The 112,280-nt window shown below is 73.8% G+C and carries 114 protein-coding genes, 3 pseudogenes and 2 riboswitches (2 of these 119 only partly in view); of the genes and pseudogenes, 55 read left to right on the plus strand and 62 right to left on the minus strand.

Going from position 1 to position 112,280, the window contains the following annotated elements:
- Positions 1 to 1,284, minus strand: partial view of a D-inositol-3-phosphate glycosyltransferase gene (gene mshA, locus EV376_RS02650; RefSeq protein ID WP_130320562.1) — the 5' portion only. Its footprint begins 66 nt before the window's first position; only the first 1,284 of its 1,350 coding nucleotides appear in the window; its start codon is at positions 1,282 to 1,284; its stop codon lies beyond the left edge, outside the window.
- A 170-nt stretch (positions 1,285 to 1,454) separates the two neighbouring features.
- Here mshA and EV376_RS02655 point away from each other — a divergent pair, with 170 nt between their 5' ends.
- Positions 1,455 to 2,219 (plus strand): SDR family NAD(P)-dependent oxidoreductase, encoded by a 765-nt coding sequence (locus tag EV376_RS02655; RefSeq protein ID WP_130320563.1) that lies wholly within the window; start codon positions 1,455 to 1,457, stop codon positions 2,217 to 2,219.
- Entirely contained in the window at positions 2,219 to 3,025 is an 807-nt protein-coding gene (locus tag EV376_RS02660) for a class I SAM-dependent methyltransferase (protein ID WP_130320564.1), read from the plus strand. The genes EV376_RS02655 and EV376_RS02660 overlap by 1 nt, the downstream gene beginning before the upstream one ends.
- Positions 3,026 to 3,110: 85 nt before the next feature.
- On the opposite strand, the gene EV376_RS02665 is transcribed toward EV376_RS02660, so the two are convergent.
- Entirely contained in the window at positions 3,111 to 4,205 is a 1,095-nt protein-coding gene (locus EV376_RS02665) for a UDP-N-acetylmuramate dehydrogenase (RefSeq protein ID WP_165437937.1), read from the minus strand.
- Positions 4,206 to 4,275: 70 nt separating this feature from the next.
- On the opposite strand from EV376_RS02665, the gene EV376_RS02670 reads away from it, so the two are divergent.
- The 8 genes from EV376_RS02670 (at position 4,276) to EV376_RS02705 (ending at position 12,248) form a co-directional block, all read left to right on the plus strand.
- On the plus strand, positions 4,276 to 5,037 hold the full coding sequence (locus tag EV376_RS02670; protein ID WP_130320565.1) for a maleylpyruvate isomerase family mycothiol-dependent enzyme: 762 nt from the start codon (positions 4,276 to 4,278) through the stop codon (positions 5,035 to 5,037).
- Between the two features lie 198 nt (positions 5,038 to 5,235).
- Positions 5,236 to 6,543, plus strand: coding sequence for an extracellular solute-binding protein (locus EV376_RS02675; protein ID WP_130320566.1), 1,308 nt, complete (start codon positions 5,236 to 5,238; stop codon positions 6,541 to 6,543).
- A gap of 107 nt (positions 6,544 to 6,650) precedes the next feature.
- Positions 6,651 to 7,637 (plus strand): carbohydrate ABC transporter permease, encoded by a 987-nt coding sequence (locus EV376_RS02680; protein WP_130320567.1) that lies wholly within the window; start codon positions 6,651 to 6,653, stop codon positions 7,635 to 7,637.
- Entirely contained in the window at positions 7,634 to 8,467 is an 834-nt protein-coding gene (locus EV376_RS02685; protein ID WP_130320568.1) for a carbohydrate ABC transporter permease, read from the plus strand. Before EV376_RS02680 ends, EV376_RS02685 begins: the two co-directional genes overlap by 4 nt.
- Positions 8,464 to 9,837: a GH1 family beta-glucosidase gene (locus tag EV376_RS02690; RefSeq protein WP_130320569.1), complete on the plus strand. Its 1,374-nt coding sequence runs from the start codon at positions 8,464 to 8,466 to the stop codon at positions 9,835 to 9,837. The genes EV376_RS02685 and EV376_RS02690 overlap by 4 nt, the downstream gene beginning before the upstream one ends.
- Positions 9,838 to 9,880: 43 nt before the next feature.
- Entirely contained in the window at positions 9,881 to 10,888 is a 1,008-nt protein-coding gene (locus EV376_RS02695; protein ID WP_130320570.1) for a LacI family DNA-binding transcriptional regulator, read from the plus strand.
- Positions 10,889 to 10,959: 71 nt separating this feature from the next.
- The gene (locus EV376_RS02700) at positions 10,960 to 11,358 is read left to right on the plus strand and encodes a RidA family protein (RefSeq protein ID WP_130320571.1); all 399 of its coding nucleotides are present in this window, start codon (positions 10,960 to 10,962) and stop codon (positions 11,356 to 11,358) included.
- The gene (locus EV376_RS02705) at positions 11,355 to 12,248 is read left to right on the plus strand and encodes a GNAT family N-acetyltransferase (protein WP_130320572.1); all 894 of its coding nucleotides are present in this window, start codon (positions 11,355 to 11,357) and stop codon (positions 12,246 to 12,248) included. The genes EV376_RS02700 and EV376_RS02705 overlap by 4 nt, the downstream gene beginning before the upstream one ends.
- On the opposite strand, the gene EV376_RS02710 is transcribed toward EV376_RS02705, so the two are convergent.
- The 3 genes from EV376_RS02710 to EV376_RS02720 form a co-directional block, all read right to left on the minus strand.
- Positions 12,200 to 12,541 (minus strand): hypothetical protein, encoded by a 342-nt coding sequence (locus EV376_RS02710; RefSeq protein ID WP_486482497.1) that lies wholly within the window; start codon positions 12,539 to 12,541, stop codon positions 12,200 to 12,202. The two genes, EV376_RS02705 and EV376_RS02710, sit on opposite strands and share 49 nt — an antisense overlap.
- 198 nt (positions 12,542 to 12,739) lie before the next feature.
- Complete coding sequence (locus EV376_RS02715) at positions 12,740 to 13,255, minus strand: O-acetyl-ADP-ribose deacetylase (protein ID WP_130320573.1); 516 nt, start codon at positions 13,253 to 13,255, stop codon at positions 12,740 to 12,742.
- 1 nt (position 13,256) lies between these two features.
- Positions 13,257 to 14,051 carry an EI24 domain-containing protein gene (locus tag EV376_RS02720; RefSeq protein ID WP_130320574.1) on the minus strand — a complete coding sequence of 265 codons (795 nt, stop codon included), beginning with the start codon at positions 14,049 to 14,051 and terminating at the stop codon, positions 13,257 to 13,259.
- A 148-nt stretch (positions 14,052 to 14,199) separates the two neighbouring features.
- Between EV376_RS02720 and EV376_RS02725 the strand changes: the two genes are divergently transcribed.
- The 5 genes from EV376_RS02725 to EV376_RS02745 are packed head-to-tail and all read left to right on the plus strand — an operon-like array spanning position 14,200 to position 18,772.
- Positions 14,200 to 15,108, plus strand: coding sequence for an ABC transporter ATP-binding protein (locus tag EV376_RS02725; RefSeq protein ID WP_130328498.1), 909 nt, complete (start codon positions 14,200 to 14,202; stop codon positions 15,106 to 15,108).
- Positions 15,109 to 15,119: 11 nt separating this feature from the next.
- Positions 15,120 to 15,854 carry an ABC transporter permease gene (locus EV376_RS02730; protein ID WP_130320575.1) on the plus strand — a complete coding sequence of 245 codons (735 nt, stop codon included), beginning with the start codon at positions 15,120 to 15,122 and terminating at the stop codon, positions 15,852 to 15,854.
- An 11-nt stretch (positions 15,855 to 15,865) separates the two neighbouring features.
- Positions 15,866 to 17,137, plus strand: coding sequence for a sensor histidine kinase (locus EV376_RS02735; protein ID WP_165437938.1), 1,272 nt, complete (start codon positions 15,866 to 15,868; stop codon positions 17,135 to 17,137).
- Positions 17,134 to 17,775 carry a response regulator transcription factor gene (locus tag EV376_RS02740; protein ID WP_130320577.1) on the plus strand — a complete coding sequence of 214 codons (642 nt, stop codon included), beginning with the start codon at positions 17,134 to 17,136 and terminating at the stop codon, positions 17,773 to 17,775. Before EV376_RS02735 ends, EV376_RS02740 begins: the two co-directional genes overlap by 4 nt.
- Before the next feature lie 10 nt (positions 17,776 to 17,785).
- Positions 17,786 to 18,772, plus strand: coding sequence for a helix-turn-helix transcriptional regulator (locus EV376_RS02745; protein WP_130320578.1), 987 nt, complete (start codon positions 17,786 to 17,788; stop codon positions 18,770 to 18,772).
- On the opposite strand, the gene EV376_RS02750 is transcribed toward EV376_RS02745, so the two are convergent.
- From EV376_RS02750 to EV376_RS02780, 8 genes and pseudogenes are all read right to left on the minus strand, one after another.
- Complete coding sequence (locus EV376_RS02750) at positions 18,763 to 19,683, minus strand: SDR family oxidoreductase (RefSeq protein WP_130320579.1); 921 nt, start codon at positions 19,681 to 19,683, stop codon at positions 18,763 to 18,765. The genes EV376_RS02745 and EV376_RS02750 overlap by 10 nt on opposite strands.
- Before the next feature lie 196 nt (positions 19,684 to 19,879).
- A complete protein-coding gene (locus EV376_RS30655) occupies positions 19,880 to 20,683 on the minus strand; it encodes an alkaline phosphatase PhoX (RefSeq protein WP_486482498.1) in 804 nt (267 codons plus the stop codon).
- 68 nt (positions 20,684 to 20,751) lie between these two features.
- Positions 20,752 to 21,357: pseudogene (locus EV376_RS30660) on the minus strand (alkaline phosphatase PhoX); the annotation flags it as partial.
- Positions 21,358 to 21,504: 147 nt separating this feature from the next.
- Positions 21,505 to 22,242 carry an alanyl-tRNA editing protein gene (locus EV376_RS02760; protein ID WP_130320580.1) on the minus strand — a complete coding sequence of 246 codons (738 nt, stop codon included), beginning with the start codon at positions 22,240 to 22,242 and terminating at the stop codon, positions 21,505 to 21,507.
- An 11-nt stretch (positions 22,243 to 22,253) separates the two neighbouring features.
- Positions 22,254 to 23,141, minus strand: coding sequence for an alpha/beta fold hydrolase (locus tag EV376_RS02765; protein WP_130320581.1), 888 nt, complete (start codon positions 23,139 to 23,141; stop codon positions 22,254 to 22,256).
- Positions 23,138 to 23,455: a DUF2516 family protein gene (locus EV376_RS02770; protein WP_130320582.1), complete on the minus strand. Its 318-nt coding sequence runs from the start codon at positions 23,453 to 23,455 to the stop codon at positions 23,138 to 23,140. The genes EV376_RS02765 and EV376_RS02770 overlap by 4 nt, the downstream gene beginning before the upstream one ends.
- Positions 23,456 to 23,527: 72 nt before the next feature.
- The gene (locus tag EV376_RS02775; RefSeq protein ID WP_130320583.1) at positions 23,528 to 24,271 is read right to left on the minus strand and encodes a hypothetical protein; all 744 of its coding nucleotides are present in this window, start codon (positions 24,269 to 24,271) and stop codon (positions 23,528 to 23,530) included.
- A complete protein-coding gene (locus EV376_RS02780) occupies positions 24,268 to 24,858 on the minus strand; it encodes a helix-turn-helix domain-containing protein (RefSeq protein WP_130320584.1) in 591 nt (196 codons plus the stop codon). The genes EV376_RS02775 and EV376_RS02780 overlap by 4 nt, the downstream gene beginning before the upstream one ends.
- A gap of 113 nt (positions 24,859 to 24,971) precedes the next feature.
- Here EV376_RS02780 and EV376_RS02785 point away from each other — a divergent pair, with 113 nt between their 5' ends.
- A complete protein-coding gene (locus EV376_RS02785) occupies positions 24,972 to 25,769 on the plus strand; it encodes an alpha/beta fold hydrolase (protein ID WP_130320585.1) in 798 nt (265 codons plus the stop codon).
- A gap of 94 nt (positions 25,770 to 25,863) precedes the next feature.
- On the opposite strand, the gene EV376_RS02790 is transcribed toward EV376_RS02785, so the two are convergent.
- From EV376_RS02790 to EV376_RS02805, 4 genes are all read right to left on the minus strand, one after another.
- Positions 25,864 to 26,823 carry an asparaginase gene (locus EV376_RS02790; RefSeq protein WP_130320586.1) on the minus strand — a complete coding sequence of 320 codons (960 nt, stop codon included), beginning with the start codon at positions 26,821 to 26,823 and terminating at the stop codon, positions 25,864 to 25,866.
- Between the two features lie 93 nt (positions 26,824 to 26,916).
- Entirely contained in the window at positions 26,917 to 27,759 is an 843-nt protein-coding gene (locus EV376_RS02795) for a beta-keto acid cleavage family enzyme (protein WP_130320587.1), read from the minus strand.
- Between the two features lie 111 nt (positions 27,760 to 27,870).
- On the minus strand, positions 27,871 to 28,980 hold the full coding sequence (gene ygfZ / locus EV376_RS02800) for a CAF17-like 4Fe-4S cluster assembly/insertion protein YgfZ (RefSeq protein WP_130320588.1): 1,110 nt from the start codon (positions 28,978 to 28,980) through the stop codon (positions 27,871 to 27,873).
- On the minus strand, positions 28,977 to 29,408 hold the full coding sequence (locus EV376_RS02805) for a Fur family transcriptional regulator (protein ID WP_130320589.1): 432 nt from the start codon (positions 29,406 to 29,408) through the stop codon (positions 28,977 to 28,979). Before EV376_RS02805 ends, ygfZ begins: the two co-directional genes overlap by 4 nt.
- Before the next feature lie 100 nt (positions 29,409 to 29,508).
- On the opposite strand from EV376_RS02805, the gene EV376_RS02810 reads away from it, so the two are divergent.
- Positions 29,509 to 30,375, plus strand: a complete 867-nt coding sequence (locus tag EV376_RS02810) for an aminotransferase class IV (RefSeq protein ID WP_130320590.1) — start codon at positions 29,509 to 29,511, stop codon at positions 30,373 to 30,375.
- 2 nt (positions 30,376 to 30,377) lie between these two features.
- Here EV376_RS02810 and EV376_RS02815 read toward each other — a convergent pair whose 3' ends face one another.
- Positions 30,378 to 30,968, minus strand: coding sequence for a heme-binding beta-barrel domain-containing protein (locus EV376_RS02815; protein WP_130320591.1), 591 nt, complete (start codon positions 30,966 to 30,968; stop codon positions 30,378 to 30,380).
- 31 nt (positions 30,969 to 30,999) lie between these two features.
- Positions 31,000 to 31,104 (minus strand): small membrane protein MtfM, encoded by a 105-nt coding sequence (mtfM, locus tag EV376_RS30665; RefSeq protein WP_486482499.1) that lies wholly within the window; start codon positions 31,102 to 31,104, stop codon positions 31,000 to 31,002.
- 13 nt (positions 31,105 to 31,117) lie between these two features.
- Here mtfM and EV376_RS02820 point away from each other — a divergent pair, with 13 nt between their 5' ends.
- Genes EV376_RS02820 through EV376_RS02830 form a run of 3 tightly spaced genes read left to right on the plus strand, consistent with a single transcriptional unit; the run spans position 31,118 to position 33,973 of the window.
- A complete protein-coding gene (locus EV376_RS02820; RefSeq protein ID WP_130328499.1) occupies positions 31,118 to 31,492 on the plus strand; it encodes a DsrE family protein in 375 nt (124 codons plus the stop codon).
- Between the two features lie 46 nt (positions 31,493 to 31,538).
- On the plus strand, positions 31,539 to 31,919 hold the full coding sequence (locus EV376_RS02825; protein ID WP_130320592.1) for a hypothetical protein: 381 nt from the start codon (positions 31,539 to 31,541) through the stop codon (positions 31,917 to 31,919).
- Complete coding sequence (locus EV376_RS02830) at positions 31,916 to 33,973, plus strand: glycogen debranching N-terminal domain-containing protein (protein WP_130320593.1); 2,058 nt, start codon at positions 31,916 to 31,918, stop codon at positions 33,971 to 33,973. Before EV376_RS02825 ends, EV376_RS02830 begins: the two co-directional genes overlap by 4 nt.
- Positions 33,974 to 34,012: 39 nt before the next feature.
- Here the strand turns inward: EV376_RS02830 and EV376_RS02835 are convergent, their stop codons facing one another.
- Positions 34,013 to 34,861 (minus strand): hypothetical protein, encoded by an 849-nt coding sequence (locus EV376_RS02835; protein WP_130320594.1) that lies wholly within the window; start codon positions 34,859 to 34,861, stop codon positions 34,013 to 34,015.
- 43 nt (positions 34,862 to 34,904) lie between these two features.
- A complete protein-coding gene (locus EV376_RS02840; protein WP_207228017.1) occupies positions 34,905 to 35,384 on the minus strand; it encodes a winged helix-turn-helix domain-containing protein in 480 nt (159 codons plus the stop codon).
- Between the two features lie 259 nt (positions 35,385 to 35,643).
- Here EV376_RS02840 and EV376_RS02845 point away from each other — a divergent pair, with 259 nt between their 5' ends.
- The 5 genes and pseudogenes from EV376_RS02845 to EV376_RS02860 all read left to right on the plus strand — a co-directional run.
- Positions 35,644 to 40,011, plus strand: coding sequence for a S8 family serine peptidase (locus EV376_RS02845; RefSeq protein ID WP_130320596.1), 4,368 nt, complete (start codon positions 35,644 to 35,646; stop codon positions 40,009 to 40,011).
- A 251-nt stretch (positions 40,012 to 40,262) separates the two neighbouring features.
- On the plus strand, positions 40,263 to 40,433 hold the full coding sequence (locus EV376_RS30040; protein WP_165437939.1) for a hypothetical protein: 171 nt from the start codon (positions 40,263 to 40,265) through the stop codon (positions 40,431 to 40,433).
- A gap of 11 nt (positions 40,434 to 40,444) precedes the next feature.
- On the plus strand, positions 40,445 to 41,080 hold the full coding sequence (locus EV376_RS02850; RefSeq protein WP_130320597.1) for a class I SAM-dependent methyltransferase: 636 nt from the start codon (positions 40,445 to 40,447) through the stop codon (positions 41,078 to 41,080).
- A gap of 34 nt (positions 41,081 to 41,114) precedes the next feature.
- Positions 41,115 to 41,255, plus strand: a pseudogene (locus EV376_RS02855) (DivIVA domain-containing protein); the annotation flags it as partial.
- Positions 41,252 to 41,506: pseudogene (locus EV376_RS02860) on the plus strand (hypothetical protein); the annotation flags it as partial. The pseudogenes EV376_RS02855 and EV376_RS02860, both read left to right, overlap by 4 nt.
- Positions 41,507 to 41,568: 62 nt before the next feature.
- Here EV376_RS02860 and EV376_RS02865 read toward each other — a convergent pair.
- The 5 genes from EV376_RS02865 to EV376_RS02880 form a co-directional block, all read right to left on the minus strand.
- Positions 41,569 to 41,901: a DUF1416 domain-containing protein gene (locus tag EV376_RS02865; protein ID WP_207228019.1), complete on the minus strand. Its 333-nt coding sequence runs from the start codon at positions 41,899 to 41,901 to the stop codon at positions 41,569 to 41,571.
- Complete coding sequence (locus EV376_RS02870; RefSeq protein ID WP_130320600.1) at positions 41,898 to 42,746, minus strand: sulfurtransferase; 849 nt, start codon at positions 42,744 to 42,746, stop codon at positions 41,898 to 41,900. The genes EV376_RS02865 and EV376_RS02870 overlap by 4 nt, the downstream gene beginning before the upstream one ends.
- 212 nt (positions 42,747 to 42,958) lie before the next feature.
- Positions 42,959 to 43,036, minus strand: a complete 78-nt coding sequence (locus EV376_RS30670) for an Ms5788A family Cys-rich leader peptide (protein WP_311202345.1) — start codon at positions 43,034 to 43,036, stop codon at positions 42,959 to 42,961.
- Between the two features lie 73 nt (positions 43,037 to 43,109).
- The gene (locus EV376_RS02875; RefSeq protein ID WP_130320601.1) at positions 43,110 to 43,895 is read right to left on the minus strand and encodes an LmeA family phospholipid-binding protein; all 786 of its coding nucleotides are present in this window, start codon (positions 43,893 to 43,895) and stop codon (positions 43,110 to 43,112) included.
- A 70-nt stretch (positions 43,896 to 43,965) separates the two neighbouring features.
- Positions 43,966 to 44,994 carry a hypothetical protein gene (locus EV376_RS02880; RefSeq protein ID WP_130320602.1) on the minus strand — a complete coding sequence of 343 codons (1,029 nt, stop codon included), beginning with the start codon at positions 44,992 to 44,994 and terminating at the stop codon, positions 43,966 to 43,968.
- 245 nt (positions 44,995 to 45,239) lie between these two features.
- Here EV376_RS02880 and EV376_RS02885 point away from each other — a divergent pair, with 245 nt between their 5' ends.
- From EV376_RS02885 to pstB, 7 genes are all read left to right on the plus strand, one after another.
- Positions 45,240 to 45,959, plus strand: coding sequence for a response regulator transcription factor (locus EV376_RS02885; protein ID WP_207228483.1), 720 nt, complete (start codon positions 45,240 to 45,242; stop codon positions 45,957 to 45,959).
- Between the two features lie 86 nt (positions 45,960 to 46,045).
- Positions 46,046 to 46,957 (plus strand): polysaccharide deacetylase family protein, encoded by a 912-nt coding sequence (locus EV376_RS02890; protein ID WP_130320604.1) that lies wholly within the window; start codon positions 46,046 to 46,048, stop codon positions 46,955 to 46,957.
- 24 nt (positions 46,958 to 46,981) lie between these two features.
- Positions 46,982 to 47,905, plus strand: coding sequence for a mycothiol synthase (gene mshD / locus EV376_RS02895; protein ID WP_130320605.1), 924 nt, complete (start codon positions 46,982 to 46,984; stop codon positions 47,903 to 47,905).
- Between the two features lie 236 nt (positions 47,906 to 48,141).
- Entirely contained in the window at positions 48,142 to 49,245 is a 1,104-nt protein-coding gene (gene pstS / locus EV376_RS02900) for a phosphate ABC transporter substrate-binding protein PstS (RefSeq protein ID WP_130320606.1), read from the plus strand.
- Positions 49,246 to 49,294: 49 nt separating this feature from the next.
- Positions 49,295 to 50,368, plus strand: a complete 1,074-nt coding sequence (gene pstC / locus EV376_RS02905; protein ID WP_130320607.1) for a phosphate ABC transporter permease subunit PstC — start codon at positions 49,295 to 49,297, stop codon at positions 50,366 to 50,368.
- Positions 50,365 to 51,456, plus strand: coding sequence for a phosphate ABC transporter permease PstA (pstA, locus tag EV376_RS02910; RefSeq protein ID WP_130320608.1), 1,092 nt, complete (start codon positions 50,365 to 50,367; stop codon positions 51,454 to 51,456). The genes pstC and pstA overlap by 4 nt, the downstream gene beginning before the upstream one ends.
- 20 nt (positions 51,457 to 51,476) lie before the next feature.
- Complete coding sequence (gene pstB / locus EV376_RS02915; protein WP_130320609.1) at positions 51,477 to 52,253, plus strand: phosphate ABC transporter ATP-binding protein PstB; 777 nt, start codon at positions 51,477 to 51,479, stop codon at positions 52,251 to 52,253.
- A gap of 142 nt (positions 52,254 to 52,395) precedes the next feature.
- Here pstB and EV376_RS02920 read toward each other — a convergent pair whose 3' ends face one another.
- Positions 52,396 to 53,331, minus strand: a complete 936-nt coding sequence (locus EV376_RS02920; RefSeq protein ID WP_130320610.1) for an NUDIX hydrolase — start codon at positions 53,329 to 53,331, stop codon at positions 52,396 to 52,398.
- 71 nt (positions 53,332 to 53,402) lie between these two features.
- Here EV376_RS02920 and EV376_RS02925 point away from each other — a divergent pair, with 71 nt between their 5' ends.
- Positions 53,403 to 54,371, plus strand: a complete 969-nt coding sequence (locus EV376_RS02925) for a Gfo/Idh/MocA family protein (RefSeq protein ID WP_130320611.1) — start codon at positions 53,403 to 53,405, stop codon at positions 54,369 to 54,371.
- Between the two features lie 66 nt (positions 54,372 to 54,437).
- Here EV376_RS02925 and EV376_RS02930 read toward each other — a convergent pair whose 3' ends face one another.
- Both EV376_RS02930 and EV376_RS02935 read right to left on the minus strand, forming a co-directional pair.
- Positions 54,438 to 55,442, minus strand: a complete 1,005-nt coding sequence (locus EV376_RS02930; RefSeq protein WP_130320612.1) for an inorganic phosphate transporter — start codon at positions 55,440 to 55,442, stop codon at positions 54,438 to 54,440.
- A gap of 4 nt (positions 55,443 to 55,446) precedes the next feature.
- Entirely contained in the window at positions 55,447 to 56,073 is a 627-nt protein-coding gene (locus EV376_RS02935) for a DUF47 family protein (protein ID WP_130320613.1), read from the minus strand.
- A 527-nt stretch (positions 56,074 to 56,600) separates the two neighbouring features.
- Between EV376_RS02935 and sigJ the strand changes: the two genes are divergently transcribed.
- Positions 56,601 to 57,557 carry an RNA polymerase sigma factor SigJ gene (gene sigJ / locus EV376_RS02940; RefSeq protein WP_130320614.1) on the plus strand — a complete coding sequence of 319 codons (957 nt, stop codon included), beginning with the start codon at positions 56,601 to 56,603 and terminating at the stop codon, positions 57,555 to 57,557.
- 36 nt (positions 57,558 to 57,593) lie between these two features.
- On the opposite strand, the gene EV376_RS02945 is transcribed toward sigJ, so the two are convergent.
- Positions 57,594 to 58,100 (minus strand): DUF402 domain-containing protein, encoded by a 507-nt coding sequence (locus EV376_RS02945; RefSeq protein ID WP_130320615.1) that lies wholly within the window; start codon positions 58,098 to 58,100, stop codon positions 57,594 to 57,596.
- Positions 58,101 to 58,236: 136 nt separating this feature from the next.
- Between EV376_RS02945 and EV376_RS02950 the strand changes: the two genes are divergently transcribed.
- Complete coding sequence (locus tag EV376_RS02950) at positions 58,237 to 60,348, plus strand: ATP-dependent DNA helicase (RefSeq protein ID WP_130320616.1); 2,112 nt, start codon at positions 58,237 to 58,239, stop codon at positions 60,346 to 60,348.
- 194 nt (positions 60,349 to 60,542) lie between these two features.
- Here the strand turns inward: EV376_RS02950 and EV376_RS02955 are convergent, their stop codons facing one another.
- Positions 60,543 to 61,853, minus strand: coding sequence for an AI-2E family transporter (locus EV376_RS02955; protein ID WP_486482500.1), 1,311 nt, complete (start codon positions 61,851 to 61,853; stop codon positions 60,543 to 60,545).
- Positions 61,854 to 62,011: 158 nt separating this feature from the next.
- On the opposite strand from EV376_RS02955, the gene EV376_RS02960 reads away from it, so the two are divergent.
- Together EV376_RS02960 and EV376_RS30045 are read left to right on the plus strand one after the other, a co-directional pair.
- Positions 62,012 to 62,350 carry a GroES family chaperonin gene (locus EV376_RS02960; RefSeq protein WP_130320618.1) on the plus strand — a complete coding sequence of 113 codons (339 nt, stop codon included), beginning with the start codon at positions 62,012 to 62,014 and terminating at the stop codon, positions 62,348 to 62,350.
- 60 nt (positions 62,351 to 62,410) lie between these two features.
- A complete protein-coding gene (locus EV376_RS30045; protein ID WP_165437940.1) occupies positions 62,411 to 62,578 on the plus strand; it encodes a hypothetical protein in 168 nt (55 codons plus the stop codon).
- Positions 62,579 to 62,651: 73 nt separating this feature from the next.
- On the opposite strand, the gene EV376_RS02965 is transcribed toward EV376_RS30045, so the two are convergent.
- The gene (locus tag EV376_RS02965; RefSeq protein ID WP_130320619.1) at positions 62,652 to 64,139 is read right to left on the minus strand and encodes a PrsW family intramembrane metalloprotease; all 1,488 of its coding nucleotides are present in this window, start codon (positions 64,137 to 64,139) and stop codon (positions 62,652 to 62,654) included.
- A gap of 20 nt (positions 64,140 to 64,159) precedes the next feature.
- Positions 64,160 to 64,281: riboswitch (SAM riboswitch) on the plus strand.
- Between the two features lie 45 nt (positions 64,282 to 64,326).
- Between EV376_RS02965 and EV376_RS02970 the strand changes: the two genes are divergently transcribed.
- On the plus strand, positions 64,327 to 65,589 hold the full coding sequence (locus EV376_RS02970) for an aminotransferase class V-fold PLP-dependent enzyme (RefSeq protein ID WP_130320620.1): 1,263 nt from the start codon (positions 64,327 to 64,329) through the stop codon (positions 65,587 to 65,589).
- 7 nt (positions 65,590 to 65,596) lie between these two features.
- Here the strand turns inward: EV376_RS02970 and EV376_RS02975 are convergent, their stop codons facing one another.
- Positions 65,597 to 66,796: an FUSC family protein gene (locus tag EV376_RS02975; RefSeq protein WP_207228485.1), complete on the minus strand. Its 1,200-nt coding sequence runs from the start codon at positions 66,794 to 66,796 to the stop codon at positions 65,597 to 65,599.
- Positions 66,797 to 66,974: 178 nt separating this feature from the next.
- Between EV376_RS02975 and EV376_RS02980 the strand changes: the two genes are divergently transcribed.
- Complete coding sequence (locus tag EV376_RS02980) at positions 66,975 to 67,607, plus strand: HD domain-containing protein (protein WP_130320622.1); 633 nt, start codon at positions 66,975 to 66,977, stop codon at positions 67,605 to 67,607.
- Positions 67,608 to 67,763: 156 nt separating this feature from the next.
- Positions 67,764 to 69,155 (plus strand): FAD-linked oxidase C-terminal domain-containing protein, encoded by a 1,392-nt coding sequence (locus tag EV376_RS02985; RefSeq protein ID WP_130320623.1) that lies wholly within the window; start codon positions 67,764 to 67,766, stop codon positions 69,153 to 69,155.
- Between the two features lie 17 nt (positions 69,156 to 69,172).
- Here the strand turns inward: EV376_RS02985 and EV376_RS02990 are convergent, their stop codons facing one another.
- Together EV376_RS02990 and EV376_RS02995 are read right to left on the minus strand one after the other, a co-directional pair.
- Positions 69,173 to 69,697, minus strand: a complete 525-nt coding sequence (locus tag EV376_RS02990) for a hypothetical protein (RefSeq protein ID WP_130320624.1) — start codon at positions 69,695 to 69,697, stop codon at positions 69,173 to 69,175.
- 86 nt (positions 69,698 to 69,783) lie between these two features.
- On the minus strand, positions 69,784 to 71,601 hold the full coding sequence (locus tag EV376_RS02995) for a glycerol-3-phosphate dehydrogenase/oxidase (protein ID WP_130328500.1): 1,818 nt from the start codon (positions 71,599 to 71,601) through the stop codon (positions 69,784 to 69,786).
- 171 nt (positions 71,602 to 71,772) lie between these two features.
- On the opposite strand from EV376_RS02995, the gene EV376_RS03000 reads away from it, so the two are divergent.
- The 3 genes from EV376_RS03000 to EV376_RS03010 all read left to right on the plus strand — a co-directional run bounded on the left by EV376_RS03000 (position 71,773) and on the right by EV376_RS03010 (position 75,592).
- Positions 71,773 to 74,292 (plus strand): S8 family serine peptidase, encoded by a 2,520-nt coding sequence (locus EV376_RS03000; RefSeq protein WP_486482501.1) that lies wholly within the window; start codon positions 71,773 to 71,775, stop codon positions 74,290 to 74,292.
- 84 nt (positions 74,293 to 74,376) lie between these two features.
- A complete protein-coding gene (locus EV376_RS03005; RefSeq protein WP_130320626.1) occupies positions 74,377 to 75,306 on the plus strand; it encodes a GNAT family N-acetyltransferase in 930 nt (309 codons plus the stop codon).
- Between the two features lie 85 nt (positions 75,307 to 75,391).
- Positions 75,392 to 75,592: a hypothetical protein gene (locus EV376_RS03010; protein ID WP_130320627.1), complete on the plus strand. Its 201-nt coding sequence runs from the start codon at positions 75,392 to 75,394 to the stop codon at positions 75,590 to 75,592.
- A 63-nt stretch (positions 75,593 to 75,655) separates the two neighbouring features.
- On the opposite strand, the gene groL is transcribed toward EV376_RS03010, so the two are convergent.
- From groL to EV376_RS03025, 3 genes are all read right to left on the minus strand, one after another.
- The gene (gene groL / locus EV376_RS03015) at positions 75,656 to 77,278 is read right to left on the minus strand and encodes a chaperonin GroEL (RefSeq protein WP_130320628.1); all 1,623 of its coding nucleotides are present in this window, start codon (positions 77,276 to 77,278) and stop codon (positions 75,656 to 75,658) included.
- A 274-nt stretch (positions 77,279 to 77,552) separates the two neighbouring features.
- Positions 77,553 to 78,440 carry a hypothetical protein gene (locus EV376_RS03020; RefSeq protein ID WP_130320629.1) on the minus strand — a complete coding sequence of 296 codons (888 nt, stop codon included), beginning with the start codon at positions 78,438 to 78,440 and terminating at the stop codon, positions 77,553 to 77,555.
- Between the two features lie 404 nt (positions 78,441 to 78,844).
- Positions 78,845 to 79,048 (minus strand): cold-shock protein, encoded by a 204-nt coding sequence (locus EV376_RS03025; RefSeq protein WP_013288855.1) that lies wholly within the window; start codon positions 79,046 to 79,048, stop codon positions 78,845 to 78,847.
- 213 nt (positions 79,049 to 79,261) lie between these two features.
- Here EV376_RS03025 and EV376_RS03030 point away from each other — a divergent pair, with 213 nt between their 5' ends.
- The gene (locus tag EV376_RS03030; protein ID WP_130320630.1) at positions 79,262 to 79,810 is read left to right on the plus strand and encodes a GNAT family N-acetyltransferase; all 549 of its coding nucleotides are present in this window, start codon (positions 79,262 to 79,264) and stop codon (positions 79,808 to 79,810) included.
- Between the two features lie 68 nt (positions 79,811 to 79,878).
- Here the strand turns inward: EV376_RS03030 and paaN are convergent, their stop codons facing one another.
- The 5 genes from paaN to EV376_RS03055 all read right to left on the minus strand — a co-directional run bounded on the left by paaN (position 79,879) and on the right by EV376_RS03055 (position 86,034).
- The gene (gene paaN, locus EV376_RS03035; protein WP_207228023.1) at positions 79,879 to 81,552 is read right to left on the minus strand and encodes a phenylacetic acid degradation protein PaaN; all 1,674 of its coding nucleotides are present in this window, start codon (positions 81,550 to 81,552) and stop codon (positions 79,879 to 79,881) included.
- 52 nt (positions 81,553 to 81,604) lie between these two features.
- Positions 81,605 to 82,624, minus strand: a complete 1,020-nt coding sequence (locus EV376_RS03040) for a GNAT family N-acetyltransferase (RefSeq protein WP_130320632.1) — start codon at positions 82,622 to 82,624, stop codon at positions 81,605 to 81,607.
- Positions 82,625 to 82,965: 341 nt separating this feature from the next.
- The gene (gene thrC / locus EV376_RS03045) at positions 82,966 to 84,252 is read right to left on the minus strand and encodes a threonine synthase (RefSeq protein ID WP_130320633.1); all 1,287 of its coding nucleotides are present in this window, start codon (positions 84,250 to 84,252) and stop codon (positions 82,966 to 82,968) included.
- Positions 84,253 to 84,262: 10 nt separating this feature from the next.
- Positions 84,263 to 84,398, minus strand: a riboswitch (SAM riboswitch).
- A gap of 106 nt (positions 84,399 to 84,504) precedes the next feature.
- The gene (locus EV376_RS03050) at positions 84,505 to 84,948 is read right to left on the minus strand and encodes a DoxX family protein (protein WP_130320634.1); all 444 of its coding nucleotides are present in this window, start codon (positions 84,946 to 84,948) and stop codon (positions 84,505 to 84,507) included.
- Positions 84,949 to 85,068: 120 nt separating this feature from the next.
- Complete coding sequence (locus EV376_RS03055) at positions 85,069 to 86,034, minus strand: DMT family transporter (protein WP_130320635.1); 966 nt, start codon at positions 86,032 to 86,034, stop codon at positions 85,069 to 85,071.
- Positions 86,035 to 86,123: 89 nt separating this feature from the next.
- Here EV376_RS03055 and EV376_RS03060 point away from each other — a divergent pair, with 89 nt between their 5' ends.
- On the plus strand, positions 86,124 to 86,438 hold the full coding sequence (locus EV376_RS03060; RefSeq protein ID WP_130320636.1) for a helix-turn-helix domain-containing protein: 315 nt from the start codon (positions 86,124 to 86,126) through the stop codon (positions 86,436 to 86,438).
- Positions 86,439 to 86,477: 39 nt separating this feature from the next.
- Here EV376_RS03060 and EV376_RS03065 read toward each other — a convergent pair whose 3' ends face one another.
- Positions 86,478 to 86,702: a winged helix-turn-helix domain-containing protein gene (locus tag EV376_RS03065; protein WP_130328501.1), complete on the minus strand. Its 225-nt coding sequence runs from the start codon at positions 86,700 to 86,702 to the stop codon at positions 86,478 to 86,480.
- Positions 86,703 to 86,723: 21 nt separating this feature from the next.
- On the opposite strand from EV376_RS03065, the gene EV376_RS03070 reads away from it, so the two are divergent.
- On the plus strand, positions 86,724 to 86,906 hold the full coding sequence (locus tag EV376_RS03070) for a hypothetical protein (RefSeq protein WP_486482502.1): 183 nt from the start codon (positions 86,724 to 86,726) through the stop codon (positions 86,904 to 86,906).
- 275 nt (positions 86,907 to 87,181) lie between these two features.
- Here the strand turns inward: EV376_RS03070 and EV376_RS03075 are convergent, their stop codons facing one another.
- Both EV376_RS03075 and EV376_RS03080 read right to left on the minus strand, forming a co-directional pair.
- Positions 87,182 to 88,075, minus strand: a complete 894-nt coding sequence (locus EV376_RS03075; RefSeq protein WP_130320637.1) for an ABC transporter permease subunit — start codon at positions 88,073 to 88,075, stop codon at positions 87,182 to 87,184.
- Positions 88,075 to 90,942, minus strand: coding sequence for an alpha/beta fold hydrolase (locus tag EV376_RS03080; RefSeq protein ID WP_130320638.1), 2,868 nt, complete (start codon positions 90,940 to 90,942; stop codon positions 88,075 to 88,077). The genes EV376_RS03075 and EV376_RS03080 overlap by 1 nt, the downstream gene beginning before the upstream one ends.
- Positions 90,943 to 91,316: 374 nt before the next feature.
- Here EV376_RS03080 and EV376_RS03085 point away from each other — a divergent pair, with 374 nt between their 5' ends.
- The 7 genes from EV376_RS03085 (at position 91,317) to EV376_RS03115 (ending at position 99,953) form a co-directional block, all read left to right on the plus strand.
- Positions 91,317 to 92,477 carry a hypothetical protein gene (locus EV376_RS03085; protein WP_130320639.1) on the plus strand — a complete coding sequence of 387 codons (1,161 nt, stop codon included), beginning with the start codon at positions 91,317 to 91,319 and terminating at the stop codon, positions 92,475 to 92,477.
- On the plus strand, positions 92,464 to 95,271 hold the full coding sequence (locus EV376_RS03090) for a nitrate- and nitrite sensing domain-containing protein (protein WP_130320640.1): 2,808 nt from the start codon (positions 92,464 to 92,466) through the stop codon (positions 95,269 to 95,271). Before EV376_RS03085 ends, EV376_RS03090 begins: the two co-directional genes overlap by 14 nt.
- A complete protein-coding gene (locus EV376_RS03095; protein ID WP_207228025.1) occupies positions 95,268 to 95,744 on the plus strand; it encodes a roadblock/LC7 domain-containing protein in 477 nt (158 codons plus the stop codon). The genes EV376_RS03090 and EV376_RS03095 overlap by 4 nt, the downstream gene beginning before the upstream one ends.
- The gene (locus tag EV376_RS03100; protein ID WP_130320641.1) at positions 95,741 to 96,211 is read left to right on the plus strand and encodes a DUF742 domain-containing protein; all 471 of its coding nucleotides are present in this window, start codon (positions 95,741 to 95,743) and stop codon (positions 96,209 to 96,211) included. Before EV376_RS03095 ends, EV376_RS03100 begins: the two co-directional genes overlap by 4 nt.
- Positions 96,189 to 96,950 (plus strand): ATP/GTP-binding protein, encoded by a 762-nt coding sequence (locus tag EV376_RS03105; RefSeq protein ID WP_207228027.1) that lies wholly within the window; start codon positions 96,189 to 96,191, stop codon positions 96,948 to 96,950. Before EV376_RS03100 ends, EV376_RS03105 begins: the two co-directional genes overlap by 23 nt.
- A 45-nt stretch (positions 96,951 to 96,995) precedes the next feature.
- Complete coding sequence (locus tag EV376_RS03110) at positions 96,996 to 97,577, plus strand: hypothetical protein (protein WP_130320642.1); 582 nt, start codon at positions 96,996 to 96,998, stop codon at positions 97,575 to 97,577.
- A gap of 84 nt (positions 97,578 to 97,661) precedes the next feature.
- Positions 97,662 to 99,953, plus strand: a complete 2,292-nt coding sequence (locus EV376_RS03115; RefSeq protein ID WP_130320643.1) for an AAA family ATPase — start codon at positions 97,662 to 97,664, stop codon at positions 99,951 to 99,953.
- Positions 99,954 to 99,960: 7 nt separating this feature from the next.
- Here EV376_RS03115 and EV376_RS03120 read toward each other — a convergent pair whose 3' ends face one another.
- The 16 genes from EV376_RS03120 to EV376_RS03195 form a co-directional block, all read right to left on the minus strand.
- A complete protein-coding gene (locus EV376_RS03120; protein ID WP_130320644.1) occupies positions 99,961 to 100,314 on the minus strand; it encodes a gas vesicle protein K in 354 nt (117 codons plus the stop codon).
- Positions 100,311 to 100,559: a gas vesicle protein gene (locus EV376_RS03125; RefSeq protein ID WP_165437941.1), complete on the minus strand. Its 249-nt coding sequence runs from the start codon at positions 100,557 to 100,559 to the stop codon at positions 100,311 to 100,313. The genes EV376_RS03120 and EV376_RS03125 overlap by 4 nt, the downstream gene beginning before the upstream one ends.
- A complete protein-coding gene (locus EV376_RS03130; protein ID WP_130320646.1) occupies positions 100,556 to 101,386 on the minus strand; it encodes a GvpL/GvpF family gas vesicle protein in 831 nt (276 codons plus the stop codon). Before EV376_RS03130 ends, EV376_RS03125 begins: the two co-directional genes overlap by 4 nt.
- Positions 101,370 to 101,741: a gas vesicle protein GvpJ gene (gene gvpJ, locus EV376_RS03135; protein WP_130320647.1), complete on the minus strand. Its 372-nt coding sequence runs from the start codon at positions 101,739 to 101,741 to the stop codon at positions 101,370 to 101,372. The genes EV376_RS03130 and gvpJ (EV376_RS03135) overlap by 17 nt, the downstream gene beginning before the upstream one ends.
- Before the next feature lie 4 nt (positions 101,742 to 101,745).
- Positions 101,746 to 102,063, minus strand: coding sequence for a gas vesicle protein GvpO (locus EV376_RS03140; RefSeq protein ID WP_130320648.1), 318 nt, complete (start codon positions 102,061 to 102,063; stop codon positions 101,746 to 101,748).
- Position 102,064: 1 nt separating this feature from the next.
- On the minus strand, positions 102,065 to 102,430 hold the full coding sequence (locus tag EV376_RS03145) for a gas vesicle protein GvpG (RefSeq protein ID WP_130320649.1): 366 nt from the start codon (positions 102,428 to 102,430) through the stop codon (positions 102,065 to 102,067).
- Between the two features lie 3 nt (positions 102,431 to 102,433).
- Entirely contained in the window at positions 102,434 to 103,213 is a 780-nt protein-coding gene (locus EV376_RS03150) for a GvpL/GvpF family gas vesicle protein (protein WP_130320650.1), read from the minus strand.
- A gap of 1 nt (position 103,214) precedes the next feature.
- On the minus strand, positions 103,215 to 103,634 hold the full coding sequence (gvpJ, locus tag EV376_RS03155; protein ID WP_130320651.1) for a gas vesicle protein GvpJ: 420 nt from the start codon (positions 103,632 to 103,634) through the stop codon (positions 103,215 to 103,217).
- A complete protein-coding gene (locus tag EV376_RS03160; RefSeq protein WP_130320652.1) occupies positions 103,631 to 104,878 on the minus strand; it encodes an SRPBCC family protein in 1,248 nt (415 codons plus the stop codon). Before EV376_RS03160 ends, gvpJ (EV376_RS03155) begins: the two co-directional genes overlap by 4 nt.
- A 2-nt stretch (positions 104,879 to 104,880) precedes the next feature.
- Positions 104,881 to 105,300, minus strand: coding sequence for a hypothetical protein (locus EV376_RS03165; protein ID WP_130320653.1), 420 nt, complete (start codon positions 105,298 to 105,300; stop codon positions 104,881 to 104,883).
- 265 nt (positions 105,301 to 105,565) lie between these two features.
- Positions 105,566 to 106,075, minus strand: a complete 510-nt coding sequence (locus EV376_RS03170; protein ID WP_130320654.1) for a GNAT family N-acetyltransferase — start codon at positions 106,073 to 106,075, stop codon at positions 105,566 to 105,568.
- Positions 106,076 to 106,178: 103 nt separating this feature from the next.
- Positions 106,179 to 107,009: a hypothetical protein gene (locus EV376_RS03175; protein WP_130328504.1), complete on the minus strand. Its 831-nt coding sequence runs from the start codon at positions 107,007 to 107,009 to the stop codon at positions 106,179 to 106,181.
- A gap of 345 nt (positions 107,010 to 107,354) precedes the next feature.
- The gene (locus EV376_RS03180) at positions 107,355 to 107,786 is read right to left on the minus strand and encodes a DUF3263 domain-containing protein (protein ID WP_130320655.1); all 432 of its coding nucleotides are present in this window, start codon (positions 107,784 to 107,786) and stop codon (positions 107,355 to 107,357) included.
- Positions 107,787 to 107,909: 123 nt separating this feature from the next.
- Positions 107,910 to 108,929, minus strand: a complete 1,020-nt coding sequence (locus EV376_RS03185; protein WP_130320656.1) for an ABC transporter permease subunit — start codon at positions 108,927 to 108,929, stop codon at positions 107,910 to 107,912.
- Complete coding sequence (locus tag EV376_RS03190; RefSeq protein WP_486482857.1) at positions 108,926 to 109,903, minus strand: ATP-binding cassette domain-containing protein; 978 nt, start codon at positions 109,901 to 109,903, stop codon at positions 108,926 to 108,928. Before EV376_RS03190 ends, EV376_RS03185 begins: the two co-directional genes overlap by 4 nt.
- Positions 109,904 to 110,027: 124 nt before the next feature.
- On the minus strand, positions 110,028 to 110,813 hold the full coding sequence (locus tag EV376_RS03195; protein ID WP_130320658.1) for a DeoR/GlpR family DNA-binding transcription regulator: 786 nt from the start codon (positions 110,811 to 110,813) through the stop codon (positions 110,028 to 110,030).
- 191 nt (positions 110,814 to 111,004) lie between these two features.
- Between EV376_RS03195 and EV376_RS03200 the strand changes: the two genes are divergently transcribed.
- Positions 111,005 to 111,934, plus strand: coding sequence for a sugar isomerase (locus EV376_RS03200; RefSeq protein WP_130320659.1), 930 nt, complete (start codon positions 111,005 to 111,007; stop codon positions 111,932 to 111,934).
- Positions 111,931 to 112,280, plus strand: the 5' end (the start) of a protein-coding gene (locus EV376_RS03205; protein WP_130320660.1) for an ROK family protein. The gene runs 580 nt beyond the window's last position; 350 of the gene's 930 nt are visible here — the first part of the coding sequence; it begins with the start codon at positions 111,931 to 111,933; its stop codon lies beyond the right edge, outside the window. The genes EV376_RS03200 and EV376_RS03205 overlap by 4 nt, the downstream gene beginning before the upstream one ends.

Here is a 112,280-nt window from a genome sequence, read left to right on the forward strand (position 1 = left end):
GACGTCGAGCAGGCCGGACACCGTGCGGTCCCAGGAGAAGTTCGCGGCGTGCCGTTCCGCACCCCGGGCCAGCGCCGTCCGGAGCGTGGCGTCGGGCAGCAGCCGGGCCAGCGAGCCGGCCCAGTCAGCCGGGTCGTGACCGTCGACGAGCACGCCGCTCACCTGGTCGCGTACCGCCGTGACCAGCCCACCGACGGCGGCCGCGACGACCGGCGTACCGCAGGCCTGCGCCTCCAGCGCGACCAGCCCGAAGCTCTCGTTGTACGACGGCACCGCGACCAGGTCGGCCGCCCGGTACAGATCGGGCAGGTCGTCGCCGGTCTGCGGCGGCAGGAACCGCACCTGGTCGGTGACGCCCAGCGAGGCGGCCAGCTCGATGAGGGCGGTGGGCCGGTCGAGCCCGCTGCCGCTGGGGCCGCCGCAGATGACGATCGTCAGCTCCCGGGCGAGCGCGGGGTCCCGCTCCCGCAGCGCGGCCGCCGCGCGGATCAGCACGTCGGGCGCTTTGAGCGGCTGGATCCGGCCGACGAACGCCACGACGTAGCCGCCCTCCGGCAGGCCCAGCCGGCGGCGGGCGGCGATCCGGGCGCGCCCACGGTCGCCGGGGGCGGGACGGAAGCGGGCCAGGTCGACGCCGGGCTCGACGACCGCGACCCGGGTCGGGTCGGCGTCGTACCGGTCCATCAGGTCACCGGCCTCGACCTTCGTGTTGGCGACCAGCCGGTCGGCCTCGGCCACCACCTGCTCCTCGCCGATCACCCGGGGCTTGGGTTCCGGCCGGTCCCCGGCGGCGAGCTGCGCGTTCTTGACCTTGGCGAGGGTGTGCGCGGTGTGCACCAGCGGCACCCCCCAGCGCTCCTTGGCCAGCCAGCCGACCTGCCCGGACAGCCAGTAGTGCGAGTGGATCAGGTCGTAGTGACCCGGCGGGCGGGACGCCTCGGCGCGCAGCACGCCGGCGGTGAACGCGCAGAGCTGGCCGGGCAGCTCCTCCTTGGTCAGTCCTTCGAGCGGCCCGGCGGTGATGTGCCGGACATGCACGCCGGGCGCCATCTCGACCACCGGCGGCAGGTCCCCCGAGGTGGCCCGGGTGAAGATCTCCACCTCGACGTTCGCCTCGGCCAGCCGCCTGGCGACCTCGAGGATGTACACGTTCATCCCGCCGGCGTCACCGGTGCCGGGCTGGTGCAGGGGCGAGGTGTGCACGGACAGGGTCGCGATGCGGCGGGGACGGGGCCACGGACGGGCACCTCGCTGACGACCGACACCGGTGTGCTCTTCCGCCACGTCCGCTCCCTCTGCCACGGTTGTTGCCGTTACGCACTACCGGCGCTTCTCGGTCAACCGATACGCCGGATGTCATCTTCCCGATCGGGGATCGGTAATGCGTCCCGGCGTCTTCGGGGGTGACGGACCTCATCGGTCCGGTACCGGGGATCGGGGGTCAGAATGGGCGGATGACTTCTGTCGCCGTCGTCACCGGGGCGTCCAGCGGGATCGGCGCCGCCACCGCCCGCCGGCTCGCCACCGAGGGGTTCCACGTGCTGGCCGCCGCGAGGCGTACCGACCGGCTCGCCGACCTGGTCGGGGAGATCGAGGCCGCCGGCGGCTCGGCCACCGCGGTGGCCTGCGACGTCACCTCGGACGAGTCGGTGGCCGGCCTCGCGGCCGCGGCGGCGGCCGCACCGGGCCCGGTCACCCTGCTGGTCAACAACGCCGGGGGCGCCCGCGGCCTGGACCCGGTGGAGACCGGCTCGGTCGGTGACTGGCAGTGGATGTACGACGTCAACGTGCTGGGCACGCTGCGGGTCACCCAGGCTCTGCTGCCGGCGCTGGAGTCCTCCGGCGCCGGCACCATCGTCATCGTGTCGTCGACCGCCGGCTTCACCGTCTACGAGGGCGGTGGCGGCTACACCGCCGCGAAGCACGCGCAGACCGCGGTCGCCGGCACCCTGCGCCTCGAGCTGTGCGGCCGGCCGGTCCGGGTCGTCGAGATCGATCCCGGAATGGTGAAGACCGACGAGTTCTCGCTGGTCCGCTTCGACGGCGACGCCGACCGGGCCGCCGCGGTCTACGCCGGGGTACCCGAGCCGCTGGTCGCCGACGACGTGGCGGACTGCGTCGCCTGGTGCGCCACCCGCCCGCACCACGTCAACGTGGACCGTCTGGTGGTCCGCCCGCTGGCGCAGGCCGCGCAGCACAAGGTGCACCGGGTGGGGTGATGGCAGGGCCGGCGCGGCACCCGCTGGGCGTCGTCACCCGGGGGACGACGAACCCCAACCGGCTGCGCCGGGTGGACAACTGGATCGTCGAGACCTGCGGGGACGTGCTGCGCGGGGCCGCCGACCCGCTGGTCGTCGACCTGGGTTACGGCGCCGACCCGGTCACGGCCGTCGAGCTGCGGTCCCGGCTGGCCACCGCGGTCCGTGCCGACGTCCGGGTGGTCGGGCTGGAGATCGATCCGGTACGCGTCGCCGCCGCCCAGCCCGCCGCCGACCCGCCCGGGCTCACCTTCGCCCGGGGCGGCTTCGAGCTGGCCGGGCTGCGCCCGGCGCTGGTCCGCGCGTGCAACGTGCTGCGCCAGTACGACGAGAGCGAGGTCGCCGGGGCCTGGGCGACGATGACCGCCGCGCTCGGCCCGGGCGGCCTGCTGGTCGAGGGGACCTGCGACGAGTTGGGGCGGCTCGGCGGCTGGGTGCTGCTCGACGCCGCCGGCCCGCGCTCGCTGACGCTCGGCGCCAAGCTGACCACCCTGGAGAGCCCCGCGCAGCTCGCCGAACGGCTCCCCAAGGCCCTGATCCACCGCAACGTCGAGGGTGAGCCGATCCACGCCTTCCTGCGCGCTCTGGAGCACGCCTGGCAGGCCGCGGCCGGCTACGCCCCGTACGGCCCCCGTCAGCGCTGGCTGAGAGCGGTGTCCACCGTCCGCGCGTCGGGCTGGCCCGTCCTGGGCCGCCCCCACCACTGGCGCCACGGCCGGGTGACCATCCCCTGGCCCGCCGTCGCCCCCACCCACCCGCCGCGTTGATCATGAAGTTGTCGCCGTCCGACTCGGCGTACCGCCAGCCATGACTTCATGGTCAACGGGCGGATCGATGGCCCAGGTTGTGGGGCTAGAGGGCGCAGTTGATCAGGACGGGTTCGGGGTGGAGGGTCACGCCGAAGCGGGTTTCCACGCCCTGGCGGATCTCTCTCGCCAGGGCGACCAGGTCCTCCGTCCGGGCGGTGCCGGTGCGGTGGGTCAGGGCCAGGGTGTGCTTGGTCGAGATGGTGACCGCACCTCCGGCGCCCGGGTGGCCCTTGCCGAAGCCGGCCTTGTCGATCAGCCAGGCGGCGCTGACCTTCACCGTGCCGTCGGCGCCCGGCCAGGACGGGGGCTCGCCGATGTCGGCGGCCCGCTCCCGCAGGCGCTCGTACGCGGCCCGGTCCAGCACCGGGTTCGTGAAGAACGAGCCGACCGACCAGGTGTCCGGGTCGGCGGCGTCGAGCACCATGCCCTTGCCGGCGCGCAGTCGCAGCACGGCGGCGCGGGCGTCGACCAGCGGCACCCGGTCGCCGACCGCGACGCCGAGCGCGCGGGCGAGTTCGGCGTACCGGATCGGGCCGGACAGCGGCGACCGGGCGAGGCGGAAGTCGACCGACAGCACGACCCACCGGTCGCTGTACTTGAAGATGCTGGACCGGTACATGAAGCCGCAGTCGGCCGCCGCGATCCGGTCGGTGGTCCCGGCCACCCGGTCGTAGACCCACACGCCGGTGATGGTCTCGGCGACCTCCTGGCCGTACGCGCCGACGTTCTGGATCGGGGTGGCGCCGGTGGAGCCGGGGATCCCGGAGAGGCACTCCAGGCCGGACCAGCCGTTGGCGACGGTGGCGGCGACCAACTCGTCCCAGGGCTCGCCGGCCTCGACGCGTACCGTGACGGTGTCGGCGTCCTCCGCGACCACCTGGAGGCCGCGCGAGCGGACCAGCACCACGGTCCCCGGGAAGCCGGCGTCGCCGATCACCACGTTGCTGCCCCCGGCGAGGATCAGGATCTTCTCCCCCCGGTCCCCCGCCTCGCGCACGCTGCGGACGAGCTCGTCCGCGTTGCTGGCCGTGACCACGCGGGTGGCCAGGCCGCCTAGCCGCAATGTCGTGTATCGCGCCAAATGACACACGGCGTCGGGTTCGGCTCCGGTTGTCGGCTGGGTGTGGACGTCGGACACGCCCTTCACCCTAGGCTGAGGGGTAGCCGCGGCGCCCACTGGTGGCCCGGTCACCCCCGGGAGGATGGCGATGAGCAGATTGCACGGCACGAAGGACTTCTGGATCGGGGCGCTCCGGGCGGAGGGCCCGGCGTTCGCCGCCGCTGTCGCCGAGGCACCCCCCGAGACGCCGGTGCTGTCGTGTCCCGGCTGGACGGTGACCGACCTGACCCGGCACCTCGCCGGCGTCTACCGCTGGGCGCACGGGGTCGCGTCCGCCAACGCCACCACGGCTCCGGCCCGCCGGTCCCAGCCGGTGGAGCCGGGTCCGGGTGAGACCGCGCTGCAGCTCTGGCAGCAGGCGTACGACGAGCTGATGGCCCTCTTCGACCGGCTCGACCCGGAGGCCCCGGCGTGGAACTGGGCCCCGCAGCCCAAGAAGGCGGGGTTCTGGTCCCGCCGGATGGCGCACGAGACCGCGGTGCACCGCTGGGACGCCCAGCTCGCCATCGCCGCAGGTGAGCCGATCGAGGCGAAGCTCGCGGCCGACGGGGTGAGCGAGGTGCTGGACACCTGGCTGCCGGCCGGACGGCGGCGGGCGGGCGGGCCGTGGCACGGGGTGGTGCAGTTGTCGGCGCCGGACGCGGCGCAGGAGTGGTTCCTGCGGCTGCGCGGCGAGGGGGTGGCCCTGCTGGACACCGCCACCATCTTCGACCACGACGACCACCACGCCCGGGTCCAGGTCAGCGGCACCGCCAGCGACCTGCTGCTGGCGCTGTGGGGGCGGGTCGGCTTCGACAACCTCACGATCGCGGGTGACCACGGCCTGCTGGAGGGCCTCCGGGTGGGCTGACCACCGCACCCGCGCCTAGCCGAAGGAGTGGCTGTTCCGACGCGAACAGCCACTCCTTCGGTGTGTAGAGGCCGAATATCACGGCCCGACAATGGCGAGAGAGCGCTCTCTTGACATCGGCGGGAGGTCGGGCGAGGCTCTGTGAGAGCGCTCTCTCATCGTCCTCCACCACCCACCGACCTGAGAGGGGTCCGAGACATGGGTGCCATCCCGCGCCGCCGCCTCGCGGCGGTCGCCCTCATAGCCGCCACCTCCCTGCTCGCCACCACCGCCTGCGGCGGGGGCGACGACGCCGCCGGCGACGGCACGATCACGCTCACCGTCGACGTGTTCGGCCAGTTCGGCTACGAGGAGCTGTACAAGCAGTACATGGACGCCAACCCCGGCGTGAAGATCGTCGAGCGGGGCACCGGCGGCAACCTGGACGAGTACTCCCCGAAGCTGACCCAGTGGCTCGCCGCCGGCAAGGGCGCGGGCGACGTGGTCGCCATCGAGGAGGGGCTGTTGGTCGAGTACAAGGCCAACCCGGGCCACTTCGTCAACCTGCTCGACCACGGCGCGGGCGAGCTGAAGGACAACTTCCTGGACTGGAAGTGGAACGCCGCCCTCACCGCCGGCGGCAAGCAGCTGATCGGGCTCGGCACCGACGTCGGCGGCATGGCGATGTGCTACCGCACCGACCTGTTCGCCAAGGCCGGTCTGCCCACCGAGCGGGACGCGGTGTCCGCGCTCTGGCCGACCTGGTCGGACTACATCCGCGTGGGCGAGAAGTTCACCGCCGCCAAGACCGGAGCGTCGTTCCTGGACGCCGCCACCAACACGTTCAACACCATCGTGCTGCAGACCGCCGGCAACACGACCGGCTACCACTACTACGACACCAGCGACAACCTCGTCGTGGACACCAACCCGGCCGTCAAGCAGGCCTGGGACACCACCATGGACATCATCGACTCCGGCCTGTCCGGCAAGTACGGCGCGTGGTCGGAGGAGTGGGTCTCCGCCTTCAAGCAGGCCAAGTTCGCGACGATCGCCTGCCCCGCCTGGATGACCGGGGTCATCGAGGGCAACGCCGGCGCGGCCGCCAAGGGCAAGTGGGACATCGCCCGGGTGCCGGGCAACGGCGGCAACTGGGGCGGCTCCTACCTCGCGGTGCCGAAGCAGAGCAAGCACCAGGCGGAAGCCGTCAAGCTGGCCAAGTTTCTGACCAGCACCGAGGGCCAGATCGGGGCGTTCAAGGCCAAGGGCCCGCTGCCCTCGTCGCCGCAGGCGCTCGAGGACCCGGCCGTCGCCGGGGCCACGAACGCGTACTTCTCCGACGCCCCGGTCGGGCAGATCTTCGCCGCCGGCGCCAAGAGCCTCAAGCCGGTCTACATGGGCCCGAAGAACCAGGCCGTCCGCACCGAGGTGGAGAACGCCGTCCGCACCGTCGAGCTGGGGCAGCGCAGCCCCGAGCAGGGCTGGAACGACGCGGTGACGAACGCGAAGAAGGCCGCCGCCAAGTAGCCGCTCCCCGCTCCCCCACCGGCTCCGCGCACGCCCCGGGGCGGGCCGCCCGCCGTGCCGACCGCGGGCCGGTGGGGAGCGGGCGGCGTGGAAAGGAGTACCCGGGCATGAGCGTGCAGCTTGACGCCCGGCCGCCCGTGGCGGCGGCACCACCCGTGCGGTCCAGCCGCTCCCACCGGCTCAGCCGGTTCGACACGCGCTGGTCGCCCTACCTGCTCGTCGCCCCGTTCTTCCTGCTGTTCGCGGTGTTCGGGGCGTACCCGCTGGTGTACACGCTCTGGGTCTCGCTGCACGACTGGGACCTGCTCGGCACCGACCCCGCGTTCATCGGCGCGGCGAACTACACCAACCTGCTGACCGACCCGGATTTCTGGCACGCGGTGGTCAACACCCTCGGCATCTTCGTCATCTCCACCGTCCCGCAACTGCTCGCCGCCCTGTGGCTGGCGAACCTGCTCAACCGCCAGTTGCGCGCCCGGACCGGCTGGCGGATGGCGGTGCTGGTCCCGAACGTGACCTCCACGGCCGCCGTGGCGATCGTGTTCGGGGTGCTCTTCGGTCGCGAGTTCGGCATGGTCAACTGGCTGCTCGACCTGCTGGGCGTCGACGCGGTCGACTGGAAGTCGAACCGCTTCGCCTCCTGGGTCGCGATCTCCACGATGGTGGACTGGCGGTGGACCGGCTACAACGCCCTGATCTTCCTGGCCGCGATGCAGGCCATCCCGCGCGACCTGTTCGAGTCGGCGGCGATCGACGGCGCCAGCCGGGTCCGGCAGTTCTGGTCGATCACCGTCCCGCTGCTCAAGCCGACGATCATCTTCGCCGTCATCATCTCCACCATCGGCGGTCTACAGCTCTTCACCGAGCCGCGCCTCTTCCACTCCGGGACCAACCCGATCCGCGGCGGACCGCTGCGGGAGTCGCAGACCGTGACCATGTACATGTTCGAGAACGCGTTCGCCCCGCACTACAACTTCGGGTACGGCTCGGCCGTGGCGTGGCTGCTCTTCGCGCTCATCGCCGTCGTGGCGGCGGTCAACGTGCTGGTCATCCGGCGGCTGGGCACCGGCGCCGGGAAGGGAGGCCGGGGATGAGCCGGCTCTGGCGGGCCAGCCCGCTGACCTACGGCGCCCTGGTGGTCGCCGCCTTCGCCTCGGTCTTCCCGATCTGGTGGATGTTCGTGGTGGCCAGCCGGTCCAGCGACGCGATGGGTCAGCTCCCCCCGCCGGTCACCCCCGGCGGGAACCTGGGCGCGAACATCTCCCGGCTCTTCGCCAACACCGACGCGTACTTCCTGACCGGTCTGATCAACTCGGCGATCGTGTCGACCACGGTCACGGTGTCCGTGGTGCTCTTCTCCACGCTGGCCGGGTTCGCGTTCGCGAAGCTGCGGTTCCGTGGCCGGAACGCGCTGCTCATGGTCATCATCGCGACGATGATGGTGCCCACGCAGCTCGGCGTCATCCCGCTGTACCTGCTGATGACGAAGCTCAACTGGAACGACCGGTTGCCGGCCGTGATCGTCCCCGCCCTGGTCACCGGGTTCGGGGTGTTCATGATGCGGCAGTACGCCGCACAGGCGGTCAGCACCGAGCTGATCGAGGCGGCCCGGGTCGACGGCTGCAACACCGCCCGCATCTACTGGAACGTGGTGCTGCCGGCGCTGCGCCCGGCCGCCGCGGTGCTCGGCCTGCTCACGTTCATGACCACCTGGAACGACTTCCTCTGGCCGTACGCTGTCCTGAACGACCCGGAGAACCCGACCGTTCAGCTGTCCCTGCGGGCCCTGTCGGACGGGTACTACCAGGACATGTCCCAGGTGTTCACCGGGACGGCCATCGCGACCCTCCCGCTGCTGCTGGTCTTCGTCCTCTTCGGGCGCCAGATCATCGGGGGGATCATGGAAGGTGCGGTCAAGGCGTGAGTGAGCTTCAATTTCCCGAGAACTTCCGGTGGGGCGCGGCAACCGCCGCGTACCAGATCGAGGGCGCGGCCCGGGAGGACGGCCGCAGCCCGTCGATCTGGGACACCTTCAGCCGTACGCCCGGCAAGGTCCACCGGGGCCACACCGGCGACGTCGCCTGCGACCACTACCACCGGTACGCGGACGACGTGGCGCTGATGGCGGAGCTGGGCCTGCGGACGTATCGGTTCTCGGTCGCCTGGCCGCGCGTCCAGCCGGACGGCACCGGCCCGGTCAACCCGCGCGGGCTGGACTTCTACGACCGGCTGGTGGACGCCCTGCTGGCCCGGGGCATCGAGCCGATCGTCACGCTCTACCACTGGGACCTGCCGCAGACCCTGGAGGACCGGGGCGGCTGGCGGACGCGGGAGACCGCGGAGCACTTCGCCACGTACGCCACCGCGGTGCACGCCCGGCTCGGCGACCGGGTGGGCACCTGGACGACGCTGAACGAGCCGTGGTGCTCGGCCTATCTCGGCTACGGCAACGGGGTCCACGCCCCCGGCGTGCAGGACCCGGGCGCGGCCTTCACCGCCGTCCACCACCTGCTGCTCGGGCACGGCCTGGCGACGCGGGCGCTGCGGGCGGCCGGCGCGCAGACCGTGGGGATCACGCTCAACCCGGCGGACGTCCGTCCCGCCGACCCGGACAGCGCCGCCGACGCCGCCGCGGTACGTCTCGTCGACGGCCTCCAGAACCGGATCTTCCTGGACCCGCTGTTCCGGGCGGCGTACCCGGAGGACGTGCTGGAGCACGTCGGCAGGATCGTGGCGCCGACGTTCATCCGGGACGGCGACGAGAAGCTGATCGCCGCCCCGGTCGACCTGCTCGGCGTGAACTACTACCAGCCCACGTACGTGGCCGGCCGGCCGGACGGCGCCGGCGGCGGTGGCGCGTTCCCCGGCACCGACGGGGCGGTGGAGTTCCTGCCGCCGGCCGGGCCGCTCACCGACATGGGCTGGATGATCGAGCCGGCCGGGCTCACCCGGTTGCTGGAGCGGCTGGCCGCCGACTACCCGGGGGTGCCGCTGCTGATCACCGAGAACGGGGCGGCCTTCCCGGACAAGGCCGGGCCGGACCCGGCCGGGGAGGTCATCGACGCCGACCGGATCGCGTACCTGGAGGGGCACCTGCGCGCGGCGCACCAGGCGATCGCCCGCGGCGTGGATCTGCGCGGTTATCTCGTATGGTCGTTCCTGGACAACTTCGAGTGGGCCGAGGGCTACCGGAAGCGGTTCGGGATCGTCCACGTCGACTACCTGACCCAGCGGCGCACACCGAAGGCGAGCGCCCGCTGGTACCAGGAGGTGATCTCCCGGAACGGGCTCTGACGGGCGGAGGGCGACGACCGTGGCGAGCGGGGGGACGACGGCGATGACGGCGGCACAGCGACCGACGCTCGAGGCGGTGGCCCGGCTGGCCGGCGTCTCCCGGGCCACCGTGTCCCGGGTGGTGAACGGCTCCACCACGGTGGCCGAGCCGATCCGCGAGGCGGTCCGCCGGGCGGTGGCCGAGCTGGGGTATGTGCCGAACCTGGCGGCCCGCAGCCTGGTAACCCAGCGGACCGACTCGATCGCGCTGGTCATGCCCGAGGCGGCCACCCGCGTCTTCTCCGACGACCAGGTCTTCCCCGGCATCATCCGGGGCGCGGCGCAGGAGCTGGAGGCGGCCGACAAGCAGCTCGTGCTGATGCTCGCCGGCTCGCCGGCCGGGCACGAGCGGGTGGAGCGGTACACCACCGGCCGGCACGTCGACGGGGTGCTGTTCGCCTCGCTGCACGGCGCCGACCCGCTGCCCGGCCGGCTGGCCCGGCTGGGCATCCCGGTGGTGTGCAGCGGCCGGCCGCTCGACGGCGCGGACGTGCCGTACGTCGACGTGGACCATCTCGGCGGGGTGGCCCGGGCGGTGCGGCACCTGCTCGACAGCGGCCGGCGGCGCATCGCCACCATCGCCGGCCCGCAGGACATGGTGGCCGGCATCGAGCGGCTCGCCGGCTATCGGGAGACGGTCGCCGCCGCCGGGCTGCCCGAGCGGGTCGCGTTCGGCGACTTCACCCGGGAGTCCGGGGCGGCGGCGACGCGCCAGCTCCTCGCCGAGCACCCCGACCTCGACGCGGTCTTCGCCGCCTCCGACCTGATGGCGCACGCCGCCCTGCGTACGCTCCGCGAGGCGGGGCGGCGGGTGCCGGACGACGTCGCGGTGATCGGCTTCGACGACATCGAGACCGCCGCGTACACCGAGCCGCCGCTGACCACCGTCCGGCAGCCGATCCAGGAGATCGGCCGGCAGATGACCCGGCAGTTGCTGCGGCTGGCGGCCGGCGAGCCCATCGAACCGACGGTCGTCCTCCCGACGGAGCTCATCCTCCGCGAGTCCGCGTGAGCGGAGGGCCCCCTGTTGAACGCCCCGAAATTGGGTCGAGCGCCCGCCCACCCGAGGGCTAGCGTCGGGCCGTGCCTCAACTTCTCCACGTCCCGACCCTCGCCGACGCCGAGTACGCCTACGTCGCCACCGTCGAGCCGCCGGCCCGCCTCGTCTACACCGCCGGGGCCTGCCCGCTGGACGCCGACGGCCGTACCGTCGCCCCCGGTGACCACGTCGCACAGGCCCGGCAGGTGATGGCCAACCTGGAGACCGCCCTGGCGGCGGCCGGAGCCCGCCTCGCCGACGTCGTCAAGACCACCGTGTACGTGGCCTCGGCCCACCAGCCGGACCTGGTGGCCGTCTGGCAGGTCGTCCGGGACGCCTTCGGCGACCACGACCCGCCCAGCACCCTGCTCGGCGTGGCCGTCCTCGGCTACGCCGACCAGCTCGTCGAGGTCGAGGCCGTCGCCACCGTGGGCGCCGCGTGAGGATCCGCCCCGCCGTCCCGGACGACGCGCCCGCCGTCGTGGCGCTGCGCACCCGGGTCCTCCCGTTCCTGGTCCGGGGCGTGGCGTCGACCCGACAGATGATCGCCCAGCCGCCACCGGACCAGCACTGGACGGCGTTCGTCGCCGACGTCGACGGTGCGGTCGTCGGCTGGGTGTCGGCGTACCGCTACGCCGGGTCGACCCGGTCGGTCGGCGAGATCTCGCTCCTGCACGTCCACCCCGAGCACCGGGGGCAGGGCATCGGCAGCGCGCTCGTGGCCGCCGCCCTGGACCACCTCGCCCCGCTCCGGCTCCCGCTCCTGCACGGGCGGGCCCTGCCCGAGTCGCTGCCGTTCGCCGAGCGGCACGGCTTCACCCCGAGCCGCGAGGAACGCTTCTCCGCGCTGGAGCTGGCCGCCCTGCCGCCGCTGCCCGACGTGCCGGTTGGCGTCCGGCTGGTGTCGCTGTCCGAGGTCGACCCGCGCCGGGTGTACGAGGTGGAAGCGGCCGCCAGCGGCGACGAGCCGGGGGACATCCCCTCCGACGCCCTCACGTACGAGCACTGGCGGGCGGACACCTGGGACAACGTGGGCCTGGACCGGGCGGCCAGCACCGCTGCCGAGGTGGACGGCGTCCTGGCCGCGATCAGCCTGGTCAAACGCGACGGCACCCGGATGTGGTCGGACTACACCGCCACCGTGCCGCAGCACCGGGGGCGCGGGCTGGCGTCGGTGGCGAAGCTGGCCGCCCTGCACCGGGCCGCCGCGAGCGGGGTGACCACCGCGTACACCGGCAATGACGAGGCGAACGGTCCGATGCTCGCGATCAACGAACGCCTCGGCTACCGCCCGGTCGCGTCCCAGTGGTCCTGCCTGCGGGAGCTGGCCTGACCGACGTGGCTGGCGCGGGCCCACCGGACGAAGCGCTCGGCGAGGTTGTCCGGCGGGGCGCAACCGTTCAAGGCGGCAAGGTTCTCGGCGGCCTCAGCCTGAAGAGCAGCGAGGTAGATCAGCAGCGCGGGACGATTGCCCCGGTACTCGCCGAGGAGACGCAGCTTCGCCGGTGAACAGGGCCAGGCGATACCGCACGCGGCACAGCGCCAGGTCGGCCGGGACGGGAGTGCGCGTACGCGGAGCGACGAGGCCGCCGGCTCGCCGACGAGGAATCCCGATAGGCCGGCCATCGGAGGCGAGCCTGACGCCGGCAATACCGCCATGATCGCGCTCGAAGGCACATGTAGTGGTCGCGCGCACGCGCACACGCGGCGAGGCCACTACTTCGCACAATCAGCGCGATCTTGCGGGCAGCGGTCCTGCGCGCAGCGCGATCTTGCGGGCAGCGGTCCTGCGCGCAGCGCGAATCGTGCGGACGGCCCGCGCCGTCAGCCCTCGTCGGCGACCCGCCGCGCGGCGGCGTACGTGTCGGCGCCGAACAGGACCAGTCGCGCCTCGGTGACGTTGGTCGGCCGGACCGCCCGCAGCACCGACAGCGCCTGCCGGACCGCGTCGTCGACCGGCCAGCCGTAGATCCCGGCGGAGATCAGCGGGAACGCGACTGTCGTCGCGCCCAGCTCGTCGGCCACCCGCAGGCTGTTCGCGTAGCAGTCGCGCAGCAGCCCCGACCGGTCCTCGGTGGCCGACCAGACCGGCCCGACCGTGTGCACGACCCACCGGGCCGGCAGGTCACCGGCCGTCGTCGCGACCGCCTGCCCGGTCGGCAGGCCCCGGCCGTACTTGGCGGCGCGCAGCGCCCGGCACTCGGCCAGGATCGCCGGACCACCGCGCCGGTGGATCGCCCCGTCCACTCCCCCGCCGCCCAACAGCGACGAGTTGGCGGCGTTGACGAGCACGTCCACCTGTTGGGCGGTGAGGTCGCCCTCGACCAGGGTGATCTCCACGTCAGCCCGCCGTGATCGGCTGGCCCAGCGTACGGCGGGCCAGCAGGGCGGCGCCGGCGACGGCCGCCGGCATCAGCAGCACCGCGCCGAGCGGGATGAGGAAGCACACGAAGACCGCCGTCCCGAAGCCGAGCGCGGTCGGCCGGTCCGCCTTGAGCGCGGCCCGCCGGTCCGGCAGCCGCAGCCCGCGCCGGTAGAACGGCGCGCCGACCAGTTCCACGGCGAGCAGCCAACCGCCGACGGCGGCGCCGAGCACGGGCACCACGGTCTGGCCGACCACCGGGATGAAGCCGGCCGCGAAGAGGGGCACGCCGAACAGCACCGACAACCCCACCAGCCGCAGCGAGTCGGCGACGCTGCGCCGCAGCGACGACCAGAACGGCACCTCCACGGCGTTGGGCGTGCCGCCGAGGCGCTCCTCGACCCGTTCGGAGATCTTCTCGTAGAACGGGTCCCCGATCACCAGGGTGACCGCGGTGAACGCGACCACCGTGAGCAGGCCGCCCAGCCCGAGCACCGCCAGGCCGGCGACCACCCGCACGAGGTTGCGCCAGGTCGCCGACCAGTCGTCGGCGAACGGCGTGACCAGCGCCGCCAGGTCGTCCACGAAGTAGACGAGCGTGGCGAACGCGGCGACGAAGAGCGCGCCGGAGATCAGCGCCGGCACGACGCCGAGCAGCATCAGGCCGGGGCTGCGGACGTAGAGACCGATGCCGCGCAGGAACAGGCCGGCGCCGCCGAGGAAACGGCGGGCGGCACCGGTCACGGGCGCGGCCAGGTCACGGGGCGCGGTCACGACCACAGCGTAGGTCCGCATCAACCAGTTGGTGGATCACCGGCGTCAACCGGCGCCGTCTCCCATGATCACCGCGCGGTCGATCCGCCGCCGCGTCCCGGCGGCGATCCTCGACTGGTACGCACGACAGGCGGCGGAAGGCGGCGTGATGCCGGTCATCGAGGTGACCAACCTGCACAAGCGGTACGGCGACGTGGTCGCCGTGGACGACGTGTCGTTCACGGTGGAGGCCGGGGAGATCTTCGGGATCCTGGGCCCGAACGGCGCGGGGAAGACCACGACGGTGGAGTGTGTCGCCGGGCTCCGCGTCCCGGACGGGGGCGGGGTGTCGGTCCTCGGGCTCGACCCGCGCCGGGACGCGGCGCAGCTCCGCGAGCGGGTCGGGGTGCAGCTCCAGGAGAGCCAGCTGCCGGACCAGCTGCGGGTCGGCGAGGCGCTGGAGCTGTACGCCTCGTTCTACCGCGACCCGGCCGACCCGGAGCGGCTGATCGACCAGCTGGGGCTGGGCGAGAAACGGCGGACCCCGTACAAGAAGCTCTCCGGCGGCCAGAAACAGCGGCTGTCCATCGCGCTCGCGCTGGTCGGCAGTCCCGAGATCGCCATCCTCGACGAGCTGACCACCGGGCTCGACCCGCAGGCCCGGCGGGACACCTGGGGGCTCGTCGAGCAGATCCGCGCCAGCGGGGTGACGATCGTGCTGGTCACCCACTTCATGGAGGAGGCCGAGCGGCTCTGCGACCGGATCGCCGTGATCGACCGGGGACGGGTCGTCGCGCTGGACACCCCGGCGGGTCTGGTGTCGACGGTGGCGCCGGAGCAGCGGATCCGGTTCCGGCCGTCCGCTCCGGTGGACGACCGGCTCTTCACCGACCTGCCCGAGGTGACCGGCGTGCACCGCACCGGCGGTCAGGTGGTGGTGACCGGCACCGGGGACGTGCTGCACGCGGTCACCTCGGTGCTCGCCCGCAACCAGATCATCGCCGCCGACCTGCGGCTGGAGCAGTCCACCCTCGACGACGCGTTCGTCGAGCTGACCGGGCACCGGCCCGCCGACTGAGAGAGACCGACATGCACGCCTTCGGGCAGATCCTCAAGATCGAGACGCGACTCTACCTGCGGGACTTCGCCGCGCCGCTGATCACCATCGCGTTGCCGCTGCTGCTGCTGGCGGTGTTCGGGCTGATCCCGGCAATGCGGGAGCCGAATCCGGACTTCGGCGACCTGTCCTTCATCCAGTACTTCGCCCCGTCACTGCTGGTGATCACGCTCGCCATGGCGGCGGTGAACATCCTGCCCACCGTGCTGGCCACCTACCGGGAACGTGGCGTGCTGCGCCGCCTGGCCACCACGCCCGCCAGCCCGGCCGCGCTGCTCGCCGCCCAGTTGGTCATCTCGCTGGCCACCATCCTGATCAGCGCCGTGCTGCTCATCGTGGTCGGCCGGCTGGCCTTCGACGTGCCGCTGCCCCGGCACCCGCTCGGCTTCGCACTGGCCCTCGTCCTCGGCACGGCGGCGCTGCTCGCGCTGGGGCTGATGGTGGCGGCGGTGGCCCGCACGACCAAGGCCGCGCAGGCCGTCGCGGTCCCGCTGTTCATGCTGGTCATGTTCTTCGGCGGGGTGTACGTGCCGCGGTTCCTGCTGCCGGACTTCCTGGTCCGGATCGGCGACTACACGCCACCCGGCGTCCAGGCGCTGCTCGACGCCTGGACCGCGGACGCGCCGCGCCCCCTGCACCTGGCGATAATGGCGGTGGTCGCCGTGCTCGCAGGTGGGGTGGCGGCGAAGCTGTTTCGCTGGGAGTGAGCGGGGAGACGATGGCGAGCACCGCCGAGCAGGTCGACCGGCTGGCGGCCTGGGAGGCCCGCGAGCCGGGCCTGCACCGGGTGCTGCCCTACGTCGGGCTGGCCGTCGGCACCCTGCTCGCCACCGTCGCGCCGGTCCCCGTGGGCCTCTCGGTGGTCCCCGACCCGGTGCTGGCCGGGCTGGCGGCGGCCTGGATCGCCTGGTTCGTCAACCTGCATCCCGGCTGGGTGGGCCGCCGCCGGCTGATGGGCGTCTACTACTCCGGCCTGATCGGGTTCGCCGCTCTGCTCGTGATCAGCAGCCCCTGGTACGGCTTCTTCGCCTGGGTGGGGTTCCTGCACGCGTTCCTCGTTCTGCACGGCCGGTGGCGGTTCGCCGGAGTGGCCGCCACGGGCGTCCTGATCGGCACCGCGCAGGGCGGTGGCCTGCCGTCGTCGGCGGGCCACTGGCTGCTCTGGGCGGTGCTCGTGCTGTTCAACGTGGGCGTGGCCGGCGGGGTGAGCTGGTTCGGCATGATCACCGACCGGCAGAACGCGAACCGCAAGCGGCTGGTCGCGGAGCTGGCCGAGGCGAACCGCCGGCTGGCCGAGACGATGCGGGAGAACGAGGGGCTGCACGCCCAGCTGCTCACCCAGGCCCGGGAGGCCGGGGTGACCGACGAGCGGCAACGGATGGCCCGGGAGATCCACGACACCCTGGCCCAGGGCCTGACGGGCATCATCACCCAGCTGGAGGCCGCCGGGCAGGCCCGGGACCGGCGGGCCGACTGGCAGCGGCACGTGGACACGGCGGTCGCGCTGGCCCGGGAGAGCCTCACCGAGGCCCGCCGCTCGGTGCGGGCGGTCCGGCCCGAGGCGCTGGAGACGGCCCGGCTGCCCGACGCGCTCGCCGAGCTGACCCGGCGCTGGTCGACGATCAACGAGGTATGCGCCGACGTCAGCGTCACCGGCGACGCCCACCCGCTGCACCCGGAGGTCGAGGTGACCCTGCTGCGGGCCGCCCAGGAGGCGCTGGCCAACGTGGCCCGGCATGCCAAGGCGTCCCGGGTCGGCCTGACCCTGTCGTACATGGGGGACGTGGTGACTCTGGACGTCCGGGACGACGGGGTGGGGTTCCCCGTCACCGAGCTGCCGGCGGCGGCCCGCGCCGACGGCGGGTACGGGCTGACCGTGATGCGGCAGCGGGTGGCCCGGGTCGGCGGCGAGCTGGCCGTGGAGAGCGAGCCGGGCAATGGCACCGCGGTGTCGGCGTCCGTGCCGGCGCTCGCCAGAGGTGCCGGTTGACCAGCCCGATCCGGTTGCTGATCGTGGACGACCACCCCGTCGTCCGCGACGGCCTGCGCGGCATGTTCACCGGCGACCCCGGCTTCGAGGTGGTCGGCGAGGCCCGCGACGGCGCCGAGGCGCTCGCCCTGGCCGAGCACAGCCGGCCCGACGTGGTCCTGATGGACCTGCGGATGCCCGGTATGGACGGGGTCACCGCGATCGACCGGCTGCTCAACTCGGGCAGCCCGGCGAAGGTGCTGGTGCTGACCACGTACGACACGGACGCCGACGTGCTGCCGGCGATCGAGGCCGGCGCCACCGGCTACCTGCTCAAGGACGCGCCCCGTGACGAGCTGGTCCGGGCGGTGCGGGCCGCCGCGCGGGGCGAGGCGGTGCTGGCGCCGAGCGTGGCCGGCCGGCTGATGGGGCGGCTCCGCGGGCCGGCGGAAGATCCGCTGAGCCAGCGCGAGCTGGAGGTGCTCACCCTGGTGGCGAAGGGCGCCTCGAACCGGGAGACCGCCGCCCGACTGTTCATCAGCGAGGCCACCGTGAAGACCCACCTCCTGCACGTGTACGCCAAGCTCGGCGTCAACGACCGGGCGGCCGCCGTGGCCGCCGCGTACGACCGGGGGCTGCTCACGCCCGGCGGGCGGTGAGCGGTAGGGCGTGCGTGCGGCTCGGTTGATCTCGTTGGTGCTGCTGCTCCAGTCGCGGGAGGCGATGACGGCGGCGGAGCTGGCACGTGAGCTGGAGGTCTCCGAGCGCACCGTCTACCGGGACGTGCTGGCGCTCTCCGCCGCCGGGGTGCCGGTCTACGCCGACCGGGGGCGCGCCGGCGGCTACCGGCTGCTGGGCGGCTACCGCACGCGGCTGACCGGGCTGACCCGGGACGAGGCGGAGGCGCTGTTCCTGGCCGGGCTGCCGGGGCCGGCCGGCGACATGGGGCTGGCCGACGCGGTGGCGTCGGCCGAGCTGAAGGTGCTCGCCGCGCTCCCGCCGAGCCTGCGCGACGCGCCGATCCGCACCGGGCAGCGGTTCCACCTGGACGTGCCGGGCTGGTTCCGGGAGAGCGGGCCGCCGCCGTGGCTGAGCGAACTGGCCGGCGCGGTCTGGCGGGACGGGGTGGTGCGGCTGCGCTACCGGCGCGGCGACCGCGAGGTCGAACGGGAGGCGCAGCCGTACGGGCTGGTGCTCAAGAGCGGGGTCTGGTATCTCGTCGGCCGGGTCGACGGCGCGTTCCGCACCTACCGGGTGGACCGGGTCACCCACGTCGAGACGGGGGCCGGGACGTTCGACCGGGACACCGGCTTCGACCTGGCCGGGTACTGGCGGGAGCAGGCCGAGGAGTTCCTGCGGAGCATGCTCCGGGCCGAGGTGACGGTCCGGCTGAGCCCCGTCGGCCGGCGCCGGCTCCGCTTCCTCGTCGACGCCCCCTTCGTGTACGACGAGGCGCTCACCGCCGCCGGCGAGCCTGACGGGCAGGGCTGGGTGGTCACCCGCCTGCCCGTCGAGTCCGTCGAGGTCGCGTACTCCCAGCTGCTGTCGCTGGGCCCGGAGGTGGAGGTGCTCGACCCGCCGGACCTGCGGGAGCTGATGGTCGACGCCGCCCGGCGGTCCGCCGAGGTCTACCGGGTCACGCCCGGTCAGCGGTAGCCGGTGACGTCGGCCGGCTTGCCCGTCTCCACCACCTCGGTGATGTAGCGGAACCCGTCCGGCCGGCTGCCGTCGACGTCGGTGAACCCGTACACCTGGGACAGTTCCCCGGCCGAGACGGAGGCCTGGTTCCAGCGGGCCCGGTCCTCGTCGGCGGCGAGCGCGACGACCGCGCGGCCGACGAAGGCCGGGGTCTCCGAGATGAGGAAGTGCGGGTCCTTGGCGGCGCCGTCCCGCCAGTTCTGCTCGGTGACCCCGAAGTGCTCCAGCATCGCCTCGGACCGGATCCAGCCCGGCGTGAGCGCCACGGCGGTGCCGCCGTGCGGCTTCACCTCGTGCCCCCAGACGTACGCGAGCCGGTTCACCGACGCCTTCGCCAGGTCGTAGAAGACCGACAGCCGGTAGTGGGTGTCGTTGTACGCCTTGGTGCCGTCACCGACCTCGACGACCAGCCCGCCGGGGCGGCGGATCAGCAGGGGGAGCGCGAAGTGGCTGGTGATGATGTGCGTGTCCACCGCCAGCCGCAGGGTCCGGAAGCCGTCGTCGAGCCGCTGCTCCCAGACCGGCTTCTCCCAGCTGATCAGCGGATCGGCGCCCCAGATGTCGTTGACCAGCACGTCGAGCCGCCCCTGCTCGGCGTCGATCCGCTCGACCAGCGCGCGGACCTCGTCGGCGACCAGGTGGTCGACCCGTACGGCGACCCCGGTTCCGCCGGCCGCCGTCACCTGCTCGGCGGTCTCCTCGATGGTCTCCGGCCGGTCCAGCTCCGAGCGGCCGGCGGTCCGGCTGCTGCGGCCGGTGGCGTAGACCGTGGCGCCGGCCGCGCCGAGCTGCACCGCGATCTGCCGGCCGGCCCCCCGGGTCGCCCCGGCGACCAGCGCGACCTTTCCTGTCAGCGGTTTCGTCGTCATGCGTCCGACCCTGACAGGAAAACCTGACACCCGAAGTCCGGTTTTGCGAACCGGTGGCGTGCGTCATGCTCGCCGGCATGCACCTGCTGCTCCGCGAGGTCTCCGGCGCAACGGCCGGCGGTCGGTCGCGTCGGGCACGGCGGGCTCGGCCGGCGCAGGGCGGGGCGCGGCCACCCCACCCCGCGCCGGCGACGACTCAGACGCCGATCCGGCGCCAGTCACCCCAGATCGCGAACGTCATGCCCCGGCTCGCCTGGATGTTGACGAACAGGGTGTGCCCGTCCGGGCTGAACGTGGAGCCGGCGAACTCGTCGTCGGACCGGTCCGCGCCGGTGCTGCCGACCAGCCGGTTCAGGGCGATGTCGAACAGCTCGCCCCGGGCGGTGAGCCCGCGCAGGTAGTTGTCGTCCACGTTGTCCTCGCAGACCACCAGCGTGCCGCGCGGGCTGGTGGTCACGTTGTCCGGGAAGTCCAGCACGTCCGGCCCGGGTGACTCGTACACCAGCCGCAGCAGCTGCGCCTGGCAGTCGTACGCCCACACCTGGCCGTGCCCGTTGCCGTACCCGTCGGCGATCGGGCCGGTCGACGTCTCCGCCGGGCCGCCGCCCTGGGTGGCGGTGAAGTAGACGATCCCGTCGTCGTACGCCGACCCCTCCAGCCGGGAGAAGTAGGCGGCACCCCGCTCCCAGCCCTGCCGCGAGACGTACGTCAGCGCCTGGTCGTTGGTCGTCGGCGCGACCTCGCCGGGGGTGTACGGGAACCGCGGCGCCGGTTCGTCGATGTCCACCCACACCACCGGGTACGTCGCGTGCCGCCGCTGCGCCGTCGCCAGGTTCAGGTTGCGCCGGCCCCGCACCGCGAGCATCTGGAGCCGGCCACCGTCCAGCAGCCGCCCGCACGACCTCGGGTGTCTCGGCGGGGTGTAGCGGTAGAAGCCGGACGGGAACCCGAAGTTGTCCTCGGTGAGGTACAGGTGCCCGCCGCGCGGGTCGTAGGCCACCGACTCGCGTGGGCGAACCGGCCGGCCGCGGTGATCGGCGTCCGGTCCGACCGGCCGTCGACCGGAACCTCGTAGATGAAGCCGTGCGGCTGGGTGAGCGACACGTTGGACGCGCCGGTGAAGTCGGGGCCGACGTCCGGGCCGTTGACCGTCTCCTCGCAGGTGATCCAGCTGCCCCAGGGCATCACACCGCCGGAGCAGTTCATCATGGTCCCGTTCAGGCTGGTCCAGGAGCGAAGGACCTCGCCGTACCGGGTCACCTCGATCGTGGTGGTGCCGCCCTGCGCCATCGGGTCGTACGCGGCGGACGCGTCACCGAACGCGGGGCCCGGGTTGTTCACCTCGTGGTTGCGGATCAGCCGGATCGTGTCGCCGGGGCCGCGGAAGGCACCCATGCCGTCGTGCCGGCCGGGCAGGCGCGTGCCGTCGTCGAGCACCACGGGGGACTCGGTGTCGTGGAACGAGCGGTACTGGAAACCCTGGGGCAGGTGCAGGCGGACCTTGCCGTCGCGCAGGTCGGGCACGGGCCCGAGGGTCGGTCGGGGCGCCGGGCGCCGGCCGACCGCGCCGGCCTCGCCGCGCGCCACGAAGCCGAGGAACGGGCCGCCGAGCACCGCGCCGCCGGCCGCGGCGGCCGCGCCGCGCAGCAGGGTACGCCGGTTGAGATCAGGCATCGGGGGACTCCTTTGTCGCCGGGGGCCTCGTTCATCGAGACCGGTACCGATCCATTGGAGATCCTCGTCACCTGTTCACCGCGTGGCAACCTTCCGGCAACAGCACCGCACGTCGGAACCGGGTCGGTGGCCGCCGCGTACCTCGGGTCAGTCGGCCAGGCGCACGCGGACCCGGCGGTTCGCGCGGCCCTTGCTCTCCACCTTGACCACCTGGACCTTCCCGATCTGGGCGGTCGAGGCGACGTGCGTGCCGCCGTCGGCCTGCACGTCCAGCCCGACGATGTCGACGATCCGCACCTCCTCCTCGTCCGGTGGGATCAGGTTGGACTGGGTGCGGATGATGTCCGGCAGCGCGAGCGCCTCCGCCCGGGGCAGCACCCGGACGGCGACCGCCCGGTCGGCGACGACCTCGGCGTTGACCAGCTCCTCGATGCGGGTCTTGAAGTCGGGCGGCACCTCGGGGAGGTTGAAATCCATCCGGGCCTCGCCCGGTTCCATGTTACCGCCGGTCACCAGCGCGCCGAAGTCCCGAAAGACCACGCCGCACAGCACGTGCAGGCCGGAGTGCGTACGCATCAGCCGGGTGCGGCGCTCATCCTCCACCGCGCCGGTGACCGTCGTGCCGGCCGGCGGCAGCGGATCGCCCTCGGCGGGGATCAGGTAGAGGTCGTCGCCCTTGCGGGTGCCGACGATCCGGGTCTGTACGCCCTGCCAGAGCAGCACGCCGTGGTCCGGCGGCTGGCCACCGCCGCCCGGGTAGAAGGCCGAGCGGTCGAGGACGATGCCCCGCTCGGGGTCGGCGAGCAGAACCGTGCACGCCCATTCGCGCAGGGTCGGGTCGGCGAGGTCGAGCCGGTGCGTACGGCCGTGGTGTGTGACGCCCATGACAGCGGAGGTTACTCGTTCAGGAAGGCGGAGATGCGCTCCCGCAGGTCGGCGCGCTCGGTCCAGAGGACGCCGGGCCGGTCGTACACCTGGAGGGTGGCCCGCGGCAGCGCGGCCGCGAGCTGCTCGGCGACCTCGACCGGGTGCAGGTCGTCACCGGCGCAACCGATCACCAGGGCCGGCGCGGTGACCGCCGCCAGCGCTGCCGCGTCGCTCAGCGGCACCGAGTCCGGCAGGCTGGCCAGCCCCGGCGCGAGCCCGTCCCGCAACAACTGGTCGAGGCGCTGCCGCAGGTACGCCCAGCCGGCCGGGGTGTTGCGCACGGCCGGCGGAAGCTCGACCTGGACGACGTCCGCGAGGGTGGCCGCGTCACCGCTCTCGACCGCGTCGAGCAGTGCGGTCAGCCGGGCCCGGGCCACCTCGCCCCGGGGGCGGTCCAGCACCGCCGGCAGGAAGAGGACCAGCTTCTCGAACCGCTCCGGGCTCTCGGCGAGCAGCCGGCACAGCGCGCCCGCGCCGAGGCTCGCGCCGAACGCGCGGGTCGCACCGCCGAGGTCGGCGACCGCCCGCAGATCCCGGGCGAGGTCGGCGTAGCTCCACGGGCCGGGCGGGGCGTCCGAGCGGCCGTGGCCGCGGAACTGGAAGAAGAGCTTGCGGCCGGCCACCCCGCTGCCGAACGGCCGGGTGGTGGCGATGCCGTTGCCCAGCCCGTGCGCGAACACGGTCACCGGCTCACCGGCGCCGGTGACCAACTGTTCCAGGTGGACACCGTGCGGTGTGGCGACCAGTTCGGTCTCCGGCTCGGGCAGGGCCGGCCGGCCGGTGCGCGGGGCGCCCGGGCCGGGGCCCCAGGTGCGGGGGCCGCCGTCCGGCGGTGGCGGCCAGCGGAAACCCCTCACCAGGAGGATCCGCGGCCGTCGCTCAGGTCGCGCAGGCCGACCCGAACGTCGAGCAGGTAGATGAGCCCGGCGGCGATGCCGATCAGGCCGAAGATGCTGATCGGGCCGAAGGCGAGCAGGGTCAGCACGAGGCAGACGGCGAGGATCGCGATCCAGCCGCCCTTCGGAAGGGTGCCGATGGCGGGGAACGCGTCGGAGCGCTGGGTGACGGCGTGCACCAGGGCCACACCCTGGACGATCAGCGCGAAGGCGAGCAGGATCAGCTCGATCACGTCGCGGATGGCGAAGGCGAAGAGCGGCGCGGCGATGGCCATGACGGCAAGCTTATGCCGGCGACCCCGGATACGTCCGACAGGACGCCTCCCGGGGTCGCCGGCGCAAGCGGATCACTCGGCGGCCGGGCGGGTCCGCTTCGTGGTGCGCGGCAGCTTCGCCGACGGGGTGGCCGGCTTGGCGGTGGCCTTGGTGGCCCGCGGCGCGCGCTTCTTGACGGCGGCCGGCTTGGCCTCGACCACCTCGGCGACGTCGGCCGGGGTCGGCACGTCGGCGGTGTCCGGGGCCTCGGCCTTCACCTCGGTCACGACCGGCGCGGCCTCGACGGCGGGCGCGGCCTCCGTCGTCTCGATGTCGGTGTTCACGGTCTCGGCGGCCTCCAGCACGCCGGCGCCGACGACCCGCTCACCGTGCGCGACGAGCCGGTCGTACGCGGCGACCGCCCGCTCCTGCGCGGCGTGCGCGCCGGCGACCACCACGGCCGCGTTGCGGGTGGCGGCCGCACGGAGCTTGTCCAGGTCGGCGGCCTCGCGCAGCTTGTCCAGGTCGGCCAGCTCCTTGAGCCGGTTGAGGTCGGCGGCCTCGCGGACACGCTTGAGGTCGGCGGCCTCGCGCAGCTTCTGGAGGTCCAGGTCGGTGGCGGCCTTCTGGCGCAGGTCGCCGACGGTGAGGGTCGCGGTGCGCAGCGTCTCGGTGGCCTTCTGGCGCAGCTCGACACCGTTCTCGGCGGTGACCTTGGTGCGCAGCTCGCTCACCACGGCGGGGAGCTTGCGCAGCTGCTGGTAGGCCAGCTCGCCGGCGCCGGCGGCGGCGTAGAGGGGAGCCGGGATGCGGCTGGTCTTGGGCTGGGTGGTCATGACTTCTCCTCTTCGGCCGCGTCGGCGGCCTTCGGGGTCGCCGGGTGGGCGGCCTTCTCGGGGGTCGGGGCGGGAGCGGAGCCGGCCTCGGTGACGGCGACCGACTCGAGCACGGCCTCGGTCGGCGTGCCCTCGGCCGTCGTCGGGCCGGTGGCGGCGACGTTGGCCAGGTCCGGGGCCGATCCGGATGGCGTGCTCGGGCCGGTCTCCGCCGGGCCGGCGGCGGCCGCGGTCGCCTCCGCGAGCCGCGCGTTCTCCCGGCGGAACGTCTCGTAGATCTGGGTGAGCGACTGCTTCTGCGCCATGGTGAGGTCGGGGTCGACGGCGATCGCCGCCAGGACGCCCTGTCCCTCCTTGTCGTCGAGCAGGCCGGCACGCAGGTACATCGCCGGTGTGGACACCCGCAGCGCGCTGGCGAGCTGCTGGAGCACCTCCGCGCTGGGCTTGCGGAGGCCACGCTCGATCTGACTCAGGTACGGGTTGCTCACCCCCGCCTGCTCGGCGAGCTGCCGGAGCGAGATCTTCGCGTTCCGGCGCAGGTCACGAATGAACCCGCCGATGTCGGGAAGGTCTTTACCAGTGGCCATACCTCGACGCTAGCGCGCCCCGCTAACTGCTGCAAGCAAACTGCTAGCGCTAGTTAGCAAGGTCTCAGCAACCGGGTTGCGGCCCTGGTGTCCGGTGTCTAGCGTGCGGCGGGATGACTGAGATCAAAGTGAACGGAGCCCGGCTCGCGTACGACGACCGGGGCAGCGGAACGCCGGTCGTCCTGCTGCACGCGGGCATCGCCGACCGGCGGATGTGGCGGGAGCAGCTGGACGCCCTGGCGGCCCGGCACCGGGTGATCGCGCTGGACCTGCGCGGCTACGGCGAGTCGGAGCTGCCACCGGAGCGCTTCGCCAACCACGACGACGTGGTCGGCCTGCTGGACGCGCTCGGCCTCGACAGCGCCGCCCTGGTCGGCTGCTCGTTCGGCGGCGCCGTCGCGGTCGACACCGCGCTGGCGTACCCGGACCGGGTGACCGCCCTGGCGCTCCTCGGCGCGGCCGTCTCCGGCCACGAGTGGTCCGACGAGTTCGAAACCCTCTGGGACAGGCTCATCGGCGAGGTCGACCCGGACGACCTGGCCGCCAACGCCGCAGCCGAGGTGCGGTTCTGGGTGGTCGGCCCCGGACGCCGGCCGGAGGACGTCGATCCGGCCCTGATCGCCTTCGCGCACGAACTGGACCTGCGCGCGCTCGCCGCCGAGCAGGCGCTCAGCGCGGTGGACGGCGTCGACCTCGACCCGCCGGCCATCGGCCGGCTCGGCGAGCTGCGGATGCCGGTCCTGGTCGCCGCCGGAGCCGCCGACGTGCCGGACATCAACCGCCTGGCCGACCGCATCGCGGCCGAGGCCCCGTCGGCGATCCGCCTGCCCGACATCCCGGACGCCGGTCACCTGCTCCCCCTGGAACGCCCGGCCGAGGTCAACACCGCCCTCCTCGACTTCCTCCCCTGAGGCCCGCCCGCCCCGCGGGTCGATCATGAGGTTGACGGCGGTTCTCGCGATCGACGTCGCCGTCAACCTCCTGGTCGACGTACGCGGGGCGGGGTCACCAGAGGGGCCGCACGGCGCCCACCGGGAGGCCGCCCCCGAAGAGCGGCACCTCGGCGAACTCCTCCAGCACCGGCCCGGTGACCCCGAGCCGGCGCAGCGCGGACACCAGCACCGGCATCCGGGCCCGACCGGCACCGTCGTCGATCTTCAGAGCCACCGCGCCCACCCCGGGGACCGCCGCCGCGATCACCCCCTCGGCACCCACCTTCGCGAGCAGCCCCGGCACCCCGCGCATCAACCGTGTGTCGTCGGCCTGCGTGCCGCCGACGACCTCCGGGTACGCCCGCATCGCGTCGGCCACGGTCCGCGCCGGCGAACCCGGCTCGGCGTGCACCAACCGCAGGTACGCCGTCGCCAGGCCGGTCAGCGAGACGGCCAGCACCGGGGCGCCGCAGCCGTCCACGCCGGTCGCCGCCACCGGCTCACCGGTGAACTCCTCGACCGCCTCCCGCAGGCGCTGCTGCAACGGGTGCTCCGGGCGCCAGTACCCGTCCAGCGACCAGCCGGCCGCCCGGCACGTCAGCAGCATCCCGCTGTGCTTGCCGGAGCAGTTCATCTGCGTACGGGTCGGCCCGCCCCCGGCCCGCAGCACCACGGCCCGGGCGTCCTCGCCCACCGGCAGGTCGGGCGGGCAGTGCAGGGCGGACTCGTCGAGCCCGGCCCGCGCCAGCAGCGCGCCCACCCGGGCCAGGTGGAACTCCTCCCCCGCGTGGCTGGCCGAGACCAGCGCCAGGTCGGCCGGGTCGGTCAGCGGCAGGCCGGCGCGGATCATGCCGACCGCCTGCATGGGCTTGTTCGACGAGCGGGGAAAGACCGGCGAGGTCACGTCCCCGGCGGCGGCCACCGGCGTGCCGGCGGCGTCGAGCACCACCACCGACCCGCGGTGCGCGCCCTCCACGAAACCCGACCGGACCACCTCGGCGAGCGGCGCGCCGCCCTCGTACGTCTTTCCCACGACGTGGACGGTACCGCCCGCCGATCACCGCCGTCGGACGGGTGACCAGGTCTTCGACCTCCCGGCGTACCGGGCCGTCCGCCCGGACGCCGCTTACCGCTGGGCGGCGGGGATGCCGAGCAGCTCCCGGGCCTCGGCGGTGGTGAGCGGCGGGCGCTGGGCAAGCTGGGCGGCCGCGACCGCGCGGGCGACGAGCTGCATGTTGGACTCGACCGGCTGGCCCTTGCGGTACGTCACCGTGTCCTCCATGCCGACCCGCAGGTGCCCGCCGGCCGACAGCGCGGCCAGCAGCACCGGGATGGTGGTGCGGCCGATGCCGGTCGCCGAGAACGTCGTCCCCTCCGGCAGGTCGCGCAGCATCTGCTGGGCGGCCACCAGCGTCGCCGTGGTGCCGGGCATGCCACCGGGGACGCCCATGACGAAGTCGACGTGGACGTGCCCGCCGGCCGGCAGGCCGTACCTGCCGAGGAGGCGCTGCAGGGCGGTGAGGTGGCCGAGGTCGAAGATCTCGTACTCGGGGACGATCCCCCGCTCCTGCATGCGGCTGTGCAGCTCGACGATGAACTCCCAGCGGTTCATGAAGACGTCGTCGCCGAAGTTGACCGTGCCCATCGTGCAGGAGGCCATGTCCGGGCCGGCATCCAGCACCGCGAGCCGATCGGCCTCCGGGTCGGTCACCGCGCCGCCCGAGGAGAGTTGCACGACCAGGTCGGTGCTCTCGCGCAGCGCCGCCACGGTGTCGCGCAGCCGGCCCTGGTCCAGGGTCGGCCTGGCCTCGTCGTCACGGATGTGGACGTGGATCACGGCAGCGCCGAGCGCCTCGCACTCCTTCGCGGTCAGCAGCAGCTCGTCGAGCGTGACCGGCAGCGCCGGCACCTCGGCCTTGGCCGACTCCGCACCGGTCGGGGCAACGGTGATCAACGTCCCTGTCGTCATGCCCGGATCCTAGACGGCCGGAGCGGGACGGGTCGACCGGAAGTCTTCCGGCGCGAGGGGCGTTACGAAGGGACCCTTCCGCTACCGGAGGCGTTGGAGAGGGGCCCTTCCTTACCTGTCGATCGCGGCGGCGGTCTCGCCGACGAGGAGACGGGCGTCGTCGGCGACGTTGCGCTTGACCACCGCCAGGGCGACCTGGCCCAGCTCGTGATGCTGCACGGCGGTGCCGACGAAGCCGACCGCCCGGCCGTCCAGGGTCACCGGCGTGCCGACCGCCGGCGGTTGGTCGGTGGTCACGCCGTCCAGGTGCAGCAGGACCAGCCGGCGCGGCGGCCGGCCCATGTTGTGCACCCGGGCGACCGTCTCCTGGCCCCGGTAACAGCCCTTCTCCAGGTGCACGGCCGGCGCCACCAGGTCCACCTCCGCCGGGATGGTCCGGTGGTCGGTGTCCACCCCGACCCGGGGCCGGCGGGCGGCCACCCGCACCGCCTCGTACGCCCAGAGCCCGGCGACCGGCACCCCGGCGCCCCGCAGCTCGGCGACCACCTGCTCCATCGCGGACCGGGGCACCAGCAGGTCGACGCCGAGCGGGACGCGGCGGGCCCAGCCACCGGCCGGCAGCGGGCGGACGTCGTAGAGCGCGGACGGCCGGGGCGGCACCGAGCCGGCCCGGAACTTCGGGCCGGGCACCTCGACCACGTCGGGCTCGGCCAGGCCGGACACGCCGAGCGTCGCCACCGCGGCCGGCGCCTCCGGCCCGACCAGCGAGAGCAGGGCCCGCTCCGGCGTCACGTCGCGCGGCTCGACCTTGCTGAAGAAGCGCATCCGCTCCAGGTAGGCGAGCAGCCCCTCGGTGGCGCCCGGCTCGGTGTCCAGCCAGGTGGTCTCGCCGTCCTCGGCGACCATCGCGTGCTGCTCGACGTGCCCGTGCGGGGAGAGCACGAGCAGCTCGGTGCCCTGCCCGGCGGTCAGCTGAGCCAAATGCTGGCTGGTGAGCGTGTGCAGCCAGCCGACCCGGTCCTCGCCGGACACCGCGATCACGCCCCGGTGCGAGCGGTCGACCAGGCCGACCGCCGTGTCCAGGGTGCGCTGCTCGCGCAGCGGATCACCGTAGTGCGCCGCCACCGACCGCACACCGGCCGCGGCGTGCGCCGGCTCCGGCTGGTCCCGACTGGCCTCGTCGATGCTCTCGACGGTCACCGCGCCCGCGATGTCGATCATTCCTGGTCCCCGTTCCCGCAGCGGCCGCAGACGCCGAAGAGGGAGACGTGGCCGATGTCCACCCGGAACCCGCGCTGCGCGGCGAGCTGGTCGGCCAGCGGGCGCAGCAGGCTCGGATCGATCTCGTCGATCGCGCCGCACTCCCGGCAGACCAGGTGCACGTGCTGGTCCTCGCCGGCCGCGTGGTAGGTCGGCGAGCCGTGCGAGAGGTGGGTGTGGGTCACCAGGCCGAGCCGTTCCAGCAGCTCCAGCGTGCGGTAGATGGTGGTGATGTTGACTCCCGCGGCCACCTCCCGGACGGCCGTGTGGACCTGCTCCGGCGTGGCATGGCCCAGGTCCAGCACAGCCTGGAGGACGAGCTGCCGCTGCGGCGTCAGCCGCAGCCCACGGGCCCGGAGCAGTTCCGCGAGGGAGGATTCGGACACCATCCGATCATAGTTCGCTCCCGCCGGTCGGCCCCGCCGCACCGGCCGGTGCCGACACCGGGTGCGGTCCGCGACAGCGGCGCGGGCCCTATGCTCGGCGGTCATGGTGGCGGCGAGGATCGGAGTGCTCGGGCGGGGCCGCGTGCCGGCCGCGGAGCCCGTTCTGCGGGGCGACGATCTGGGCGTCCTGCGTGGCGACGGCCTCTTCGAGACGATGCACCTGCGGGCCGGCCGGCCCTGGCTGCGGGAGGCGCACCTGGAGCGCATGTCCCGGTCCGCCAAGGCGGTGGAACTGGCGCTGCCCCCGGTCGAGACCCTGGTCGCGCTGCTCGACGAGGTCTGCGACGGGTGGCCCGCCGACGTCGAGGGGGCGCTGCGGCTGGTCTGCACCCGGGGGCCGGAGGGCGGCGGGCCACCCACCGTCTACGCCACGCTGGCCGCGGTGCCCGCGTCGGCCCGGGCCGCCCGCCGGGACGGGATCACCGTGGCCACGCTGCCGCTGGGCGTCCCGGCCGGTGCCCGCTCCGGTCTGGACTGGCTGCCCGCGGGCATCAAGTCCACGTCGTACGCGGTGAGCACGGCCGCCCGCCGGTGGGCCGCCCGGGCCGGCGTCGACGACGCGCTCTGGGTCTCCTCCGACGGGTACGCGCTGGAGGGGCCGACCGCCAGTGTCGTGTGGCTCACCGCGGGCACGCTGTACACCGTGCCCACCGGCACCGGCATCCTGCCCGGCACCACGGTCGCCTGGCTGCTGGCCCACGCCGGCGAGGTCGGGCTGTCGGCGGACGAGCGGATGGCCACCCCCACCGACCTGCACGCCGCCGAAGCGGTCTGGCTCAGCTCGTCGATCCGGGGCCTGGTGGAGGTCCGGGCCCTCGACGGCGTCGAGCGGCGCCGGTCGGCGTACACCGACCGGCTGCAGGCGCTGCTCGGCTTCCCCGTCCCGCCCGCCGGGCGGGACGGGGGCTGACCTCAGCCGCCGACCCGGATCAGCCGGGCGGACAGGTGCGGGGCGAGACCGTGGCCCACCGCGGCCATCTCCTGCGCGTACAGCAGGGCGCCCTCGACGATGCCGAACAGGCGGTGCCCGGCGGTGACCTCCTTGGCCGTGGCGGTACGCACCACGGCGTCGGTGACGAACTCGATCCGGGTGCCGGTGCGCTTGCCGATGTGCAGCTCCATCACCCCGGTCGGCGTGGTCATCAGCGCTTCCAGCTCGTCGGTGGCCCGGTCGTCGACCAGCACCGGCCGCCACCAGCCGACCTCACGGCCGGCCGGGCGGACCGGCCGGCTCTGCTCGTCCAGCAGCCAGGCTCGCGACTCGTAGAACAGGAACGGCCGGCCGTCGTGGCTGATCCGGATCTCCTGCGCGAAGTCGAAGTCCTCGATGGTGGGGTAGCCGCCCCGGCCCCGGCCACGCCAGACCCCGATGTACGGCAGCAGGCCGTCCAGCGTGGGGTGCAGCTTCGGGCCGACGCGCAGGTCGTGGCTCTCCTCGTAGGGGTACGGGTCGACCGGCGGCGCGTTCAGCCACGGCGGCTGCAGCGGGTTCTCCTCGCTCACCGGCTCCCGCCGCCCTTCCCCGGAAGATCTCTCACCAACGTCCTCTCGATATGCGTACGGCAAGGTAGACCAGGCCGCCGGCGAGCGCGCCCAGGCCGGCGACCAGCAGGCTGACGAACCCTGTCTCGGTGACCATCGGCGACCATCCTATGCTGGGCCCCATGGCGCGTACCCTCGTCGTCAAGGCCACCGCCGGCGCGGACGCGCCGGAGCGGTGCGCACAGGCCTTCACCGTCGCGGCCACCGCGGCCGCCGCCGGCGTGGACGTCTCGCTCTGGTTGACCGGCGAGTCGACCTGGTTCGCGCTGCCCGGGCGCGCGCAGGAGTTCGAGCTGCCGCACTCCGCCCCCCTCGCCGAGCTGCTGCACGTGATCCTGACGACGGGCCGGGTCACCGCCTGCACGCAGTGCGCGGCACGGCGGGACATCGGCCCCGGCGACGTGCTGCCGGGCGTCCGGATCGCCGGCGCGGCGGTCTTCGTCGAGGAGACGATGGCCGAGGACGCCCGCGCACTCGTCTACTAGGCGCGGAACCCGCCCGGCGACTCGGGCCAATGCCTACGATTCGGGTGTGACCGAGGCGACGGAGCGGTTCTTCGAATCACTGCCGTCGCGTGCTCCGGAGGTCCTGCGCGGCCTGGTCCGGGGAACCCTTCAGATCGACCTCACCCGGGGCAACCGGACCGAGCACTGGCGGGTCCGCATGGAGCCGGGCGTCGTCGAGGTGAGCCGCCAGCGCGGCCCGGCGGACGCGATCTGGTACAGCAGCGAGGACCTCTTCGACCGGCTGGTGACCGGGTACGCGCAGGGAGTGGCCGCGGTGCTGCGCAACGAGTGCACGTTCAGCGGCGAGGTCGTCCTGTTCCTGGTCTTCCGGCGCTTCTTCCCCAACCGACCCGGCACCCGGGACCCCCGGGAGGTAGCCCGGAAGAAGGTCGGACGGCTGCGGTGAGGCCGCTGATCAGCATCCTGGACGGCAACACCTTCCTGGTCAGTGACCGTCGTGGCGACATCGAGCCGGCGCTGGACTTCCCCACCGGACTCTTCTCGTTCGACACGAGATTCCTCTCCACCTGGCTGCTCACCCTGGACGGGAAGCGGCTGTCCGCGCTGTCGGTGGACGACGCGCTGTCGTACCGCACCCGGTTCTTCCTGGTACCCGGCGAACCGACGCACTATCTGGACGCCGAGGTGTCGGTGATCCGCAGCCGGGCGATCGGTGCCGCCATCGTCGAGGAGCTGACCGTCCTGAACCACGGCGGCGAGGAAGCGGAGTTCGATCTCCGGATCGACATCGGCGCCGACTTCGCCGACATCTTCGAGATCAAGAACGTCCGCCAGAAGCGTGGCCACACCACCGCCACGGTCGGCGACAACGAGCTGCGGCTCAGCTACCGGCGCGAGGCGTTCCACCGCGAGACGATCATCCGCACGACGGCCCACGCCGAGATCGACGTGTCCGGGATGAGGTTCCGGATGCGCGTGCCGGCGCACGGCGAGTGGACCACCGCGCTGCACCTGTCCACCGTCGTCTACGGCGCCCGCGGCGAGGACATCCGCCACAGCCTGCCGTCGTTCAGCGGCACCCGGGACGCGACCGCCATCGAAGCCGAACAGCACGCCTTCGTCTCGCGGGCACCGAAGCTCGGCTGCGACTGTGAGCCGCTCGCCACGGCGTACCGGTGCAGCCTCAACGACCTGGCCTCCCTCCGCTACGAGTCGATCACCCTGGGGGCCCGGCTGCTCGCCGCCGGGCTGCCCTGGTTCATGACGCTCTTCGGGCGGGACAGCATCCTCACCTCCCTGCAGGCGGTGCCCTTCCTGCCCGAGCTGATCCCGTCGACGATGCTGGTCCTCGCGGGCCTGCAGGGGTACCGGCTGGACGACTTCCGGGACGAGGAGCCGGGCAAGATCCTGCACGAGCTGCGCTACGGCGAGACCGCGGGCTTCGAGGAGCAGCCGCATTCCCCGTACTACGGCTCGGCCGACGCCACCCCCCTCTTCGTGATCCTGCTCGACGAGTACGAGCGGTGGACCGGCGACAGCGCTCTGGTCATGCGACTGGAGGCGGCCGCCCGGGCCGCGCTCACCTGGATCGACACGTACGGGGACCTGCTCGGAACCGGCTACCTCTGGTACGAGACCCGCAATCCGGAGACCGGGCTGGGCAACCAGTGCTGGAAGGACTCCTGGGACGCGGTCTCGTACCGGGACGGGCGGCTGCCGGGCTTCCCCCGGGCCACCTGCGAGCTGCAGGGGTACGCGTACGACGCGAAGCTGCGGGGCGCCCGGCTGGCCCGCACGTTCTGGAACGACCCGGCGTACGCCGACCGGCTGGAGCGGGAGGCCGCCGACCTCAAGATGCGGTTCAACCGGGACTTCTGGATCCCCGACCGGGAGTACTACGCGCTCGCCCTGGACGCCGACGGGCGGCAGGTCGACGCCCTCACCTCGAACATCGGCCACCTGCTGTGGAGCGGCATCGTCGACGAGTCACGGGCCGGGCACCTCGCCGAGCACCTGCTCGGCCCCCGCCTCTTCTCCGGGTGGGGGGTCCGGACGCTCGCCGACGACCAGGGCCGGTACAACCCGATCGGGTACCACGTCGGCACGGTGTGGCCGTTCGACAACTCGATCATCGCCTGGGGGCTGTGGAAGTACGGCTTCCGGGAGGAGGCCGCACGGATCTGCGAATCGATGCTGGCCGCCTCCCGGTACTTCGCCGGGCGGCTGCCGGAGGCGTTCGCCGGCTACGAGCGGAGACTCACCGAGTTCCCGGTCGAGTACCCGACCGCGTGCAGTCCGCAGGCCTGGTCCGCCGGCACTCCCCTGCTGCTGCTCCGGGTCATCCTCGGGCTGGAGCCGCAGGGCGAGCACCTGATCATCGACCCGCACGTGCCGGACGGCATGGGCCGGGTGGAGCTGCTCGACATTCCCGGACGCTGGGGGCGGGTCGACGCCCTCGGGCGCAGCCGCACCCCGCACGACACCACCCGCGGCCACTGAGCCGCGCGAGCGTGGGACCGGCCGGCACGGACGCGGTCGTCAGCCGGCGCAGCCGGTGGAGACCGTCAGCTGAAGCTGATCGCCGGTGGCGTCGGCGACCACCACGTCCGCACCGTGCCGGTAGGCGTAAACCTGCGGGGTGTCGACGACGACGGCGCCGGCGGCCAACCGGGCGAGCCCGTCCAGCGGCACCGGCCCGGGGCCGGTCCCGGCCCGCTGGGTCCACGCCTTCGCGCCGCCCGGGCAGGACGCCACGATCCGGTCGGCGTGGCCGGGCACCGGGCGGCCCAGCGCCCGCAGCGCGGCCTCCAGGGCCGGGCCGGGAGGATGCCCGATCACCAGGTCGGCGAACTCCACATCGGTCGGCCGGCAGCCGGTCACGGCCGTGAAGCGGATCCGGCCGGGCCCCGACACCTCCCCCTCGACCAGCACGAAATCACCGGCGTCGGCGCGCAGCAGGGGGCCGTCCACGCCGTCCCGCACCCCGGCCCGCCAGCTCCCCGGCAGCGCGTCGGCGACCCGGTCCAGCACCGCCCGCTCGCCGCCCTCGGCGACCAGGACGTCGACCCCCCGGGTCAGTTCGGTGCCCTCGCTGACCGGGGTGACCCGGCAGCCCTTCTCGGCCCGCGCCGGGGTCATCGCCCACGCCTCGCCGTCGAGCGCGGCGACGAGCCGGCCGACCGCACCGTCGACCACCGGCGCGGCCTGGCCGATGCTGCGCTGCTCGCGCACGGTCGGCTCGTCGGTGCGCACCGACCACCAGGTCAGCGCCGCCAGCAGGACCGCCCAGACGGCCGTCCCGACGAGCAGCCAGCGCGGCGCGCGCGGCCGGGCCGGCGGGTGGTCGGGACCGGACGGCGGGGCGTACCCCGGGTGGACGGCGTTCACCGCGCCATCGTGTCACGGGCCGGCACGGGCACCGCCCGACCCCTCACCCGGCCGGGCTCTCCGGCACGCAGACGAGCCGGTAGCCGACCCCCCGCACCGTCTGCACGCGGGGGCCGCCGGACAGCAGGCGCAGCTTGTGCCGGAGCCGCTTCATCGCCGAGTGCAGGATCGCCGTGTCGCCGAGGTAGGCGCCGCCCCAGACCGAGGCGAAGAGCCGCTCGTAGCTCCACACCCGGACCGGCGGGCTCACCAGCCGGGCCAGCAACTCCCGTTCGGTACGGGTCAGCGCCAGCGGCCGCCCGCGCCAGGTCACCAGGTGACCGAACCGGTCGACGACCAGGTCGCCGCAGCGCACCGGCGCCTCCGGCGCGGCGGGCGTGCCGGCGGCCGGCGGGTCGGCCGGCGGCGGATCGGCGGGCGGCGGCTCCGGGAAGAGCATCGCCCGCAGCTCGGCGAGGTCGGCGCAGCTCACCACCGGGCCCACCCCGTCGAGCCGGCGCAGCACGTGCTCGCGCACCGCCACGTCGGGACTGACACAGACGACTATCGGAACTCCCCCACCGGACACGCTGCCTCCCCGGGCCGTCCGCGCTGACGTGAAAAGCCCCCACCCGTCGACGTGCGTCGACGGGCGCCCTGGGGTCAGCGTATCGGTCAGAATCGCGCCCCGTCACTGACCAGGTACTGACCGAAACATTTCATTGATCGTGGTCTGTAATCCCACGAGCATGACTTTCGCGGGCCGGAACCGACCGGTGCCCGCGGAACGTGGGGAGGGGAAAGTGTTCGTACGACCATCCGCGCGGTCCCGCCTGTTGCGGGCCGTCGCCGCGCTCGGCGCGCTGGTGCTGGGGCTGACCGCCCAGCCGGCGCTCGCCGCGTCGCCACCGGGCGCGTCGGCCCGGGCGACCGTCGCACCGGGCCTGCTCGACGGGCTCGCCGCCACCGACAGCGCGACGTTCCTGGTCTACCTGCGGGAGACCGCGCCGCTCGCCGGCACCGCGAAGCTGCGGGACGCCGACGGTCGGGCCCGCGCCGTGCACCAGCTGCTGACCAGCACCGCCGAACGCACCCAGCGGTACCTCCGGAAGCTGCTGGACGCGCGGAAGGCGGAGCACACGTCGTACTGGATCGCCAACGCCCTCCGCGTCCGTGGCGACCGGGCGCTGATCGACGAGATCGCGCGCCGGCCCGAGGTCGACCGCATCGAGCCCACCCGCAGCTACCCGCTGGTCCGGCCCACGCCGGCCCCGGTGACCCGCGCCGGCACCAACGCCGCCGAGTGGGGTCTCACCGACATCGGCGCTCCCCGGGTGTGGGACGAGTTCGGCGACCGCGGCGAGGGCGTCGTGGTGGCCAACATCGACAGCGGCGTGCAGTACGACCACCCCGCGTTGGTCCGCTCCTACCGGGGCAACCTCGGCGGCAGCTTCGACCACGCCTACAACTGGTTCGACCCCGCCGAGATCTGCCCCAGTCCGGCGCCCTGCGACAACAACGACCACGGCACCCACACGATGGGCACGATGGTCGGCGACGACGGGGCCGGCAACCAGATCGGTGTCGCTCCCGGCGCGCGGTGGATCGCCGCCAAGGGCTGCGAGTCGAACACCTGCTCCGACGCGTCACTGCTCGCCGCCGGCCAGTGGATCCTGGCCCCGACCGACCTGAACGGGCAGAACCCCCGGCCCGACCTGCGTCCCGACATCGTCAACAACTCGTGGGGCGGTGACGGGGGCGACCCCTGGTACCAGCAGACCGTCGCCGCCTGGCGGGCCGCCGGCATCTTCCCCGTCTTCTCGGCCGGCAACGACGGCCCGGCCTGCGGCAGCGCCGGCTCCCCCGGCGACTACCCGACCGCGTACGCGGTCGGGGCGTACGCGTCGAACGGCACCATCGCCAACTTCTCCGGTCGCGGCTCCGGCACCGACCCGCTGAAGCCGAACGTCGCCGCCCCCGGTGTCGCCGTCCGCTCCAGCGTGCCCGGCGGCGGGTACGCCGCGTTCAACGGCACCTCGATGGCCGCCCCGCACGTCTCCGGCACGGTGGCCCTGGCCTGGTCGGCCGCGCCCAGCCTGCGCGGGGACCTCGCCGCCACCGAGGCGCTGCTCGACCGCACCGCCCGCGACGTCGACGCCACCACCTGCGGCGGGACCGCCGCCGACAACAACGTCTTCGGCGAGGGCCGCCTCGACGCGTACGCGACGGTGCGCGACGCGCCGCGCGGCGCCGTCGGGCGGATCACCGGCACGGTGACCTCCGCCGCTGACGGCGACCCGATCGCCGGGGCGACCGTCGCCGACGGCACCCGCACCGTGACCACCGGCCCCGACGGCCGGTACGCGCTGACCGCTCCGGCCGGCGAGACCACCGTGACCGTCACCGCGTACGGCTTCGCGACCCAGTCGGCCACCGTCGACGTCACCGAGGGCGCGGCCGTCACCCGGGACTTCGCGCTCGTCGCGAGCCCGATGGTCACGCTCGGCGGCCAGGTCACCGACGGCTCCGGGCACGGCTGGCCGCTCTATGCCCAGGTCGACGTCGCCGGGCCGGGCGGCCCGGTCTTCACCGACCCGTTGACCGGGCGCTGGTCGGTCACCGTGGCCGGGGACGCGACGTACCGGATCACCGTCACCGCCCGGTACCCGGGCTACCGCACGGTCGCCCGGGACGTTCCGGTCGGCTCCGGCGCCACCACGGCCGACGTGGCGGTCCCGGTCGAGGCGGCCTGCACCGCCGCCGGCTACACCGGCAGCTACAGCGCCCCGCTGCTGACGCAGAGCTTCGACGGCACGTCCGCACCCGACGGCTGGTCGGTGGTCAACCGCACCGACAAGGGCGGCTGGGTCTTCAACGACCCGCGGGGACGCGGCAACCTCACCGGCGGCAGCGGCGGCTTCGCGATCATCGACAGCGACGCGCTGGGCTCCGGCAACACCCAGGACACCGACCTGGTGACCCCGGCGGTCGACCTGTCCGGGGCGCCCGCGCCGGTGCTGCGGTTCCGCAGCGACTGGCGGGCCGTCGGCGTCACCGACACCGCCGACATCGACGTCTCCACCGACGGCGGCGCCAACTGGGCCAACGTCTGGCACCAGACCACCAGCCGGCGCGGCCCCCGCGTCGAGGAGGTGCCGCTGACGGCGGCGGCGGGCGCGTCGGACGTGCGGGTCCGGTTCCGCTTCAAGGGCACGTTCGCCTGGTGGTGGCAGGTCGACGACGTCGCCCTGGTCAACCGGGACTGCACCCCGGTGCCCGGCGGCCTGGTCGTCGGCACGACCACCGACCGCAACACCGGCACGCCGATCAACGCGGTCACCGTGACCAGCGTGGACCAGCCCGCCGACAAGGGAGTCTCGGCCGCCACGCCGGACGACCCGAACGAGCCGGACGGCTTCTACTGGCTCTTCTCCGGCCTGACCGGCACCCACCCGTTCACCGCTGCCCGGACGCCGTACCCGCCGGCCACCCGGGACGTCGCGGTCGCCGGCAACGACGTGCGGCGGGCGGACTTCGCGCTGGCCGCCGGGCGCCTCACGGTCACGCCCACGCAGGTGGAGTCCCACCAGCCGTACGGCAGCACCCGCAACACCCGGGTGACGGTGAAGAACACCGGTACCGCCCCGACCACCGTCGAGGTGCTGGAGCGGGCCGGCCGGTTCGAACTGCTGAACCGGAAGGGCGCGCCGCTGCGCGAGGTCACGCTCAAGGGCATCAGCAAGGCGCGCACCGGCACGGCGTACGGCGGTGCCGCGGCGGACGCCGGGACCTCGGCGGACGACGCCTGGACCCGGATCGCCGACCTGCCCGCGGCGGTCTTCGACAACTCCGCCGCCTGGCTGGACGGCAAGGTCTACTCGATCGGTGGCGGCAGCGGCACCGGTGCCGAGCGCAAGGCCTGGGTCTACGACCCGGACACCGGCGCGTGGGCCGGGCTGCCGGACCTGCCGGGCGCCCGCTCGAAGCCGGGCGTGGCGGCGGTGGGCGGCAAGCTCTACGTGATCGGCGGCTGGGGCGCCGACGAGGACACCGTCGCGACGGTGGACGTCCTCGACCCGGCCACCGGCGCCTGGAGCACCGTCCCCGGGGCGACCAACCCCGCGCCGGTCGCCGCCGCCGGCACGGCCGTCGCCGGCGGCAAGGTCTACCTCGTGGGCGGCTGCACCGACGGGTCCTGCGCGGAGACCGACCGGTTGGTGGTGTTCGACCCGGACACCGGCAGCTTCACCACCGGCGCGCCCTACCCGCATTCGGTGGCCTGGCTGAGCTGCGGCGGCATCGGCGCGCAGGTGTACTGCGCCGGCGGCACCGGCAGCAGCGACTACAGCGACGCCTACCGGTACGACCCGGCGGCGGACACCTGGACCCGGATCGCGGACCTGCCGCTGGACCTGTGGGGTTCGCAGTACGCGGCGGCCGGCGGGATGCTCGTGCTGGCCGGCGGGGTCACCGGCGGGTCGACCGCGGTGACCAACCGGACGGTCGGCTACGACCCGACGAGCGGCAGCTGGCAGAACCTGCCGAACACCGAGTTCTCCCGGTACCGGGGCGCCGCCGCGTGCGGGGCGTACCGGATCGGCGGCTCGCCCACCTCGTTCGTCGGATCCGCACAGAGCGAGCGGCTCGGCGGGCTCGAGCAGTGCGCGGAGGAGGCGGACCTGTCCTGGCTGACCACCTCGCCCGCCAGCTTCACGCTGGCGCCGGGCCAGTCCCGCCAGGTGACCGTCACGCTCACCGCGACGGCCGCCGCCGGGGTGGCCCAGCCCGGACGGTACGCGGGTGAGCTGGCCTTCGCGGCCGACGTGCCGTACCCGGTCCCGCCGGTGAAGGTGGAGATGAACGTCTCCCCACCGGCGAGCTGGGGCAAGCTGCAGGGCACGGTCACCGGCGTGACCTGCGGCGGGGTGACGGTCGGCGTACCGGCGACGGTGCGGGTGAACCTGGTTGGCGGCAGCGCCGGCTACACCCTCACGGCCGACGGTCAGGGCCGGTACGCGTGGTGGCTGCCCAAGGGCCGCTACGACGTGATCGTCGCCAAGGACGGTTGGATCCCCGAGGTGCAGCGCACCCGGGTCGAGGCGGGCTTCGTCGGAACCCTCGACTTCGCCCTGGACCCGGTAACACCCTGCACCAGAGCAACGGGAATCTGAGGTAGGTGGTGGTCGGCGGCCCCCGGGGTCGCCGACCACCGTCGCTCACGGCCTACGGCGCGACTGGGCGCCCCGGCTCCTGCGGCTTCGCCGGTCCCGTCGGAGGAGCAGCACGAACGCGCTGGCACTGGCCAGCGAAACGGCCGCCATGGCCAATCCGTCCGGCCGCTGTCGTGGATCGGTGAGCAGGATGCCCGCGCCAACGCCGGTCACCACCGCAATGATCAGCGACATGCCCGGTTGGCTCGGCGGTGGTGCCGGCGATCGGCTTCGATCATCGCCCCACGCTCGGCCGCGCTTCGATCGGCCATCCCCAGACCGAGCATCATGCTCGTGATCTTTTCATCCGCCGCAGCTTCGGGGAAGATGCTGCCTCGCGCGCGATCGACGCAGCAGGTTCCCCGAAGTTGCGCGGATCTTGAGGACGGTCGGCATGAGTGTTCGGTACGACGAGGTGCTCGGTCCCCTGCGCGCGGCCTACGACGCCCGCGCGGCTTGGCGTGACGGGCAGCGCAAGGAGCCGTGGAAGCTGGCGGAACGGCGGGCGTTCCGCGAGCGGCTCGCGCCCGGCGCACGGCTGCTGGAGATCGGTGCCGGCACCGGGCAGGACAGCGCCTACTTCCAGGCGGAGGGCTTCGCTGTGGTCGCGGCCGACCTGTCGGCCGCGATGGTCGAGCACTGCCGGGCCAAGGGCATCGAGGCGTACGTCAGGGATTTCCTGCACCTGGACTTCCCGCCCGGATCGTTCGACGCGGTGTTCGCGATGAACTGCCTGTTGCACGTGCCCAACCACGACCTGCCCGCAGTGCTGGGGGCGGTCCGGGCGGTGCTGCGCCCCGGCGGGCTGTTCTTCGTCGGGGTGTACGGCGGGACCGAGAGCGCCGAGGGCCCGATCGACGGCGACGAGCACGTGCCGCCCCGCTTCTTCTCGTGGCGCACCGACGAGCAGTTGCTCGGCTTCGCCGTCGACGCGCGGTTCGAGGTCGTCGACTTCCACCCGGTCGACACCGGCCGCGGCTACCGGTTCCAGTCCCTGACGCTGCGCCGCCCGGACCCGAACGGCGAGTGAGCCGCTACGGCTTACGGAGCCACGTCTTCGGATCGAGGTGGAGCTGTTCCTCCGCCGGGTCGCCGACGACCTGGTCGCGCTGCACGCCGAGCTGGGACGCACCCGCGAGGAGAACATCCGCATCAAAGCGCTGCGCGACTGGCAGTCCCGGTTCACACCGGGTGTGCGGGCGTGACTGCCCCGCGCGCCGAAGACCGCCCGCGTTTCGTCGTCCACCTGACCATCCGGGCGGCAGGGCCGGCCGCTGCCCGCCGTCTCGCTCGCGCGTTCGCCCGTTCCCTCGACTTCGTGCCCGAGCTGGTGACCGGGGAGACGACAGTGTCCGTGGAGGGCGCACCCGACGTACACCATCAGGTCTTCTGTGACCATCGGGTGGACGCCGGCCGGCGCTGCCGGCTGGCGCCCCACCACGACGGCGGCTGCTCCTGACGGAGACGGCTGCGGCCCGCCGCCCCGAAACGGGGTGGCGGGCCGCGTCAGAGCGTGGGTCAGTCGGCGACCGTGACGGCCACCTCGTTGATGCCCCGGGCGGCGGTCACGGCGGTGTCGCCGTTGCCGTGGCGGGAGAGTGCCCGCAGCGTCCACGTGCCGGGGGCGGCGAAGAAGCGGAACTGCCCGGCCGGGGAGGTGACCACCTCGGCGGTGAACTCGCCGGTGGCGTCGAGCAGGCGGACGTACGCGCCCGGGACCGTCTCGCCGTCGGCGGAGCGGACGACACCGGTTATCACCGTCTCCTTCTCCAGGTCGAGGCTGGCGGGCAGCGGCGCGGACTGGTCGGGCGCGGCGCAGCCGGCGGCGGTGGGAGCAGTCATGACCGTCACGCCTCCCCCGGCTCGTCACCGAGCACGATCGGCACGCCGATCAGCGAGCCGTACTCGGTCCAGGAACCGTCGTAGTTCTTCACGTTGCGGTGGCCGAGCAGTTCCTGAAGCACGAACCAGCTGTGCGAGGAGCGCTCGCCGATCCGGCAGTACGCGATGGTCTCCTTGCTGTCGTCCAGCCCCGCGTCGCCGTAGAGCTTGCGCAGCTCGTCGTCGGACTTGAAGGTGCCGTCCTCGTTGGCCGCCTTGGACCACGGCACGCTGATCGCGGTGGGGATGTGGCCACCCCGCTGCGCCTGCTCCTGCGGGAGGTGGGCGGGGGCGAGCAGCCGGCCCGCGTACTCGTCGGGGCTGCGCACGTCGACCAGGTTCTTCGTGCCGATGGCGGCGACGACCTCGTCGCGGAAGGCCCGGATGCGGTTGTCCGGCTCCTGCGCCACGTACTGCGTCGCCGGGCGGGACACCGCGTCCTTGACCAGCGGGCGGGCGTCCAGCTCCCACTTCTTGCGGCCGCCGTCGAGCAGCTTGACGTCGCGGTGGCCGTAGAGCTTGAAGTACCAGTAGGCGTACGCCGCGAACCAGTTGTTGTTGCCGCCGTAGAGGATGACGGTGTCGTCGTTGGCGATGCCGCGCTCGGAGAGCAGCGCCTCGAACTGCGCCTTGTTGACGAAGTCCCGGCGGACCGGGTCCTGCAGGTCGGTCTTCCAGTCGAGCTTGATCGCGCCGGGCAGGTGGCCCGTGTCGTAGGCCGAGGTGTCCTCGTCGACCTCGACGAAGACGACGCCCGCGGCGTCGAGGTTCTTCTCGGCCCAGTCGGCCGAGACGAGTGCGGTGTCGCGACTCATCAGATCACTCCCTGGTGAGGATGGATGGTGAGCCAGCGCGCGGGCATCGATATGTGTCGGTGGCGCACCACGCGCGGGACCCATGGCTTCTAGGAACGGATCACGGGTTCGTGCGACGGCGCCGCTGCCGGGCGTTGCGGTGGGAGCACCGGAAGGGTACGCAGACCCAAGTGCCGGATGGCCGCGTCAGGCGGCCGAGGACAGCCCCGCCGTCAGATGACGGGGCGACACAGGCAGGTGGCCACGCGGCACAGGTCGACCGCGCGCCGTTTGGTGAGGAGCGTCCCCATGGGCAGCGAGCCTACCAGCGATCCCACCCGCTGCCACCGGGCCGACCAGCATCCGGGACGTGGCTCACGTGGCTCAGCTGACCGCGTTGATCGGCACGTCGGCCGCCTCCGCGGCGACCTGGAGCCCGTCCGGCAGCGGCCGGACCTCGCGGACGGCGAGTCGGAACGGCAGCTCCGGCAGGGGCACGTCGATCGAGATGCTCTGCGCGTAGTTGTTGAGCAGCGTGCGGGCCAGCGGGACGTTGGGCAGCCCCTCGGCGGTGAGGTCGTTGAACCGCAGCCCGACCTTGCCCTGCTCGCTCACCTCGATGTCGGCGGTGCCGGCGACGGTCAGCCGTTGACCCAGGATGTCGACCGGAGCGGTCACCGCGAGCCGGCCGTCCCGCTCGCCGAGTTGCAGCCCCTCCCGGTCCAGCAGTGCGGCGAGGCTGTCGTAACTGATGATGCCGGTGCCGTCGACGGTCTCGGCGACCACGTCGCCCTGTCCGGAGCGGAGGGTGTCCAGCGAGGCGGTCACGTTCCGGGCGTCGATGTCGAGGGTGGGCAGCGCCACGACGTCGCCCTGCACCGGACCCCGCACCTCGCGCAGCGCGATGGAGATGCGCTCGTACCGGCCCGCCAGTACCTGGGTGAGGAAGGGGAAGCCGGCCACCTCGACCTCCGGCGGCGAGGACTGGGCGTCCTGCTTGGCGATCTCCTGCCGCACCTGGTCGGCGATCGTCCGCTCGGCCACCCCGGCCGCCACCCGGTCCGCCGCCACCAGCAGCCCGGCCAGGATCAGGAGCAGGATCACGAGCACGACGAGGGCGCGACGCCCCCGCCGGCGGGGCCGGTCCTGGTACGCGTACTCCTCGGTCACGCCGCCTCCTGTCGTCCTGCCGGTGCCGCGCCACGGCACAGCCGTCGTACCCGAACGGGTCGGATCTCAATCAGAGGACCAACTTGCACATGACGTACGCGGCCGGCGCCGCCAGGGCGAAGCCGGCGAGCGGCCCCTGCATGTGCCGGGCCACCCACATGGTGGGCTGCTCGCCGGCCATCAGGCGGCCCGCCTCCGCGTACCCGACGGCGAGGTCGGCCAGGACGGCGGCGACGGCCGCGACCAGGCCCATGATCGCGGCGCGGGTCGGGGTGAACGGGGTGACCAGGTAGCTGCCGAGGAGCGCGCTGACCAGGGTGCCGACCATGGCGCCGCCGACCACGCCGGCTGCGCCGCGGGGCACCTGCGGGGCCAGCCGGGGCCAGGCGGCGAACGCGTCGGTGAACCGGGCGACGAAGAGCGCGACGCCGGCCGCGGCGAGGCAGACCGTGATGGCCTGGGTGCCGGCCGGAATCCGGCTGAGCACGATCAGCGTGCCGAACGCGACCACGCCGGCCACGATCAGCGCGGTGCCGCGCAGGGAGTCGGTGACCCGCACCCGGTCCACCCGGCGGACCAGCTGGCCCAGGACGGCGGCCACCAGGGCGGCCAGGAGGATCTGCACGAGCGGCATCAGCCGGGCCTCACCGGTCCGCACCGCCACGGTGTCGGCGACGACGGCGCCGACGGCGCTGACCCCGGCCACCACCGCGAGCGCCGGCGGCCGGGCGGCCATCGTCCAGGCCAGCACGGAGAGCAGTTGGACGCCGAGCACGACGGCCGCGAACGGCAACCGGTGCCCGGGGCCGCTGGTCTGCGCCGCCAGCACGAGACCCACGCCGAGCAGCGCGGCGAACCCGGCGACACTCAGCGCGAGCGAGCGCCGCACCTCGACGGGCGGGGTCGCCTCCTCGTCCTTCTCGTCACCCGGGTCGACCACGGGCCGGCGCCCCGGCTCGCCGCCGCGCCGGATCCGACGGGGGCGCCTGCGTTCCGCCCGTTCCTCGTCGTCGCCGGGCCGCGAGGTGGCCGGCGGACCACCGGGCGGCTGGTCGGGCCAGGATTCACGGCCGGTCTCCGGCGTGCTGGAGGGAAACACCCACCGATCGTGCCAGACCCGGCGGCCGGCACGGAGGCCACGGTTTCAGCGACGTTAAAACCTGCGCCGCGATCAAGGGCACAAGGGGCAAACAGGAAATGGCCCGGCGGCCCAGCCGGAGCGATCGGTTACGCTCAACCCGTTACCCGCCCGTCAGCGACGCCGGGACCCACGCCAGTTTCCCAGCGCCACCCGCGAGGAGTGTGCCGCTGGTCGCGCGCGGCCACCGCGCCGCCGGGACGGAGGTGATCGTGGAGATCCTGCTGCTGGTCACGGCGCGCTCAGGAGAACCGTCGGCCGTGCTGCCGGCGCTCGACCTGCTGCCGCACTCGGTCCGCACCGCCCCGCGCGATGTGCGCACCCTGGTCGCCGGCCCCAGCCCGGACGCGGTGCTGGTCGACGCCCGCTCCGAGCTGAGCGAGGCCCGGGCGACCTGCCGAATGCTGCACGCCACCGGGCTCGGCGTGCCGCTCGTCGCCGTCGTCACCGAGGCCGGCCTGATCGCCCTCAACGCCGACTGGGGCGTCGACGACGTCATCCTCGCCTCGGCCGGCCCCGCCGAGGTCGAGGCCCGGCTGCGGCTCTCCGTCGGCCGGCTGAGCAACGCGACCGCGGCGGCCGGCGGCTCGATCCGGGCCGGTGAGCTGACGATCGACCCCGACACGTACGCCGCGAAGCTGAAGGGCCGGCCGCTCGACCTGACGTACAAGGAGTTCGAGCTGCTCAAGTTCCTGGCGCAGCACCCGGGCCGGGTCTTCACCCGGGACCAGCTGCTGCGCGAGGTCTGGGGATACGACTACTTCGGCGGCACCCGCACGGTGGACGTGCACGTCCGGCGGCTGCGGGCGAAGCTCGGCTCGGAGTACGAGTCGATGATCGGCACGGTCCGCCAGGTCGGCTACAAGTTCGTCGTCCCGCCGTCGCGCTCCCTGCCGGATCCGGAGCCCGCACCGGTCACCGCCTGATCCGATCCGTTCTCACCTATTTGCCCCTGTTAGTCCGAAAGCCGCTCTACTCTGATTGCCGGGTAGCTCGGGCGGAAGGGGCGACGGTGCGTACATTCACCACGGCAGCGACGGTTCGACGCTGGTGGGCGGAGACGCGGCTGTCGCCGGCCGCCCGGTCCCTCGCCATCGTGGCGCTGGTGCTCGTCGCCCTCCTCGGCTCCGCGTACGCGATCGGCCGCAGCCTGCTGCCGGACCGGCCGCCCCCCGGAGTCACCACCGCCGCCACCGGCCCCGACTACGCCGACCAGGAACCCACCCAGGGCACGACGGGCCCGGCCGAGCGGGAGCGGGCGGACGGCAGGCCGGACGGCGAGCGGAAGCCCAGCCCCGTGCCGAGCGTGGTCGACGGCATCCAGACCTACGGCGCCCACAGCACCACCGGGACGTCCACGGTGGCCCTGACGTTCGACGACGGGCCCGACCCCCGGTACACCCCGCAGGTCCTCGACATCCTGCGCGAGTTCCACGTCACGGCCACCTTCTGCGTGGTCGGTGAGATGGCGAGCGCCCACCCGGACCTGATCCGGGCGATCGTGGACGCGGGCCACACGCTGTGCAACCACTCCTGGAACCACGACGTCGCCCTCGGTTCCCGGTCGCCGGACCGGATCCGGGCCGACCTGCTCCGGACCAGCGAGGCGATCCGGGCGGCCGTACCGGACGCGCCGGTCGCCTACTACCGGCAGCCGGGCGGGGCGTGGACGTACTCGGTGGTGTCGGTCGCCCGGGAGCTGGACATGACGCCGCTGCACTGGACGGTCGACCCGGCGGACTGGGAGACCCCTGGTGCCGGCCGGATCGCCGCCACGGTGCTCACCGGCGTGGAGCCGGGTGCGGTCGTGCTGCTGCACGACGCCGGCGGCGACCGGCAGGGCACGGTGGACGCGCTGTACCGGATCCTGCCGGACCTGACCAGCCGGTTCCAGGTGGAGGCGCTGCCGGCCGGGACGACCTGACGGGCGCCGGACTACGGTGGGCCGATGAGCAGCGCCGAACCGACCAGCGACCGGGTGTTCCGGACCGACCGACTCGACGCGGCGGAGATCGCCGACGTGCTGGCCCTCGCCCGGGCCGCCGGGGACGCCGACGGCGCCGATCCGTTCGACGAGCACACCCTGCTGCGGCTGCGCGATCCGGAAGCGCCGGCCGCGCACCTCACGGCCCGCGCCGGCGACGGCACCCTGACCGGGTACGCGCACCTGGACACCATCGATCCGGCGAGCGGGATCGGGGTGGAGCTGGTGGTCCATCCCGCCCATCGCCGGCGCGGGGCCGGACGGGCCCTGGCGCGTGGCGTACTGGCGGCGGCGACCGGGCCGCTGCGCGCCTGGGCGCACGGCGACCACCCGTCGGCCGCCGCACTCGCCGTGGACCTGGGCCTGCGCCGGGCCCGGGTGCTCTGGCAGCTGCGCCGCCCGCTCACCGCCCCGATCCCCGAGCCGCGCCTGCCCGACGGGGTGACGCTGCGCGCGTACCGGCCCGGCGCGGACGACGACGCCTGGCTGGCGCTCAACGCCCGGGCGTTCGCCGACCATCCCGAGCAGGGCCGCTGGACCGCGGCCGACCTGCGGGTACGCCTCGACGAGCCGTGGTTCGACCCGGCCGGTTTCCTGCTCGCCGTCGACCCGGCGGGGCGGCTGCTCGGCTTCCACTGGACCAAGGTCCACGAGCGCCCCGGCTCGGCCCGCATCGGCGAGGTGTACGTGCTGGGCGTCGACCCCGACGCGCACGGGGGCGGGCTCGGCAAGGCGCTGACCGCGGCCGGGCTGGCGTACCTGCGGGACCGGCGTGGGCTGGACCGGGTGATGCTCTACGTCGACGAGTCGAACGTGGCGGCGGTCGCCCTCTACGAGCGGCTCGGCTTCGCCCGCTGGTCCGCGCACGTCAACTACCAGCTGGCCTGACTTCCGCGGGAAGTGCCCACACTTCCGACAGCGGCAGCCGCGTTCACTCGACGGACAGCTCACCCACGGCGACGGGTCATCGTCCCGGCGGGACCTGTTCACCCTTCGTTCACTTGCGACCGGCGATCCGGTCACCTGGCGCTCCTAGCTTTTGGGCCAGCCGGTCAGCGTGCCGGCTCCCCCGACCCCCGACCCGGGGCGCCAACGCAAGCCAGACGTGAAGGGAAACCCCTCAGGTGAAGCTCCAGCGGCACGGCACTCTCGCCTGCCTCGCTCTTACCGCGACGCTCGCTCTCAGTGCATGCGGCTCGGACAACGACGAGCCCGCCAACCCGTCGGCCTCCGGGCCGTCCGCCGCGGCCGACTGCGCCACCGGCACGCTTAACGCTCAGGGCTCCTCGGCCCAGAAGAACGCCGTGTCCGAGTGGATCAAGGCGTACCAGCAGAAGTGCCAGGACGTGACGATCAACTATGAGCCCTCCGGCTCCGGTGCCGGCATCGAGGCCTTCATCGCCGGTACCGCCGACTTCGCCGGCTCGGACTCGGCGCTCAAGGACGACCAGCAGCCGAAGGCGGACGCCCGCTGCGCCACCGGCACGGCGATCAACCTGCCGATGGTCATCGGCCCGGTCGCCGTCGCCTACAATCTCGACGGCGTGCCGGACCTGCAGCTCAAGCCGGCCACTCTGGCCAAGATCTTCGCCGGCACGGTAACCAGGTGGGACGACGCGGCGATCAAGGCGGACAACCCGACCGCGAAGCTGCCCTCGACCACCATCCAGACGGTGCACCGCTCGGACTCCTCCGGCACCACCGACAACTTCACCGACTTCCTCGCCAAGGCCGCCGAGGCCGACTGGTCCTTCGGCAAGGCCAAGGAGTGGAAGGCTCCGGGCGGCACCGGCGCCAAGGGCTCGGACGGGATCGCCAGCCGCGTCAAGCAGGCCGACGGCGCCATCGGCTACCTGGAGTGGTCGTTCGCCGAGAACGCCGGCCTGGCCATCGCCAAGATCGGTAACGGCGCCGGCGAGTACGCCGAGCTGACCGCCGAGGCGGCCGGCAGGACCATCCAGGGCGCGGCCGTCGAGGGCCGGGGCAACGACCTCAAGATGAAGATCGACTACACCACCAAGGAGGCCGGGGCCTACCCGATCGTCCTGGTCACGTACGAGATCGTCTGCGCGAAGGGCACCCCCGCCGACAAGTTGGACCTGGTCAAGGGCTTCCTCGGCTACACGGCCAGCGCGGAGGGCCAGGCCGAGCTGGCCGAGCTGGGCTACGCCCCGCTGCCGGAGACCGTCCGCGCCAAGGTCGAGACCGCGGTCAAGAGCCTCGCCTGAGGCCGACCGACACCACCACCACGCATCTCGAATCGGAGCGCGCGAGCTGATGGGTGACATCCCTCCCCGCTCGGCCAACGCCGGCACCGGCGGGACCACCAACGGGTGGCCCGCCGGTGCCTCGGCGCGGGGGGCCGAGGCACCACTCCGTACCCCGGGCGGGCCCGGCCTGGGCGGTGGCGGCGCCCTGCCGCGGGCCCGCCGGTTCGGCGCCGAGCGGGCCTTCCGCGGCCTCGCCCTGGCCGCCGGGACCGCCGTCCTCGGCATCATCGCGGCGATCGCGGTCTTCCTGATCGCCAAGGCGGTGCCGGCGCTCCAGGCCAACACCGAGAACTTCTGGACCTTCGAGGGCTGGTTCCCCAACGACCCGGAGCCGAAGTTCGGCATCGGCGCGCTCGCCTTCGGCACGGTTCTGAGCTCGGTGATCGCGCTCCTGCTCGCCGTTCCGGTGGCCCTGGGCATCGCGCTCTACCTGTCCCACTACGCCCCGCGCCGGCTCGGCAACGCGCTCGGGTTCCTGATCGACCTGCTGGCCGCCGTGCCCAGCGTCGTCTTCGGCCTCTGGGGCCGGGACTACTTCTCCGGGCCGGTCGCCGATCTCTCCGCGTGGCTCAACGAGCACTTCGGCTGGATCCCGCTCTTCGGCGGGGATGGGCCCTTCGGCGCCTCGATCCTGCTCGGCGCGCTGGTCCTGGCGATCATGGTGCTGCCGATCATCACCTCGCTCTCCCGCGAGGTGTTCCGGCAGACCCCGACCGCCAACGAGGAGGCCGCGCTCGCCCTCGGCGCCACCCGCTGGGAGATGATCCGCACCGCGGTCCTCCCCTACGGCCGCCCCGGCATCATCGCCGCGGTGATGCTCGGCCTCGGTCGGGCGCTCGGCGAGACGATCGCCCTCGCGATGACCCTGGGTATCACCTTCGGCATCTCGGTCAACCTGATCGAGAACGGCGGCAACACGATCGCCGCGAACATCGCCAACGCGTTCGGCGAGGCGAACGACACCGGTCGGGGTGCGCTGATCGCCTCCGGCCTGGTCCTCTTCGCGATCACGCTGATCGTCAACATCACCGCCCGAGCGATCATCCACCGCCGCCGGGAGTTCACGGAGTCGGCCGCATGACCACGACCATCACCTCGCACCGCACGCGTCCGCCGGCCGAGCCGCCCGGGCTCCGGGCCAGGCGCCTGCCGAGGTACACCGCACCGGCCATCGCGCTCGCCGCGCTGCTGGTCGCCGCCGCGATCGGGTACGGCACCGGCATCGGCGGCCCGGTCCTGGTGGTCGTCGGCGGCGCGCTGCTCCACCTGGCCGGGCTCTTCGCCGTGGCGAACGCCGTCGAGGGTCGCCGGTCGGCCCGCGACCGCACCTGGAGCGCACTGATCCACTCGGCGTTCGTGCTGGCCGTACTGCCCCTGGCGGCGGTGGTCTGGACGCTGGTCAGCAAGGGCATGGAGCGGTTCGACACCAACTTCTTCCTCACCTCGATGAACAACATCGGGGCGCGGGACCCGGCGGGCGGCGCGTACCACGCGATCGTCGGCACCCTGATCCAGGTCGGCATCGCCACCCTGGTCACCGTGCCGCTCGGCATTCTCTGCGCGATCTACGTCGTCGAGTACGGACGCGGCCGGTTCGCCTTCGCCATCCGGTTCTTCGTCGACGTCATGACCGGCATCCCGTCGATCGTCGCCGGCCTGTTCGTCCTGGCGTTCTGGGTGCTGATCGTTTCGCCGTACCTCAGCCCCACCGGGCGGCCCGGCTTCTCCGGCTTCGCCGCCGCGCTGGCGTTGAGCGTGCTGATGCTCCCGACCGTGGTCCGCTCCACCGAGGAGATGCTGCGCCTCGTCCCGGCGCCGCTGCGCGAGGGCGCGTACGCGCTCGGCGTGCCGAAGTGGAAGACCATCCTGCGCGTCGTGCTGCCGACGGCGCTGCCCGGCATCGTCACCGGCGTCATGCTCGCCGTCGCCCGCGCGGCCGGCGAGACCGCCCCGGTGCTGCTGGTCGCCGGCGGTGGCGCGGCGATCAACTTCAACCCGTTCGAGAACAACCAGTCGTCGCTGGCCCTCTTCGTCTACCAGCAGGCCGGCGACGCGTCCCGGTACGCCCCGGCGCGGGCGTGGACCGCGGCACTCACCCTGGTCGCCCTCGTGCTGATCCTGACCGTCGCGGCGAAGCTGCTGGCCCGACGCGACCGGCTCGGCCGATGAACCCCGGAGGTACCACCACCATGGCCAAGCGCATCGAAGCCACGAACGTCACCGCGTACTACGGCCGCTTCAAGGCGATCGAGAACATCAACCTGACCGTCGAGCCGAAGACGGTGACCGCCCTGATCGGCCCGTCCGGCTGCGGCAAGTCCACGTTCCTCCGGTCGATCAACCGGATGCACGAGGTGCTCCCCGGGGCCCGGGTCGAGGGCAGCCTGACCATCGACGGCCAGGACATCTACGACCGCGACGTGGACGTCACCGCGGTCCGGCGGATGATCGGGATGGTCTTCCAGCGCCCCAACCCGTTCCCGACGATGAGCGTCTACGAGAACGTGGTGGCCGGTCTGCGGCTCAACGGCGTACGCCGCCGGTCGATCCTGGACGAGGCGGCCGAGCGGGCGCTCCGCTCGGCGAACCTCTGGGACGAGGTCAAGGACCGGCTCGGCAAGCCGGGCGCCGGCCTCTCCGGCGGCCAGCAGCAGCGCCTCTGCATCGCCCGCACGATCGCGGTCGAGCCGCAGGTGGTGCTGATGGACGAGCCCTGCTCCGCGCTGGACCCGATCTCCACGCTGGCCATCGAGGATCTGATGTTCCAGCTCAAGGACCGGTTCACCATCATCATCGTCACGCACAACATGCAGCAGGCCGCCCGGGTCTCCGACCGGACCGCCTTCTTCTCGATCGAGAAGACCGGCGACCCGGGCCGCCTCGTCGAGTACGACGACACCCAGCGGATCTTCAGCAACCCGGGCGAGCGGAGGACCGAGGACTACATCACCGGCCGCTTCGGCTGAACGGTCCCCATGATCGCGCTGCAACCATGAAGTAGTGGCCTCGACGCGTCGCCCACACCACTACCTGTGACATCCAGCACGATCTTGCCCTGGCGGCGGACGCCCGGCCCGGTGGCGGGGGCGCGGGGAGCCGCCACGGCGGTCAGCCGAGGACGAAGCGGGCCTCGCCGTCCGGCCGGACGTCGAGGCGGGGGGTGACCGGGGTCGCGGGGTCGCGGACCGCCGAGGCCGCGACGACGCCCGGCAGGTCGCCGCAGGCCGCGACCTGGCCCAGGGTGACCAGGGTGGGCGGAAGCATCGCCAGCTCCCCGCCGCCGGCGCGGGCGCAGGCGTCCGCCGGCCCGATCCACAGGGTGCGGTCGGCCTCGCCGGAGACGTCCCGGGTCCGCTGCCCGGCGGGCAGGAGAGCCACGAAGAAGTACGTGTCGAAGCGGCGCGGCTCGAACTCGGGCGTGATCCACCGGCTCCACGGCAGCAGCAGGTCCGACCGCAGGGTGAGCCCGCGATCGGCGAGCAGGTCGGCGAAGCCCACCTCCCGCCGCTCCAGCGCGACCCGGGCCGCCTCCCAGTCCTCCCCCGAGACGTCGCCCACCACGCTGCCCGCGTCCGGGCCGGCGAGCAGGACGCCCGCCTCCTCGAACACCTCCCGCGCGGCGGCGCAGACCACCGCCTGCGCGGCCTCCGGCGCCAGGCCGAGCCGGCCGGCCCACTCCGCCGGGGCGGGCCCCGCCCAGGCCACGTGCGCCTGCGAGTCGGACGGGTCCACGCCGCCGCCGGGGAAGGCGTACATGCCGCCGAACGCCATCGCGGCGACCCGGCGGATCAGGTAGACCTCGAACCCGTCCCGGCCGGCGACGGCTGCCTCGCCCGCCGGGGCCGCCGGGACCGCGCCGCCGCCCGCCGAAGCGCCCACGCCGGCTGCCGAACCGGCTGCGGGGGCGGGCGCGTGGGCCGGCCGGAGCAGCAGCACGGTGGCCGCCACCCGGGGCACCGGCGGGGTGCCGCCCTGCTCGTGGAACCGGCGGGCGTGCTCCACCAGCGCCGGCGGAGCGGGGAAACCGTCGGGGTCGATCGTCATGCGGCGAGCCTAGTTCCCGGCTGCCGGAACGGCCGCCGGCTACCCGGTGATCTTTCGCTAGCGTGACCCGCATGACTCGATGGGGCATTCTGGCCACCGGCCACATCGCCGCGCGGTTCGCCGAAGACCTGCGGCTGGTGCCGGACGCCGAACTGGTCGCGGTGGGCTCACGGGCCGCCGAGAGCGCGGAGCGGTTCGCGCGCCGTCACGGCGTGCCCCGGGCGTACGCCTCCTGGCCGGAGCTGGCCGCGGACCCGGACCTGGACGTCATCTACGTCGCCACCCCGCACGCCGCCCACCACGAGGCGGCGATGACCTGCCTGCGGGCCGGCCGGGCGGTGCTGCTGGAGAAGCCGTTCACCCTCGACCTCGCCACCAGCCGGGAGCTGCTCGAGACGGCGCGCGACGCCGGTGTCTTCCTGATGGAGGCCATGTGGATGCGCGTCAACCCGCTGATCCGGCGGGTGTGCGAGCTGGTGGCCGACGGGGCGATCGGCACGGTCACCAACGTGCGGGGGGATTTCGGCGTGGCCGGTCCGTTCCCGCCGGAGCACCGGATGCGGGCACGGGCCCTCGGCGGCGGGGCGCTGCTGGACCTGGGGGTGTACCCGGTGAGCCTGGCCCACCTGCTGCTCGGGGTGCCCGATCAGGTCCATGCCTGGGCGAAGATCAGCCCCGAGGGGGTGGACGAGAACACCGGGATCGTCCTGGGCTACGACTCGGGCGCGGTCGCCGCGCTGAGCTGCGGCATGGTGGGCGCGACGGCGCTGACCGCCTCGGTCACCGGCACCGGCGGCCGGATCGACCTGCCCGAGCCGTTCTACCGTCCGGGTTCCGCCACGCTGCACCGGCTCGGCGCGGAGCCGGAGACCCTCACCACCGAGCTGGTCGGCAACGGCTACCAGTACGAGGCCGTCGAGGTGCAGCGCTGCCTCGCCGAGGGCCGGTTGGAGAGCCCGCTGGTCCCGCACTCGGCGACCATCGAGGTCATGGCCCTGCTGGACGGGATCCGGGCCTTGATCGGCGTCGAGTACGGGTGAGCGCGAGCTGTCGAGGAGGGCCCCTGGTGCGACGCCAGCCGCTGACCAGGGGCCCGTCCTCGCAGCTCAGCTGAACAGGGGGCGGGCCAGGAAGTACATCAGGGCGCCGATGGTGCCGGCGGCGGGGAAGGTCAGGATCCACGCGCCGACGATGTTGCCGGCGACGCCCCAGCGGACCGCGGAGAGGCGCTTGGTCGCGCCCACGCCCATGATCGCCGAGGTGATCGTGTGCGTGGTCGAGATCGGGGCGCCGAGCACCAGCGCGTTGAAGTAGAGCACCGAGCTGGCCACGGTCTCCGCCGCGAAGCCCTCCGGCGGGCGCAGGTCGATGATCTTCCGGCCGAGCGTCCGGATGATCCGCCAGCCACCGGCGTACGTGCCGGCGGCGAGGACGGCGGCCGAGGTCCAGAACGCCCACTCCGGGATGAAGGCGGGGTCGTCCTGGTAGCCGCCGACGTAGAGGGCGAGCACCACGATGCCGATGGTCTTGGCGGCGTCCTGCATGCCGTGGCCGACCGACATGGCGGCGGCGGAGGCGGTCTGCGCCCAGCGGAAGCCCCGGTTCAGCTTGCCGGGTTGCCCCTTCCGGAAGATCCACTGCACGGCGACCATCACGATGTACCCGAGCAGGAAGCCGACCATCGGCGACAGGACCATCGGGATGATGACGCTCTCGCCGATGCCGGTCCACAGCACCGTGCCGGACGCGGCGATGGTCGAGCCGACCAGCCCGCCGATCAGCGCGTGGGAGGAGGACGACGGCAGGCCGAAGTACCAGGTGATCAGGTTCCAGACGATGGCGCCGACGACGCCGGCGAACACGATGGCGAGACTGGCCTGCCCGGTCGGCAGCTTGACCAGGCCGCTGCCGACGGTCTTGGCCACCTCGGCGCCGAAGTGGGCGCCGATGAAGTTGCCGACCGCCGCCATGGCCAGGGCGATCCGGGGGGTGAGCGCCCGGGTGGAGATGCTGGTCGCGATGGCGTTGGCGGCGTCGTGGAAGCCGTTCGTGTAGTCGAACGCGAGCGCCACCGCGATCACCGCCAGCACGGCGATGAGTTCGGGACTCACAGGATCAGGACTCCTTGACCGCGATGGTCTCGACGGTGTTCGCCACGTGTTCGAAGGAGTCGCAGGCCGCCTCCAGCTCGTCGGCGACCTCCTTCATCTTCAGCACGGTCAGCGCGTCGTACTCCCCGGAGAAGAGGCGGACCAGCAGCATCCGGTACGCCTGGTCGCCGTCGTTCTCCAGCCGATTGATGTCGATCCAGTAGTCCTCGAGGTCCTTCATCGACTTCAGCCGGGGCATCGCCTCGGCGGTCAGCTTCGCCTGCTGGTCCAGGACGTTGACCAGCTCGTGCATCTCCCGGGGCAGCGACGGCAGCTTGGTGAGGCCGTAGAGGTAGAGCAGGTTGCCCACCGCCTCCAGGTGGTCCATGACGTCGTCCAGCAGCGACCCGAGCCGGTATATGTCCTCCCGGTCGAACGGCGTGATGAAGGTGGAGTTGATCTTTTTGTAGAGCTCGTGCGTGATCTGGTCGCTGTCGTGCTCCACCTCGGTGAGCCGCTCGCTCACCGACTGCACCTCCACGCCGGGCAGGGCCAGCTCGTTGAGGAGCTCGGTGCCCTTCACCAGGTTCTGTGCGGCCCTGGTGAAGAGCTCGTAGAAGGCGCCCTCGTTCGGGCGGAGGGAAAACTTCACAGCAGGACCTCGTCGTGTCGGTGGAAGGGTCGCGGCCGCCGCGCGCGGGTGGCCCGAGTGGGAATGCTAGGTGCCGCCGGATCGCGGATTTCGTCGGCCCACCAGCAGCCAGGCTGCATTTACTGCTCGTTCACCTTCCGTTCACCTTCATCCGTTTGCACAGACCCCAACAGCCGCTTCCGTTCCCGCCGTACGTCGAAATCGGCAGGCGGATACCCGGGAGCAAGAGTGTCGAACGTCTCCCTCAGCCGGCGGGGGACCGCCCAGTCCCGGCCCCCCGCCGCCCCTCAACCCCGTTCCCGTCCATCTCCGCATCCTCACCCACCGGACCGAGCCCCGCCCGTCGAGCACCCCCACTGTGCCGATCCGGGACCTGTGGTGGGCGGTTCACTCGGCTTAGCGGCTTTTGTCAGGCACCACGACTCCATGATCGCGATAAGGTGCGCGGGACTTGTCACATTCCACGCGACCCGCGCGTCCGGTTGGCGGGAGGATTTGTGCCAAGGGAACCGGGGAGGGAGCGGCGCGTGACGGATCTGGCGACCGAGTTCGAGGCCGAGCGGGGGCGGTTGACCGCGGTCGCGTACCGGATGCTCGGCAGCCGCAGCGAGGCCGAGGACGCGGTGCAGGAGACCTGGTTGCGCTACGCCGCCGCCCTCGCCGACCCGGCGGCCCGCGCCGAGATCCGCCAGCTCGGCGCCTGGCTGACCACCACCTGCGCGCGGATCTGCCTCGACGTGCTGCGCTCCGCCCGGGTGCGCCGCGAGGCGTACCCGGGCCAGTGGCTGCCGGAACCCCTGGTGACGCCGGCACCCGCCGACGACGGCTTCGCGCCCGACCCGGCGGAGCGGGCGGTCCGCACCGACCAGGTGGGCAGCGCGCTGATGGTGGTGCTGGAACGCCTCACCCCGGAACAACGGGTCGCCTTCGTGCTGCACGACGTCTTCGCCCTGCCGTTCGCGCGGGTCGCCGAGGTGCTCGGCACCACCGACGTGGCCGCCCGGCAACTCGCGTCCCGGGCCCGCCGGGCGGTCAGCGCGCCGGACGTCCCTCGGCACACCGCGGACCCGGCCGAGCAACGCCGGGTGCTGGCGGCGTTCGCCACCGCCGCGGAGTCCGGCGAGCTGGACGCGCTGCTCAAGGTCCTCGCGCCGGACGTCGTGCTGATCGGTGACGGTGGCGGGCACTTCCCGGCCGGCCGCCACCCGGTGTACGGCGCCGACAAGGTGGGCCGCTTCATCCTCGGCCTGTTCGGCCAGGCCGGCCGCTACGGCGGCCGGCTGCGGGCCCGTCCGGTGCTCGTCGACGGCGTGCTCGGGTTCCAGATGGAGACGGTGTTCCGTGACGGCCGTCCACTGCGGTTGATCAGCTCGCTCGCCGTCGCCGACGGCCGGGTGACCGGCGTCTTCAACCAGCTCAACCCGGACAAACTCCGCGACCTGCCGCCGCTCGGGCCGCAGGACACCTGGCCACCGCGCTACTGAGGGCACCCCCGGGCCCGGGGTCGGCCGGCGGCGGGCTCAGACCACCAGGGCCAACCACTTCCGGTACGACGTGGCGAACGGCTCGGTGCCGTCGCCGAGCGCGCCGAACAGCCAGCGCGCCGCCGCCTGCGCCTCGGTGACCAGTTCGTCCGGGTAGCCGAACCGCTCGCGGTGCTCCGCGAACTCGTCCTCGTCCCGCAGTTCGACAAGGCCGGTGCCCCGCCGGCGCACCACGTCGAGGTCGAGGTCGACCAGGTGCACCGTGTCGTCGTCCTGCCAGCGGGCGGGGCTGGCGATGTCGCAGTAGACCTCGCTGGTGCGCGGTGGCGGGTTGAACATGGCCGTCCACCAGGCATGGTGCGGCACCAGCAGCACGAACGGGATCTGCTCGACCGAGGGACGGCCGTGGTAGACCGAGGGGGTGCCGGCGGTAACGCCGAGCCAGACGCCGAGGTCGTCCTCGGTCAGCCGGCGGGCGGGGTAGTCGCGATGGGCGCTGCCGTCGTACTTGCGGTAGATCACGCGGACCACATCGCTCGGCATGACTGGCACCCTAACCGATTCGGTTGAACGTACGCGGCAGGGAAGTAACCGGACGCCGCCGGTGTATGCCGGACCGTGACGGTGCCACGCCGACCGCCGGAGGCCGGCCGTCGGCACCGACGGGTACCGTCGCACGGTGACCCCGCCCCGCACCGCCACCGGTTCCGTCAGCCCGCAGTCCCGAGGCGGAAGCCGGCGCCCCGGCGGCCGGGCGACCGGTGCCGAGCTGCTCGCCGCGGCGGTCGGCGCGGTGCCCGGCGGCGCGGCGCGCCCCGGCCAGCAGGAGATGACGGCGGCGATCGAGGCGGCCGTGACGGCCCGCGAGCACCTGCTGGTGCAGGCCGGCACGGGCACCGGCAAGTCCCTGGCGTACCTGGCGCCCGCGCTCACCGTCGACGGCCCGGTCGTGGTCTCCACCGCCACCCTCGCGCTCCAGTCCCAGCTCGTCGACCACGACCTGCCCCGGCTGGCCGACGCGGTGGAGCCGCTGCTGGGCCGGCGGCCCACGTTCGCCGTCCTGAAGGGGCGCCACCACTACCTGTGCCTGGCGCGACTCGACAACTCCACGGAGGAGGAGCCCGGGGACGCGCTCTTCGACGCACCCCGTCCCGGTGGCAGGTGGCTCGGCGAGGCGGGGCGGCTCGGCAAGCAGATCCAGCGACTGCGCGACTGGGCCGAGAAGACCGACACCGGTGACCGCGACGAGCTGGACCCGGGCGTCGACGACCAGGCCTGGCGGATGGTGTCGATGCCCGCCCGCGAGTGCGTGGGCGCGGCCCGCTGCCCGTGGGGAGCTGAGTGCTTCGCGGAGGCGTCCCGGGCCCGTGCCCGCGAGGCCGACGTCGTCGTGACCAACCACAGCCTGCTCGCGGTGGACATGCTGGCCGGTCGGCACATCGTGCCGCCGCACAAGCTCCTCGTCGTCGACGAGGCGCACGAGCTGGCCGACCGGGTCTCCTCCGCCGCCCAGGCGGAGCTGGGGCCGGAGCTGATCGACCGCTCCGCGCGGCGGGCCCGGCCCCTGCTGCGCCCGGAGACCGCCGAGGCGCTCACCGCCGCCGGCGACGCCCTCGCCGTCGGGCTCGCCGAGGCGCCGGCGGGGCGGATCACCGCCGGACTTCCGGCCCCGTTACGCGAGGCCTGCACGCTGCTCGACGGAGCGACGCGCACCGCTCTGGAGGCCATCGGGGACGTGAAGGCCGACGACCCGGACCCGGTCCGCAAACAGCAGGCCAAGGCGGTGCTGGACGAGCTGTCCACCACCGCCCAACGGCTGCTGGAGGAGGCCGACCACGACGTGGCGTGGGTCGAGCGCAACGACGCCACCGGGCGACGGGCCCTGGTCGTGGCCCCGCTGTCGGTGGCCGGCACCCTCGCCACCCACCTGTACGAGGAGCGCACCGTCGTCGCCACCTCGGCGACCCTGACCCTGGGCGGCCGGTTCGACACGGTTGCCCGGGCGCTCGGTCTGGAGGTCCCGGCCACCCCGCCGTCCCCGGCCGCGGCGGCGCTCGCCACCGCCGCCGGCGGGGGCCGCGCCGCCGGCCCGGCCGAGGCGGCCCCGGTCAGCTCCGGGCCCGGGTGGCGGTCACTCGACGTCGGCTCCCCGTTCGACTACGCCCGGCAGGGCATCCTCTACGTCGCCGCGCATCTGCCCCGGCCCAGCACCTCGGGCCTGCCCGACGCGGCCGGCGAGGAACTGCTCGGGCTGGTCGAGGCGCTCGGCGGGCGTACCCTCGGGCTCTTCTCGTCGCGGCGGGCCGCGCAGCAGGCGGCGGAGCTGCTGCGGGCGCGGACCGACCTGCCCGTGCTGCTGCAGGGCGAGGAGTCGCTGCCGTTGCTCGTCCGCCGGTTCCGGGAGGAGCGGTCGAGCTGCCTGTTCGGGGTGATGTCGCTCTGGCAGGGGGTCGACGTGCCGGGCGACTCGTGCCAACTGGTGGTGATCGACCGGCTGCCGTTCCCGCGGCCGGACGAGCCGCTCGCGGCCGCCCGGGCCGCGGCGGTCGACGCCGCCGGCGGTTCGGGGTTCGCCGCGGTCAGCGTGCCGATCGCCGCCGTCCGGCTGGCGCAGGGGGTGGGCCGGCTGATCCGCGCCACCGACGACCGGGGCGTGGTAGCGGTGCTGGACTCCCGGCTGGAGACCGCCCGGGGGTACGGGCCGTTCCTGCGCCGCTCGCTGCCCCCGTTCTGGTACACGACCCGCCCCGACGTGGCCCGTGGCGCCCTGCAACGCCTCGCCAGGACCTGACGCGCCCCGCCCCCGCTGCCGCGCTCACCCCCGCCCCCGCGCCGCGACGCGCCGCCCGACGTGAAGATCGTGCTGCGACGCAGAAGTAGTGGCCTCCCGAGACGAGAGACGAGGAGGCCACTACTTCGTGGAACGAGCGTGATCTTGAGCTGTCCAGGCGCCCGGGAGATCCGGACGCGGCGGGCGGCCCCGGGTCAGGGGGCCCGGCTCGCCACCACGACGGCGTCCGGCGGGGTCTCCGGGACGGTGCGGGCGGCCAGCCGGCGGACGGCCGTGTTGAGCACCGCGATCAGGGGCACCGCGACCAGCGCCCCGGTGATCCCGGCGAGGACCACCCCGGCGGCGATACCGACGATCACCGCGAGCGGGTGGATCGCCACCGCGCGTCCCATGATCAGCGGCTGGAGCACGTGCCCCTCCAACTGCTGCACCCCGACGACCGCGCCCAGGATGATCAATGCGGTGATCAGACCGCTGTCGACCAGGGCGACGAGCACCGCGACGCCGCCGGACAGCGTCGCGCCGACGATCGGGATGAACGCCCCGAGGAAGACCAGGGCGGCGAGCGGGAACGCGAACGGGATGTCGAAGATCACCAGGAAGATGCCGATGCCGACCGCGTCGATGAACGCGACCAGCACGGTGGCCCGCACGTACGCCCCCAGCGTCTGCCAGGAGGCCCGGCCGGCGTCGTCGACCTTCCAGCGGGCGTTGACCGGGAGCAGCCGGACCAGGAACCGCCAGATCTTGTTGCCGTCACGCAGGAAGAAGAACGTCGCGAAGAGCACCAGGACGGTGCCGGTCAGCACCTCGGCGAGGGTGGCCGCCGTGGAGATCGCCCCGCTGGTGAACCGGCCGGTGTTGGCGTTGACCCACTGCTCGGCCTCGTTGATGTAGCGGTCGAGCTGGCCGTCGTCGAGGTGCAGCGGGCCCGTCTTCAACCAGTCCTGGATCTGGCGCACGCCCTGGGAGGACTTCTCGCTCAGCTCCGGCACGCCCTGGATGAACTCGTTGACCACCAGGGTCAGCGTGCCGATCACCCCGGCGAGCCCGCCCACCAGGACCACGGCGGTCGCCAGCGACCGCGGGAACCGGGCCCGCAACAGCCAGCCCACCGCCGGAGCGAGCAACGCGGAGAGCAGCAGCGCGATGGCCAGCGGGATGATCACGATGCGGATCTGGCCGACGATCCTCATCAGCGCCCAGGCGACGATGCCGATCACGATCAGCCGCCACGACCAGGCGGCGCTGATCCGCAACGCGTGCGGGACGTCCGCGTCGTCCCGGCTGGTGGTGGAGTTGTGCATCGCGGCGGGCGGCTCCGCGCCGACCACCGTCGCCGACGGTGACGCCACCGGGCCCGGTCGCTCCGGCGAGGCGGCGCCGGCCTCCGGGTCGTCAGCGGCACGGCGGACCGCGGCCAACTCCCGCCGGGCCCGGACCGACTCACGACCCGACTCGTACGCGCGACGGAACCGTCCACGCATCCGCTCGAAGCGGCTCAAGCGCACCTCCTGACGAAGTAGCGGTACCGGCACGGTCAGGTCGGACAGGATACGCCCGTTCCCGCCACCGTAGGCCAGATCCGCCACACGAATGCCCCCGCCCCCGCGACCGTAACCACGGCCGGGCCGCCGGGGCGGGACACGGTAGCGTCTTCCGCGTGACCGCCGACAAGAATCTCGACTCCGGCCTGCCGATCCGGCTGCTGCACGACCGGGTGCTGGTACGCATGGAGGGAAGCGAGGGTGAGCGCCGCTCCACCGCCGGCATCGTGATCCCGGCGACCGCCGCCGTCGGCAAGCGGCTGGCCTGGGCCACCGCCGTCGGGGTGGGCCCGAGTGTCCGCTCCATCGTCTCCGGCGACCGGGTGCTCTTCGATCCCGACGACCGCTCCGAGGTCGAGCTGCACGGCCGGGAGTACGTGCTGCTCCGCGAGCGCGACGTGCACGCCGTCGCCGCGCAACGCGTGGAGCCCGACTCGACGGGTCTCTACCTGTAGGGCCGTTTGCGCCGCTCCCTCCCGGGAAGCCAGCCGCACCAGGGGCCCTGGGGAGGGACGATGCCGGAGCTGATCAAGAAGTTGCTCTTCTGGGGCTTCATCGCGTTCCTGATCTACTTCATGGCGTTCCGCCCCGAGGGTGCCGCCGAGATGTTCAAGGCGATCGGCGCCGGCCTGGTAGCGATCTTCCAGGGTTTCGGTGACTTCCTGACCGGCCTCACCGCCTGACCGCCATCGGCCGCGGGCCCGGCGCGGGTCGTGACCGGTGGACCCCGGCGACCCGCGGCGCTGCGAACCGACGTCAGTACCGGCCGGGCGGCCAGGGGGCCGGCGGGCGGAGACCGGGCCAGCCGGGCGGCGGGCCGTAGCCGGGCGGGAACGCGGGCGGCGGTGGCGGGGCGAGCACGACCGGGATCGGGACCACCGGCTCGTCCGGCGCCTCCACCGGCCGCTGCGAGCCGTCCGGGAACCGCAGGTGGTAGCGGTGCCCGTCCCAGACGCCGACCGGGGCGTACGGGTCACGGCCGACGAAGAACGCGCGGTAGCCGCTGATCATCTCCAACAGGTGGCGCTCCTCGGCGGCGGCCCGCTCCCGGTCCTTGGGGCGGCTGTCCAGCCCACGCCGCATGCCGTCGCGCAGCAACGCGAGCCGGGTCGCGGCGAACTGGTACCCCCGCATCGCCTTCAGGCCGGCGTCGCCGCCGACCCGCTTGGCCCACGCCCGCGCCGCGTGCCGTCGCCCGAGGCTGCTCAGCGCCGCCACCTCGGGCGGGGTGAGCCACCCGGCGCGGACGTAGTCCGGGAGGGTGCGCTCGGTGAGCCGGCCCTCCCAGGACCGCAGCCAGACGGCCAGCCCGACCATGCCGAAGAAGATCGGCACCATGACACCGAGGAACCCGTAGAGCAGGATCAGCGGCTGGCCGGTGGCCTGCGTGAGCGTCGGCAGCAGGTTCCACGTGCCGTGCAGCATCATCGCCAGCAGCAGACCCGCGACCGGCGCCAGCACCCGCACCCGACGGTCGGCGGTACGGGCGGCGATGCCCAGCCCCACCCCGGTCATCGAGGTGAACAGCGGGTGGGCGAACCCGAAGAGCAGGATGCGCACGATGAAGATGGCGATGACCTGCTGCGTGCCGGTCGCCGGGCCGTACTGCTCGACACCGGTCCGGTAGCCGTAACCGCCCAGGTAGAGGATGTTCTCCACCATCGCGAAGCCGATCGCGGAGAGCCCGCAGTAGACCAGGGCGTCGGTGATCCCGGAGATCTCCCGGCGCCGGAAGATCAGCAGCAGGATCGGCCCGAGCGCCTTGGTCAGCTCCTCGATGAACGGCGCGACAAGCACGGCCGTGAGCGCGACGGGCAGGCTCAGCCGCTCGAAGACGCCGGCAGCGAAGCCGTTGACCGTCAGCGAGGCGGCCGTCGAGACGAACGCGCCCCACGCGAAGCAGAAGATCAGGTACTTCAGCGGCTCCGGCTCGTACCGGTCGAGCCACAGGAAACAGGCCACCAGCACCGGAACCGGAAGGATCGCCGCGATCACGCCGACCAGCAGTGCCTCACCGCCGAGGCTCTCGCCGAGTCGCCACACCATGAAGACGGCGCAGGCGGCGATCAGCAGGACCACCCCGCCGAGCACCAGGTAGCGGACCCAGCTCGTACGGCGTACCGGCATCCGGGGGCTGGCCGACGGGTCGGCGGCGGTCGGCGACGGCGGCAGGGGCACGCCGGGCGGGGTGTCGGCCATGACGTCAGCGTAGTCACCGCCGGCCCGCCGGGACGGCCGCACCACGGCCCGCTATGCTGCGGGCAGGTCACGAGCGCCAGCGTCAAGCCCCGGCTTGCTGGCCGGCAACCCTCGTCGAGGTTCGCGGTGGGGTGCCCCGGGTGATGACCGGGCCCGGCCCGATCCGCGCGCCGGGCAAGCGCGGACCCCGCCCGTGTGCCCACCGGGGTCCCTGGCCCCGGAGGCGCCGCAGATGACGCTCACTCTCCTACCCCCACCGGCGACGTCGCTCGCCCAGGCCGGACCGCTCGACGTGCTCGGCGTACCGGGTCAGGTCAACCTGGACTACGCGGCCACCGCGCCGTGCGCGCGGGCCGCCGCCGACGCGGTGGCCGAGCTGCTCCCCTGGTACGCGAGCGTGCACCGGGGCGCGGGTGCGCTGTCGCGGCGCTGCACGCTGGCGTACGAGCGGGCCCGCCAGGCGGTCGGCGACTTCTTCGGCGCCCGGCCGGACGACCACGTGGTCTTCACCCGGAACACCACGGACGCGCTGAACCTGCTGGCCCGGGCACTGCCGGCCGGCGGCACGGTGGTGACCTTCGGCGGCGAGCACCACGCCAACCTGCTGCCCTGGCCGCGCGGCTCGGTCCGGCTGCCGGTGCCGGATGCCCCGGCCGGCGCCGTCCGCGCGCTCGACGCCGCCCTCGGCGAACTGCGCCGGGGCGGCGGTCCCGGCCGCGAGCTGCCGGTGCTGGTCGCGGTGACCGGTGCGAGCAACGTGACCGGCGAACGCTGGCCGGTGGCCGAGCTGGCCCGGGTCGCCCGCCGGCACCGGGCCCGGATCGTAGTGGACGCCGCGCAGCTCGCCCCGCACGCTCCCGTCGACGTCCGCACCCTCGACGTCGACTACCTGGCCGCCTCCGGGCACAAGCTGTACGCGCCGTTCGGCGCGGGTGTGCTCATCGGGCGGGCCGACTGGCTGGACGCGGCGCCGCCCTACCTCGCCGGCGGCGGGGCGACCAGCCATGTCGGCGCCGCCACCCACGACGTCCGCTGGGCGACCGGGCCGGCCCGGCACGAGGCCGGAACGCCGAACCTGTTCGGCGCGGTGGCCCTCGCCGCGGTCTGCGACGCCCTGGCCGCCGCCGACCGGGTGGCGTTGCACGACGCCGAGCAGGCGTTGCTGGGCCGGTTGCGCGACGGCCTCCGGGCGCTGCCGCACGTGGTCGAGCTGCGCACGTTCGGCCCCGACGCGCCACGGGTGGGGATCGTCTCGTTCGTGGTGGCCGGTCGGGACTCGGCCGAGGTGGCGGCCGGCCTCGCCCGGCACCAGCAGATCGGCGTACGCGACGGCCTGTTCTGCGCCCACCCGCTCGCCCGGCGGCTGCTCGCCGAGGCGGCCGCGCGTGCCGGCCGGCGGGACCTGCCGGCGACGGCGCTGCGCGCCAGCATCGGGCTGGGCAGCACGGCGGACCACGTGGACCGGCTGGTGACGGCGCTCGCCGCGCTCGGCTGACGGGCGGTCAGCCGACCGGCGGTGCGGTGGGCGGCTTGGCTGTGCCGTTCCGCTCGGCCGACGCCCCGGCCCCGTCCGGCTCGCCGAAGGACCGGCGAACCCAGCGGTTCGCCTCGTCCTGCGCGATGCCGGAGGCGACCAGCAGGTCGCTGGCCGTGGTACGCACCTGCGCGATCACGACGCTGCCGGAGAAGCCCACCCCCTCCTCGTACGCCCGACCGGCCTCGCTGACCGCCCGCAGCGACCGCTCGCGGGCCTTCTCCGCCTCCGCTCCCGCGGCGAACTCCTGCTTGAGCAGCCGTACCGACTCGGCGAGGTGCGCCACCGCGTCCGGCATCGGGTCCGGGATCGCCTCCTCGTCCTCGACGAGCGTGACGGCCCGCCGGACCAGCGTGCCGCTGTTGCGCATGGCCCGGTCGATCGGGTCGGCCGCCTCGGCGTAGTGGGAGAGTTCGTTACGCCGGTGCCAGCGCGCGGGCGAGAGCGTCGCGGTCTCCTTGGCGCCCTCGATCGCCTCGCCGAACGTGGCCAGCTCCTCCTTGTTGTCGCGCAACCGCTCCAGTGCGCCCTGCAACTTGTCCCGGTCCCGTTCCCGCAGCCCCTCGGCGGCCATGTCGAGCTGGGCGGCGAGCAGGTCCAGCGCCGGGCGGGCGGCGCGGTTGAGCACCCGCAGCGGGTTGAGCGGCAACAGGATCGCGGTGACCAGGAGCGCGATCCCACCACCGACGAAGGCGTCGACGAACCGGGGTAGCTCCAGGTTCTCGGTCGACGGCGTGAGCGTCACGATCAGCACGGCGGTCGCCGCCGCCTGGATCACGATCGCCACGCTTCCCCCGGCGAAGATGGTCAGGATGATCGCGGCGGTCACCACGAGCCCGAGCTGCCAGGCGCCGGTGCCCAGGAAGTAGATGAGGACGTCGCCGATGGCCACGCCGACGGCCACCCCGGCGATCAGCTCCAGGGTCCGCCGGAACCGCTGGCCGACCGAGGCGGCGAGCGTGCCGACCGCCGAGATCGGCGCGAAGACCGGCTCCGGGTTACCGAGCAGCTCGTGTGCCGCCAGCCAGGACAGGCCGGCGGCGAGTCCGGCCTGCACGGCGAGGCCCAGCGACATGCGTACCCGGTGCAGGCGGTCGTGCAGGGTGGCCTTGCTCCGGTGGTGGAGCTGCTGCACCGCCTCGGCGATCCGGGCCCCGTCGATGTCCACACCGCCGTCCCGCAACGCGAACCGCTGCGTCAGCGAAGGTCGTTCGTCCCGGGCCACGGCCGGTACTACCCGCACCGTGCCCGAAGAATCCTCGAACGGAAGGGCCCCTTCTCAACGCCCGCGGTAGCGGAGGGGTCTCCGCTTAACACCTCCGGCGGCAACCGGCACACTCGACGGCGTGGCGGACCTCCTCGACCGGTGGCGTACCGCGGCCCGGGACGCCGGCGCCACCGACGCCGGGCAGGTGACGGCCGCCGGAGCCGAGCTGATCCGGCGCTGGCGGGAGCCGCACCGGCACTACCACACGCCCGCCCACCTGACCGCCGTGCTGGACGTGATCGACGGGTACGCCCGGCTGGCCCGGCGGCCCGACCTGGTGCGGCTCGCGGCGTGGTGCCACGACGCCGTCTACGACCCGCGGGCCGGCGGCGCCGCCAACGAGCGGGACAGCGCCGCGCTCGCCGGCACGCTGCTCGACCGGGTGGGGCTTCCGGCCGCCGCCGTGGCCGAGGTACGCCGGCTGGTGCTGCTCACCGCCGACCACGTCACCGACCCGGCGGACGCCGACGGCGGCCTGCTCTGCGACGCGGACCTCGCGGTCCTGGCCGCCGCCCCCGAGGTGTACGACCGGTACGCCGCCGCGATCCGCCGGGAGTACGCGCACGTGCCGGAGGCGCAGTTCCGCACCGCCCGGTCCCAGGTGCTGGCCGCCCTGCTGGCCCGACCGACCCGCTACCGCCACCCCACCCTGTCCGCCCGCTGGGACCCCGCCGCCCGCGCGAACCTGACCCGCGAACTGGCCACCCTCTGACAGCCCCGCCCCGGCACGCCCCGCGCTCCGCGATCCGGCAGGTTCTGCCCCCGACAAACCGCCACGAAGAACACATTCCAGGGATCGAAAGGACAAGATCCCGGAGCGCGGAGGCGGGGTTTTGATGATCAGATAGCGGGGTCGTAGCCTCGGCGCATGCCTCTCCTCGACGAACTGCGTGCCGCGCTCGGCGACGACGCCGTGCTCACCGATCCGGATCTGCTGCGGATGCACGAGCGGGACGAGGCGGATCTCTGCGCCTCGGGCACGCCGCTCGTGGTCACCCGTCCCCGGGACACCGGGCAGGTGGCGGCGGTGGTACGCGCGGCGGCCCGGCACGGCGTACCCGTGGTGCCGCAGGGTGCCCGGACGGGGCTGGCCGGCGCGGCGAACGCGGTCGAGGGCGCCGTGATCATCAGCACCGCGGCCCTGGACGGGATCCTGGAGATCGACCCGGTCAGCCGGATCGCCGTGGTGCAGCCCGGCGTGGTCAACGCGACGCTCGCCGCCGCCGTCGCGAAGCACGGCCTGTGGTACCCGCCCGACCCCGGGTCCTGGGAATCGTCGACGATCGGCGGGAACGTCGCCACCAACGCCGGCGGCATGTGCTGCGTGAAGTACGGCGTGACCACCGAGTACGTGCTCGGCCTGGAGGTGGTGCTCGCCTCCGGCGAGGTGCTGCGCACCGGCCGGCGGACCGCGAAGGGCGTGGCCGGCTACGACCTGACCCGGCTCTTCGTCGGCTCGGAGGGCACCCTCGGCGTGATCACCGAGGTGACCGTCGCGCTGCGCCCCGCCCCGGCCGAGTCGCTGACCATGGTGGCGGTCTTCCCGTCCACCACCGCCGCCGGCGCCGCCGTGGCCGAGATCGGCGCCCAGGGCCTCTCGCCCAGCCTGCTCGAACTGCTCGACCAGACGCACCTGCGGGCCATCGAGGCGTACCGGCCGATGGGGCTGCGGACGGACGCGGCGGCGCTGCTGCTGGCCGCCGTGGACACCGGCACGCGGGCCGCCGACGACCTGGCCGGCGTCGCGGCGGTCTGCGAGGCCGCCGGGGCCGACGAGGTGTACGCGGCCACCGACGCGGTGGAGGCGGCCGCGCTGCTGCAGGCCCGGCGGCTGGCGCACCCGGCGATGGAGAAGTTCGCCGCCGACGCGTACCCGGCCGGCAACGGTGGTCTGATCATCGACGACGTGGCGGTGCCCCGGGGCGCGTTGGCCGCGATGCTCGACGGCGTGGCGCGGATCGCGGCCGAGTGCGACGTGCCGATCGGAGTGGTGGGGCACGCCGGGGACGGCAACCTGCACCCGAACATCGTGGTGGACCGGGCCGACCCGGCGAGCCTGGAGCGGGGACGGCGGGCCTTCGACGAGATCATGCGGCTGGGGCTGGAGATGGGTGGCACCTGCACCGGCGAGCACGGCGTCGGCCTGCTCAAGCGCGACTGGCTGGCCCGGGAGATCGGCCCGGTCGGCGTACGGGTGCACGAGGCGGTCAAGGCGGCGCTGGACCCGACCGGGCTGCTCAACCCGGGCAAGGTGCTCTGACCGCGCCGGGCGCCGGCTCAGGCGGTGGGTTCGGCGGGGGTGGCCTGGGTCAGCAGCAGCAGGATCTCGTTGGCGATCTTCGGTTGCACCTCGCCCGGGCAGTCCTGCGAGGTGATCGTGCCGGCCGAGGTCAGCAGGCTGGACGTCAACGCGTCGATGCAGGTGACCCGGTACTGCCGCGCCTGGTCGGTCTCCTTGGCCAGACCCGGGTCGGCCAGCAGTGCCTGGAGGCGGCTGACCTGCTCCGGGTCGAGCGCGCCGGTTGACGTCACGCCGTCACCGGCGCAGTCCACGCACTCCCACCGGCCGTCGGCCTCGACGTTCAGCTTCCGGAGCGGGCCGGTCGCGCCGACCTTCTGCAACAGGGTGACCCGGCCCTCGCTGACGGTCGCCGCGTCGCCCAGCTGCGGCTGGGCTGCCGCCGGCTGGTCGGGTCGCTCCTCACCATCCGCGTCGGCACCACCGCCGCAACCGGCGAGTACGGCCGCCAGCACGGCGGCGAGGGACAGCGAGACCAGACGCGACCCAGGTACGGCACCCACGCGCCGCAACCTACCCCACCGTAGGTAGCGCGCGTAACCCGCCGGACGGCCGGGCCATCGATGATGGGCGTTCCGAAGCGGATCGGTCACCGGGAGGAGGACGGGAGTTCAACCGGATCGCCGTCGGCGCCCCGGTCCGCGGCGAAGCCCCGGACGTCCGGCGCGCCGAGCCGGGCCGCGTCGGCCGTCGCGTCGTCCGGCATCAGCTGCGAGTTCCGCTCCGCCGCCACGCGCGCCCGGTAGTGCGCCACCTCCCGCGCGCGGACCTCGGCGTTCCACCCGAGCACCGCACCCATCAACTCCGCGGCGTGCTCGGCGGACTCCAGGCCGCGGTGCGCCGTCTCGATGGAGATCCGGGTACGGCGGGTGAGCACGTCCTCCAGGTGCAGCGCCCCCTCGGCGCTGGCCGCGTACGTCACCTCGGCGGCCAGGTACTCCGGAGCGCCCGCCAGCGGCGAGCCGAGCAGCGGCTCGGCGTCGATCAGGGCGAGCAGCTCCAGCGTGAGGTTGCCGTACCGCTCCAACAGGTGCTCGACGACGCCGACCGGCACCCCGTGCCGGCGGGCCACGTCGGCACGGTCCCGCCACAGCGCCGGGTACCCGTCGGCGCCGAGCAGCGGCAGGTCGGCGGTGCGCGACGGACGCACCGACCCGAGCCGGTGCGCGGCCCGGTCGACCACGTCCGAGGCCATCACCCGGTACGTCGTGTACTTCCCGCCGGCCACCAGCAGCAGGCCGAGCATCGGCTCGAACACCGCGTGCTCCCGGGACAGCTTCGAGGTGGAGTCCGCCTCGCCGGCCAGCAGCGGCCGCAGGCCCGCGTACACGCCCTCGATGTCGGCGGTGCTGAGCGGCCGGTCCAGGACGGTGTTGACCTGCGCCAACAGGTATTCGATGTCGCGTGCGGAGGCCGCCGGACGGGACCGGTCAAGCCGCCAGTCGGTGTCGGTCGTGCCGATGATCCAGTGGCCGCCCCACGGGATGACGAAGAGCACGCTCGTCGCGGTCCGCAGGATCAGCCCGGTCTCGCCGGTGATCGCCGACCGGGGCACCACCAGGTGTACCCCCTTGGAGGCTCGGACCCGCACGCCGGGGCGCAGCCCGACGTCGTCGAGCATCCGGGACATGTCGTCGCTCCAGACACCGGTGGCCGCGATGACCGTGCGGGCGCGTACCTCGAACTCGGCGTCCGGGGAACCGGCGGGCGCCTCCAGGTCGCGGACGCGGACCCCGGTCACCTCGCGGGCCTCGCGGATCAGACCGACGGCGCGGGCGCTGGTCACCACGGTCGCACCGAGGCTGGCCGCCGTCCGGGCGAGGGTGACCACCAGGCGGGCGTCGTCGACCTGCCCGTCGTAGTAGCGGATGGCGCCGGCCAGCCCTTCCGCCTTCAGGCTCGGGAAGATTCGGCGGGCGCCCTCCCGGCTCAGGTGCCGGTGCAGCGGCATCCCCCGGCCGCCCCCGAAGACCCCGGCGAACGCGTCGTACGTCGCCACGCCGGCCCCGTAGTAGGAGCGGCGGAAGAGTCGGGCCGGCAGGTCCCGCACCCCCTTGCCGGCCGGCAGCGGGACCAGGAACGGCACCGGTCGGACCAGGTGCGGGGCGAGCCGGGTGGCGAGCAGGCCCCGCTCGGTGAGCGCCTCGTGGACCAGGTGGAACTCGAGCTGCTCCAGGTAGCGCAGGCCACCGTGGATCAGCTTGCTGGACCGGCTGGACGTGCCGGCGGCGTAGTCGCGGGCCTCGACCAGGGCGACCTTCAGACCGCGCGAGGCGGCGTCCAGCGCGGCCCCCGCGCCGGTGACGCCACCCCCGATGACCAGGACGTCGAAGCGGTCGGCGGCCAGGCGGCGCAGGTCGGCGGCGCGCCGCTGCGGGGAGAGCTTGCTGGCGGCCGCTCGGGACACGTTGGGGTCACGCACGCCTCCACCGTAGCCGCCGCCCCCGCACGCCCGGGCCCCCCGACGCCCCCGCCCCTCCCGTGATCTTGCACTTGGTGCCCCGGCAAAGGCCGCAAACTGGGTCATCAGGGGGGCCGAAAGTGCAAGATCGCGTTGCTGGCGACGTAATGTTTGGCGGTGCAGCCTCAACACCCCGCAGAACCCGTCGTCCCGGTCCCGGCGGGCGCGGGGGCGGGCAGCCCCTGGGCGGTGGTGGCCGCCGTGCTCAGCGGGCTGTGGCTCGTCGGGCTCACCGTGGTCGGGCAGCTCGGCGGGTGGCTGACCGACCAGATCCTGCTCGCCTCCGGCCTCGACCGGGCGACCTGGCTCTGGCCGGTCAGCACCATCGGGGTCGTGCTCCTGGCCGGCCCGCCCACCCTGCTGCTGGCCCTGGTGCCCCGGTCCGCCACGGTCCGCGCCACCGGCCGGGTCTGGCTGACGGCCCTGCTGCTGTTCGGCGCCCTGGGGCTGCTGCGGACGCTGCCGCCGGTGCACCACGAGGCGTACCTCGCGGCACTCGCCGCCACGGCCGGCCTGGCCGTGCTCGTGGTCCGCCGGCTGGCCCGGCACGGCACCGCGCCGACCGCCCCGCCGGCGGTCCCGCCCCCCACGCCGACCGCCCCGCCGACCGCCCCGCTCGCCACGCCGATCGCCCCGGCGGCGGCCCCGCCCCCCACGCCGATCGCCCCGACCGCCCCGCCCGCGGCCACGCCCACGGCGCCGCGCCCCGCCCCGGTGACGCTGCTCGGGCTCGCCGGCGGGCTGCTCGTGTTGCTGCCGTGGGCGTGGGTCGGCGCGCTCGGCGGGCCGCTGGAGACGCTGCTCGCCGCGCTCGCCGCGGCGGCCGTCGGCGGGCTGGCGGCCGTCCTGCTGACCGGCGCGTTCTGGTCCCGCTTCGCGGTCGGCACGCCGCCCCGGCCCGCCCGCCTGGTGCTCGTCGGCGGGCTGGTCGCCGGGGTGGCCCTGCTGCTGCTCGGCGCGGTCGCCGGCCAGTCCGGCGCGCAGCTGCCGCTGCTGCTCACCCTGCCCCCGGCCGGCTTCGCGCTGGCCGCCCTCGCGGCGGCGACCCGCCGCACGGCGGCCGGCGCCGGCCCGGCGACCGCCTGGCTGGTGGGGCTCGGCGTGTTCGGCCCGTTGGCGTGGACGGACTCCGAGGAGATCAATCTGGCGCTGGCCGGCAGCCGCGACGTGCCGTACTGGGTCGCGGTCGCCGCCGGCGTGGGGCTCGCCGTCGCGGTCGTGCTGGCGGTCGCGTACGGGGTGCTGCTCGCCCGGCGGCACGCCGCGCGGCCCCGGCGGGCGGTCGCCGGGGTGGCCGCCGCCGTCCTGCTGGCGACCCTGGGCGTGGTGGCCGCCGGGCCGGGGCAGCCCGGCCTGCACGGCGAGCGGCTGTTCGTGGTGCTGCGGGAGCAGGCCGACCTGAGCGGCGTCCCCGCCACGACCGGTCGCGCGGGCCGGGACGCCCGGACCGCCGAGGTCTACCGGCGACTGGTGGAGACGGCCGAGCGCACGCAGGCCGACCTGCGCCGGGACCTGCGCCGGTTCGGGCTGGACCACACGCCGTACTACCTGGTCAACGCGATCGAGGTCGACGGCGGGCCGCTCGTGCGGGCCTGGCTCGCCGGCCGTCCGGAGGTGGACCGGGTGCTGCTCAGCCAGCGGGTCCGTCCGCTGCCGGCACCGGCCACCCCCACCCGCGGAGACGCGCCGCCGCCAGCCGGTCCGGAGTGGAACATCCGGCTGATCGGCGCCGACCGGGTCTGGTCGGAGCTGGGCGTCAACGGTGCGGGCGTGACCATCGGCAGCTCGGACTCGGGTGTGGACGGTGCCCATCCGGCGTTGACCGACGGCTTCCGGGGTGGTGACGACTCGTGGTACGACCCCTGGGACGGCTCCCCGGTCCCCACCGACGGGGGCGGGCACGGCACCCACACGCTGGGCAGCGCCGTCGGCCGCGGCGGTGTCGGGGTGGCCCCCGGCGCCTCCTGGACCGGCTGCGTCAACCTGGGCCGCAACCTCGGCAACCCGGCCTACTATCTGGACTGCCTCCAGTTCATGTTGGCGCCCTTCCCACCAGGCGGCGACCCGTTCACCGACGGCCGCCCGCAGCGCGCGCCGGACATCCTCACCAACTCGTGGGGCTGCCCGGCGCTCGAGGGCTGCGACCCCCGGGTGCTGCGGCCGGCCACCGACGCGCTGGACGCCGCCGGCATCCTGGTGGTGGCGGCCGCCGGCAACACCGGTCCGCACTGCGGCTCGATCGACGACCCACCGGCGCCGTACCCGGACGTGCTGACCGTCGGCGCGGTCGACCGGCAGCGCCGGGTGACCGACTTCTCCTCGCGCGGGCCGGCGCCCGGCGGCGCGGCCAAGCCCGACCTGGTCGCTCCCGGCGCCGACGTGCTCAGCGCGCTGCCGGGCGGCGGGTACGGCGAACTCAGCGGCACGTCGATGGCGACCCCGCAAGTGGCGGGCGTGGCCGCGCTGATGTGGTCGGCCAACCCGGCGCTGGTCGGTGACCTGGCCACGACTCGACGGATCCTGGCGGAGACCGCCGGGCCGGTCCCGGTCGGCACCGGAGCGTGCGGCGACGAGCGGAACCTCGCCGGCGCCGGCCTCGTCGACGCGTACGCGGCCGTCCGCGCCGCCCGGGGGTGAAAGGAAGGGCCCCTTCCTGACGCCTCCGGCGGTAAATGGGCCCCTTCTTAACAGAAGCGCCCCGGTGATCTAGGGTCGGCGTCCATGGACGTGGAGATCGTCGAGCTGACCGCGGACGAGCTGCCCGCCGTGCTGGAGCTGTGCGGCCGGGCGCTGGACCTGCCCGAGGACGCGGCCGAGGCACCGGCCATCGTGGACGTGCTCTGGGCCCGCGCCGCCGCCGACCGGCCGCTGGTCCCGCTGGGCGCGTACCGGGACGGTCTCCTCACCGGCGTGCTGATCGCCTCGCTCTCCGGCCGCGACGGCGCGCAGGGGCACGTGGACCTGGTGGCGGTGGACCCGGCGTACCGGCGGCGCGGCGTCGGTCGGGCGCTGCTGGCGTACGCCGAGGAGCGGCTCGCCGCGCTCGGGGCGACCGAGGTGCTGCTGGCGGGGAACCCGCCGCACTACGCCTGGCCGGGCATCGACGTGCGCTACACGCCGGCGGTCTGCGCGGCGCAGGCGCTCGGCTACACGCAGGACCGCACGGCCTGGAACATGACGGCCGACCTGTCGTACGACGAGAGCCCGGCCCTGCGCACGACCGCGCCGGCGGAGCAGCGGCTGGCCGGCCAGGGCGTGACGGTACGCCGCGCGGAGCCGGCGGACCTGCCGGCTTTGGCGGACTTCGCCCGGTCGGTGTTCGGCGGCACCTGGGACGCGGAGCTGGCCGGCTCGGTCGGCCGCGACCGGGCCGGCTGCCACCTCGCCGAGCGCGACGGCGCGGTGCTGGGCTTCGCCGCCTGGGGTTCGTCGCGGCCGAGCTGGTTCGGCCCGATGGGTACGGCACCCGCCGCCGAGGGGTCGGGGATCGGCGGCGTGCTGCTCCGCCGCTGTCTGGCCGACCAGCGTGCGGCCGGGATCACGGCGGCGCAGATCGGCTGGGTGGGCCCGGTCGGGTTCTACTCGGGCAGCGCGGGCGCCCGGATCGAGCGGGTGTTCTTCCTGTACCGGAGGACGCTCGGGGATCGATAACGGGCGAATAGGATAGATCACCTGATAGCGTCATTCGCCCGCGTCGCCCATCGACGCCCCCTACCGTTTCGGTAGAGGAGGCACCATGACCACGGACGACGAACGGACCGGGCCGCTGCCCTTCGACCGCATCGACTTCGGCGACGCCGAGCAGCGGGCAGAGATGGACGGCGCCGACGAGCCGCCGGACGACGAACCGGTGGCGGTGGTGGACGAGCCGGTACAGGTGCGGCAGCCGTACGACCGGACGCAGAAGCGGCGCAACCAACGGCCGCTGCCGACGTAGGAGAGACCCGAAAGGGGCGGACCGCTGACGCGGCCCGCCCCTCCCGGTGTCGTGGAGCTGGACTCAGAAGTCCATGTCCCCGCCACCCGGGCCAGCCGGGGCGGCCGGGGTCTTCTCCGGCTTGTCCGCCACGACGGCCTCGGTGGTGAGGAAGAGCGCCGCGATCGACGACGCGTTCTGCAGCGCCGACCGGGTCACCTTGGCCGGGTCGATGATGCCCGCGGCCATCAGGTCCACGTACTCGCCGGTCGCGGCGTTCAGGCCGTGACCCGCCTCGATGTTGCGGACGTGCTCGACGACGACGCCACCCTCGAGGCCGGCGTTGACGGCGATCTGCCGCAGCGGAGCGTCCAGCGCGATCTTGACGATCTGGGCGCCGGTCGCCTCGTCACCGGTCAGGTCCAGCTTGTCGAAGGCGGTCTTGCCGGCCTGCACCAGCGCGACGCCACCACCCGGGACGATGCCCTCCTCGACGGCGGCCTTCGCGTTGCGGACGGCGTCCTCGATGCGGTGCTTGCGCTCCTTCAGCTCGACCTCGGTGGCCGCGCCGACCTTGATCACCGCGACGCCGCCGGCCAGCTTGGCCAGCCGCTCCTGCAGCTTCTCGCGGTCGTAGTCGGAGTCGCTCTTCTCGATCTCGGCCCGGATCTGGTTGACCCGGCCCTGGATCTGCTCGGCGTCGCCGGCACCGTCGACGATGGTGGTCTCGTCCTTGGTCACCACGACCTTGCGGGCGCGGCCCAGCATGTCGAGGCCGACGGCGTCCAGCTTGAGGCCGACCTCCTCGCTGATGACCTGGCCACCGGTGAGGATGGCGATGTCGGTCAGCATGGCCTTGCGGCGGTCACCGAAGCCCGGCGCCTTGACGGCGACCGACTTGAAGGTGCCCCGGACCTTGTTGACCACCAGGGTGGCGAGGGCCTCGCCCTCCAGGTCCTCGGCGATGATCAGCAGCGGCTTGCCCGACTGCATGACCTTCTCCAGGATCGGGAGCAGGTCCTTCACCGAGGAGATCTTGCTGTTGACGATCAGGATGTACGGGTCGTCGAAGACGGCCTCCATACGCTCCGGGTCGGTCATGAAGTAGGCGGAGATGTAGCCCTTGTCGAAGCGCATACCCTCGGTGAGCTCAAGCTCCAGGCCGAAGGTGTTGCTCTCTTCGACGGTGATGACGCCTTCCTTGCCGACCTTGTCCATCGCCTCGGCGATGATCTCACCGACGCTGGTGTCACCAGCGGAGATGGAGGCGGTGGAGGCGATCTGCTCCTTGGTCTCGACGTCCTTGGCGAGCTTCAGCAGCTCCTCCGAGACGCTCGTGACCGCGGCCTCGATGCCCCGCTTCAGGGCCATCGGGTTGGCACCGGCGGCCACGTTGCGCAGGCCCTCGCGAACCAGGGCCTGGGCCAGGACGGTCGCCGTCGTCGTGCCGTCACCGGCGACGTCGTCGGTCTTCTTCGCGACCTCCTTGACCAGCTCGGCGCCGATCTTCTCGTACGGGTCCTCGAGCTCGATCTCCTTGGCGATGCTCACACCATCGTTGGTGATGGTGGGGGCGCCCCACTTCTTCTCGAGCACGACGTTGCGGCCCTTGGGGCCGAGGGTCACCTTCACGGCGTCGGCGAGCTGGTTCATGCCCCGCTCGAGGCCGCGGCGAGCCTCCTCGTCGAACGCGATCATCTTGGCCATACGGCGTTGTCCTCCTGGACACTCACGGGCCACCCGAGGGTGTGCCCCGGATGGGCCGTCTGGTGTACGCACCTTGGGACGTCGCCACCTGGCGACGACGACGTCCGCAGGCCGGGCCGGATAGCCCGCGACGACCGGCCATGTGCCGCACCCGCGCCTCCTGACGCCCGTGCGGCCGTGGCCCTACCGCCCCGACCATTGGCACTCACGGTCTGCGAGTGCCAATGACTTGTTTAGCACTCTCCCTTGCCGAGTGCAAGCACGATCGCCCCCGTCAGCCGAGTTCGGCCGCCAGCCGCGTGGCGTTCACCGGCTGCTCGTGGGCGCGCTGCTCCGCGTACGTCACGACCAGCCCGACCTGCTGGGCCAGGTAGGCCGGGAGGGGCAGCAACTGGGTGATCACCAGCACGAGGAGGAACCCGACGGCCGTCCCCGGCGACTCCAGGGGCGCGGTGCCGAACGGCAGGGTGGCCACGCCCTCCAGCGCGCCGGCCAGCACCGACACGACGATCACCACGGCGGCGATCAGGGCCACCCGGCCGAGCACCAGCCCGAGGCGGTCGTGGAACATCCGGAAGGAGCGGGCGATCGGGGCCTGCCGCTCGAAGAGGTAGATCGGGCCGGCCAGGCTCAGGGCGAACGCGAGGTAGATGCCGGGGAGCACACAGAAGCACACGCCAACGGCGACCAGCAGGCCGATCAGCAACGTCCAGCCCCACAGGCCCGGCGCGCGGCGCAGACCGTAGCGGAGCGCCGCGCCCAGGTCGACCGGCTCGCCGGCCGCCTGGCGGGCGATCACCCAGGTGCCCGCCGCCCAGCCGATGCTCTGCACCAGGCCGACGAGCACCGCGCCGACGAGGGCGATCCCGAACAGGGTGACCAGGTCCCCCACGAACCCGTCGGGCAGCGCGGCCGAGTCCTCGGCCAGGGCCGCGTCCCACTCGGCGGACGGGTCGACCGCGTACGTCAGGAGCCCGATCAGGACGGCCGGCAGCACCTGGGTCAGCAGCAGGATCGGCAGCAGCAGGCTCCAGCCGCGCCGGACCGCTCCGGTGCACCGGTCGAACCAGCCAGCCAGACCGGCCCCGGGCGGGGGGACCAGCGGGTCCGCCGGGTCGAACCCGGCCGCGGACCAGCCGGCGAAGGCCTGCCCGGGCCACACCGGTGCGCCCGGCTGCCACGGCCCGGCCGCACCCCATGCCGCGGCTCCCGGCCGCGGTGGGGCGACCGGGTCCCAGGAGTGGCCACCCGGCTGCGCAGCGGCCGGGTCCCAGGAAGACCCACCCGGCTGCGGGCCCGTCGGGTGCCAGGGGTAGGGCGGTGCGGCACCGGACGGGCCGGAGGGAGCCGCCGGAGGCGGTACGGCACCGGACGTCGGATCCGGATCATCCGGCGGCGGAGACGGCACGGTCGGGGGTGGCTGGTCGGACACTGAACCCTCCTCAGCGACGGCTGGAACGGTTCATGATCTTCCCTGGTGCGGTGCCGGCACCGCACCCCCGGCCGGCCATGCTTCGCGGGAGCACCGCCGTCGTCGGTCGGCTCCGCGGCGGAGCCGAGGGCCGCTCAGGCGATGACGCGCACCCGCTCGGCCTGGGGACCCTTCTGGCCCTGGGCGATCTCGAACTCCACCCGCTGGCCGTCGTCCAGCGCCTTGTAGCCGTCCATCTCGATGGCGGAGAAGTGGACGAAGACGTCCTGGCCGCCGTCGACGGCGATGAAGCCGTAGCCCTTTTCGGCGTTGAACCACTTCACGGTGCCCTGTGCCACGGTGCACTTCCTCACTCTGCGCGGCGTCTCACTCACCCCGCCGCGACCGGCGCTCCGGCCCGCGGGGCGGCACCGGTTCGGCGATCGGCGACGGCCGCTGAATCGGTGACCGAAATCGCACGCTACACGAGGCGTGACGGCGGCGCACGACCACAAATCGGGCATATTCCGAGCGATCCACATTGCTCGTCGTCGCTGTGGTAGGCATGCGGGATGGCGAGTACTCCGGGTGTGCCCGACCCGGGGCAGGTCGCGGTGCGGCGGGCGCAGGTCCGGCGGGTCCGACCGGCGGACGCCGCGCGGATGCGGGCCCTGCGGCTGGAGATGCTCGCCGACGCACCGCTGGCGTTCCTGGAGACCATCGCCGACGCGGCCGCCCGGCCGCACGCCGAGTTCGCCGCGCGCGTCGCGTACACCTCGTCGGGCACCCGGACAGCGCAGTTCATCGCGGATCCGGGCGGTGGCCGGCTGGTCGGGCACGCCGGCGGCACGGTGGCACCGGAGGAGCCGGGACTCACCGTCGTGTACGCCGTCTACGTCACCCCGTCCTGGCGGGGCAGCGGGCTGCTCGCCGACCTGATCGAGGCGGTCGCCGGCTGGTCGCGCGCCTGCGGTCGGCCCGAACTGATGCTGGAGGTCGTGGTCGGCAACGACCGGGCCTACCGGGCGTACCAGCGGCTGGGCTTCGTCGACACCGGCGTGCGCGTCCCGCACCCGACGGTGCCGACCCTCACCGAACTCCAGATGCGCCGCCCGGCCTGAGTGCCCCTCGGGTGAACCGGGGCCCCTTCCCAAGCACCAGGCGTTGAGAAGGGACCCTCCGTGCCACCTCAGACGTGGCGGCGGCTCTGGACGACGCGGAACCGGTTCGCGACGTACGCGCCGTCGGTGAGAGCGGCGTTGGCGGCCGCGTTGGCGCCGCTGCCGTGGAAGTCGGAGAAGGCCGCCGACTGGTTCACGAACACGCCGCCGGTCAGGTTGGCCGACAGGTGCACGCCGACCTCGATCGCCGCCGCCTCGGCCGCGTCCAGCACCGCCTCGTCGGTCGAGTAGACCGCGGCGGTCAGCGCGCCCTTCTCGCCCACCGTGGAGCGCAGGACCTCCAGGCTGTGCTCGGTCGAGTCGGTCGCGATGGCGAACGAGATCGGCCCGAACCACTCGCGGGAGTAGGTGGCGGTGTCACCGGCGTCCAGCTTGACGATGGTCGGCGTCCGCACCACCGCGCCGGGGAAGGCCGGGTGCTCGACGGTACGGGACTCCAGCACCGGCTCACCGACCTTGGTCACCTCGTCGAGGCGCTCCAGCACCCCGTCGTTGACGATCGCGCCGGTCAGCTCGACCCCGCGCGCCGGGTCGGCGGTGAGCTTGCCGACCGCGCCCGCGATGCCGGCGGCCACCTCGTCGAAGCTCTTGTGGCCCTGGTCGGTCGCGATGCCGTTCCGGGGGATCAGGATGTTCTGCGAGGTGGTGCACATCTGCCCGCTGTACAGGGTGAGCGTGAAGCCCAGGTTGCGGCACATCCCGGCGAAGTCGTCGGTCGAGTCGACCACCACGGTGTTCAGGCCGGCCTTCTCGGTGTAGACCTGCGCCTGCCGGGCGTTGGCCTCCAGCCAGTCGCCGTACTCGGTGGAGCCGGTGAAGTCCACGATCTTCACGGACGGGTGCAGGGCCAGCGTCGACGCGAGCTTCTCGCCCGGGGCCTCCGCGGCGAGCTGCACCAGGTTCGGGTCGAAGCCGGCTTCGGCGAGCACCTGACGGGCGTACTTCACCGTGACCGCCAGCGGCAGCACCGCGCGCGGGTGCGGCTTGACCACGACCGGGTTGCCGGTGACCAGGGAGGCGAAGAGCCCCGGGTACGAGTTCCAGGTCGGGAACGTGTTGCACCCGATCACCAGCGCGACACCGCGCGGCACCACGTGGAAGGTCTTGGTCATCCGCAGCGGGTCGCCCTTGCCCGCCGCCTTCTCCCAGCCGGCCGTCCCCGGGTGCCGGCTCATCTCCGCGTACGCGTACGCCAGCGCCTCCAGCGCCCGGTCCAGGGCGTGCGCCCCACCGGCCTGGAAGGCCATCACGAACGCCTGGCCGCTGGTGAACTGCACCGCGTTGGCCAGCTCGAAGACGTTCTTGTGCAGGCGGTCCAGGATCTCCAGGCAGACGCCCACCCGGACCTGCGGGCCGGCGTCCCGCCAGGCGGGCAGTGCGGCGGTCGCCGCCCCGACGAGCTGGTCGGCCGCCGCGTGCGGGTAGCGGACGCCCAGGTCGACCCCGAACGGGCTGGCCTCGGTGGCGACGGTGCTCCCGTCACCGGGCTGGTCGAGGGGGAAGTCGCCACCCAGGTACGCCTCGAAGGCCGCCTTGCCGTCGGCGGCGGCCGTCTCGCCGTACACCCGGGGGCTCGGCGACTCGGGGTAGGCGGACCAGTACCCGCGCTCCGAGATGGCCTTCAGCGCCCGGGTGAGGGTTTCGGCGTGCCTGTCGTACAGGGGGTGCGGGGTCTCCGTCATGCCCGCCATCATGCAACACCGGACCGCACGATCAGTAGGGCCGTGTCACAACTCAAATTGTCAACTGCCAGTTCGTCCAGCCGTCGACCGGGCGGAACCCCAGCTGCTCGTTGATCCGGATCATGTGCTCGTTGACCGCCGCGTTCCAGGTGTCGATCGCGCGCAGCTGCGGCTCGTACCCGACCGCGTACCGCAGGTTCTCGGCCTTGACCAGAAGCCCAAGCCGGTGCCCGCGATGGTCCGGGTCGACGATGGTGGTCTGCTGCCACGCGTGCCACGGGATGCCGCCGTTGACGTCGAGCATGGTCCAGGCCACCAGCCGGCCGGTCGCCTCGTGCACCGCGCCGTAGTGGTAGTGCCGCCGCCCCCGCGCGGCGAGCACCTCCTCGGTCCCCCGGATCCGTTCGGCGTCGATGTTCTCGGCCTCCAGTTCCAGGTCGCCGATCGGCGCGTCGGTGTTCATCCGGCCCTCCAGCCGGGCCACGTCGGCGACGTACTCCTCCGGGACCGGCCCGTGCCAGGCCACGCCGCGATAGCCGGCGGCGCGCCGGCGGGCACCGGCCAGCAGCTCCTCCAGCGCGGCGTGGTCGACCCCCGCGACGTCCAGCCGCCGCCGGACCTCCGTCAGCGCCGCCTGCGCGCCGGTGGTCGCGGCGAAGGCCCCGCCGGCCTCCGGGCGGGCCGGCCCACCCGGCAGCGCCGTCACCGTGTCCCCGAACATCCGCTTACGGCCGTGCGCCCGGGCCACCTCGATCGCGTACGCCAGGAGCGCGCGACCCGCGCCCCGGCGCCGGTGCTCGGGGTGGACGGCCAGCGTGATGCTGGCGTTGTCGGTGTTGTCGAGCTGCGGCAACCGCAGTTCGAGATGGCCGGCGGCCACGCCGTCGAGCCGGGCGAGGGCGCGGAGCACGGTGAGGCCCGGCATCGGGTTGGCCGCGTACGCCGCGAACTGGTCCCGGGTCTGGTTCGGGAAATCGGGCTGGTCGGCGGCGGTCGCCGCGAACGCGACCCGGTGCGCCTCGTCGATCGCGGCCGGGTCGGCGGCGTCGTACGGCGTGACGGCGATGCTCATGGCTTCGAGCGTGCGCGGAAAACGCGATCGGGGCCAGCGGTTTTCCGCCGGCCCCGATCGGACGTTGGTCGGGAGGGACGATCGCACAACGCCTCCGGCGCTGGGTCGAAAGAACAAGGTCTTCGGCGACACGCCCTCCCGCACGGAGCATCTTGCGCTGCCCGATTGCCGACGTCAAGTCCTTCACCGCGCGTTTTCCGCACTGAGCGCGAAATGCCGACTACCGTCCGGATCTCCCACCCCACCCCCTCCCACGCCGTCGACCATGAAGTTACAGCCGGGGAAAGCGCTTTCGAGCGCTAATAGTTCATGATCAACCGTGGGTGGGCGGGGGTGGGGGTTCAGGACAGGAGGCCGGCGTCTCGGGCGGCGCGTAGGGAGGGCTTGATGCGGTGGGTGGGGCCGACCTGGCTCGCGACGGCGTCCAGCGTCTTCAGGCCCTCGCCCGTGTTGAACACGACCGTCTCGGCGGCCGGGTCGAGGCGGCCGGACTCGACGAGCTTGCGCAGCGCGGCGACGGTCACGCCACCCGCGGTCTCGGCGAAGACCCCGGTGGTACGGGCCAGCAGCCGGATCCCGGCGCGGATCTCCTCGTCGTCGACTTGGTCCATCCAGCCGCCGGTCCGGCGGACCGCCTCGAGGGCGTACAGGCCGGCGGCGGGGTCGCCGATGTTCAGCGACTTGGCGATCCCGGTCGGCTTGACCGGGGTGATGGTGTCGGTGCCGTCGTGCAGGGCGGTGGCGATCGGGTTGCAGCCGGTGGACTGCGCGCCGAACACCTTCCAGCCACCGGCCGGCGCCTCGACGAGCCCGATCTCGACCAGCTCGCTGAACGCCTTGTCGATCTTCGTAAGCAGCTCGCCGGAGGCCATCGGGATCACCACCTGGGCGGGGATCCGCCAGCCGAGCTGCTCGGCCACCTCGTAGCCGAGCGTCTTCGACCCCTCCGCGTAGTACGGGCGCACGTTCACGTTGACGAACGCGGTGTCCTCGAACTCGTCGGTCTCCACCAGCTCCCCGCAGAGCCGGTTCACGTCGTCGTACGACCCGTCGATCGCGACCAGGTCGCCGCCGTACACGGCGGTCGTGACCACCTTGCCCTGCTCCAGGTCGCTGGGGATGAAGACGACCGACGGGATGCCGGCCCGGGCGGCGTGCGCGGCGACCGAGTTGGCCAGGTTGCCGGTGGAGGCGCAGGCGAACCGGGTGAAGCCCAACGCCCGCGCCGCGGTCAGCGCCACCGAGACCACGCGGTCCTTGAAGGAGTGGGTCGGGTTGGCGCTGTCGTCCTTGACCCACAGTGGCGCGGTGATGCCCAGCTCGGCGGCGAGGTTCGGGGCGGCGACCAGCGGGGTGAAGCCCGGGTCGAGGGTGACCCGCGCGGCCGCGTCCTGGCCGGCGGGGAGCAGCGCGGCGTACCGCCAGATGTTCTTCGGGCCCGCCTCGATCTGCTCCCGGGTGACGGCGGCGAGGGCGGCGGTGTCGTAGTCCACCTCGAGCGGACCGAAACATTCGTAACAGGCGTGCTGGGCGGCGAGCGGGTACCGGGCCGAACAGGCGCGACAGACCAGGGCGCGGGCGGGGCTGGTGGTGGTGTCGATGCCGGACGGGACGAGCGTCGACGTCATGTCGAGAGTCCTCTCATCTTTCCCCGCTTCGCGCTCTGCGGCGGGGACGGAATTGGCACCTGCCCCGCCGGTCGCTCTGCGGTGAGCGCGCGGGGTGGTTGCCGGGGCGTCGTCGGGCCGTATCCCTCAGCCCCTCTGGATGAGGTATGTAGTTGTGCCGCCGAGTCTAAGCACCGCCAGGTGGCTGGCAACCGCCTCTTCCCACGGAGTGGCCAGATGTGACCTAGCCCGCAACCTGCCGGCCGCCCTGGTTCAGACCGGGACGGAGCGGGGCGACGGCGAATTGGCGGCGGCCGAGCGCCGGGCGGGGAGCAGGGTGTCCAACGCCCAGGTACCGGGCCCGAGCACCGCGACCAGGAAGAAGGACCAGCAGAACAGGATCGGCAGCTCGCCGTGGTTGCGCAGCGGCAGCAGCGCCTCGGGCTGGTGGACGACGAAGTACGCGTAGGCCATCGACCCGGACGCCAGCAGCGCGGCCGGCCGGGTGAGGAAGCCGACGAGCACCAGGCCGCCGCACACGACCTGGATCAGCGCCGCCCACCAGCCGGGCCACTCCCCGACGGCTACGGCCTGACCCGTGCCCCGGTTGCCGCCGAAGACGCCGAAGAGCGAAGCGAGGCCGTGGCACAGGAACAGCAGGCCGACCACCATGCGGAACAGGGACAGGACCGAACCGCCCAACCGATCAGTACGCATTCCGATACCTCCATTACGCCGGGTTGGGCATCAGGATGCGACCTTCGATTTAACAATGTCGATACATTCCCTCTTCGTGGGAACGCTCCCACGGCGCTCGTCCCGGCCACCTCGGACCGGCTAGCGGGCCACGACGGCGGGCGCGTCGACGACCGCCGCCGGATCGGCGACGGCGGTGGGCCGCGGCCCGGTCGTACCGCGGCGGGGGCGGACCGCGACGTTGGCTGCCACCAGGGCGGCGATGGTGACGGCCGCGCCGGCCAGCTCAACGGCAGCGGGCCGGTAACCGCGGGCGACCTGTACGGCGAAGGTGGTCACCGGGACCAGGTTCATGAACAGCGCCGCGTTGGCCGCGCCCAGGCGCTGCACGCCGGTGTTCCAGGCCAGCCCGGCGACCACCGCGGCGACGATCACGACGTACGCCAGTTGCGGTGCGACCGCGACGAGGTCGGCCGCGGCGGGTACGTGCTGCCAGCCGGCGAGGTCGGCCGAGGCGCTGGCGGCCAGCATGGCGAACGTGCCGGCGACCGACGTCAGCGTGGTGTAGCGGAGTGGCGTCCACTCGCCGAACCGGGTGGCGCCGTGGGTGTAGATCGCCCAGCCGAGCACCGCGCCGCTGGTCAGCAGGGCGCCCAACCCGAACTCGTCGAATCCGTCGAGCCGGCCGCGGGTGATCACCAGACCGACGCCCACCAGCGCGACCAGGGAGAGCCCGAGCAGCAGCGGCCGCGGGCGTACGCCGTCGCGGGCCCACCGGACCAGTTGGGTGACCACCGGGATGGTGGACGCGAAGAGCGCGATCTGCTGCGGGGTGGCGTACCCGAGGGCCAGGTTGGCCAGCAGGTTGAAGCCGGCGAACCCGCCGATGCCGAGCAGCGCCACCTCGGTGGCCCGACGGCCGGGACGCAGCGCGGCGGCGCCCTCCCGGATCAGCAGCAGCGCGACCAGGATCGCGGTGGCCAGCAGATAGCGGGCGGTGGTCAGGTTGAGCGCGTCGACCCGGCCCAGCGCGCTGGCCAGCACGGGGAACATCACCCCCCAGCTCAGGACGGCGAGCAGCGGAAAGGCGGCCGCGCGAGAGCGCATGGAAGCTCCTTGTTCGAGTACCGTCGAACCAACGACGCCGACCCTACGGCCTTGTTCGACGAAACTCGAACAACGGTTACACTCGTCACATGGAGCTGCACGAACCCGCGCTGGACGAGGTCCCGGTCACGGCCGTCCTGGCCGCACTGGCCGACGACGTCCGGCTCCAGATCGTGCGGGTGCTCGCCACCGGCGGTGAGCACGCCTGCGGCACGTTCGAGTTCGGCGTCTCCAAGGCCACCCGCAGCCACCACCTGAAGGTGCTACGTGAGGCCGGGTTCACCCGGACCCGGATCGCCGGCACCACCCGCTTCGTCCGGCTGCGCCGCGACGAGCTCGACCGCCGCTACCCCGGCCTGCTGGACGCGATACTCACCGAACGGGCAGGGCGGGACGCCGCCTGACGGCGCCCAGGCGATCGGAGCCGGACCAGGTGAACTGCGTCAGCGCTTGCGCTCACGGACGTAGACACCGCGCCCCTGGTGCCCCTCGACCAGACCCTCGGCGCGGAGAATGAGCATCGCCGAGCGGATGACCTGGGTCGAAACGCCGTACTTCGCGCACAGTTCGGAGATGGACGGCAGCTTGTCGCCAGGCTTCAGGTCGCCCGACCTGATCTCGTCCCGGATCTCGGTGGTGATGCGCTCGTAGAACGGTGTGACTGGCACGGTGGAGGCCCCGGGGCGGCCATGCTGGCCGCTGGCCTTCGCGACTCGCTGGGGCACGTCAACGTCCTGGACTTCGGCGAGACGACGTTGAGCGGGGAGGACCGGCAGTTCCTGCGTACCCGGGTGTGGTGCGACCACCGACGGCCCGACGGCCTCCGCTGCACCCGTCGGGCCGACCACCCCGGCGACTGCTCGACGGCGTGATGACGTATCCGGCTCAGCTCCAAACCCACCGGCCTGCAAACCCCCCTCCGCGGCTCGCGCACGTCCCGCCCCACCCGGACGAACAGCGGGAGCGGGCAGTGCGAGCATCGGTGGATGCCCACTTGCACGACCACGGCACGCGCCGCGATTCTGCTGGCCGGCGCCTTGCTCGCCAGCGCCTGCGCTCCGGTGGACGGCTCGCCGGCACCCGGCGCCGCCCAGCCGGACAGCACGAGCCGGCCGAGCCTGACGCCGTCGCCCCGGCGGCGTCCCTGCTATGACACGACGTCCTTGCGGGTGAAGCGCCAGAAGGCCAGGCCCCAGAAGAGCGTCGCGTAGCAGACCGCCGAGATCGTCCCCCGCACCACGTCGTCGGTCTGCACCGGCGTGGACAGCAGCCCCAGCCAGGCTCTGCTGTAGTGCGTCGGGAGGAAGTTGAGCAGCACACCGAGCGCGGTGATCTGGTCGAGGATGCTGGACAGGATCCAGAGCAGCACCGCGCCGCCGACCGCGCCGAGGGCGGCGTCCGTCGTGACCGACAGCAGGAACGCCAGCCCGGCCACCACCAGGAGTACGACGGCCAGGTAGCCGAGCACCGCCAGCAGCCGCAGCAGCCCCTCCCCCGGCTCCAGCTGGGCGGCGACGGTGCTGCGCAGCGGCGACCACCCGTACCGCAGGGTGCCCAGCAGCAGGGCGGTGCCGGCGAGCAGGAGCAGCGCCAGAGCCGAGTACGCGAGCGCCACCGACAGCTTCACCGCGAGCAGCCGGGCCCGGGGCACGGGCGCCGCCAGCAGGTAGCGCAAACTGCCCCAGCTCGCCTCGCTGGCCACCGTGTCGCCGCAGAACAGCGCCACCACGACCACCAGCAGGAAGGACGCCGAGACGAAGATGGTGAACAGCGTGAAGTTGAGCCCGCCCGACGTGGCGAACTCGATCAGGCTGCCGAACTCGCCGCGCCCGTTGTCGTCGTCGTCCCCGGAGTCGAACTGGAACGCGATCAGGATGATCAGCGGCAGCAGCACCATGAAGCCGAGCGCGAGCTGGGTCCGCCGCCGGGCCGCCTGCCGCCGGAACTCGGCCGCGAACGGCAGCGTGGCCGACGGGCGGTAACCCGCCGCGGCGCCGGAGGGCGCGCCGCTGGTGCCCCGCCTGGACGACGTACCGACCATCACCGGTCCCCGCTTCCCCGAGAGTTCTCGCCGACCAGGGCGAGGAACGCGTCCTCCAGGCGGCGCCGGGGCACCACCCGGTCCACCCCGATGCCCGCCCGGACCAGCTCGGCCACCACCTCGCTGCGGGCGGTGCCGTTGGTGTCCACGACGAGCTGGCCGTCGCCGTCGGGCAGTACGCGGACACCCGCCAGGCGGTCCAGCACCTCGCGCGCGGCCGCCGGGTCGGTGACCTCGACGAGGACGCTCGGCGACTCGCCGACGATCTCCTCGACCGGGCCGGCCGCGACGATCCGGCCCTTGTTGACCACGACGGCGTGCGTGCAGGTCTGCTCCACCTCGGCGAGCAGGTGACTGGAGACCAGGACGGCCCGTCCGCCGGTCGCGTACCGCTGGAGGACCCGGCGCATCTCGGCGATCTGCGGCGGGTCCAGGCCGTCCGTCGGCTCGTCGAGCACCAGCAGCTCCGGCAGGCCGAGCATGGCCTGGGCGATCGCCAGCCGCTGTTTCATGCCGTGGCTGTACGTCTTGATCCGCCGGTGCACGGACGCGCCCAGCCCGGCGATCTCCAGCGCCTCGTCGAAGTGCGCGTCCGCCCACGGCCGGCCGGTCGCCCGCCAGTACGCCTTGAGGTTGTCCAGCCCGGAGAGGTGCGGCAGGAAACCCGGGCCCTCCACCAGCGACCCGATCCGCGACAGCACCGGCGAACCCGGCACCAGCCGGTGCCCGAAGACGTAGATCTCGCCGGCGGTCGGCTGGGTCAGCCCCATCAGCACCCGCAGCGTGGTGGTCTTGCCGGCGCCGTTCGGGCCGAGCAGGCCCACCACCTGCCCCGGGTGCACCTCGAAGTCCACGTTCGACACGGCGACGAAGCCGTCCGCGTACTCCTTGCGGAGTTCCCGGACGACGAGCGGGACGTCCGCGTACGCCGGGTGGACGCTGCTCTCCCGGCGGCGGTGCCGGCGGCGGAGGACGGCGACGACCACGACGAGCCCGACGGCGATCGCGGCGAGCAGGCCGGCGAGCACCCAGCGCCAGACGGTGGCCGTGGTGGGGATCGGCTCACCGGTGACGGTCGGGAGCACGACCGTCCCGTCGCCGAGCGCCACGGTGTGCACGGCCGGCTCGACCGGCGTGGCGTACGCCTGGTCGGAGGTCGCCACGACGACGCGCAGCCGGTGCCCGGCCTCGATCCGGCGGACGATCGCCGGCAGGGTGACGGTGACCGGCTCGGCCTCCTCGACCGTGCGCGGCAGGCCGCTGAGCCGGACCGGCGCGACCAGGCCGTTCGACAGGGTGGCCGCGCCGTTGCCGGCGACGTCGTAGAGCTTGACGAAGAGCACCGCCTCGCCGGTCGCGGACGCGGCACGGATGGCGACCGTCGGCGACCCGACCACGTCCACCGCCTCGGGCAGCGGCGCGGACTCGAAGCGGGCGTGCTGGCCGGGGATGTCCCCGGCGACGCCGCCGAGCAGCGAGGAGAGCTCCCCGGCGAACGGCACGGACGAGATCGCGGCCGGGTTTCCGGCCGGCGGGTTGGCTACCGGCTGCGCCGGTCCCGCCACCACCACCTCCCGATGGCCGGTGCCGGTGACGCCCGGATAGTCGGCGGTGTGGTAGCCGGTGGCGACGAGGCCCCGGTCGAGGGCGTCGAAGCCGGCGATCCGGGAGAAGGTGAAGCCGTCGCCGGGCGCCCGACCGGTGCCCTTGACGTAGTGGTCGAGCCACTGCACGGTCAGGAACTTCACCCGGTCCGAGTCGGTCTTCGGGCCCGCACCACCGTCGTGGCCGCCGGTGAACCAGGCCACCCGGACCGGCGTGCCGTTCGCGGCGATGCCCCGCGCGTTGGCGTCCGCCTCGGTGAGCGGGAAGAGGCTGTCCGCCGCGCCCTGCACCAGCAGGGTCGGCGCCTCGATCCGGTCGAGCACGGCGGCCGGGCTGGAGCGGCGGAGCAGGTCGACCGCCGCCTGGTCGGCCCGGCCGGTGGTGGCGATGCGCAGGTACGCGGCGCAGACGTCGGCGGCGAACCGGCCACACGCCGGGTCGGCGGCACCGCCCGGTGGGCGACCCGGGCCGGTGCCGGGACCCGCGCCCGGGCCGGGGCTCGGCGGCCCGGCCGAGGCGGGAGCGCCCTCCGGTTGGGCGCCGGTCGCGCCGGAGATGCCCGCCGGACCGGAGCCGGTGTTGCCGCCCCCGCCGAAGAACAGCCCCGCCCAGCCCTTCTTGAACACGCCCTCGACCGGCCCTCGGCCGGTGCTCTCGGGCAGGAACGCCCGGGACAGGTCGTTCCAGGTGATCATCGGAACGATCGCGTCGACCCGCCGGTCCTGGGCGGCGAGCAGCAGGGCCAGCCCGCCGCCGTACGAGCCGCCGGCCACGCCCACCTTCGGGTCGCCGGCCGCGTCGGTGGCGACCTCCGGCCGCGCGGCCAGCCAGTCCAGCAGGCGCTGCGCGTCGCGGACCTCGTAGTCCGGGTGGTCCAGGTGGATCTGCCCGCCGCTGCGGCCGAAGCCGCGCGCCGTCCAGGTCAGCACGGCGTACCCCTGGCCGGCGATCTCCTCGGCGTCGGTGCGTACCGAGTCCTTGGTGCCGCCGAAGCCGTGCGCGAGCAGCACCGACGGCACCTTCGCGTCGGCCGACGCGCCCTCCGGCAGGTACAGGGTGGTGTCGAGGTCGACCGGCTCGTCACCGGCCGGCCCGGACCGGACGGTGAGCATCGCCGCCTCGGTACGCAGGTCCGGCCCCTGCGGTCGCGCCGCCCAGGCCAGGGCGGCGGCGAGCACGACGACAGCGGCGCCGGCGGCCACCGCCCGCCGGCGGGTGGGCAGGGCACGCCGGATCCACGCGGCCGGCGACGGCGATCTCATGCGGCACACGGTACGGGCCGGATCCTGAGCGTTGCCTGAGATCCGCCGTACGTCCGTCCGGTTGGTCCGGTCGGTGAACGGCCGTCGGGGCGACGGCGAAACCGGCCGACCCATCCAGCGAGATGGATTCGTATCACGTGAATTCCGATCTTCGGTGGAAATCCCTCCGATCCATCCCGAACCACTCCCGCGCCTCACACGCAGGGTGCAGATCCGGTCCACCACAGGTGACTTTGCGCTAAGTGACGCGAAACTGACTCATTGACGAGAGGAAGACTCCGCGGCCGGTCGGTTACGTTCCGGGTCCGGTGCACGGGACCGACGACGATCACGTGACCGACCCACCCCCGCCTGCGTCGGAGGAGCACACCACCATGACCGTCCCCGCGTCGCGGGCCCGTCGGCGACCCTCCACGGCGGGCCGCCTGCTGCCGATGCTGCTGGTGCCGGCACTCCTCGTACCGCTGGCCGTCCTCTTCGTCCAATCCTGGCGCCCCACCGCGGACGCGCGGGACCAGGTCCGGTCCGAACGCCTCGGCGTCGAGTACCTGCGGGCAATCGCCCCGGTCACCGACGCCCTGGTCGACGCGCAGACGGCGGCGGTCACCGGCCGGCCGGTCTCCACCGACGCGCTCACCCGGTCGGTCGAGGCGGTGGCCACCGTCGACGCCCGGATCGGGGACGAGCTGCGCACCCGGGAGCGCTGGGCCGGCCTACGGGCCAAGATCGAAGGACTGCGGGACCGGCAGCCGGCCAACCCGGAGGCGGCGTACTCCGCGTACGGGGAGGTCACCGACCTGCTGCTGGCGCTGCTGCGCAAGGTGCGCGAGACCTCCGGGCTGGTGCACACCCCGCAGACGGACTCGTACTTCCTCCAGGACGGCATCGGCGAGGAACTGCCCGAGGCGGTCGTGGCCGCCGGCCGGCTCGCCGACCTCACCGTGCTGGCCGCCCGCCGACCCGTCGCCCAACAGCCCCGGACCGTGGCCGACCTCGCCTCCGTAAGGGTCGCCGCGATCGCGTCCGCCGACACCCTCGTCGCGAACCTGCGCGCGGCGGTCGACCGCTCGGAGAGCACCAACCTGGGCGCCAACGTGCTCGAGCCGCTGGACACCTACCAGCGGGCGGTGGAGGCGCTCGCGGCGTACTCCACGCCCACCGGTCGCGACGGGACGGTCGATCCGGTCCGGCTCGCCGCGGCCCGGTCGGCCGCGCAGGCCGCCGCCCGCCAGCTGCAACCGGTCATCCTCGCCGAGCTGGACGCCCTGCTCGTGAACCGCCTCGACCGGCTCGACCGGGACCGCTGGCTCACCGTGGGCGCCGGCACGGCGGCCGTACTCCTGATGGCGGCGCTGGCGCTGCTCGCCGCCCTCCGCCACCGGGCCCGCCGCGCCGCCGGCCCCGCGCCGGTCGACCCGGTCCCGCCGGTGGTCCCCGCCGACTGGCAGCCGCCCGGCGAGCCGCGCGCGCTCCAGCCGGTCGGGCCGGCCCGCGGTCCGGAGCCACAGTGGGGGCCGTTCGATGCTGCTCGGTAGGCTCCGGATCCGGGCCAAGCTCGCCCTGCTGGTGGTCCTCCCGCTGCTCAGCATGGTGGTCCTCGCGGTGCCGGTCGTGCTCGACCGGGTGGCCGCCGCACAGCGCGCGGCCGACATCGCCGACCGGGTACGGGTGGCCAGCCGCGTCGGCAGCCTCGTCCAGGACCTGCAACAGGAGCGCGTCCTGTCGATCGGCCTGCTGCTCGGCCGGGTTCCCCGGGCCGAGCTGGTGCAGAGGACCGCCGCCGTCGACGACCGGGTCGCCGACCTGCGGCTCGCCCGCGGCGACGCGCTGCCACCCGAGGTCGCCGCCGCCCTCGACCGGGTACGCGAACTCGCCGACCTGCGCACCGCGGTGCTCGCCGGCACCGCCACACCGGCACAGGTCATGGACGCGTACGGCCCGGTCAACGTGGGCCTGATCGATTCGCTGCGGCTGCCGTTCAACGTGGACACCGACACCGCCGCCGGCCGGCAGGTGCTCGCGCTGGACGCGCTGCTCCGCGCCGACGAAGGGCTGGGCGCCTGCGCCACACTCATCGTCCTGGTGAAGGCGACGGACGAGCCGGCGGCGAACGCCCGCTACGTCGCCTGCATGGCCGCCCTCGTCGTGGACAACCGGCGGTTCCGGAGCCTCATCACCCCCGAGCAGCTCACCGTGGCGCAGCTCAACGACGCGGCGGTCACGGCCCGGACCAGCCCCGACTTCCTCACCGCCAGCCCGCTCGACCCGGCCGGAGCGGTGCGGGACGTCCCGCTGGACGCGCTCTTCCCCTCCGCCCGCTCGATGATCACCCTCGGGCAGTTCGTGGAGAAGAAGATCGTCGCGGACGTCATCGCGGAGGTCACCGACGAGCAGCGCCGCGCGCTCACCGCCGCGTACCTGGTCGGCGGCGCGGCGCTGCTGGTGCTCACCGTGGTGGTGCTGCTCAGCACGGTGGTCGCCCGGATGGTCGCCCGGCCGCTGACCCGGCTCACCCGCTCGGCGGACCGGGTCGCCCGGGTCGCCGAGGCCGAGCTGACCCGGGTCTCCGACGACGAGTCCGAGAGCGTCCAGGCGGTCCGGCTCGACCCGGTGGACGTACGGGCCAGCGACGAGATCGGGGACCTCGCCCGCGCCTTCGAGCGGGTGCAGCGCACCGCCGCGCGGCTGGTGGAGCGCCAGGTGACCGGCCGGCGCAACGTGGCCCAGATGTTCGGGCACGTCGGCCGCCGTACGCAGAATCTGGTCGGCCGGCAGCTCGCGCTGATCGACCGGCTGGAGCGGCAGGAGACCGACCCGTCCCGGCTGGAGCACCTGTACCGGCTGGACCACATCTCCAGCCGGCTGCGCCGCAACGCCAGCAGCCTGGTGGTGCTCTCCGGCTCGGCCGGCGACGACCCGCACGTGGCACCGGTGCCGCTGGGCGACGTGGTGCGGTTGGCGCTCGGCGAGATCGAGGACTACACCCGGGTGGACGTCCAGGTCCCGGCGGACGTCTCGGTGTCGCCGGGCACCGTCGGCGATCTGGTCCTGGCGCTGGCCGAGCTGATGGAGAACGCGACCGTCTTCTCCCCGCCGCACACCCGGGTCGTCGTGGCCGGTGAGCTGACCGGCGCCGGCGCCCGGCTCAGTGTGGTGGATCGGGGCATCGGCATGACCGAGGAACGGCTGGCCGAGGAGAACGCGCGGCTGACCCGGCGCGAACGGCTGGACCTCGCACCCACCGAGGTGCTCGGACTCTTCGTGGTGGGCCGGCTGGCCCGGCGGCACGGCTGGCGGGTACGGCTCACCGCCACCGCGGGCGGCGGGGTCACCGCTCAACTCGACGTCGCCCAGTCGGACCTGCTGGTCCGCCGGCTGGAGCGGGCGGGTGTCACGGTGGCGCGGGCCACCGTGCCGGACCGGGACCGGCGCTCCCCCGCCGGTCCTCCGGTCCCGGCCGCGGTCGCGACGGTGGCTCCGGCCGCGGTCGCCGGTGAGCCGGCGGGCTTCGACCCGGCGCTGCTCAACCGGGCCAGTCAGACGGTGGAGTCGGGCGGGTCGTGGGACGCGTTCACCGTTCCGGAGAACCACCCGACCGGCGTCACCGCGTACCTGGAGATCAGCGCGCCGGTCGGGTCCGGCGGCACGGCCACGGCCGACCTGGCGGTGGCCGGGCAGCCGCCGGCCGTCCTTCCGCCGCCGGCCACCGTCGGACCGGCCGGCGCGGTGCCGGTGGGTGACCGCCCCGCCGGCGTGCCGGGGACCACGGTCAAGGGACTGCCCCGGCGGCCGATCCCCGCGGGGCCGGGCGCTCCCCCGCCCGGCCCCGCGGTCCCACCCGGTAGCGCCGCGGCCCCGACCGAGCCGGCGCCCGCGACGCGGCGTGGGCCGGCGGGAGCGCCGGAGAACCCGACGGAATCGCCGCCCGGGGTGCCGGGAATCCGGCAGCGGGTGCCCGGGGCGAGCCTGCCGCCGCCCGGGCCACCGGTCGGGCCGGTCGTCGCCGGCGACGCCGATCCGGTCGCCGCCCAGGCCCTGGTCGAGGCCGTCGAGTCCGGCGTACGCCGCGCCGAGACGACCCGGCCCGGCACCCCACTTCCCACGTTCGGCGGCACGTCACCCGCCGGACCGGCGGCTGCCCCGCCCGGGCTGACCCGCCGGGTGCCCGGGACGAACCTGTCGGCCACCCCGTCCCACCCACCGGCGAACCAAGGCCCCAGCGACCCGGCCGAGGTCCGCGACCGCATCACCGAGTTCGAGGCGGGCGTCGCCCGCGCCCTGCGTGAAGTCAGTCCAGACCGCCGTAACGAAGAGGGATCATCACGGTGACCAGCCCCTTCCTGAACGACAACGTCGAACACCAGGCCGGCCCGGCGACGGGTACGGACCTCAGCCCGGAGGCCCGGACCTTCAACTGGCTGCTGGACTCCTTCACCTCCAGTACGGCCGGGGTGCTGGAGGCCATCGCGGTCTCCTCGGACGGCCTGCTGATGGCGATGTCCGCGATCAAGGACCGCTCCAACGCCGAGCGCCTCGCCGCCGTGGTCTCCGGCATGACCAGCCTCGCCGGCGGCGCGGCGAGCTGGTACGCCCTCGGCGGGCTGAACCGGGTGGTCGTCGACATGGCCGAGGGCTACCTGCTGATCAGCGCCATCAGCAGCGGGTCGGTGCTGGGCGTGGTCGCCGACCGGTCGGCGAACCTGGGCACCGTCGCGTACGAGATGACGCTCTTCGCCGGGCGTGCCGGCGGAGCGCTGACCCCCAAGCTGATAGCCGAACTGAAGAACGCCGTCCAGCAGTGAGACCGGACCGCGCCGGCGAGGACCCGGACCCGGAGCCCGGGGCCCGGATCCGCCCCTACCTGCGGGCGCCCGGCCCCTCCGGGGAGCGGGGCGTAGCGGCGGCGGCCGAGCCGGAGCCGGACGGGCCGGCCGGTCCGCGTCCGTTCGTGCTCACCTCCGGCCGGGTCGTCGGCGGCGACCCGGCGATCGGCCTGGAGACCCAGGTGACCGCCCGACCACCGACCGACTGGACGGCGCCGGTCGCCCGGCTGGCCCCCGAACTCCAGGCGATCGTCGCGTTGTGCGGCTCGCCCATCTCGGTCGCGGAGATCTCCGCCCGCACCCGGATGCATTTCAACGTGACCCGGGTGCTGGTCGGCGACCTCCGCGCCGCCGGTCATCTCGACGTGCACGTCACCAGCGACGACGACGCCCTCGACCCCGACCTCATCCTGCGAGTGATGGATGGACTCCGTGCGATCTCCTGACTGGCCGGTCGCCCCGCAGGGCGGGCTCGCCGCGAACAGCGCCGCCAACCGGTACGGCAACCCACCGGCATCCCACCCGGCCGACGCCCACGGACCGGCCGCGCCGGTGGCCCCGCCGCCGTACCGCCCGCCGGTGGCGCCGGACGCCACCCCCCGGCCGCGGGCGGCGGCACCGGTCGCACCGCCGATCCCGGTGAAGATCCTCGTCGCCGGTGGCTTCGGTGTCGGCAAGACCACCACGGTCGGGTCGATCTCCGAGATCGCCCCGCTGACGACCGAGGCCGAGATGACCAGCGCCGCGATCGGCGTCGACGACCCGGGTGCCCGCTCCGGGAAGACGACCACCACGGTGGCCATGGACTTCGGCTGCGTCACCATCGACCGCAGCCTGAAGCTGTACTTGTTCGGCACCCCCGGCCAGGCCCGGTTCGGGTTCATGTGGGACGACCTGGCCCGCGGCGCGCTCGGCGCGCTCGTCGTCGTGGACAGCAGCCGGCTGGACGACTGCTACCCGGCGGTCGACTTCTTCGAGCGGGCCGGGCTGCCCTTCGTGGTCGGTGTCAACGCGTTCGACGGGCGGGTGGCGCACGACCTCGGCGCCATCCGGTGGGCGCTCGCGATCGGCGACCAGGTGCCGCTGGTGCAGTTCGACGCCCGGGACCGGCTCTCCGTGCGGGACGCCCTGCTGGTCGTCCTGGACCGGGCGCTGGACCGGGCCACCCAGGCGAGGAGGAACTGAACCGACGGACGGTCGGACCCGTTTCATCGAGGAGGGGTGGTCGTGATGAGGGGCGGTCTGGACGAGACGCTGGCCCGGCTGGCACGGCGCGAGGAGGCGCTGCGGCGGCGGGGCACCGACCCGGCGGCGGAGGGGGACCGGGTTCCGCTGCCGGCTCCGGAGGTGGCCGGGCGGGGCGAGCCGGCCCGCAACGCCGGGCCGGCCTGGCCGGACAGCCGCGACGGCGGGCCGCGGCGCGGCGTCGTGCCCGGGCACGAGGGGCGGGCGCCCCGGCGGGACGACGTGGTCGCCCCGCCGGCCGGCCAGCACCGGGCGGAGCGGGACCCGGTGGAGGAGGTAGCCGAGGCGGTACGCCGCGTCGTGGAGCGATACCCGGACCTGGCTGTCACGCTGCGGGTGGAGCACGACGGTCAGGTGGTCCCGCTGCGGGTGGCCCGGGCGGGCGGGGACGTGACGGTCACCGCGGAAGCCGCGGCCGTACCGCCGCCGGCGTGGCCGCTGTCGGCGCACACCGTGCCTGCCTGGTCGGACCGGGACGGCCTGGACCCGGACCCGGACCCGGCCGCCCGGCTCGCGGACCTGATCCGGCACGACCCGTCCCTGCTCGACGGCGAGCCCCCGTGGTAGCCGACCCGCCTGTCAAGAAGGGGCCCGTCCTCCGCCCCGGGCGTCGGCAAGGGGTCCTTCCGTTCACCGGCTAGGGTTTTCCGGGTGGGGGAGCTGACACTCACCGCCAGCCTGCGGCCGGCGGCGCTGGACGCCCGGCGCGGCATCGTGCGCCTGCACCCGGAGGCGCTCACGGCGCTCGGGCTGCGCCCCGGCGACCCGGTCCGGTTGGCCGGCCGGCGGGTCACCGCCGGGATCGCCGCGCCCGCCGAGCCGGGCGCCGGGCCCGGCCTCCTGTACGCCGACGACCTCACGCTCGGCAACCTCGGCATCCGCGACGGCGGACAGGTGACCGTCGGCCCGGTGCCGGTCGCCGCCGCGGCGCGGGTGGTGCTGGCCGGCCCACCGCAGGTGGTCGCGGCGGTCTCCCCGGAGATGCTGCGACTCGCGCTGCTCGGCAAGGTGGTCACCGCCGGCGACGACGTGTCGCTGCTGCCCCAGGACGTCCTGCCGGACGCGTCGGTGCGCAGCCTCGTGGCGGCGGCCCGGCACAGCCTCGCCAACCGCGTCGGCTTCGCCTGGACCAGCACGCTGCTCACCGTCGTGGCCGCCGACCCCGGGACGGCGGCGCTGGTCACCATGGACACGGTCGTCGCCTGGGAGCACGGCGGCGCCACGCACGGCTCGACGGACGCCGTCGGAACCGTCCCCACCGCCGCCGGATATCCGCGCGCTTTCCCGGCCGGTGCCGCCTCCAGGACCCGGGCGGCGGCACCGGCCCCGGAATCGCGGGAGGCGGGCGGAGTGGGCGCGGCTCGCGTGGACGGGGACGGCGCTCCCTCGGTGGAGGAACTGCCCGGGCTGCGGGCCCAGGCGGAGGAGCTGACCGAGCTGCTCGACCTCGGCTTCCACCACCGCGAGGTGCTCCGCCGGCTCGGCACCACGGTCGCCCTCGGCGTACTGCTCGACGGCCCGGCCGGCTCCGGCAAGTCGGCGCTGGTCCGCGCGGTCGCCGCCCGGGTCGGGGCCCGGGTGCGCCCGCTCTGGGGACCCGAGCTGGCCGCGCTGACCAACGCGGCGGCGGCGGAGCGGCTCCGCGCGGCCGCCGCCGAGGTACGCGCCGACGGCCCGGCCGTCCTGCTGGTCGCCGACGTCGAGGCGCTCGCCCCGGCCGAGTCGCCGGGCCCGGTGGCCACCGTGTTCCGCCAGGTGGTCGCCGAGACCATCGCGGCGGGTGCCGCCGTGGTGTGCACCACCGGCCGCCCCGAGGCCGTGGACCCGGCGCTGCGTACCCCCGACCTGCTCTCGCTGCGGATCACCGTGCCGTTGCCGGACGCCGCCCTCCGACGCGAGCAGCTGGGTGTGCTGACCCGGCAGGTGCCGCTCGACGAGGACGTACGGCTCGACGACGTCGCCGCGCGTACCCCCGGTTTCGTGGCCGCCGACCTGGCCGCGCTGGTCCGCGAGGCCGGGGTACGGGCGGCGCTGCGGCAGAAGGCGGCGGAGCGCCCGAGCGTGGCGATGGCCGACTTCACCGCCGCGCTGGAGGTGGTCCGCCCGACCACGATGGCGTCGTCCACGCTGGAGCTCGCGTCGGTCACCCTCGACGACGTCGGTGACCTGGTCGAAGTCAAGCAGACGCTGACCGAGTCGGTGCTGTGGCCGCTCACCTACCCGGACACGTTCGCCCGGCTCGGGGTGCAGCCGCCGCGCGGGGTCCTGCTCTACGGGCCGCCGGGCTGCGGCAAGACCTACCTGGTGACGGCGCTGGCCGGCTCGGGCCGCGCGAACGTGCTCTCGGTGAAGGGCGCCGAGCTGCTGTCGAAGTGGGTGGGCGAGAGCGAGCGCGGGGTGCGCGAGCTGTTCCGCCGGGCCCGCGAGGCCGCGCCCACGCTGGTCTTCCTCGACGAGGTGGACGCCCTCGCCCCGGTGCGCGGCCAGGCCACCGACGGTGGCACGACCGACCGGGTGGTGGCCGCCCTGCTCACCGAGCTGGACGGCGTGGAGGCGCTGCGCAACGTGGTGGTGGTCGGCGCGACCAACCGGCCGGACCTGGTCGACCCGGCCCTGCTGCGGCCCGGACGGCTGGAGCGGCTGGTCTACGTCCCGCCACCGGACGGGCCGGCGAGGGCGGAGATCCTGCGGGCCGCGTCGCGCGCCGTGCCGCTCGCTCCGGACGTCGACCTCGCCGCGCTCGCCGAGGATCTGGCGGGCTTCTCGGCGGCGGACTGCGCCGCCCTGGTCCGGGAGGCGGCACTCGCCGCGATGCGGGAGTCGCTGGCCGCCGCCACGGTCACCGCGGCCCACGTCGCGACGGCCCGGTCCCGGGTGCGCCCCTCGCTGGACCCGGTCCAGGTCGCGGGGCTGGCCGCGTACGCCGACAAGCACCCGCCCTGACCGGCTCTCAGTCGGTGGGGAGCAGCGGGCCGAGCGGGCCGAGGTCGAGGTTGAGGTCCTCCGGGGCGAGGCCGAAGTACGTCCGCAGCCCCGCCATCTGCTCCTCCAGCGCCATCAGGGTGGTACCGATCCGCTCGACCTGCTCCTCGGTGAGGTCGCCGAGCTCGACGCGGCGCAGCGCCTGCCGTTCCATCAGCTGCCGGAGCAGCTCGATCACGGTGAGGACGAGGCTGGCGAGCCCCCGCTCGACGGAGTCCCGGTCGACGGCGAGCCGCCGGTCCAGCGGGGTCACCCGGGGCGGCTGCCAGGTCGGCCCGTCCAGCGCCGCCGCCAGCTCGGCCGCGTCGTCCCGGTCGTTCATGCCAGCTCCCCGGCGCGCACGGGCCCGGGCGCGGCGTCGCCCAGCTCGGGCGGGGCGAGCGCGCCGACCGAGGCGACCAGGGCGCGCAGCGAGATGCGTACCAGGTCGACGTCGGCGATGGCGATGGTGATGTCCCCGCTGATCACCACGCCGGTGGCGAGCACCCGGTCGAGCAGGTCCACCAGGGCGACCGGGCGGTAGTCCAGTCCGTCGGCGCTGTTCGGCGCGAGTTGGCTGGTGCTCACCTGACCACCCCGCGGGCGGCGGCCGGCTCCTCCTGCCGTTCCGCCGCGAAGGAGTACGGCGGCCACGGACCGGTCAGCTCCAGCCGGAGCTCCGGGTGCCGCTCGCCGAGCGCCGCGACCAGGGCGGTGAACCCCGCCAGCCGCACGGCGTCGACCAGGTACGCGCCGTTGAGGACCATCGCGGTCGCCGCGCCGGAGAGCCGCCGGTCCTGCGGCGGGTGCCGGCGGGCCGCGACGGCGCACCCGGCCAGTGCCTCGTGCACGGCCGCCGCCGCCTCGCCCGCGATCCGCTGCCCCTCCTCCCGGGCGGTGAGCTGGGCCCGGCGCCGCCGCAGGTACGCCGCCCCGGCCCCGCCCGGTCCGGTCGACTCCGCCGCCCGGGTGACCGCCCCCGGTACGACGTACCCCTTGACCCCCCACTCGCTCCGGCCGGTCAACCGGTCCAGGACGGCGGCCAGCTCGGCCCGCCGGTCCGCGAGCAGCGCGGCGACCCGGTCGTCGCCGTGGTGCACGGTCGCCAGCCGGGCCGGCACGACGGGCCCCGCCTCGGCCAGGGCCGCCACCACCGCGTGGTGGGCCCGGGCCGACCGCTCCAGCCAGGCGAGGTCCTCCAGGTTGCGGCGCAGCGCCTCCTCGCCGTACTCGGCCAGCGGCGCGGTGCTGACCACGGCGGCCAGCCCGGCGGCCCGCACCGCGCGGACCGGCGCGCCGTCCATGCCGGCCGTCGCGGCCAACACCTCCGTCCCCACGTCCCGGACCACGCCGTGCAGCCACGTCCCCGCACCGAGGTCGGCCGCGGCGACGACGGGCTCAGCCGTCGAGCTCATCCCACTCCTCCCTCCGGGCGGCCCGCCGAGCGACACGCGGGCGGCGCTCCGCCTCGACCTCCTCCGGATCCCGGGGGCCGGGCTCGATTGGCGGCCTGGCCCGGGAACTGAGCCACGGGTCGTGCTCCCACCAGTCGATGCCGATCTGCCGTGCGGTGTCCACGGAGGCGATGACCAGCCGCAGCTTGAGCGTCAGCAACTCGATGTCGAGCAGGCTGACCCGGATGTCGCCGGCGATCACGATGCCCCGGTCGAGGACCCGCTCCAGGATGTCGCCGAGGTTCGCCGGCTCGTGTCCGGCCGGCAGGACCTGGCCGGAGTTCTGCACCACCGAAGGTGGCCGCGCACTGGTCATCTCTTCAGCCCCCGTCCCCCTTGCCGCGCTGGTAGCGCCGCGTCCGCCGGTAGCCAAGCAGGCTGCCCGTCATGTCCAGCTCCACCTCGTACAGGCCGAGGAGGTCGGTGGAGGCCGGGATCCGGTGGTCCTCGACCACCTCCACCCCGACCAGCCAGCCGTCGTCGGTCGGCTCGATCGAGGTGATGCCGAGCGCGTCCTTGCCGGTCAGCGAGACGATCTGCCGCAGCCCCTCGCGGGCCGCCTCGGCTGCCGTGATCTCCTCGTACTCCTCCTCGTCGGCGTACCGGTCGTCGTCGGCCCGGATCCGTCCTGGTGCCATCTCATCCCCCTCGCCCACGATCGTCGCCACGCCGCCGCTCGACCGGTCCGCGGCCGGTCCCCCGTCGCCGCGCCGGTGGCGAGCGCCGCCCCGGACCGGCGGTGCCGGAAGCCGGGCCGGCGGCATCGGCGGCGCGGCCGGCGGCCGGCGGGATCAGCCGGTTCACGACCTGCTGCTGCGCCCGGTCGCGCTGCTCGGGCGTGATCTCGCCGGCCGCCTCGGCCCGGTCCAGCTCCTCCAGCTCGCGCCGGATGTTGACCGGGTTGTACTGCTGGGACTCCGCCTCCCGGGCGACCACCTTGACCACCGCCGTCAGCCCCCGCACGGGGGCGTACGGCAGGGTCAGCAGCGCCCAGAGGAGGTCCATCGGTCACTCCACCAACTGGTGCGCGCTGACGAAGTCGTACGGGGCGAGCGGTCCGATGAGGCGCATCCGCATCAGGTCCCGCCGCTGTTCGGCGAACTTCTCCAGCGCCCGGTCGAAGTCCTCCTCGTCGTCCGTCCCGACCAGGAAGGCCACGTTCACCGCGTCCAGCTCGTGGCTCGGCGACCGGGGTGCGTTCAGCACCGCGTACGGGGCCAGCGCGTCGATCAGCTCCCGGTTGGCCGCCTCCCGGCGCAGCTCCACCGTCTGGCTGATCAGCTCACCGAGCCGGATCCGCTGCTCCCGGGTCTCCGCCTCCGGCCGGCCGCGCACCTGCCCGGCCAGGTCGGCGGCCCGCCGGTCGGTGGCGAGGATGTCGCCGATGACCGCCTGCTCGTCGAAGCGACCGTGCACCGTGTACTGGACCCGGTCCTCGAACTCGTCCAGGGCGGCGGCGAACCGGTCGTGGTGCGCCGCCAGGAGGTCCCGCACCGCGTCCGGACCGGTCACCACGGTGCCGAAGCGCACCGGCAGCACCGGCGCCACCGCGGCGGTGCCGTCCAGCAGTGCCTCGTACGCGGCCAGGTCGGCCGGCCGACCCAGGGGCTCCTCCAGCCCCACCTCGCTGACCAGCGCGGCGAGTTCGTCGTGCTGGATCGCCACGACCTCGCCGGGCGGGTCGCCGACCCCCTCCGCGTCGGGGGTCGGCTCCACGTCCGGGGGCACGATGCCGTAGACGAACAGGCCCGTCGTCCCGCCGGCCGGTTGCGCGTTCTGTCCGCTCATCTCAGCGCTCCCTGTCCCGCCGTCGGGGCCGGTCCCGGTCCTCGGACCCGCGGTCGCCGAGCGAGTCCACCACCGCCCCGCTGATCTCCTTGGCGGCCTTGCCGAGCCCACCGACCGCTTTGCCCTTGGTGACCGCGCCCGAGGCGCCCTCCACCAGATCGGGCAGCCCCTTCTGACCCTCCGGGACGATGTTCAGCCGGTCCACCGCCTCGGCGAACCGCAGGTACGTCTCGACGCTGGCGATCACGATCCGCGCGTTGATCTCCAGGAGCTGGATGCCGACCACCGCGACCGACACCTGCGCGTCGATCACGACGCCCTTGTCCAGCACCGTCTCCACCACATCGGCGAGGCTGCTGCCACCGCCGCCGGTGCGCTCCAACGCGCCGCCCTGCTGACCTCCCGTCGTGCTCACCGTCATTCGCCACGCTCCTCGCGCCGGCGGCGGACCACCGGGCGGCGTGGCGGCTCGGGGGCGCGGCGGACCCGGCGGGGTCGCGCGGGCGCCTCCTCGGCGGCCTCCTGGTCCGGCTGGGTACGGCGCGCCCGGGCCGGCTGCCGGCGGCGCGGCGGCGGTTGCTCCTCGTACTCCTCCTCGTCGAAGTCCTCGCCCTCGTCGTAGTCCGCGTACTCGGCCTCCTCGGGCTCCTCGGGCTCCTCGGGCGGACGGCGGCGGGCGGGCGGGCGACGGCGGCCGCGCTGGACCGGCCGGCGCTCCTCGCGCGGCTCCTCCTCGTGGCCCTCCTCGGCCTCTTCCGCCGGCTCCGGCTCGGGCCGCTCGCGCTCGGCGCGCTCGCGCTCCTGATCCTCGCGCTGCTCGCGCTCCTGCTCCTCGCGCAGCGCCGTCTCGTGGTCCTTGACCACCTGCGAGTCCTCGATCTCGCCGCGCCAGCCCTGGACCGAGTCGGGGTCGAGCACCGTCTGCGTCATCACGTGCCGGACGAAGTGCTTCAGCTCCAGCCGGACCCGGCGGCCCTGGGCCCGCCACAGGTTGCCGGTGTGCTCGAAGAGGCCCTGCGGGTGGTACTCGAGCACCACCAGGATCCGGGTCAGGTCCGGCGTCACCGCGTGGAAGCTCACGGTGCCGTCGACGGAACCCTTCTCACCCTTCGACCGCCAGTGGATCAGCTTGTCGGGGATCTGCCGGACGATCGTCGACTCCCAGCTCCGGTGCGACCAGAAGACCTGCGCCTTCCAGGTCAGCTTCTCGTCGGAGTCGTTCTCGGCCTGCTCGACCTTCTTCATGAAGCTCGGGAAGTCGCCGAACTGCGTCCACTGGTTGTACGCGACCCGCACCGGCACGCCGACCTCGATCGTCTCGACGATGTTGGTGACCTTCAACTTCTTGCCGTCACCCCTGCCGCCCTTACGACCGCCGAGGGCAGACATGATCTTCTCCTTACCGCCGGCCACCCCGGCCTGGACCATCGCCTTCATCGGTGAGCTGCCCTCGGCGAGCTTCTGCGCGCCGGTCGCGGCAGCGATCAGCCCCGGTCCACCGCCCTGCTTCGCGTAGTCGCTCAGCCGGCCGGTGGCGCCGGTGACCTGCTCGGTCACCACCGCGACGGCGCGCTCGCCGATCGCGGCCGCCAGGTCCCTCAGGTCGGCGCCGAGCTGGTCCCGAGCCTTCCGGCCCAGCCCGCCCGCCTGCGTCTCGTTGGCCATGGTCATCGCCCCCGCCGCCGCTGGGTGCCCGCCGGCCGGTCCTCGTCGGCCTGCTCGTCCTCGTCGCCGGGTTCCTGCTCCGGCGGCTCCTCGTCGGCCCGCTGTTCCCCCGCCGACCGACGGCGCAGGGCGTCGGCGGAGTCCCGCAGCCTGCCGCTGACCGCGTCGATGCCGCTGCCGGCGGCGGCCGTGGCCGCGGCCTTGCCAGCCGCGGCGAGGGGCCCGCCGAGCTTGCCGAGGTTGCCCAGTTGGGGGGACGACTGCAGCAGCCGGCCGCCCGCCGCGAGCAGACCGCCGGACTCCTTGCTGGCGCGGCCCGCGGCGACGGCGGCCGCGATGATCAGGGCCTTGCGCAGCTTGCGTCGGCGCCCGAGCAGGTAGCCGGCGCCGACCGCGAGCCCGATCCGTGCTCCGCTGTTCATCGGTTCTCCTTCGCTCCCCGGAGCGGAGACACCTGATCGACGGTGGGCCGGGGTACAGCCACCGGGGAGAAGCGTGTGACGGCCCGCGATCAGGTGCCCGGTTGTGCGGACCCGGCGGGCAGTACCCGGCGACCGATCGGCAAAACCTGTTTCCGGCGGCCTGTGCCATGCTTTACAAAGCGAATCCGAATTGCGGGTTCGATCTACGTAAAGAGGACGTTGAGACCGTCTTGAACAGGGAAGACGCGAGTCGGAAGAGACGGACTCAAAGAGCTGGCGGCGTTGAGTCGAGACATATTTCGGCGTGCAGCCGACCGTCCTCCTCGCGCAGTTTCGCGCCGCATTTGGAAAGGACGGACCGAGCGCCGGAATTGTCGGGGGTGGTCGCGGCGACCACCTGGCGCATGCCGGCGCCGGCCGCCATGTTGAGCAGTTCGCGCAACGCGGCCGGCCCGATCCCCTGGCCCCGCGCCGAGCGACCCAGCCACATGCCGGTCTCGACCGTGCCGGGCCGGTCGCAGCGCGTCATCCGGATCATTCCGACGACCTCACCGCCGGCCAGGATCGCGTACATCTGGGTGCGGGTCGGGCCGTCCAGCCCCGGGAAGCTCGCCCGGTGGAACTCACGGAAGGCCTCGCGGCGCGCGTGCGACCAGCCGGCCGGCGCCTCGACCGGGGGCATGACGTCGGCCGGTTCCGCCTCGGCAGCCGCTACGGAGAGCAACGACTCAAGGTTCCGTTCGCTCACCGGCTCCAACCGCACCGCACTCGCCACGTGCCGCAGTCTGCCGGGCCCACCGGCCTGAGTCCACCCCGTTCCGGGCCGACTGGCGGTCTGGACGCAGGTATCGGCCGGTCGGCCCCCATCGTGTTCCTCCTCACGCTCCGTCGTCGAACTCGCAGAGTACGACCGACGCGTCGTCGGCCGGTTTGTGCCGCCGGAGGCGGTCCGCGAGATCCCGCTCGGCGGCGCGCACCCGACTGATCAGCGCCTCCGGTCCCTCGGCGGTCACCACGTCCAGCAGCCCGGTCCAGTCGAACAGGCCGAAGTGCTCCACGGCGGCCGACGCCCCGTCGCTGAGCAGCGCCGCGCGGCGCAGCCCGTCCCGCCCGCCCAGGGGCACCGTCCCGGCGAGCGCGTGGTACGCGGCGTCCGGGTCGGACGCCGCCACCCAGTAGCCGTGCGTCCGGTTCATCCGCTCCCGCTGCAGCATCACCGCGGACCGGAAGCGGGTCTCCGGGTCCGTGCCGGCGGGGAGCCCCTCGGCCGCCACCCGGAGGTCCGCCACGGCGGTATCCAGCCGGTCGTCGGTCACCACGGTCACCCGGCCGCCCAGGTCCAGCACCAGGGGGCTGTCACAGAGCACCAGCCAGTCGACCTGGTCGCCGCCGTCCCGCAGCAGGCACACCGTGCTCGACGGGGTGCCCGGATGGTCCAGGTCACACTGGTCACCATGGTCGGCCCGGACCGCGAGGACCGCCGCCGCGAGGTTGCTCATCAGCGTCGCCGCCGGCCGGGCCGCCTCGGCCAGGCCGATCCGGGCGGCGAGGTGCCGCACGTACCACGCGGGGCCGTGCACGCAGCCGGTGTCGAAGCCCTCCGGCACGGTCGCGCCGTCGAGCACGCCGACCAGCGGCCCGAACCGGAACACCACGTCCTCGTTGTACGGCCGCCCGGGCGCCGGCGCCGACGCCGAGCGCACCCGCATCGTCCGTGCGACGGCTGACCGGCGCGGCTCCTCGATCGCCTCCGGGGCCCGGTCGCCCACCCTCGGCACGGCGGGGTCGCGCACCCGGCGCTCCCCGGTGTGCAGGTCCTCGGCGGTGTACGGGGCATCGACCACCCACTCGTGGGGCTGGGAGCCGGTCGCCGTCGCCGGGGCGGGTGCGGCGGGACGTGCCCGCCGTCCGGCCGGATCCGTCCCACCCATGGCCCGCTCCCTCCTGCTCCGACCTGCCCGGTCCAGCACACCCGGGTGACGCCCCCGCCTACCCGGGAAGCGGGCCGGCATGCGGGCGGCACGGTTCAGCGGCGCGGGCCACGGGCACTGGCCTCAACGGCGCCGGTTGCGGGCCCGGGAGGAGCGCAGGCGCTGCAGCCGCCGGACCAGCACCGGATCGGCGGCCAACGCGGCCGGACTGTCCAGCAGCGCGTTCAACAGCTGGTAGTAGCGGGTCGCGGAGAGGCCCAACCGGTCCCGGATGGCCTGCTCCTTGGCCCCGGCATGCCGCCACCACTGCCGCTCGAAGTCGAGAATGTCCCGCTCGCGCTCGGTCAACCCGTCGGCGGTCGCGGCGGCGGTCGACGCCGCACCCGTCGCCGGCTTCGCCTCGTGCTCGTCGTCGCCCTCGGGCGGGACGGCCTCCACGTCGGGCGCGGGCCGGGGCGGGGGCACGGCGGCACGCCGTGGCTCGCCCGGCGTCCGGCCCCCGGTCCGGCCGTCGCGGGACGGCTCGGCGGCGGTCGGGGCGGCGTCGGGCGGCATGGCACTCCTCGCGAGGGCGGTCGGCCCGGCGGCGCCGACCCGGGAGGACCAGCCTAGTTGGCGCCTCCGACGGTCGCACGGGACGAGCGTCGTGGCGGGCCCGGGCCGGGCCCGCCACGACCGTCAGGAGATGTCGCGTCGGCGCATCGCCCACAGTGCCCCGCCGAGGATCACCACCAGCGAGACCGCGAGCAGCACGGACGACTGCTGCCAGGTGATGTCCAGCGTCTCCGGCTTGCACTCACCGAAGTAGCTGGTCTGGCAGGCCTGCCAGTTCTCCAGGGTGACCTTCTTCTGCATCCAGGCCACGGCGTACGTGGGCAGCAGCCACGCCTGGGCGAACTTGACCCCCGCGAGTTCGAGCAGCACGGCCAGGCCGAACTGGCCGACCACCATCACCGCGATCGCCCCGCCGAGCGCCATCGCGGTGTGCCGGCCGAGCGACGCCAGCGCGAATCCGAGACTGGCGCCGACCAGCGCGAGCACCACCCCACGCAGCCCGGTCAGCGCGAAGGACTGCCAGGCGCCGGAGGTCATCCGCTCCGTGCTACCGCGGAACATGGCGATCAGCCAGAAACTGCCGAACCAGAGCGCCGTCGTGGTCAGCGCCAGCGCGAGCAGGCCGGTGAGCAGCGCCGCCAGCTTGGTCAGCAGTACGGAGAGCCGGTTCGGCCGCCACAGCAGCAGGTTCATCATGCCGCCGGTGCTCCATTCGGCGCCCACGAAGGAGGCCCCGACGATGTACCCGACCAGCGCCAGGATCGCCGCCAGCGGCAGCAGGGTGAAGCCGAAGCCCTCGCGGAAGTCGAAGGTGGACGGCAGGAACCAGTCCGCCTCGACGGACTCGCGCGGCGGGGCGCTGATCACCGAGCAGTCGTCCGGGTACCGACCCGGGTCGGTCGCCGTCCCACTCGCCTTGGCCGCCTCGCACGAGGCCCGTTCCTGCTCCGCCCAGCGCACCTGCTCCTGGTAGTGCTGCTCGGCGGTCGCCTCCGCCTTGGCGCGGGCGGTGGCGTCGATCTTCTGGTTGGACAGGAACACCCCGACGACCACGGTGGCCAGCACCAGCAGCCCGAGCAGGGTCATCCAGCGGGTGAAGCGCCGCTTCGTGAGTCGGCGCAGCTCCGTACGGTAGAGGCTCACGCGCTCTGCCCTCCCGCGGTGGGCTGCCCCGCCTCACCGACCTTCGTGGACTGGTCGACCTGCCGGTGCTGGCCGGGAACCGGCGCGGTGGCGGTCAGTTCGAGGAAGACGCTCTCCAGGTCGGCGGCGACCGGGGCCAGCTCGCTGACGTAGAGGCCCTGCTCGGCGAGGAGCCGGGTCACCGTGGCGGGCTTGTCGACCCCGGTGAGCATCAGGTGATCGGTCTCGCTGGTGACCCGGATCCCGGCCCGGGTCAACGTCTCGGCGGCCGCCGCCAGATCGGTGGCCGCCTCCAGGCGTACCCGGACGGCGTTGGCCGAGTGAGCCGCCAGCACTTCGTCGACCGGGCCGAACGCGACCCGCCGGCCCAGCGAGATGATGGTCACCGAGTCGCAGATCAGCTGGATCTCGCCGAGGATGTGGCTGGAGAGCACCACGGTCATTCCGGACTCGGCCAGGTTCCGCATCAGCGTCCGCATCTCGCGGATGCCGCCCGGGTCCAGGCCGTTCGCCGGCTCGTCCAGGATCAGCAGCTGCGGGTTCTTCAGCAGGGCGGAGGCGACGGCGAGCCGCTGCTTCATGCCGAGCGAGTAGGTCTTCACCCGCTCGCCGGCCCGGTCCCGCAGCCCGACCAGCTCCAGCACCTCGTCGACGCGCCGGGCCGGCACGTCGCCGGCGCCGGCCAGCAGGGACAGCGTGTCCCGGGCGCTGAAGTGCGGGAAGAACTGCGGGCTCTCCACGATCGCGCCGACGTGGCCGGCGACCACCGGCAGGGCGGCCGGAACCTCGTGGCCGAGCAGGGTCATCCGCCCGCCGTCGGGCCGGATGAGGCCGAGCAGCGTACGGAGGGTCGTCGTCTTGCCCGACCCGTTCGGGCCGAGGAAGCCGTGCACCTGGCCCGCCTCGACGCGCATGTCGAAGCCGTCGAGCGCGTTCCGGGTGCCGCGTCGTCGGCTCTTGTAGGTCTTTCGCAGACCTTCGATCTCAAGAACAGCTGCCAAGCTGCACCTCCCCCGATGATGGGCGTGTCGGAGGACACCATACGCGGTATGCACCCGGGTTCAGTACCGGGTATGCAAACGACACGCTCCCGGATGGTCAGGCGCAGATGACGTGGACGCCGGCGGTGCGGAAGGCCTCGACCACCTCGGGCGCGGCACCGGAGTCGGTGACCAGGGTCTCCACCCGGTCCACCGGGCAGATCCGGGCGAAGGCGTGACCGCCCAGCTTGGACGAGTCCGCTATCACCACGACCCGCTTGGCGCGCGCCACCATGAGGCTGTTCATCGCCGCCTCGCCCTCGTGATGGGCGGCGGCACCGAGCTGCGGGTCGATCGCGTCCACGCCCAGCAGCGCGACGTCCAGGGTGACCTCGCGCAGCAGTGCGCCACCGAGCGGGCCGACCAGCTCGAACGACTTCGGCCGCACCACGCCACCGGCGACCACCACCTTCATCCGCGAGCGGACCAGCAGCTCGTTGGCGATGTTGAGGGCGTTGGTGACCACCGTGAGCTGGGCACCCTCGGCGCTGGTGTTCAGATCCGGCCGGACGGCCAGGGCCCGGGCCACCTCGGTGCTGGTGGTGCCGCCGTTGAGACCGACGACCGTGCCGGGTGACACCAGGGCCGCGGCCGCGGTGCCGATCCGCTGCTTCTCGGCCGAGTGCTTGGCGGTCTTGTAGCGCAGCGGAAGGTCGTACGAGACACCGTTGGCGACCGCCCCGCCCCGGGTACGCGTGATCATCTGCTGCTGGGCGAGCTGGTCGAAGTCACGGCGGATGGTGGCCTGCGAGACGTCGAGGCGCCCGGCGGCCTCCTCGACGGTGACCCGGCCACTTTCGGTCAGCATCTCGAGCAGGGCGTTCCATCTGGCGTACCGGTCCACCCCAGGTCCTCCAGTTACTGCGCGGTCGGTGATTGATTGCGTGCACACTAGTGCGCGAAACTACGAGGAGGCAAAACCTTGTTCTGCTCGATCGCGGGCACGGTTGCCACGGAGACCCGGGCTCGCGCACAATGACGCGCGAAAGACGGGTCTAACGAGCCGTATTGCGCACCGCTCTCTGGAGAGTTCTCATGTCGTACGTCGACGCGGAGATCGCGAGCCAGCCCGACTGCTGGCGGGAGGCGGCGCAACTGGCCGCCACGGTGGATGACCACCTGCCCCGCCCCGGCGACCGGGTCGCCGTGGTCGGCTGCGGCACGTCGTGGTTCATGGCGATGGCGTACGCGGCCCGCCGCGAGCACGCCGGCCACGGCGAGAGCGACGCCTTCCAGGCCAGCGAGTTCCCCACCGGCCGCCGTTACGACCGGCTCGTCGCGATCACCCGCTCCGGCACCACCACCGAGGTGACCGAGCTGCTCGCCGCACTGCGCGGCACGCTGCCCACCACCGTGCTGGTCGGCGACCCGGCCTCGCCGGCCGCCGAGCTGGCCGACGCGGCGGTGCCGCTGCCCTTCGCCGACGAGCGGGCGGTGGTGCAGACCCGGTTCGCGACCACCGCACTGGCCCTGCTCCGGGCGCACCTGGGCGACAACGTCACCGCGCTCTCCGCCGACGCCGAGGTGGCGGTGCGGGCGCCGCTGCCGATCGACCCGACCCGCGTCGAGCAGGTGACCTTCCTGGGCCGGGGGTGGACGGTCGGGTTGGCGCACGAGGCCGCGTTGAAGTGCCGCGAGGCGGCCACCTTCTGGGCCGAGGCGTACCCGGCCATGGACTACCGGCACGGCCCGATCTCCGTCGCCGCCCCGGGCCGGCTGGTCTGGGCGTTCGGCGAGTTGCCCGACGGGCTCGCCGAGGACGTGGCCGCCACCGGCGCCGCCTTCGCGCACAGCCGCACCCACGGGTGCCGCAGCGTGATCGGGAACTGGGCGGCCGGGCGCACTCCGCTGGACCCGATGGCCGACCTGATCCTGGCGCAGCGCTTCGCGGTCACGCTCGCCACCAGCCGGGGCCTCGACCCGGACGCTCCGCGGCACCTCAGCCGGTCCGTGGTCCTCGCGTGAGTTCCCCGGGTCAGGTCGTCGTCGCGCTCGACGTCGGCGGCACCGGGATGAAGTGCGCCCTGGTCCGCCGCGACGGCACGGTCGTACACACGGAGCGCCATCCGACCGACGCCGCGCGGGGGCCCGCCGCGGTCGTGGACACCATCCTGGAGGTGGCCGGCGCCCTGGCCGGCAAGGCCCGCCTGGACGGGCTCACCCCGGTCGCTCTCGGCGTCGCCGTCCCGGGTGTCGTCGACGAGGCGCGGGGAGTGGCGGTCTGGTCGGCGAACGTCGGGTTCCGCGACGTACCCCTGCGGGAGCTGGCCGAGACGCGGCTCGGGCTGCCGGCGGCACTCGGCCACGACGT

It is taken from the genome of Micromonospora sp. CNZ295 (genome assembly GCF_004217535.1).

Coding starts and splice junctions, on each gene's coding strand:
- EV376_RS02655 (WP_130320563.1), top strand. CDS start 1,455: ATGACTTCTGTCGCCGTCGTCACCGGGGCGTCCAGCGGGATCGGCGCC.
- EV376_RS02660 (WP_130320564.1), top strand. CDS start 2,219: ATGGCAGGGCCGGCGCGGCACCCGCTGGGCGTCGTCACCCGGGGGACG.
- EV376_RS02670 (WP_130320565.1), top strand. CDS start 4,276: ATGAGCAGATTGCACGGCACGAAGGACTTCTGGATCGGGGCGCTCCGG.
- EV376_RS02675 (WP_130320566.1), top strand. CDS start 5,236: ATGGGTGCCATCCCGCGCCGCCGCCTCGCGGCGGTCGCCCTCATAGCC.
- EV376_RS02680 (WP_130320567.1), top strand. CDS start 6,651: ATGAGCGTGCAGCTTGACGCCCGGCCGCCCGTGGCGGCGGCACCACCC.
- EV376_RS02685 (WP_130320568.1), top strand. CDS start 7,634: ATGAGCCGGCTCTGGCGGGCCAGCCCGCTGACCTACGGCGCCCTGGTG.
- EV376_RS02695 (WP_130320570.1), top strand. CDS start 9,881: ATGACGGCGGCACAGCGACCGACGCTCGAGGCGGTGGCCCGGCTGGCC.
- EV376_RS02710 (WP_486482497.1), bottom strand. CDS start 12,541: ATGGCCGGCCTATCGGGATTCCTCGTCGGCGAGCCGGCGGCCTCGTCG.
- EV376_RS02725 (WP_130328498.1), top strand. CDS start 14,200: ATGCCGGTCATCGAGGTGACCAACCTGCACAAGCGGTACGGCGACGTG.
- EV376_RS02730 (WP_130320575.1), top strand. CDS start 15,120: ATGCACGCCTTCGGGCAGATCCTCAAGATCGAGACGCGACTCTACCTG.
- EV376_RS02735 (WP_165437938.1), top strand. CDS start 15,866: ATGGCGAGCACCGCCGAGCAGGTCGACCGGCTGGCGGCCTGGGAGGCC.
- EV376_RS02750 (WP_130320579.1), bottom strand. CDS start 19,683: ATGACGACGAAACCGCTGACAGGAAAGGTCGCGCTGGTCGCCGGGGCG.
- EV376_RS02760 (WP_130320580.1), bottom strand. CDS start 22,242: ATGGGCGTCACACACCACGGCCGTACGCACCGGCTCGACCTCGCCGAC.
- EV376_RS02770 (WP_130320582.1), bottom strand. CDS start 23,455: ATGGCCATCGCCGCGCCGCTCTTCGCCTTCGCCATCCGCGACGTGATC.
- EV376_RS02775 (WP_130320583.1), bottom strand. CDS start 24,271: ATGACCACCCAGCCCAAGACCAGCCGCATCCCGGCTCCCCTCTACGCC.
- EV376_RS02780 (WP_130320584.1), bottom strand. CDS start 24,858: ATGGCCACTGGTAAAGACCTTCCCGACATCGGCGGGTTCATTCGTGAC.
- EV376_RS02785 (WP_130320585.1), top strand. CDS start 24,972: ATGACTGAGATCAAAGTGAACGGAGCCCGGCTCGCGTACGACGACCGG.
- EV376_RS02795 (WP_130320587.1), bottom strand. CDS start 27,759: ATGACGACAGGGACGTTGATCACCGTTGCCCCGACCGGTGCGGAGTCG.
- ygfZ (WP_130320588.1), bottom strand. CDS start 28,980: ATGATCGACATCGCGGGCGCGGTGACCGTCGAGAGCATCGACGAGGCC.
- EV376_RS02805 (WP_130320589.1), bottom strand. CDS start 29,408: ATGGTGTCCGAATCCTCCCTCGCGGAACTGCTCCGGGCCCGTGGGCTG.
- EV376_RS02810 (WP_130320590.1), top strand. CDS start 29,509: ATGGTGGCGGCGAGGATCGGAGTGCTCGGGCGGGGCCGCGTGCCGGCC.
- mtfM (WP_486482499.1), bottom strand. CDS start 31,104: ATGGTCACCGAGACAGGGTTCGTCAGCCTGCTGGTCGCCGGCCTGGGC.
- EV376_RS02820 (WP_130328499.1), top strand. CDS start 31,118: ATGCTGGGCCCCATGGCGCGTACCCTCGTCGTCAAGGCCACCGCCGGC.
- EV376_RS02850 (WP_130320597.1), top strand. CDS start 40,445: ATGAGTGTTCGGTACGACGAGGTGCTCGGTCCCCTGCGCGCGGCCTAC.
- EV376_RS02870 (WP_130320600.1), bottom strand. CDS start 42,746: ATGAGTCGCGACACCGCACTCGTCTCGGCCGACTGGGCCGAGAAGAAC.
- EV376_RS30670 (WP_311202345.1), bottom strand. CDS start 43,036: ATGGGGACGCTCCTCACCAAACGGCGCGCGGTCGACCTGTGCCGCGTG.
- mshD (WP_130320605.1), top strand. CDS start 46,982: ATGAGCAGCGCCGAACCGACCAGCGACCGGGTGTTCCGGACCGACCGA.
- pstC (WP_130320607.1), top strand. CDS start 49,295: ATGGGTGACATCCCTCCCCGCTCGGCCAACGCCGGCACCGGCGGGACC.
- pstA (WP_130320608.1), top strand. CDS start 50,365: ATGACCACGACCATCACCTCGCACCGCACGCGTCCGCCGGCCGAGCCG.
- pstB (WP_130320609.1), top strand. CDS start 51,477: ATGGCCAAGCGCATCGAAGCCACGAACGTCACCGCGTACTACGGCCGC.
- EV376_RS02920 (WP_130320610.1), bottom strand. CDS start 53,331: ATGACGATCGACCCCGACGGTTTCCCCGCTCCGCCGGCGCTGGTGGAG.
- EV376_RS02925 (WP_130320611.1), top strand. CDS start 53,403: ATGACTCGATGGGGCATTCTGGCCACCGGCCACATCGCCGCGCGGTTC.
- EV376_RS02945 (WP_130320615.1), bottom strand. CDS start 58,100: ATGCCGAGCGATGTGGTCCGCGTGATCTACCGCAAGTACGACGGCAGC.
- EV376_RS30045 (WP_165437940.1), top strand. CDS start 62,411: ATGCCGGAGCTGATCAAGAAGTTGCTCTTCTGGGGCTTCATCGCGTTC.
- EV376_RS02970 (WP_130320620.1), top strand. CDS start 64,327: ATGACGCTCACTCTCCTACCCCCACCGGCGACGTCGCTCGCCCAGGCC.
- EV376_RS02985 (WP_130320623.1), top strand. CDS start 67,764: ATGCCTCTCCTCGACGAACTGCGTGCCGCGCTCGGCGACGACGCCGTG.
- EV376_RS03005 (WP_130320626.1), top strand. CDS start 74,377: ATGGACGTGGAGATCGTCGAGCTGACCGCGGACGAGCTGCCCGCCGTG.
- EV376_RS03010 (WP_130320627.1), top strand. CDS start 75,392: ATGACCACGGACGACGAACGGACCGGGCCGCTGCCCTTCGACCGCATC.
- groL (WP_130320628.1), bottom strand. CDS start 77,278: ATGGCCAAGATGATCGCGTTCGACGAGGAGGCTCGCCGCGGCCTCGAG.
- EV376_RS03030 (WP_130320630.1), top strand. CDS start 79,262: ATGGCGAGTACTCCGGGTGTGCCCGACCCGGGGCAGGTCGCGGTGCGG.
- paaN (WP_207228023.1), bottom strand. CDS start 81,552: ATGACGGAGACCCCGCACCCCCTGTACGACAGGCACGCCGAAACCCTC.
- EV376_RS03040 (WP_130320632.1), bottom strand. CDS start 82,624: ATGAGCATCGCCGTCACGCCGTACGACGCCGCCGACCCGGCCGCGATC.
- thrC (WP_130320633.1), bottom strand. CDS start 84,252: ATGACGTCGACGCTCGTCCCGTCCGGCATCGACACCACCACCAGCCCC.
- EV376_RS03050 (WP_130320634.1), bottom strand. CDS start 84,948: ATGCGTACTGATCGGTTGGGCGGTTCGGTCCTGTCCCTGTTCCGCATG.
- EV376_RS03055 (WP_130320635.1), bottom strand. CDS start 86,034: ATGCGCTCTCGCGCGGCCGCCTTTCCGCTGCTCGCCGTCCTGAGCTGG.
- EV376_RS03060 (WP_130320636.1), top strand. CDS start 86,124: ATGGAGCTGCACGAACCCGCGCTGGACGAGGTCCCGGTCACGGCCGTC.
- EV376_RS03070 (WP_486482502.1), top strand. CDS start 86,724: ATGCTGGCCGCTGGCCTTCGCGACTCGCTGGGGCACGTCAACGTCCTG.
- EV376_RS03075 (WP_130320637.1), bottom strand. CDS start 88,075: ATGGTCGGTACGTCGTCCAGGCGGGGCACCAGCGGCGCGCCCTCCGGC.
- EV376_RS03080 (WP_130320638.1), bottom strand. CDS start 90,942: ATGAGATCGCCGTCGCCGGCCGCGTGGATCCGGCGTGCCCTGCCCACC.
- EV376_RS03085 (WP_130320639.1), top strand. CDS start 91,317: ATGACCGTCCCCGCGTCGCGGGCCCGTCGGCGACCCTCCACGGCGGGC.
- EV376_RS03090 (WP_130320640.1), top strand. CDS start 92,464: ATGCTGCTCGGTAGGCTCCGGATCCGGGCCAAGCTCGCCCTGCTGGTG.
- EV376_RS03105 (WP_207228027.1), top strand. CDS start 96,189: ATGGACTCCGTGCGATCTCCTGACTGGCCGGTCGCCCCGCAGGGCGGG.
- EV376_RS03110 (WP_130320642.1), top strand. CDS start 96,996: ATGAGGGGCGGTCTGGACGAGACGCTGGCCCGGCTGGCACGGCGCGAG.
- EV376_RS03120 (WP_130320644.1), bottom strand. CDS start 100,314: ATGAACGACCGGGACGACGCGGCCGAGCTGGCGGCGGCGCTGGACGGG.
- EV376_RS03130 (WP_130320646.1), bottom strand. CDS start 101,386: ATGAGCTCGACGGCTGAGCCCGTCGTCGCCGCGGCCGACCTCGGTGCG.
- gvpJ (WP_130320647.1), bottom strand. CDS start 101,741: ATGACCAGTGCGCGGCCACCTTCGGTGGTGCAGAACTCCGGCCAGGTC.
- EV376_RS03140 (WP_130320648.1), bottom strand. CDS start 102,063: ATGGCACCAGGACGGATCCGGGCCGACGACGACCGGTACGCCGACGAG.
- EV376_RS03145 (WP_130320649.1), bottom strand. CDS start 102,430: ATGGACCTCCTCTGGGCGCTGCTGACCCTGCCGTACGCCCCCGTGCGG.
- EV376_RS03150 (WP_130320650.1), bottom strand. CDS start 103,213: ATGAGCGGACAGAACGCGCAACCGGCCGGCGGGACGACGGGCCTGTTC.
- gvpJ (WP_130320651.1), bottom strand. CDS start 103,634: ATGACGGTGAGCACGACGGGAGGTCAGCAGGGCGGCGCGTTGGAGCGC.
- EV376_RS03160 (WP_130320652.1), bottom strand. CDS start 104,878: ATGGCCAACGAGACGCAGGCGGGCGGGCTGGGCCGGAAGGCTCGGGAC.
- EV376_RS03165 (WP_130320653.1), bottom strand. CDS start 105,300: ATGAACAGCGGAGCACGGATCGGGCTCGCGGTCGGCGCCGGCTACCTG.
- EV376_RS03175 (WP_130328504.1), bottom strand. CDS start 107,009: ATGCGGGTGCGCTCGGCGTCGGCGCCGGCGCCCGGGCGGCCGTACAAC.
- EV376_RS03180 (WP_130320655.1), bottom strand. CDS start 107,786: ATGCCGCCCGACGCCGCCCCGACCGCCGCCGAGCCGTCCCGCGACGGC.
- EV376_RS03200 (WP_130320659.1), top strand. CDS start 111,005: ATGTCGTACGTCGACGCGGAGATCGCGAGCCAGCCCGACTGCTGGCGG.